Annotated in this window: 93 protein-coding genes, 1 tRNA gene and 1 pseudogene (2 of these 95 only partly in view); 55 read left to right on the forward strand and 40 right to left on the reverse strand. The window is 67.0% G+C overall.

Annotated features, from left to right (window positions below; genetic code table 11):
* Both WC326_00560 and WC326_00565 read left to right on the forward strand, forming a co-directional pair.
* Window positions 1-1,220, forward strand: partial view of an ATP-binding protein gene (locus WC326_00560; protein MFA7329540.1) — the 3' portion only. 769 nt of this gene lie to the left of the window's left edge; only the last 1,220 of its 1,989 coding nucleotides appear in the window; the start codon falls outside the window, past its left edge; its stop codon occupies window positions 1,218-1,220.
* Window positions 1,221-1,345: 125 nt separating this feature from the next.
* On the forward strand, window positions 1,346-2,527 hold the full coding sequence (locus WC326_00565) for a PLP-dependent aspartate aminotransferase family protein (GenBank protein ID MFA7329541.1): 1,182 nt from the start codon (window positions 1,346-1,348) through the stop codon (window positions 2,525-2,527).
* A gap of 241 nt (window positions 2,528-2,768) precedes the next feature.
* Here the strand turns inward: WC326_00565 and WC326_00570 are convergent.
* Window positions 2,769-2,841: transfer RNA gene (locus WC326_00570), tRNA-Asn, on the reverse strand.
* Window positions 2,842-3,037: 196 nt separating this feature from the next.
* Here WC326_00570 and WC326_00575 point away from each other — a divergent pair.
* Window positions 3,038-4,273, forward strand: a complete 1,236-nt coding sequence (locus WC326_00575; protein ID MFA7329542.1) for an asparaginase domain-containing protein — start codon at window positions 3,038-3,040, stop codon at window positions 4,271-4,273.
* Between the two features lie 171 nt (window positions 4,274-4,444).
* On the opposite strand, the gene WC326_00580 is transcribed toward WC326_00575, so the two are convergent.
* Window positions 4,445-6,124: an endonuclease/exonuclease/phosphatase family protein gene (locus WC326_00580; protein MFA7329543.1), complete on the reverse strand. Its 1,680-nt coding sequence runs from the start codon at window positions 6,122-6,124 to the stop codon at window positions 4,445-4,447.
* A 143-nt stretch (window positions 6,125-6,267) separates the two neighbouring features.
* Here WC326_00580 and WC326_00585 point away from each other — a divergent pair, with 143 nt between their 5' ends.
* From WC326_00585 to trpS, 5 genes are all read left to right on the forward strand, one after another.
* On the forward strand, window positions 6,268-7,200 hold the full coding sequence (locus tag WC326_00585; protein MFA7329544.1) for an ABC transporter ATP-binding protein: 933 nt from the start codon (window positions 6,268-6,270) through the stop codon (window positions 7,198-7,200).
* Entirely contained in the window at window positions 7,194-8,033 is an 840-nt protein-coding gene (locus tag WC326_00590) for a hypothetical protein (protein MFA7329545.1), read from the forward strand. The genes WC326_00585 and WC326_00590 overlap by 7 nt, the downstream gene beginning before the upstream one ends.
* The gene (locus tag WC326_00595; protein ID MFA7329546.1) at window positions 8,030-8,725 is read left to right on the forward strand and encodes a hypothetical protein; all 696 of its coding nucleotides are present in this window, start codon (window positions 8,030-8,032) and stop codon (window positions 8,723-8,725) included. Before WC326_00590 ends, WC326_00595 begins: the two co-directional genes overlap by 4 nt.
* A 1-nt stretch (window position 8,726) precedes the next feature.
* On the forward strand, window positions 8,727-9,899 hold the full coding sequence (locus WC326_00600) for an iron-containing alcohol dehydrogenase (protein MFA7329547.1): 1,173 nt from the start codon (window positions 8,727-8,729) through the stop codon (window positions 9,897-9,899).
* A gap of 71 nt (window positions 9,900-9,970) precedes the next feature.
* Window positions 9,971-10,996, forward strand: coding sequence for a tryptophan--tRNA ligase (gene trpS, locus WC326_00605; protein ID MFA7329548.1), 1,026 nt, complete (start codon window positions 9,971-9,973; stop codon window positions 10,994-10,996).
* Between the two features lie 126 nt (window positions 10,997-11,122).
* On the opposite strand, the gene WC326_00610 is transcribed toward trpS, so the two are convergent.
* On the reverse strand, window positions 11,123-11,701 hold the full coding sequence (locus WC326_00610) for a TetR/AcrR family transcriptional regulator (GenBank protein MFA7329549.1): 579 nt from the start codon (window positions 11,699-11,701) through the stop codon (window positions 11,123-11,125).
* Between the two features lie 448 nt (window positions 11,702-12,149).
* Between WC326_00610 and WC326_00615 the strand changes: the two genes are divergently transcribed.
* Genes WC326_00615 through WC326_00630 form a run of 4 tightly spaced genes read left to right on the forward strand, consistent with a single transcriptional unit; the run spans window position 12,150 to window position 17,928 of the window.
* The gene (locus WC326_00615) at window positions 12,150-13,340 is read left to right on the forward strand and encodes an NAD(P)/FAD-dependent oxidoreductase (protein ID MFA7329550.1); all 1,191 of its coding nucleotides are present in this window, start codon (window positions 12,150-12,152) and stop codon (window positions 13,338-13,340) included.
* A 24-nt stretch (window positions 13,341-13,364) separates the two neighbouring features.
* Window positions 13,365-14,966: an MraY family glycosyltransferase gene (locus tag WC326_00620; GenBank protein MFA7329551.1), complete on the forward strand. Its 1,602-nt coding sequence runs from the start codon at window positions 13,365-13,367 to the stop codon at window positions 14,964-14,966.
* Window positions 14,963-16,327, forward strand: a complete 1,365-nt coding sequence (locus WC326_00625; GenBank protein MFA7329552.1) for a hypothetical protein — start codon at window positions 14,963-14,965, stop codon at window positions 16,325-16,327. The genes WC326_00620 and WC326_00625 overlap by 4 nt, the downstream gene beginning before the upstream one ends.
* Window positions 16,327-17,928: an O-antigen ligase family protein gene (locus WC326_00630; GenBank protein ID MFA7329553.1), complete on the forward strand. Its 1,602-nt coding sequence runs from the start codon at window positions 16,327-16,329 to the stop codon at window positions 17,926-17,928. Before WC326_00625 ends, WC326_00630 begins: the two co-directional genes overlap by 1 nt.
* A 451-nt stretch (window positions 17,929-18,379) precedes the next feature.
* Here WC326_00630 and WC326_00635 read toward each other — a convergent pair.
* From WC326_00635 to WC326_00665, 7 genes and pseudogenes are all read right to left on the reverse strand, one after another.
* A pseudogene (locus WC326_00635) lies at window positions 18,380-18,958 on the reverse strand (glycosyltransferase).
* Between the two features lie 2 nt (window positions 18,959-18,960).
* On the reverse strand, window positions 18,961-20,967 hold the full coding sequence (locus tag WC326_00640) for an alginate lyase family protein (GenBank protein ID MFA7329554.1): 2,007 nt from the start codon (window positions 20,965-20,967) through the stop codon (window positions 18,961-18,963).
* Entirely contained in the window at window positions 20,964-22,139 is a 1,176-nt protein-coding gene (locus WC326_00645) for a glycosyltransferase family 4 protein (protein ID MFA7329555.1), read from the reverse strand. The genes WC326_00640 and WC326_00645 overlap by 4 nt, the downstream gene beginning before the upstream one ends.
* Window positions 22,136-23,272, reverse strand: coding sequence for a CapA family protein (locus tag WC326_00650; protein ID MFA7329556.1), 1,137 nt, complete (start codon window positions 23,270-23,272; stop codon window positions 22,136-22,138). The genes WC326_00645 and WC326_00650 overlap by 4 nt, the downstream gene beginning before the upstream one ends.
* 22 nt (window positions 23,273-23,294) lie before the next feature.
* Entirely contained in the window at window positions 23,295-23,885 is a 591-nt protein-coding gene (locus WC326_00655) for an acyltransferase (protein ID MFA7329557.1), read from the reverse strand.
* On the reverse strand, window positions 23,882-25,003 hold the full coding sequence (locus tag WC326_00660; GenBank protein ID MFA7329558.1) for a glycosyltransferase family 4 protein: 1,122 nt from the start codon (window positions 25,001-25,003) through the stop codon (window positions 23,882-23,884). The genes WC326_00655 and WC326_00660 overlap by 4 nt, the downstream gene beginning before the upstream one ends.
* Window positions 25,004-25,006: 3 nt before the next feature.
* The gene (locus tag WC326_00665) at window positions 25,007-26,347 is read right to left on the reverse strand and encodes a hypothetical protein (protein ID MFA7329559.1); all 1,341 of its coding nucleotides are present in this window, start codon (window positions 26,345-26,347) and stop codon (window positions 25,007-25,009) included.
* Window positions 26,348-26,566: 219 nt separating this feature from the next.
* On the opposite strand from WC326_00665, the gene WC326_00670 reads away from it, so the two are divergent.
* From WC326_00670 to WC326_00695, 6 genes are read left to right on the forward strand one after another with little or no spacing between them, the layout of a single operon-like run.
* Window positions 26,567-27,796 (forward strand): glycosyltransferase family 4 protein, encoded by a 1,230-nt coding sequence (locus tag WC326_00670; GenBank protein MFA7329560.1) that lies wholly within the window; start codon window positions 26,567-26,569, stop codon window positions 27,794-27,796.
* Window positions 27,793-28,395, forward strand: a complete 603-nt coding sequence (locus tag WC326_00675; protein ID MFA7329561.1) for a hypothetical protein — start codon at window positions 27,793-27,795, stop codon at window positions 28,393-28,395. Before WC326_00670 ends, WC326_00675 begins: the two co-directional genes overlap by 4 nt.
* Window positions 28,376-29,455 (forward strand): GNAT family N-acetyltransferase, encoded by a 1,080-nt coding sequence (locus WC326_00680; GenBank protein MFA7329562.1) that lies wholly within the window; start codon window positions 28,376-28,378, stop codon window positions 29,453-29,455. Before WC326_00675 ends, WC326_00680 begins: the two co-directional genes overlap by 20 nt.
* On the forward strand, window positions 29,443-30,633 hold the full coding sequence (locus WC326_00685) for a hypothetical protein (GenBank protein ID MFA7329563.1): 1,191 nt from the start codon (window positions 29,443-29,445) through the stop codon (window positions 30,631-30,633). Before WC326_00680 ends, WC326_00685 begins: the two co-directional genes overlap by 13 nt.
* Window positions 30,630-32,768: a bi-domain-containing oxidoreductase gene (locus WC326_00690; GenBank protein MFA7329564.1), complete on the forward strand. Its 2,139-nt coding sequence runs from the start codon at window positions 30,630-30,632 to the stop codon at window positions 32,766-32,768. The genes WC326_00685 and WC326_00690 overlap by 4 nt, the downstream gene beginning before the upstream one ends.
* Window positions 32,762-33,337 carry an acyltransferase gene (locus WC326_00695; protein ID MFA7329565.1) on the forward strand — a complete coding sequence of 192 codons (576 nt, stop codon included), beginning with the start codon at window positions 32,762-32,764 and terminating at the stop codon, window positions 33,335-33,337. The genes WC326_00690 and WC326_00695 overlap by 7 nt, the downstream gene beginning before the upstream one ends.
* Window positions 33,338-33,344: 7 nt before the next feature.
* On the opposite strand, the gene WC326_00700 is transcribed toward WC326_00695, so the two are convergent.
* The 3 genes from WC326_00700 to WC326_00710 are packed head-to-tail and all read right to left on the reverse strand — an operon-like array spanning window position 33,345 to window position 36,939.
* Window positions 33,345-34,781, reverse strand: a complete 1,437-nt coding sequence (locus WC326_00700) for a lipopolysaccharide biosynthesis protein (GenBank protein ID MFA7329566.1) — start codon at window positions 34,779-34,781, stop codon at window positions 33,345-33,347.
* Entirely contained in the window at window positions 34,774-35,808 is a 1,035-nt protein-coding gene (locus WC326_00705; protein MFA7329567.1) for a glycosyltransferase, read from the reverse strand. Before WC326_00705 ends, WC326_00700 begins: the two co-directional genes overlap by 8 nt.
* 12 nt (window positions 35,809-35,820) lie before the next feature.
* Window positions 35,821-36,939, reverse strand: coding sequence for a DegT/DnrJ/EryC1/StrS family aminotransferase (locus tag WC326_00710; GenBank protein MFA7329568.1), 1,119 nt, complete (start codon window positions 36,937-36,939; stop codon window positions 35,821-35,823).
* 223 nt (window positions 36,940-37,162) lie between these two features.
* Between WC326_00710 and WC326_00715 the strand changes: the two genes are divergently transcribed.
* The 6 genes from WC326_00715 to WC326_00740 all read left to right on the forward strand — a co-directional run bounded on the left by WC326_00715 (window position 37,163) and on the right by WC326_00740 (window position 43,864).
* On the forward strand, window positions 37,163-38,164 hold the full coding sequence (locus WC326_00715) for a Gfo/Idh/MocA family oxidoreductase (GenBank protein MFA7329569.1): 1,002 nt from the start codon (window positions 37,163-37,165) through the stop codon (window positions 38,162-38,164).
* 189 nt (window positions 38,165-38,353) lie between these two features.
* Window positions 38,354-38,833 carry an acyltransferase gene (locus WC326_00720; GenBank protein MFA7329570.1) on the forward strand — a complete coding sequence of 160 codons (480 nt, stop codon included), beginning with the start codon at window positions 38,354-38,356 and terminating at the stop codon, window positions 38,831-38,833.
* Complete coding sequence (locus tag WC326_00725) at window positions 38,830-39,348, forward strand: DinB family protein (GenBank protein MFA7329571.1); 519 nt, start codon at window positions 38,830-38,832, stop codon at window positions 39,346-39,348. Before WC326_00720 ends, WC326_00725 begins: the two co-directional genes overlap by 4 nt.
* Window positions 39,349-40,186: 838 nt before the next feature.
* Window positions 40,187-41,554, forward strand: a complete 1,368-nt coding sequence (locus WC326_00730) for an MBL fold metallo-hydrolase (GenBank protein ID MFA7329572.1) — start codon at window positions 40,187-40,189, stop codon at window positions 41,552-41,554.
* A complete protein-coding gene (locus tag WC326_00735) occupies window positions 41,551-42,912 on the forward strand; it encodes an MATE family efflux transporter (GenBank protein MFA7329573.1) in 1,362 nt (453 codons plus the stop codon). The genes WC326_00730 and WC326_00735 overlap by 4 nt, the downstream gene beginning before the upstream one ends.
* Window positions 42,913-42,994: 82 nt before the next feature.
* Window positions 42,995-43,864 carry a nitrilase-related carbon-nitrogen hydrolase gene (locus tag WC326_00740; protein ID MFA7329574.1) on the forward strand — a complete coding sequence of 290 codons (870 nt, stop codon included), beginning with the start codon at window positions 42,995-42,997 and terminating at the stop codon, window positions 43,862-43,864.
* Between the two features lie 4 nt (window positions 43,865-43,868).
* Here the strand turns inward: WC326_00740 and WC326_00745 are convergent, their stop codons facing one another.
* The 9 genes from WC326_00745 to pdhA form a co-directional block, all read right to left on the reverse strand.
* Complete coding sequence (locus WC326_00745) at window positions 43,869-44,369, reverse strand: hypothetical protein (GenBank protein MFA7329575.1); 501 nt, start codon at window positions 44,367-44,369, stop codon at window positions 43,869-43,871.
* Complete coding sequence (locus WC326_00750) at window positions 44,366-45,118, reverse strand: RluA family pseudouridine synthase (protein ID MFA7329576.1); 753 nt, start codon at window positions 45,116-45,118, stop codon at window positions 44,366-44,368. Before WC326_00750 ends, WC326_00745 begins: the two co-directional genes overlap by 4 nt.
* Window positions 45,115-46,026, reverse strand: a complete 912-nt coding sequence (locus WC326_00755) for an RsmD family RNA methyltransferase (GenBank protein MFA7329577.1) — start codon at window positions 46,024-46,026, stop codon at window positions 45,115-45,117. Before WC326_00755 ends, WC326_00750 begins: the two co-directional genes overlap by 4 nt.
* A complete protein-coding gene (gene hflC, locus WC326_00760; GenBank protein ID MFA7329578.1) occupies window positions 46,027-46,965 on the reverse strand; it encodes a protease modulator HflC in 939 nt (312 codons plus the stop codon).
* On the reverse strand, window positions 46,962-47,972 hold the full coding sequence (gene hflK, locus WC326_00765; protein ID MFA7329579.1) for an FtsH protease activity modulator HflK: 1,011 nt from the start codon (window positions 47,970-47,972) through the stop codon (window positions 46,962-46,964). The genes hflC and hflK overlap by 4 nt, the downstream gene beginning before the upstream one ends.
* A gap of 173 nt (window positions 47,973-48,145) precedes the next feature.
* Window positions 48,146-49,501, reverse strand: a complete 1,356-nt coding sequence (locus WC326_00770; GenBank protein ID MFA7329580.1) for an FAD-dependent oxidoreductase — start codon at window positions 49,499-49,501, stop codon at window positions 48,146-48,148.
* A 199-nt stretch (window positions 49,502-49,700) separates the two neighbouring features.
* Entirely contained in the window at window positions 49,701-51,017 is a 1,317-nt protein-coding gene (locus WC326_00775; protein MFA7329581.1) for a dihydrolipoamide acetyltransferase family protein, read from the reverse strand.
* Window positions 51,018-51,019: 2 nt separating this feature from the next.
* Window positions 51,020-52,003 carry an alpha-ketoacid dehydrogenase subunit beta gene (locus WC326_00780; GenBank protein MFA7329582.1) on the reverse strand — a complete coding sequence of 328 codons (984 nt, stop codon included), beginning with the start codon at window positions 52,001-52,003 and terminating at the stop codon, window positions 51,020-51,022.
* Entirely contained in the window at window positions 52,003-53,088 is a 1,086-nt protein-coding gene (pdhA, locus tag WC326_00785) for a pyruvate dehydrogenase (acetyl-transferring) E1 component subunit alpha (protein MFA7329583.1), read from the reverse strand. The genes WC326_00780 and pdhA overlap by 1 nt, the downstream gene beginning before the upstream one ends.
* A gap of 135 nt (window positions 53,089-53,223) precedes the next feature.
* On the opposite strand from pdhA, the gene WC326_00790 reads away from it, so the two are divergent.
* The gene (locus WC326_00790) at window positions 53,224-53,625 is read left to right on the forward strand and encodes a 6-carboxytetrahydropterin synthase (protein ID MFA7329584.1); all 402 of its coding nucleotides are present in this window, start codon (window positions 53,224-53,226) and stop codon (window positions 53,623-53,625) included.
* Between the two features lie 19 nt (window positions 53,626-53,644).
* On the opposite strand, the gene WC326_00795 is transcribed toward WC326_00790, so the two are convergent.
* Window positions 53,645-54,052, reverse strand: coding sequence for a DUF302 domain-containing protein (locus WC326_00795; protein ID MFA7329585.1), 408 nt, complete (start codon window positions 54,050-54,052; stop codon window positions 53,645-53,647).
* A 155-nt stretch (window positions 54,053-54,207) separates the two neighbouring features.
* Between WC326_00795 and WC326_00800 the strand changes: the two genes are divergently transcribed.
* Complete coding sequence (locus tag WC326_00800) at window positions 54,208-55,200, forward strand: dihydroorotate dehydrogenase-like protein (GenBank protein ID MFA7329586.1); 993 nt, start codon at window positions 54,208-54,210, stop codon at window positions 55,198-55,200.
* A 73-nt stretch (window positions 55,201-55,273) separates the two neighbouring features.
* Here WC326_00800 and WC326_00805 read toward each other — a convergent pair whose 3' ends face one another.
* The 6 genes from WC326_00805 to ychF all read right to left on the reverse strand — a co-directional run bounded on the left by WC326_00805 (window position 55,274) and on the right by ychF (window position 64,095).
* A complete protein-coding gene (locus tag WC326_00805) occupies window positions 55,274-56,092 on the reverse strand; it encodes a choice-of-anchor V domain-containing protein (GenBank protein ID MFA7329587.1) in 819 nt (272 codons plus the stop codon).
* Window positions 56,093-56,680: 588 nt separating this feature from the next.
* A complete protein-coding gene (locus WC326_00810) occupies window positions 56,681-57,727 on the reverse strand; it encodes a sulfite exporter TauE/SafE family protein (protein ID MFA7329588.1) in 1,047 nt (348 codons plus the stop codon).
* A complete protein-coding gene (locus tag WC326_00815; protein MFA7329589.1) occupies window positions 57,717-59,525 on the reverse strand; it encodes an ABC transporter ATP-binding protein in 1,809 nt (602 codons plus the stop codon). The genes WC326_00810 and WC326_00815 overlap by 11 nt, the downstream gene beginning before the upstream one ends.
* On the reverse strand, window positions 59,525-61,270 hold the full coding sequence (locus tag WC326_00820; protein MFA7329590.1) for an ABC transporter ATP-binding protein: 1,746 nt from the start codon (window positions 61,268-61,270) through the stop codon (window positions 59,525-59,527). Before WC326_00820 ends, WC326_00815 begins: the two co-directional genes overlap by 1 nt.
* Window positions 61,254-63,017, reverse strand: a complete 1,764-nt coding sequence (locus tag WC326_00825) for a hypothetical protein (protein ID MFA7329591.1) — start codon at window positions 63,015-63,017, stop codon at window positions 61,254-61,256. Before WC326_00825 ends, WC326_00820 begins: the two co-directional genes overlap by 17 nt.
* Entirely contained in the window at window positions 63,010-64,095 is a 1,086-nt protein-coding gene (gene ychF, locus WC326_00830) for a redox-regulated ATPase YchF (GenBank protein MFA7329592.1), read from the reverse strand. The genes WC326_00825 and ychF overlap by 8 nt, the downstream gene beginning before the upstream one ends.
* A 147-nt stretch (window positions 64,096-64,242) precedes the next feature.
* Between ychF and WC326_00835 the strand changes: the two genes are divergently transcribed.
* Window positions 64,243-65,103: a DUF3473 domain-containing protein gene (locus WC326_00835; GenBank protein MFA7329593.1), complete on the forward strand. Its 861-nt coding sequence runs from the start codon at window positions 64,243-64,245 to the stop codon at window positions 65,101-65,103.
* 140 nt (window positions 65,104-65,243) lie between these two features.
* On the opposite strand, the gene WC326_00840 is transcribed toward WC326_00835, so the two are convergent.
* Entirely contained in the window at window positions 65,244-65,942 is a 699-nt protein-coding gene (locus WC326_00840) for a lysophospholipid acyltransferase family protein (protein ID MFA7329594.1), read from the reverse strand.
* 181 nt (window positions 65,943-66,123) lie between these two features.
* Here WC326_00840 and WC326_00845 point away from each other — a divergent pair, with 181 nt between their 5' ends.
* From WC326_00845 to wecB (WC326_00855), 3 genes are read left to right on the forward strand one after another with little or no spacing between them, the layout of a single operon-like run.
* Complete coding sequence (locus tag WC326_00845) at window positions 66,124-67,149, forward strand: polysaccharide biosynthesis protein (protein ID MFA7329595.1); 1,026 nt, start codon at window positions 66,124-66,126, stop codon at window positions 67,147-67,149.
* Window positions 67,146-68,270, forward strand: coding sequence for an NAD-dependent epimerase/dehydratase family protein (locus WC326_00850; GenBank protein MFA7329596.1), 1,125 nt, complete (start codon window positions 67,146-67,148; stop codon window positions 68,268-68,270). The genes WC326_00845 and WC326_00850 overlap by 4 nt, the downstream gene beginning before the upstream one ends.
* A gap of 5 nt (window positions 68,271-68,275) precedes the next feature.
* Window positions 68,276-69,388: a UDP-N-acetylglucosamine 2-epimerase (non-hydrolyzing) gene (gene wecB / locus WC326_00855; GenBank protein ID MFA7329597.1), complete on the forward strand. Its 1,113-nt coding sequence runs from the start codon at window positions 68,276-68,278 to the stop codon at window positions 69,386-69,388.
* Window positions 69,389-69,493: 105 nt separating this feature from the next.
* On the opposite strand, the gene wecB (WC326_00860) is transcribed toward wecB (WC326_00855), so the two are convergent.
* The 3 genes from wecB (WC326_00860) to WC326_00870 all read right to left on the reverse strand — a co-directional run bounded on the left by wecB (WC326_00860) (window position 69,494) and on the right by WC326_00870 (window position 73,028).
* A complete protein-coding gene (gene wecB / locus WC326_00860; protein ID MFA7329598.1) occupies window positions 69,494-70,597 on the reverse strand; it encodes a UDP-N-acetylglucosamine 2-epimerase (non-hydrolyzing) in 1,104 nt (367 codons plus the stop codon).
* Between the two features lie 2 nt (window positions 70,598-70,599).
* Window positions 70,600-71,562, reverse strand: coding sequence for an NAD-dependent epimerase/dehydratase family protein (locus WC326_00865; protein MFA7329599.1), 963 nt, complete (start codon window positions 71,560-71,562; stop codon window positions 70,600-70,602).
* Between the two features lie 137 nt (window positions 71,563-71,699).
* Window positions 71,700-73,028, reverse strand: a complete 1,329-nt coding sequence (locus WC326_00870) for a hypothetical protein (protein ID MFA7329600.1) — start codon at window positions 73,026-73,028, stop codon at window positions 71,700-71,702.
* Window positions 73,029-73,247: 219 nt separating this feature from the next.
* On the opposite strand from WC326_00870, the gene WC326_00875 reads away from it, so the two are divergent.
* Window positions 73,248-75,404, forward strand: coding sequence for a Gfo/Idh/MocA family oxidoreductase (locus WC326_00875; protein ID MFA7329601.1), 2,157 nt, complete (start codon window positions 73,248-73,250; stop codon window positions 75,402-75,404).
* Between the two features lie 54 nt (window positions 75,405-75,458).
* Here the strand turns inward: WC326_00875 and WC326_00880 are convergent, their stop codons facing one another.
* Window positions 75,459-76,904 carry an oligosaccharide flippase family protein gene (locus tag WC326_00880; protein MFA7329602.1) on the reverse strand — a complete coding sequence of 482 codons (1,446 nt, stop codon included), beginning with the start codon at window positions 76,902-76,904 and terminating at the stop codon, window positions 75,459-75,461.
* Between the two features lie 223 nt (window positions 76,905-77,127).
* Here WC326_00880 and WC326_00885 point away from each other — a divergent pair, with 223 nt between their 5' ends.
* The 9 genes from WC326_00885 (at window position 77,128) to WC326_00925 (ending at window position 87,745) form a co-directional block, all read left to right on the forward strand.
* Window positions 77,128-78,498: an AAA family ATPase gene (locus WC326_00885; protein ID MFA7329603.1), complete on the forward strand. Its 1,371-nt coding sequence runs from the start codon at window positions 77,128-77,130 to the stop codon at window positions 78,496-78,498.
* Window positions 78,495-79,529 (forward strand): right-handed parallel beta-helix repeat-containing protein, encoded by a 1,035-nt coding sequence (locus WC326_00890; protein MFA7329604.1) that lies wholly within the window; start codon window positions 78,495-78,497, stop codon window positions 79,527-79,529. The genes WC326_00885 and WC326_00890 overlap by 4 nt, the downstream gene beginning before the upstream one ends.
* Window positions 79,530-79,710: 181 nt before the next feature.
* A complete protein-coding gene (locus WC326_00895) occupies window positions 79,711-80,475 on the forward strand; it encodes a polysaccharide biosynthesis/export family protein (GenBank protein ID MFA7329605.1) in 765 nt (254 codons plus the stop codon).
* Window positions 80,475-81,839, forward strand: coding sequence for a hypothetical protein (locus WC326_00900; GenBank protein MFA7329606.1), 1,365 nt, complete (start codon window positions 80,475-80,477; stop codon window positions 81,837-81,839). Before WC326_00895 ends, WC326_00900 begins: the two co-directional genes overlap by 1 nt.
* Window positions 81,840-81,850: 11 nt before the next feature.
* Window positions 81,851-82,594 (forward strand): hypothetical protein, encoded by a 744-nt coding sequence (locus WC326_00905; protein MFA7329607.1) that lies wholly within the window; start codon window positions 81,851-81,853, stop codon window positions 82,592-82,594.
* A 13-nt stretch (window positions 82,595-82,607) separates the two neighbouring features.
* Window positions 82,608-83,975: an O-antigen ligase family protein gene (locus WC326_00910; GenBank protein ID MFA7329608.1), complete on the forward strand. Its 1,368-nt coding sequence runs from the start codon at window positions 82,608-82,610 to the stop codon at window positions 83,973-83,975.
* On the forward strand, window positions 83,972-85,168 hold the full coding sequence (locus WC326_00915; GenBank protein MFA7329609.1) for a sugar-transfer associated ATP-grasp domain-containing protein: 1,197 nt from the start codon (window positions 83,972-83,974) through the stop codon (window positions 85,166-85,168). Before WC326_00910 ends, WC326_00915 begins: the two co-directional genes overlap by 4 nt.
* 394 nt (window positions 85,169-85,562) lie before the next feature.
* Window positions 85,563-86,306, forward strand: coding sequence for a hypothetical protein (locus WC326_00920; GenBank protein MFA7329610.1), 744 nt, complete (start codon window positions 85,563-85,565; stop codon window positions 86,304-86,306).
* A 119-nt stretch (window positions 86,307-86,425) separates the two neighbouring features.
* Window positions 86,426-87,745, forward strand: a complete 1,320-nt coding sequence (locus WC326_00925) for a hypothetical protein (protein MFA7329611.1) — start codon at window positions 86,426-86,428, stop codon at window positions 87,743-87,745.
* 23 nt (window positions 87,746-87,768) lie between these two features.
* Here WC326_00925 and WC326_00930 read toward each other — a convergent pair whose 3' ends face one another.
* Both WC326_00930 and WC326_00935 read right to left on the reverse strand, forming a co-directional pair.
* Complete coding sequence (locus WC326_00930) at window positions 87,769-88,974, reverse strand: glycosyltransferase family 4 protein (protein MFA7329612.1); 1,206 nt, start codon at window positions 88,972-88,974, stop codon at window positions 87,769-87,771.
* Complete coding sequence (locus tag WC326_00935) at window positions 88,971-91,196, reverse strand: heparinase II/III family protein (protein ID MFA7329613.1); 2,226 nt, start codon at window positions 91,194-91,196, stop codon at window positions 88,971-88,973. The genes WC326_00930 and WC326_00935 overlap by 4 nt, the downstream gene beginning before the upstream one ends.
* Before the next feature lie 105 nt (window positions 91,197-91,301).
* Here WC326_00935 and WC326_00940 point away from each other — a divergent pair, with 105 nt between their 5' ends.
* The 4 genes from WC326_00940 (at window position 91,302) to WC326_00955 (ending at window position 96,196) form a co-directional block, all read left to right on the forward strand.
* On the forward strand, window positions 91,302-92,033 hold the full coding sequence (locus WC326_00940) for an SGNH/GDSL hydrolase family protein (protein MFA7329614.1): 732 nt from the start codon (window positions 91,302-91,304) through the stop codon (window positions 92,031-92,033).
* Between the two features lie 427 nt (window positions 92,034-92,460).
* Window positions 92,461-93,753 carry an MBOAT family O-acyltransferase gene (locus WC326_00945; protein MFA7329615.1) on the forward strand — a complete coding sequence of 431 codons (1,293 nt, stop codon included), beginning with the start codon at window positions 92,461-92,463 and terminating at the stop codon, window positions 93,751-93,753.
* Between the two features lie 11 nt (window positions 93,754-93,764).
* Window positions 93,765-94,874 (forward strand): glycosyltransferase family 4 protein, encoded by a 1,110-nt coding sequence (locus tag WC326_00950; protein MFA7329616.1) that lies wholly within the window; start codon window positions 93,765-93,767, stop codon window positions 94,872-94,874.
* Entirely contained in the window at window positions 94,871-96,196 is a 1,326-nt protein-coding gene (locus WC326_00955) for a hypothetical protein (GenBank protein MFA7329617.1), read from the forward strand. Before WC326_00950 ends, WC326_00955 begins: the two co-directional genes overlap by 4 nt.
* 25 nt (window positions 96,197-96,221) lie before the next feature.
* Here the strand turns inward: WC326_00955 and WC326_00960 are convergent, their stop codons facing one another.
* The 3 genes from WC326_00960 to WC326_00970 are packed head-to-tail and all read right to left on the reverse strand — an operon-like array spanning window position 96,222 to window position 99,833.
* On the reverse strand, window positions 96,222-97,562 hold the full coding sequence (locus WC326_00960) for a polysaccharide deacetylase family protein (GenBank protein ID MFA7329618.1): 1,341 nt from the start codon (window positions 97,560-97,562) through the stop codon (window positions 96,222-96,224).
* 28 nt (window positions 97,563-97,590) lie between these two features.
* Entirely contained in the window at window positions 97,591-98,289 is a 699-nt protein-coding gene (locus tag WC326_00965; protein MFA7329619.1) for a class I SAM-dependent methyltransferase, read from the reverse strand.
* Window positions 98,286-99,833 (reverse strand): hypothetical protein, encoded by a 1,548-nt coding sequence (locus WC326_00970; GenBank protein MFA7329620.1) that lies wholly within the window; start codon window positions 99,831-99,833, stop codon window positions 98,286-98,288. Before WC326_00970 ends, WC326_00965 begins: the two co-directional genes overlap by 4 nt.
* Here WC326_00970 and WC326_00975 point away from each other — a divergent pair.
* Genes WC326_00975 through WC326_01000 form a run of 6 tightly spaced genes read left to right on the forward strand, consistent with a single transcriptional unit; the run spans window position 99,805 to window position 106,489 of the window.
* Window positions 99,805-100,893, forward strand: coding sequence for a Gfo/Idh/MocA family oxidoreductase (locus WC326_00975; protein ID MFA7329621.1), 1,089 nt, complete (start codon window positions 99,805-99,807; stop codon window positions 100,891-100,893). The two genes, WC326_00970 and WC326_00975, sit on opposite strands and share 29 nt — an antisense overlap.
* A gap of 24 nt (window positions 100,894-100,917) precedes the next feature.
* Window positions 100,918-101,991, forward strand: coding sequence for a glycerol-3-phosphate dehydrogenase/oxidase (locus tag WC326_00980; protein ID MFA7329622.1), 1,074 nt, complete (start codon window positions 100,918-100,920; stop codon window positions 101,989-101,991).
* A gap of 38 nt (window positions 101,992-102,029) precedes the next feature.
* The gene (locus WC326_00985; GenBank protein ID MFA7329623.1) at window positions 102,030-102,737 is read left to right on the forward strand and encodes an acyltransferase; all 708 of its coding nucleotides are present in this window, start codon (window positions 102,030-102,032) and stop codon (window positions 102,735-102,737) included.
* 54 nt (window positions 102,738-102,791) lie between these two features.
* Window positions 102,792-103,952, forward strand: a complete 1,161-nt coding sequence (locus tag WC326_00990; GenBank protein ID MFA7329624.1) for a DegT/DnrJ/EryC1/StrS family aminotransferase — start codon at window positions 102,792-102,794, stop codon at window positions 103,950-103,952.
* A gap of 31 nt (window positions 103,953-103,983) precedes the next feature.
* Complete coding sequence (locus tag WC326_00995; protein MFA7329625.1) at window positions 103,984-105,231, forward strand: glycosyltransferase family 4 protein; 1,248 nt, start codon at window positions 103,984-103,986, stop codon at window positions 105,229-105,231.
* 10 nt (window positions 105,232-105,241) lie between these two features.
* Entirely contained in the window at window positions 105,242-106,489 is a 1,248-nt protein-coding gene (locus WC326_01000; GenBank protein MFA7329626.1) for a glycosyltransferase, read from the forward strand.
* On the opposite strand, the gene WC326_01005 is transcribed toward WC326_01000, so the two are convergent.
* Window positions 106,458-107,450 (reverse strand): glycosyltransferase, encoded by a 993-nt coding sequence (locus WC326_01005; GenBank protein MFA7329627.1) that lies wholly within the window; start codon window positions 107,448-107,450, stop codon window positions 106,458-106,460. The genes WC326_01000 and WC326_01005 overlap by 32 nt on opposite strands.
* Before the next feature lie 351 nt (window positions 107,451-107,801).
* On the opposite strand from WC326_01005, the gene WC326_01010 reads away from it, so the two are divergent.
* The 5 genes from WC326_01010 to WC326_01030 all read left to right on the forward strand — a co-directional run.
* The gene (locus WC326_01010) at window positions 107,802-109,109 is read left to right on the forward strand and encodes a nucleotide sugar dehydrogenase (GenBank protein ID MFA7329628.1); all 1,308 of its coding nucleotides are present in this window, start codon (window positions 107,802-107,804) and stop codon (window positions 109,107-109,109) included.
* 102 nt (window positions 109,110-109,211) lie between these two features.
* Complete coding sequence (locus WC326_01015; protein ID MFA7329629.1) at window positions 109,212-110,372, forward strand: DegT/DnrJ/EryC1/StrS family aminotransferase; 1,161 nt, start codon at window positions 109,212-109,214, stop codon at window positions 110,370-110,372.
* Window positions 110,372-110,965 carry a sugar transferase gene (locus WC326_01020; protein ID MFA7329630.1) on the forward strand — a complete coding sequence of 198 codons (594 nt, stop codon included), beginning with the start codon at window positions 110,372-110,374 and terminating at the stop codon, window positions 110,963-110,965. The genes WC326_01015 and WC326_01020 overlap by 1 nt, the downstream gene beginning before the upstream one ends.
* 267 nt (window positions 110,966-111,232) lie before the next feature.
* The gene (locus WC326_01025) at window positions 111,233-113,110 is read left to right on the forward strand and encodes a nucleoside-diphosphate sugar epimerase/dehydratase (protein ID MFA7329631.1); all 1,878 of its coding nucleotides are present in this window, start codon (window positions 111,233-111,235) and stop codon (window positions 113,108-113,110) included.
* Between the two features lie 246 nt (window positions 113,111-113,356).
* Window positions 113,357-115,343, forward strand: the 5' portion of a protein-coding gene (locus tag WC326_01030) for a C25 family cysteine peptidase (GenBank protein MFA7329632.1). 3,158 nt of this gene lie beyond the right edge of the window; the window shows 1,987 of its 5,145 coding nt (coding positions 1-1,987); it begins with the start codon at window positions 113,357-113,359; its stop codon lies off the right edge, out of view.

The following is a 115,343-nucleotide window of genomic DNA, read 5'->3' on the forward strand; positions in this document are numbered from 1 at the left end:
ACCTGGTCGGGCTGTTCCGTGACGCCACGGAGCGGCGGCGGCTGGAGCAGGAGCACAACCAGTTGCAGGAACGCCTCCTGCAGTCGCAAAAGATGGAATCCATCGGCCGGCTGGCGGGCGGTGTGGCCCACGACTTCAACAACATGCTGGGCGTCATCGTGGGCTACACGGACCTGCTCCTGCGCAGCGTGCCGGCCGGCGCGCCCCACCACCTGGAGCTGCAAGAGATCCACAACGCCGCCCAGCGCTCGGCGGACCTGACCCGGCAGCTGCTGGCCTTCGCCCGCAAGCAGCCCATCCTGCCCCGCGTGCTGGATCTGGCCGAGACCGTGGGCGGACTGCTGGGCATCCTGCAGCGCCTGATCGGCGAGCACATCCAGCTGGAGTGGCGGGCGGACAGCCAGCTCTGGCCCGTGCGGATGGATTCCAGCCAGGTGGACCAGATCCTGACCAACCTCTGCGTGAACGCGCGCGACGCCATCGCCGGCGGCGGCCGCATCGAGCTGGACGCGGTCAACCTGAGCCTGACGGCCGCCCAGTGCGCGGGCTGGGCCGACGCGCAACCCGGCGAGTTTGTCCGGCTCTGCGTGCGGGACACGGGCCAGGGCATGCCGGCCGAGGTGCTGGAGCACGTCTTCGAGCCCTTCTTCACCACCAAAGGGCTGGGCCAGGGCACGGGGCTGGGGCTGGCCACGGTCTACGGCATCGTGCGCCAGAACCATGGTTTCGTCCGCGTGGAGAGCGCCCCGGGCCAGGGCACTTGCGTGGCCGTCTACCTGCCGCGGCACGTGGGCGAGGCCGACCGGACGACGGCGGCGCCGGCGGCCCCGCCCGAACCCCGCCGTGAGGAAATCGTGCTGCTGGTGGAAGACGAACCGCGCCTGCTGGCGCTCTGCCAGCGGCTGCTCAGCGGCATGGGCTACCACGTGCTGGCCGCCGATTGTCCGGCCACGGCCCTGCAACTGGCCGCGGATTTGAACGGGCGGCTGGGTCTGCTGGTCACTGACGTGATCATGCCGGGCATGAACGGGCGCGATCTGGCCGCGCAGCTGCGCGAGCGGCACCCCGGCTTGCGCTGCCTGTTCATGTCGGGCTACACGGCGGACATCCTCGACGGCCCGGACGGTCCCCCGCCCGGCCACTTCCTTCAGAAACCCTTCAGCCTGAAGGATCTGGCCGGCGCCGTGCGCCAAGTCCTCACCGAAGCGATCCCGGCCTGAGCGCGCCCCGTCCGGACCGCCCCGCCCGTCCGCCGGCAGCGGTGGTACATTGAACCCGTCACCAAGGTTGGTCCGGTCGCGGAGTTCGTTGCCGCGGTCGTCGCAATAGAAAGGCAAGCAGCAGCATGAAAACGAAGGCCGGCGGGTTCAACACCACCCTGGTTCATGGCGGCAAGGTCGACGACCAGTATGGCAGCGCCATCACGCCCATCTACCAGACCTCGACCTTTTCCTTCCAGAGCGCCCAGCAGGGCGCCGACCTCTTCGCCCGGAAGGAAGAAGGCTACATCTACACGCGCATCGGCAATCCCACCATCGCGGCGCTGGAACACTGCGTGGCGGAACTCGAGGGTGGCTGCGGGGCCGTGGCCACCAGCTCGGGCATGGGGGCTGTGGCCCTGACCTGCCTGGCGCTGCTGAACCAGGGCGAACACGTGCTCAGCACGGCCTCCGTCTACGGACCCTCGCGCATCCTCATGGAAAAGCACCTCGTGCGCTTCGGCGTGGAATCCAGCTTCGTGGACTGCTCCGATCTGGCGGCCGTCCGCCGGGCCCTGCGGCCCACCACGCGCCTGATCTACGTGGAGACGCCCTCCAACCCCATGATGCAGGTCACGGATCTGGTCGCCATGGCCGAGCTGGCGCACGCCCACGGCGCGCGGCTGGCCGTGGACAGCACCTTCGCCTCGCCCTATCTGCAGCAGCCGCTGCGGCTGGGCGCCGACGTAGTGCTGCACTCCGTCACCAAATTCATCAACGGCCACGCCGACGTGGTGGGCGGCATCGTCAGCGCCGGCACGCCGGAACTGGAGCGGCGCCTGCGCGACATGATGACCCTGCTCGGCTGCAACATGGATCCGCACCAGGCCTACCTCGTGCACCGCGGGCTCAAGACCCTCGCCCTGCGGATGTCCCGCGCCCAGCTCGGGGCGGCGCGCATCGCGGCCTGGCTGGAGGCGCGGCCGGAGATCGCCTGGGTGCGCTACATCGGCCTGCCCTCGCACCCCCAGCACGAGCTGGCCAAGCGCCAAATGAGCGGCTTCGGTGCCATGATCAGTTTCGAGATGAAAGGCGGACTGGAAGCCGGCCGCCGCTTGATGGACCACGTGGAGCTGATGCTGCTTGCCGTCTCCCTGGGCGGCGTGGAGACGCTGATCGAGCACCCGGCTTCCATGACCCACGCCGGCGTGTCACGCGAAGAGCGTGCGGCGGCCGGGATCACCGAGGGGCTGGTGCGACTCTCCGTGGGCATCGAGGAGCCCGAGGATCTACTGGCAGACCTGGAGCAGGCCCTGCAGCACGTGTAACCGCTCGCTACCTCATCACAGAGGCACAGAGACGCAGAGCCGTTGATGGATGAGGAATCGGCGCGCGGGCCAGCGAGCCAAGTCCGTCGCTGTGTCTCTGAGTCTCTGTGGCGAGTTTCCAAGAGAAGCCGGCGCCCTTCCGCTTCCCCCGCGGAGGGGCGTCTTCGTTTGGTGAGAAAACAGGGAGTAGTCGGGGCAAAAAGAAAGGGTTCCGTTGTGGCGGAACCCTTTGCTGCTCAAACTCCTGAGGAGGGACTTGAACCCCCAACCTAGTGGTTAACAGCCACCCGCTCTACCGATTGAGCTACTCAGGAATTGGACCCCAAGAGTAACAGCCGTCGATTGGAAAGTCAAGCCGTGCCACGGAGGGGAGGCGGCCGCGGGCGCATTTTTCCCGGGACTCCTGCGGGGGTGGGCGACGGCGGTCCCGTTCGGGTGGCCGGCCCACCGGCGCTGACCGGCCCGCGCGGGCCTTGGGCTTCGTACCTTGGGGCGTCAACCGGAGGCCCCATGGAGCGCGGCATTCTCATCACCCACGGCACGGACACGCTGGCCTGGACCCTGCCTTTCCTGCGCTACGCCCTGAAGGAACTGGACTGCAACGTCTGTCTGACCGGCAGCCAGGTGCCCATGGAGCACGCCTTCGCCCACTCCGACGGCTTCCAGAACATCCACGGGGCCGTGCGCTTCCTGTCCATGCTGGAGCCGCCCACCCTCTTCGCCGTCTTCAACAACGGCACCCAGGCCTTCGCCGACAGCCTGGCCAAGGTGGAGCGCTGGCGCGGCAGCGCGTTCATCGGCAACCCCATCGCGACCATGGAGTGGGACGAGATCCAGCACCGGGCCGGCGACGCGCGCCTGCGCGAACCCGTGCTGCTGGACGAGCTGCACCTGATCACCACGGGCGGCACCATCGACAGCGAACCCGCCGACGAGACCGGCCTGGCGCCGCGGGTCGGGCGCAGCGTGGTGGAGGACTTCCTGCGCATGGCCATGCCCGACGCCTTCCGCGAGGTCCACGTGCACCGGGTCTGCCGGGTGGACTCGGCGGAGATGACCCGGCCCCTGATGGAGGCCATCGCGCGCCAGGTCTGGCGCTGCGCCACGGGCCGCCCGGACGTGGACCCCGGCCCGGCGGAGGGGCTGGACCTGAGTTTCTCGGCGGGCGTGCGCCTGCTCTACTGCGATCCGTTCCGCAGCGCGCGCGAATACTGCGAAGCCGTCGAGGCCAGCCGCGCCGTGATCCTGGCGGGCTACGGCGGCGGCAACGCCTGCGCGGATCCGCTGCTGCCCGAGAACGCGCTGGAGGCCCTTCGCCTGGCCCGCGAACAGGGCAAGCCCTTCATCCTCTCCAGCCAGGTGCCCATCGGACCGGCGGACTTCGTCTACGAGACCGGCGCGCGCTTCATCCGCGAGGGGGCGATCTCGGGCGTGGACCACAGCCTGCCCGAGTGCCAGGTGCGCGTGATGTACCTGCTGGGGCACGAGCTGGAGCTGATGCGGATGGCCGGCCAGCTGGGCTGTCGCACGGACACGCTCTTCGAGATGCTCTTCCTCTCGGGCATGAAGTTCCGCAACCAGGCCTCGCGCCTCAATTACCAGCGCGTGACCGCCGGCCGCGTGCCGCTGCTCAAACCGGATCTGCTGGTGGGTCACGCCTTCCAGGCCATCGAGGAGCAGGTGCGGCGCCTGCTGGGGGACGACGCCCGCCGCCTGGGGCGGGAACTCGATCCCCGGCGGGGCTGATCTCTCGCTTGGGAGACTTCACCACAGAGACACAGAGACACAGAGACAGAGACTGGAGAGGGTGGATCCGGAACCTGGATTGTTCTTGACCCTACCCAATTCTCAAATCAATCCGTGCCTCTGTGTCTCTGTGCCTCTGTGGTGAGATGCGAGTCGTGATACAAGCGGCCGTCAGTTGAGCGCGCTCACCCGGTAGAGCCGCTGATCCGCGCCGGCGGGCGCGGCCAGCAGCCACTCCAGTCCGCCCGTGTTGCCCACCAGGGTCCAGGCGGCTCCCAGCGCGCCGCGCTGCTCCACGCGGTAGGAAGCGGCGCCGGGCACGGCCGCCCAGCTCAGGCGCAGCGTGCCGTCTCCCTGGCGTTCGATGCCCAGGTCGGGCGTTTCCAGGTTCGCCGGCGGGAGCCGGAAATCCCCCCAGACCGCGAAGTGGTCGCTGGCCGTCCAGGCGTCACCGGCCTGCAGGCCCCAAGCGCCCAGCTGTTCGCCACTCAAGAAAGGCGTGGCCACGACGCCCGCGCGCAGATTCTCGAGCACACTGTCCGTGTAGAACAGCTGGTCCAGCCGGCCCGGGGAGTAGGTGGAGCCGTTGTCCCACCAGGTGGCGGACTCGGGCAGGCCGGGGAAGAGCGGCGTCAGGTCGGCCAATGCGCTGCCGTCCCAGTCCGGCGGGCTGTCCGGGCCGTAGGTGGCGTTGTCCACGATGTCCCCCGTGGTCAGGGTGACGTACTGCTGGCGCTCGCCCACCAGGTTGAAGTCGCCCGCCAGCACCATGGGCGTGCCGGCGCGCAGCGTGATGGCCCCGCCCGGGTTGCGCGCGTTGTGCAGGAACTGGATCAGCCCGTCGGCCTCATCCTGGCGCTGGGCGTCCGCCGAGCAGCAGCGCAGGTGGTTGGCGATGAACAGCAGGCTGTCCCCCAGCACGGCGCTCACGTCGATCAGGGCGGCCGTCTCGCGATAGCCGCTCTGCACCAGCCAGGATTGGCGGATGGGATAACGCGCGGCGATGATGTTGCCCGAATCGAGCTTGATCGCCGTCCAGGGCCCCAACTCGGGCACCAGTTGCCCCAGCCGGGTCTGCAGCTGGGCCGCGCTCTGGTCCCAGATCTCCTCAAAGGAGATGACATCCGGTGCCAGGGCCGTCAGGATGCGGTCGTAGGCGGCCGTGGTGGCCGCGGCCGTGTTGAAGATGTTGCCGAAGAGCACGTTCCAGGCGGCGATGCGCAGGCTGCCGTCGCCGGGCCGCAGGGGAGAGATCACGGGCAGGGCCGGCAGGCTGCCCGCCCCCAGCCGCACGGTGGCGGAACCCGTGCCGGGCAGGCGATCGCCGCCCGGCGTGTAGAAGACCACGCGCAGGGAGTCCGTGGGGAAGAGCAGGTGGCTGCCGTCCGGCCGGGCGTCCAGATCCAGGCGGATCTCGAAGTCGCTCTGGCTCCAGGCCGGCAGGGCGCGCAGGGCCAGGTCGTCGTGATGCACCGTGGTGGAGGTGGCCCCGCTGCGGAAGACGCCGCTCTTGCTGTTGAAGGTCCAGACCAGCTCGGCCCCCAGGCCCTCGGTGGGCGTGCCCGTGGCCGGATTGCAGTCTGTGTCCAGCACCATCTTCAGCGCGTAGTCTTCCTGCAGCAGAAACTCTGTCCCGCAGAGCAGGCGGAGGCTGATGGAGCTCTCGTCGCGCGCGGCCTGCAGGCCCAGCAGGTCCGGCGTGCCGTCCCCGGCGGGGTCCGCGCAGAGCTCGGGCCAGCCGGTCCATTCGCTCGTGAACCCGTCGTGGATGGTGCGCAGCCAGTCGGCGCGGGCCGCGCGGAGCGGCAGGAGCAGGGCTCCCGCCATAAGGAGAAGGGTGGGTGTGTTCATGCGGGAGTGTGGCACTTCCAAAGCTGAAAACCCGCCAGGCAAAGCTGAAATTCGTCGATGCACGGGGGTCGGCGGCTGACGGCCGGCGGCTGCTGGAGCCTCGCCTGCGCATGTCATACGTTGATCGCAAAGGAGGAATCGCCGTGGGGTCGCAATCCGAGGTGGTGCTGGACGTGCGCGGACTGGGCAAGAGCTACGGTCGGCGCCGGGTGCTGGACGCGCTGGACTTCCGCCTGCACGCCGGCGAAGTGCTGGGCTTCCTGGGGCCCAACGGCGCCGGCAAGAGCACGACCCTGCGGATCCTCACCAGCCTGGTGCGGCCGGACGAGGGCGGGTTCCAGCTGCTGGGCGAGCGCTTCCCCGGCGGCCGGCGCCGCGCCTTCCTCGAGGTGGGCGCCCTGATCGAGCGCGCCGATCTCTATCCCCAGCTCAGCGCCCGGCGCAACCTGCGCATGCTGGGCCGCCTGCAGGGCATGGACGATCCGGCCCGGGTGGAGGAGGTCCTCCAGCTGGTGGGGCTGGCCCGCCGGGCCGACGAACCCGTCCGCGTGTTTTCCCAGGGCATGAAGCAGCGGCTGGGGCTGGCCCAGGCCATCCTGCACCGGCCGCGCGTGCTGCTGCTGGACGAGCCCATGACGGGGCTGGATCCCGGCGGCATGCGCCGGATGCGCGACTGGATCCGCCACCTGGCCCACGACCAGGGCATGGCCGTGCTGTTCTCCAGCCACCTGCTGCCCGAGGTGGAGCAGCTGGCGGACCGGCTGCTGGTGCTGCACCGCGGTCGCAAAGTGGCCGAGGGCGCCCCGGGCGACCTGTTCGAGCAGGCCGGCGGCCGGCGCTGGGAATTGGTCTGCGACCAGCCGGCGCGGGCGGCCGAGCTGTTGCGGCCCTGGCTGGAGGAGGGCCGGGTGGTGGAAGAGCACGGCGCGCGGCTGAGTTTCCGGGCGGCGGGCCTGCCGGCGGAGCGCGTGCTGGCGGAGCTGGCGCGGGCGGACATCGGCTTGCGCGAATTCCGCTCGCTGGACTCCCTCGAGGACCTGCTGCTGGCCGTGGCCGGCGAGGAGGAGCTGTGTTGACGCTGATCAGCGCCGAACTGGGCAAGACCCTGCGCCTCTGGCGGACGGGGATCGGCTACGCGGCCCTCGTGGTGGTGATTCCCCTGGTGCTCTGGGGGCTGGCCGCCGGCGGCCAGCAGCTCAGCCGGGAGTTCACCCGCGGCCTGGAGGAGCAGTTCTTCGTGGTGGGCGAGGTGATCAACGGCCACACGGCGGCGGTCATGGTGATGAACTTCCTCTGGGTGCACGTTCCCTTCCTGATCACCCTGGTGGCCGGCGACATTCTCTCCGGCGAGGCCGTGCGCGGCACCTGGCGCGTCTGGCTCACGCGTCGGCCGGGCCGCCTGCGCGTGGTGGTCGCCAAATACGTGGTGGCCCAGCTCTACGCCCTGAGCCTGGTGCTGCTCCTGGCCCTGCTCTCGGTGGGGCTGGGCCGCTGGTGGCTGGGGAGTGGCGACGTGCTGCTGGTGGGCGCCGACGGCATCACGCTGCTGGGGGAGGAACTGGCCCTGCCACGGCTGGCCCTGGCCTACGCCTGCGCCGGCGCGGCCATGGTTTCGGTGGCGGCCCTGGCCTTCTGGGTGGGCACGCTGGTGGAACATCCCATCGGGCCCATCGTGGGCAGCATGGCCATTCTCATCGTCCTGCTGGCCGTCTCCAACATCCCGCTGGACCTGTTCGACGACCTGCGGCCCTGGCTCTTCACCTCGCACTTCGACATCTGGAGCCTGGCGCTGGAGGACCCCCTGCCCTGGGCGGCCATTCGCCGGAGCCTGGCCGTGCTGGGCACCTGGACCGGCCTGTTCAGCGGGGCCGCGCTCTGGACTTTCCTGCGAAAGGACATCCTCTCGTGAATCGACTTCTCCGCCGCGGACGCGCGTCCTGGTTCTTCGCACTGCTGCTTTTCCTGTTGCTGGGCGCCCAGCTGGCCCAGTCCGCCGCCCGGCCCGATCCCGTCGCCCGGCTCATCGCCCGGATGAAGCGCCAGCAGGCCGCGGCGCCCTCCTGGACGGCCCGGATCACGGTGGACATCGAACTGCCGGGGTTGCGCGTCAAGGGCAAGAAGGTGGACCTGCGCTTCACGGCGCCGGACAGTTTCGCCTTCGAGTCGCGGGGCTTCGCCCTGCTGCCGCGGCGGGCTTTCATGTGGACGGCGGACAGCCTGTTCGCCGGCCTCTCCGAACCGCGGCTGGCCCCCGCCCGGCGGGGCGATCCCACCGGCAGCGTGCGCGTCGAGGGCGTCTTCCGCGAGGAGGGGCTGCTGGCGCGGATGGAGTACCGGCTGGACACCCTGCGCTGGGTGGTGACGCGGGTCTCCACTTGGCACGATACCTTGGAGGCCGTGCGGCTGGACACCGACTGGCTGCAGGCCGCCCGCGGGGTCTGGCTGCCGGCGGCCGTCCACGTGCGCATGGCTTTTTCGCCCGAGGCCCAGCGCTTCTACGAACGCATGCGCGGCACCCTGCGCCGGCGGGAGACGCCGCGCGAGGGCCAGGGCACCATCACCCTCACCTTTGACCAACACAAACTGGGCGGGAGGCCCTGAGATGCAACCCTTCATGTTCCACAATCCCACCCGGATCGAGTTCGGCGCCGGGGCCGCGGACAAGGTCGGCCCGGCCTGCGCCGGTCTGGGACGCACGGCCCTGTTGCTGGCCGGCCAGGGCAGCGCGCGACGCAGTGGACTGCTGGAGCGGGTGCGAAGCTCGCTGGAGGCCGCCGGCCTGCGCGTCGTGCTGCACGAGGGCGTGCGCCCCAACCCCGTGCTCAGCCACGTGCGGGCGGGCATTGAATTGGCCCGTGCCGAGGGCGTCGAGCTGGTGGTGGCCGTGGGCGGCGGCAGCGTGCTGGACAGCGCCAAGGCTGTGGCGGCAGGTGCCTGCGCCGGGCACGACGTCTGGGACTTCTTCTGCGGCCAGGCCCAGGTGCAGGCCGCCCTGCCCCTGGTGGCCGTGCTGACCCTGGCCGCCACGGGCAGCGAGATGAACGGCGGCGGCGTGGTCACCCGCGAGGAAACCCGGGAGAAGCTGCCCTTCTCGTCGCCGCACTGCTTCCCGCGGGTCAGCCTGCTGGACCCCGCCCTGACCCTCGACGTGCCCGCCGACCAGACGGCCAACGGCCTGGCCGACGCCTTCGCCCACCTGCTGGAACCCTACCTGAGCGGCACGGATCCACGTCCCGTGGTCCAGCTGGAGCTGAAGGAGGCGCTGTTCCGCTGCCTGCTGGACAGCGGCGCGCGCCTGCGCGCGGATCTGCGCGACCTCGAGGCCCGGGCGGACATGATGTGGACGGCCACCCTGGCCCTGAACGGCGTCACCAGCGTGGGAATCGGCGCCACCCTCTGGCCCCTGCACCTGATCGAGCACAGCGTTTCCGCGCTGACGGACATCGCCCACGGCGCGGGGCTATCCGCGCTGACCCCCGGCTGGCTGCGCTGGCGCCTGGAGCAGGTGGACGCCGAGACGATCCAGTCCCGGGTCACCCGGCTGGGCGAGCGCGTGTTCGGCCTGACGGGGGGCGGACCCGCCGCGACCATCGGCGCCCTGGAGTCCTGGTACCGCTCCGTGGGCGCCCCGGCCAGCCTGACGGAGGCCGGCGTGGATCCGGCGCTCCACCCCGCCATCGCAGCCAACGCCGCGCGCACGGCCCGCGCCTGGGGCATGGCCCTGTACTCGGAGCCGGCGCTGGTCGAGATCCTGCGGCGCGCCGCCGGAGCCTGAGGAGCGGGCGGCGGCAACCGCCGACCAGGCCCTGACCCCAACCGGATGACAACTGGGAGAAAGGACAATCTGTGGCAACTGAGACGACTGGCGAAGCCCGCCGCCCGGTGATCCTCTCGGGCATCCAGCCCAGCGGAAAACTGATGTTCGGCAATTACCTGGGCGCCATGCGCAACTGGGTGCGCATGCAGGAGGACCACGACTGCTTCTACATGCTGGTGGACCTGCACGCCATCACGGTCTGGCAGAAACCCGCGGACCTGCGGCGCAACACGCTGGAGTCGCTGGCCCTCTATCTGGCGGCGGGCATCGACCCGGAGCGCCACACGGTCTTCATCCAGAGCCACGTGCCCGAGCACTCGGAGCTGGCCTGGATCCTCAACTGCATCGCCCCGCTGGGCCAGCTGCAGCGCATGACCCAGTTCAAGGACAAGTCCCTCAAACACGAGAAGAACTTGAACGCGGGCTTGCTCAACTATCCCGTGCTGATGGCCGCGGACATCCTGCTCTACAACGCCGACAAGGTGCCCGTGGGCGAAGATCAGAAGCAGCACCTGGAGCTGGCCCGCGACCTGGCCGGGCGCTTCAACCATCTCTACAGCGAGACCTTCACGCTGCCCGAGCCCTGGATCCCGCCGCGCTCCGAGGGCGCGCGGGTCATGAGCCTGCAGGAGCCCACGGCCAAGATGTCCAAGTCGGACACCGACCCCAACGGCGTGCTCTTCCTGCTGGATCCGCCGGCGGAGATCAGGGCCAAGATCCGTCGCGCGGTGACGGATTCCGGCGACAGCATCAGCTATGATCCCGAGGGCCGCCCGGGCGTGAGCAATCTGATGACGCTGTTCAAGGCGGTCACGGGGGAGGAGTTTGCCAGCCTGGAGCAGCGCTTCGCGGGCAAGGGCTACGGCGCCTTCAAAGAGGAGTTGGGCGAGGCTCTGGTGGCCTACCTGAGTCCCATCCAGCAGCGCACGCGCGAACTGCTGGGCGACAAGGCGCAGCTCGAGGCGCTGCTCAAACAGGGCGCGGAAAAGGCCCGCTGGCGGGCCCGCCGCATGTTGGACAAGGTCCAGCGCAAGGTGGGTTTCCTCCCGCGCTGAGCGCGCCTGCCGCGCTGAGGGCCCTTGTCGCGCCGGGCGCACACTCCACAAACTGGCAAGTCAACAGGGGCCGTAAGGCCCCTTTCTCATGTGTGTGGGATCTGAGCGGCGGGTCCCGGACGGGTCTCAGCCCGCCGTGGTCAGCGAGCGCAGCAGGAGCAGGATCTGGCTGTGGGCAGCGTCCCGGGAGAACGGGCACTTGGGGTCGGCCCACTGGTGGATGAGCTGGCGCACGGCGCCGAAGACCAGGTAGCGCTGAATGCGCGGGTCCATCCCGGGCTTGAGGCCGGCGTCGTGCAGGGTTTGCTCCAGCAGATCCATGAAGCGCTGGAACAGGTCCGACAGGTCGCCTTCCCACTTGTGCATCCAGAAGCTTTGTTCGTTGACGAACACGCGGGCCAGGTTGCTGTCCGCGCTGAAGCGGTCGAAGACCGCGTCCACCATGCGCTCCAGCCGCTCAGCGGAAGGGATCTCCTCCTGGGCGGCCAGTTCGTTCAGGGCCGCCAGGATGCGGCTCCACATGTCGCGAAAGATGGAGTGGAGCAGGTCCTCCTTGCTCTCGAAGTAATTGTACACGCTGCCCGTGGCCACGCCAGCCACCCGGGCGATCCGCGCCACCTTGGCCTCGGCGAAACCCTGGTCCGCGAAGACCTGTACCGCCGCCTGCAGGATGGCGCTGTGCTTGTCTCCGGTCTTCTGTCGCATGGGATCTCCCTCACCGCTCGGCGCAATGTTTTGATTCAGCGCGGATGGATCAAGTTCGCGGCTCCTAAGATTGCGTTCCAGAGCTTGACAGGGAAGCCCAATTCGGAAAGAAATCCCATTGCTTGAAGGGTCGCCGGAACGGAAAATTCTGTCTACCCGCACATCCATGCGCATACGGGGATCTATTTGGTTTCCCCCGAGTGCCCCGGGTGGGTGGGGGGTGGCGGGAGGGAAAACTCGGCAGAATCACGAAACGGAACAGCCTGTGTCCAGCCACCAGGACACCCGCGCCCCACCGCTGCTTGAGTCCGACCCGCTGTCCAGTTCCGCCGACCCCACCCCGAACGGCGCCAATCTGCGCCCTCCACCCGCGCGCGTCGGCCCGGTCGCTTCCCGGCGGCGCGACGGCGTGCTACCTTCAGTCGGCAAGCCAAGCAGGTGGGCGGACATGGACTTCGATATCATCGTCATCGGTGCCGGCGCCGTGGGCCTGGCCCTGGCCGCGGAGCTGGCCCCGACGGGCGAGCTGCTGCTTCTCGAGCGCGAGGACCACTGGGGCCGGGGCATTTCCAGCCGCAACTCCGAGGTCGTGCACGGTGGCATCTACTACGCGCCGGGCAGCCTGAAGGCTCGCCTGTGCGTGGCGGGCCGGCGGCGCATCGAGGCCTGGGCGGCGGAGGGCCGCTTCGCCTACCGCCCCGTGGGCAAGTTCATCGTGGCCACGACGGATGACGAGCGGCCTGAGCTGACGGCCTTGCTGGAGACGGGTCGGGCCAACGGCGTGGAGGGTCTGCGCGCCGTGTCGCTGGACGAGCTACGGGAGGCGGAGCCCGCGGTCCAGGCGGTGGCCGCGCTCTGGAGTCCCTCGACGGGCATCCTGGACAGCCACGGCTTCCTGCGCTTCCTCTGGGAGCGGGCCCAGGCCGGCGGCGCCCAGCTGGCGCTGCGTTCGCGTGTGGTGGGACTGGCCCCCGTCCCCGGCGGTTGGGAAGTGGAGGTGGAGGAGGGTCCGCCGCCCGACGGCTGGGAGGACCCGCCCGGCCCGCTGCCCCGCCGGACGCCCGCCGCCGGACCGCGCCAGACCGTCAGCGCCCGGCTGGTGCTGAACGCCGCCGGCCTGCAGGCCGACCAGATCGCCGCCCTGGCCGGCGTGGACGTGGAAGGCCAGGGCCTGCGCCAACATTGGAGTCGCGGCGAGTACTTTGCGCCTCGGCCGGGTGCCGGCCCGCCGCTGCGGCACCTGGTCTACCCCGTCCCGCCCCGCGCGGGCGAGGGGCATCTGGGGATCCACGTCACCGTCGATCTGGCCGGCGCCGTGCGCTTCGGCCCTTCCGCCGCCTGGCCGGATCCCCCGGAGAGCCGGCGCGAGGACTACCGGCAGGATCTGAGCCTGCGTGACGAGTTCGCCCGCGGCCTGGCCCGGTACCTGCCGGGGGTGAGGGCCGCGGACCTGGAGCCGGCCGGGGTGGGCCTGCGTCCGCGCCTGCGCCCGGCCCGCGACTTCGTCATCCGCGCGGAAAGCGGGCCGGGACTGGAGGGCCTTGTTACCTTGTTGGGGCTGGAGTCGCCGGGGCTGACCAGCGCGCCGGCCATCGCCACCCACGTGGCGGGCCTGCTCCGGGAGCGCCTGGGGGCCTGAAGACGAGCACGGGATGGAGGAAGCGTGACCTATTTGCTCGTCAGCGTCTTCGCGCTGAGCCTGATGATCCTGCTCATGCCCCTGCTGCAACGGCTGGCCCTGCACATCGGCGCCGTCGACCTGCCCGGCGCCCGCAAGGTCCACACCGTCCCCGTGCCGCGCATCGGCGGCGTGCTCATCGTCTTCACCTTTCTGCTGACCTCGCTGATCTTCATCCCCCTGACCCGGGAAGTCCGCTCCATCCTGGCCGGGTCCATGGTCATCGCGGCCATGGGGCTGACCGACGACCTGCTGGGGCTGGGGGCCTGGACCAAGTTCATCCTGCAGTGGCTCACCGCCGGGCTCTTTTTGGCCATCGCCCAACCCGAGATCAGCCTGCCCCTGCTCGGCCAGAACCCCTGGCTCGGCTGGCCCGCGGCCGCCTTCATGATGGTCCTCCTGATCAACGCTATCAACTTGCAGGATGGACTGGACGGTCTGGCCGGCGGCCTGGTGGTCATCGGCGGCCTCTCCATGGGCATGTACCTGATCCACGGCGGGGAGTGGATGACCGTGGCCGTGCTCACCGCCCTGATCGCCAGCGTGGTGGGCTTCCTGCGTGTCAACACCTGGCCGGCCACCATTTTCATGGGAGACACAGGCTCCTACCTGCTGGGCTTCGTGCTGGCCGCCGTGTTCCTGCTCAATCTCAAAGGCGGACGGCTGCCGCTCTGGACGGGTCTCTGTTTCTTCGCCATTCCCCTGCTGGACACGCTGCAGGTGCTGATCCGCCGCCTGCTGCGCGGCCAATCGCCCTTCCAGGCGGACCGTGGCCACCTGCACCACGCGCTGGTGGGCCTCGGGCTGCGCCACGACAGCACGGTCTACCTGGAGTACATGCTGGCCAGTTTCATGGGGCTCGTGCCCATGCTTGTGCTCAGTCCGCTCAAGCTGCGCTGGCTGGGCGTGGGCTTGATCCTCCAACTGCTGGGCATCTTCCTGATTCGCCGGCTGCTGGAGCGGCGCGGCAAGGCCATGCTGAGCGCCGCGGACCCCGGCTTCGCCCGCCCGCTGCCCCGTCGTCTGCTGACCGGGCTGGCCCTGACGGCCATCCTGGTCCTGTTCGGGCTGGAGCTCTGCCTGGTGAAGGGCGTGTCGCTCAAGTACGGCATCCTGCCCGCGGCCCTCAGCCTGGGCTACGCGCTCTGGTCCTGGCTGCGCCTGCGCTTCGCGCGCCAGTCGCGCATCTCCATCACCGTGACCCTGATCGTGGCCACGCACTTCTTCATCCTGCACCAGAACGGCTTCGGCATCTATTCGCTGGACCAGCCCCTGGCCCGGGCCTGGCTGGGCCTTGGTCTGGTCCTGACCTTGATCAGCGTCCTGCTGTTCCTGCTCTACTTCCGGCGAATCGTCTTGATCACCAATCCGATTGAGTATTTCCTGGTCTTCGGCGCCATCCTGCTCTTCTTCCTTCCCGTGGAGCTGAAGGCCACGTTCTCCACGGATCTGCTGGGCGTGGAGATGCTTTCCTTCTTCCTGTTCTACCAGGTGTTCTCCAGTCTGATTCCCCAGCAGGAGAACCACCTGCACGCCCTGGCGGTGGGCTCGCTCGTGTTGCTGCTGCTGGTGGGCGTGCTGCGATGAGGGGCGGCCGCCTGCTCCTCTGGACGACGGGGCTCCTGCTGGCCGGCCGCCTGCCGGCGATGGACCTGCTCCTGCCCGGCGATCCCTTTCGCGACACCGTGCGCCTGCGGCTGGCGGAGGCCGGGGTGGACGCGCTGACCCAGCCGGTCCCGGCGGACACGGCCGTGCTGGAACTGCGCGCCGGGTTGGCCGCGCCCGGGCTCTGGCTGGAGGGGGGCGGAGAGTGGAGACTGGCCCGGCAGCTCTGGGCCCGCCTCTGGGTCATGGGCGGCAGCGACGAGGACGGCGAGAGCCTGCTGGGGACGCACACGCGGCGCGGCGGCTGGACCGGGCGCGTGGCCCACGCCACCCTGAGCTGGGAGCAGGAGAACCTGCAACTCGAGTGGGGGCGCCGCAGCCTGGCCGCCGGGCAGGACCGCATCAGCGAGTTGGGCTGGCCCGTGCACGTGCCGCCGGTGGACATGTTCCGCCTGCGCCTGCACACGCGCGACGAACACCTGAGCCTGGAGCTGGACGGCGCCCAACTGGGCTCCACGGAGGATCGCGAGCTGCGCCGCTGGTATGCCCGGCACCGGGTGGTCTGGCGCCCGGCGGGCTCGCGCCGCCTGACCCTTACCTGCGGCGACCAGGTCATCTTCACGGGAATCCAGCGCGGCTTCGACTGGAGCTTCCTCAATCCGCTGGTGCCCTTCTTCCTGGAGAACTTCGAAGGCTACTCGGAGGTCGAGCACGAGCAGGACGCGGACCAGGACAACAGCTCGCTCTTCGCCACCTGGGACGGTTGGCTGCCGCTGGGCGAGCGCACGCGCCTGGGCAGCTACGGCGAGCTGCTGGTGGACGAGTTCCAGATCGATGGAGCGGATCGCCGGAACCTCGACGACGCGCTGGGCCTGACCCTGGGCTTCGACCTGCGCCGCCGGCTGACGGCGGACGGCGTGCTGCGCCTGCGCTGGGAGGGCAGCGCGCTCTCGCATTGGACCTACGTGCACCGCGGGCTGGAGACGAGCTTCCTGGAGAAGGGCCACGTGATCGGCAACGAAGAGGGCGGGGATCTCCACGAGCAGCACGTCCAGCTGCAGTGGATCAAGGCCGGCGGCCGGCAGGGCCTGCTCTCCCTCACCGTCGGCCGCCTGGTCAAAGGCGCCATCACACCCACAACCGAGTGGGCGGCGGAGGACACCAAGGACGCCGACTGGCCGCTGCCTGCCGTCACGCGCAGCTGGGTCTACTCGGCCTCGGGCCAGCTGCGCCTGGGACCGGCCCTGGCCCTGGCGCTGGCCGCCACGCGCCGCACCGCGGAGCCGGGCTGGACCGTGCAGGGCCGGCTGGGCTGGACGCTGCAACTCAACGGAGCGAAGTGATGGGCCGCGTGTTGTCGATCCTCCTGCTCGCGGGCGGGCTGCTGCTGGCCATGGCGCTGGGCCTGCCCCTGTTGATCCGCCTCTCCGAGTACCTGCTGACCGGGGAGGAGAAGGTCTACGCCCTGGTCCCCCTGCTGGGGGCCCTGGGCATGGCCGTCTACGTGCTGTTCCTGCTGGCCCGCAACCGGCACCGCACCCTGTTCTACGTCTTCATCGTCTCCCTGCCGTTGATCAGCACCCTGCACCGCCGCGTGGAACTGGACGTGCTGGGAATGGAATTCTACATCGAGACCCTGTTGGCGCTGCTGCTCTGTGTCTACCTGTGGCACGCGCGCCGGATCCGCGGCTACCGGGAGTCCACCCTCTTCACCCTCGTCCTGCTGAGTTTCCTGGGCGCGCTGATCTCGGCCCTGGTCAACCGGACCCTCAACCTGCCCGTGGCCTGGTCCCTGGTCCAGGAGATCCTGCTGCCCTTCAGCCTGCTGATCATGACCTGGAGCGTGATCCGCGACCGCCGCGACCTGGACGCGCTGCTCCACGCCCTGTTGTATTCGCTGCTCGCCTTCGCCGTGCTCTCCCTGGCCTGGGTCTTCGTGCTGGACCAGACCATCGGGCTGGACGTGGGCGAGGTCCTCTCGGCCCAGACCCGCCTGAGCGGCGGCGTGCGGCGCTTCCTGGTGGGGGCGGGCTTCGTCAATTCGGAGGTGGGGAACCGGATCTTCCTGCTGCTGATGCCCGTGGCCGTGGTGCTGATCCACGGCCGGGCCTTCCGGCGCGACAACCTGCTCTACTACTCGATCATCCTGCTCTCGACCTACTTCATCATCGCCACGGAGCACCGCGCGGCCCTGCTGGGGGCGGCCCTGGTCTTCCTGATCTTCCTGGTGTTCCGCCGCACGCGCAACGTGAAGCTCTGGATGAAGCTCGCCGTGCTGTTCATCGCCGTGTTCTTCCTGCACAACAACATCGTGGAGTACCTGAACCGGCGCATTCTGCTGGACGAATCGATCATGATCGACGGGTCGGCCCAGAAGCGCTTCGTCATGTGGAGCTTCGCCCTGGACCTGTTCAAGGAGCGGCCGCTGTTCGGCATCGGGCCGCTGCAGTACCTGCCCGCGGCCATGCACACGCGGGCCCAGGCCATCACGCCGCACAACTACTACGTCACTACCCTGGCCGAGCAGGGGCTGGTGGGGCTGGCGGCTTATCTGGGAATCGTGGGCACGATCTTCGCGCGCGGCCTGCGCAATGCCCGGCGCTTGCTGGATCCGGCCATGCGGCGGCTGAATTTCGGCCTGCTGGCGGGGGTCTTCTACTACCAGTTCGTGCTGTTCTTCGGCGGCGGGCGCCTGACGCACAACAACTCGATCTACATCCACAGCCTGTTCTGGGTGGTGGTGGCCGTGCTCTGGATCCTGCCGCGCCTGCAGGAAGTGGAGGCCCGGGACGCGGCCGCCCTCAGAGGGCCCGCAGCCGCTCCGCCAGCCGGCGAACGTGCGTGGAGCGCGCCACCCGCTCCAGGGCCTGGCGGCGGATCTCCCGCGGGTCCAGCGCCCGGACGGCCGGCCAGTCCACCCCTCGTCGCGGATCAGGGTCGATGAGCAGGCCCAGCCCATTTTCAGCCACCCAGGCGGAGTAATCCCCCACCCCCGGACTGATCAGCAGGGGCAGACCGCAGAGCAGGAACTCCGCCGCCTTGGTGGGGGAAGCCGCCTCGTTCAGCGGGTGGGCCGCACGCAGCAGCAGGCCCGCGTCCCCGGCGCAGAGCCAGGACTGCATGCTCCAGTGGTCCACGCTGCGATGGTGCGCGCGGCCCGCGGGCAGCTGCGCGACCAGGGCCTGCGCTTGTTCGGTGTCGGGGCTGAGCAGCAGGACGTGGAGCCCGGCCTGGGCCGGCAACTGGGCCTGCAGGAACTCGCGGATCCGCTCCGGCACGTCCCAGCCCTTGACCAGGCTGCCCGAATAGACCAGCAGCAGGTCCTCCTCCGCCAGTCCCAGTTCCGCCCGCCGCTGCCGGCGCAGCCCGGCGTCCGGCCGGAAGCGCTCCTCGTCGGCCGTGCAGGGCATCACGAACAGGCGCCCGGCCTCCAGGTCGTGCCGCTGGAGCATGCGCTCGGCCAGCACCTGGGAGACGCAGAGCACGAGATCGGCGCGCCGCAGGGCCCGCCCCATCGCCTCCTCGAAGCGCTCGAGCCCGGGGTGGGGGCCGGGACCCCGCTGGGATTCGGCTTCCGCCCGGAAGTCGCCGCGCACTTCATACACGAAGCGCAGCGCAGGCCGGGCCTGCCGCAGGTCGGCCATCAGGAAGGCCAGGTCGTGGGAGCGGGTCTGCAGCACCACGTGCTCCCCTCCCGCCCGGGCAATGGCCTGGCTGAGTTCGCGCCGTTTGAGAAAGCGGTCCAGGCCCGGCAGCCGGTCGATGGTCCGGTGGAAACGCGCGGGCAGCTGGCGACGCAGGGCGGCCTCCGCCTCCCGGTAGGCGGCGCGGTGCGCCAGGGCGTGGCCCAGCCCGCTCCAGCCCGCCAGGTCAACGGGGATGCCTTCGCGCTGCAGGGCCGCCAAGGTGCCCACCACCTGGGAGTGGATGACCTTGTTGGTGACCGGTCCCGAGAATCGATAGAGCAGGCGCACGCTCAGTCCTCCGCCTTGTCGGCCGGGCCCAGGCGCAGGGTGACCCGGCAGCTCGCCTGGGCCGGCAGCAGGATGCGCAGGCGGGGAGCCTCTTCGACCTCGGCGTAGCGCCGCGAGACCAGCCCGGGCTCGATTCGCAGCTCGGGCCGGGCGCCGTCCGCCAGCTCCACATCCAGCCGCAGTCCCGGGCCGGGCAGCCACCAGCCCCGCTCCGTCGGCTGAGCCTCGAGCCCCGGGGCCAGTTGGAAGGCCAGTCCGGCCGGGCGTCCCGCCGGACGCGTCACCCAATCCTCGATCCACAGCCCCGGGTCCTGGACGCGCACGCGGCGCCGGTGGGTCACGCCGCCGTAGCTCACGCTCAGGCCCGCGCCCGGCTCCGTCCCGGAAGCGGCGAGCTCGTCCCAGCGGCTGGCGGCCACGTTCCAGGCGCCGAAGCGCTGCCCACGGAACTCGCAGGAGCCGGCGCCCTCCACCCAAAGCGTGCTGTGCACGCGACTGCTGCGGAAGAGCTGGCGCCGGGCCGTCTCCAGCCCGTAGGCGTAGGTGCCGGGATCCACGAAAAGCGGCCGGCCCTGCCAGGACAATTCCAGCGCCAGGGCGTCCGCGTGCTGGTGACCCTGGGGAATCCAGCGACGCGGACGGACGGCGCCGCCCCGCAGCAGCAGCCAATGGGCATCGGATCCGGCGTGCTGGCGCCAGCACCAGCTGCCGCCCTCATGGAAGGTTCGGCCCCCTGCGGGCGGACTCCAGGCGGCCGCGGCCTCGGCCAGGCGCGGACCCAGCAACCAGTGCCACTCGGGCGCCGGCCGGCGGGGCAGCCAGGCGGCCTGGGGCTGTCCCGCCACGAGGGCGGGCAGCTGTCCGTAGCCCCGGCGGTCCGTCAGCTCCTCCTGCAGCAGCCAGCCGCGGCCGCTGTCCGAATCCCCCACCAGCGGCAGGCAGCCGTCGGGTCGGGTCAGCCAGGCCGCCGCGTCGCCCATCGCGGCCACGCGCTGCTCCAGCACCGTGCCGCGCCAGCGCTCGCGCCGGCAGGCCAGCACGGAGACCAGGTTGTCCAGCACGAAGCCCATGTAAGCCGTGGAGAGCTCGCCCGCCAGCCCGTCCGGCCAGATCTGCTTCTCCGCCTCGCGCAGCAGCAGGCGGCGCGACCAGGCGGCCAGACGGGCGGCGCCCCGCAGCTGGGGGAAGAACTCGCCCAGTAGGTGCAGGCCGCACAGTTCGGAGATCAGGTGGTTGTGCGTCCACTTGCCGAAAGCGCAGACCTCGCGCTCCAGGTAGCGGAAGTGCCAGGAGAGCGCGCGCAGCATGAGCTGGCGCAGCTCGGGCGTGAAGGCCGGCGCGTCGTGGAAGAGGTGCCAGGCCCAGCACCAGCTGATGGCGCGCAGCGCGACCTCCTGGGCCTGCAACCAGTGTGGTCCCCGCCCGGGCGGATTGCGGCGGATCCAGTCCTCCAGGTGCCGGGCGAAGCACTCGGCCCAGCGCGGATCGCGTTCCCGGCGCCAGCCCCGGCCCAGCACCAGGAAGTACTGGTGGCGGCTCAGCTCCCAGCAGCGCCGGATGTCCCCCGGGCGCGCCTCGCTCATGTAGTCCAGCTCGTGGGAGGGCCGATCGGGCCAGGCACCCGGCCGGTCCAGCAGGGCGTGCCAGTCGGGGACGGGGCCCAGGTCCGGCGTGTTGGCCAGCAGCCAGCGGAAGTCGCCCCGGGCGATCTCCTCGCAGCGCTGGTGGAGCGCTTGGTCCGCTGCTGGGGAGGCCGTGGCGCGGGCGGCCTCCTCCTGGTCGGCGGCGCTCAAGTAGAAGTGGGGCGAATACCAGTCCGGCGGAATTCCGGCGGGGGCCGCCCACTGCCAGCTGCGCTCCGACAGGTCCAGCGGCTGGGCCGCCTCGGCGGCCCGGCAGCGCGCCACCCAGCGCCGGCGCTGCCACGGTCGCCAGAGTTTGTGGACCAGCAGGGTCTGCGCGATCTCGGGCAGACTCTCGCGGCGCAGGGCGGCCAGCAGGCGGCTCATGCCCGGCCTCGCCAGCGGTGGTCGGCCATCGCCCGGCGGAACAGCTCCTCGTGCTGGAGCACGGGCTCCGGATCGCCCAGGCTGCGCAGCCCCAGCTCGCGTGCCCCGTGCGACCAGCTCTGCCAGGCGGGCTCGTCCAGCGCCAGGGCCTCCAGCAGCGCCGTCCGGAAGGCGGCGGGATCCTCCAGCGGCAGGTCCCAGCCGGCCTGGGCGGCGCTCAGGCCGCGCCAGGGCGTGCGGTCGCTGATCAGGGCCGGCAGGCCGTGGGCCAGGGCCTCCAGGATGGCGTGGCCGAAGTTCTCCCCCAGGCTGGGCTGGAAGAGCAGATCGGCGTTGCGCAGCAGGCCGGGCACGGCCGCCGGTTCCACGGCGCCCAGGAAGCGCACCTGCACGCTAGCCGGCAGGCGGGCGGCGACGGCGCGGCAGAGCTCCAAGTAGCCGGCGTCCTCCGCGGGACCGGCCACCTGCAGCTCCACCCGGCCGGGCAGGTCCGTCAGGCGCTCCAGCAGGAAGTCCAGGTTCTTCATCCGCGAAACCCGGCCCACGAAGAGCAGGCGCAGCTCGCCCGCCCGCTTGCCGCGCTCCCGGGCGGGGAGATCCGCCGGCGTCGTTCCCAGATTGCGGGCGATCTGCAGGCGCGCGCCAGGCCAGACCCGCTGGATGTCCTGCGCCTCGAAGGGGCTCGAGGCCTGCCAGAGAGGCTCGCGGTACCGTCCCGCCAGGCGGGCGGCGCCCAGTAGCAGGCGCTTCTTGAGGGCCTTCTGCGCCAGGGCGCCGGGGGCGAACTCCCCACGCGGGGCCAGCACCAGGCCGGCGGCTCCGAAGGCTCCGCGGCGCCAGAGCGCGTAGGGCAAAAGCGAGAAGCGCGGGTGGAAGAAGCTGTTCAGGTAGACCACGTCCGGGCGCAGCTCGCGGCCCAGCTCGCGCAGGTCCCGCGGACCCAGGTGGCGCGGATCGGCGTAGCGCACGCGGGTCTGACCCTGCCAGGGCAGCCAGCGGTTGGCCGGCAGGTCGTAGGGCCGCTGGTCGTGGAACTCGCGGTCGCTGGTCAGCAGGTGGAAGCGGTAGCGTCCGTCCAGCTGCGTCAGCAGGTTGGCGATGGTGCGCACGGGTCCGCCGTAGCGGCTGCCGGGCAGGAAGTGCGGCAGCAGGAGCAGGACCAGCGGGTTCACAGCCGCTCTTCCAGGATGGTCAACAGGGCTTCGCGGTGGTCCTGGCAGCGGATCAGGTTCTGCAGCAGCAGCCGGCGGGATTCGGGCAGCAGCAGATCCGCCAGCCCCAGGCCGACCAGCGCTTTCAGCAGCACCCGGTTGGCCACGCTGAGCTGGGCCTTGTAGGTCCGGGCGCGGGCGCTGCAGAAGGCCAGCCAGTGCTCGTGCACGCGCTGGGGATCGGCCAGCTCGGCGCTGCGCTGACGGAACTCGGCCAGGAACTGCGCCTCGCGGGCGGGCTCCAGCCGCGCCAGGTCGCCCTGCTCCGGGCGCTGCCGGAAGGCGTGCACGCGGACCTCGTGGCCCGGGCCGGACTCCGGCAGGTTGATCTCCAACAGGAGGCCCTCGCGGTAGTAGTCGGGGGTGGGGATCGGCAGGTCCATCAGGAAATTGCCCTGGCCGTAGAGGATGGTCCCCTCCCCGTGGGACTCCAGGCAGCCTGTCCGGTGCGAATGCTGGCAGACCACCACGCGCGCGCCCGTGTCCACCAACAGGCGGCAGTAGGCCTGCAGCCAGGGATTGGGGTAGGCGTGGCCCTCGTTGCCAGCGTGGACCAGCACGATGGGGAACTCGCACTGCCGCACCAGACCCTGCAGCGCGGGCAGCGCGTGGACGGGATCCAGCGGGCACATCCCGGGCCGGTCGGGGCGCGCCACGCCGAACTCCTGGGCCCCCACCGCCAACAGGCCGACGCGCCGTCCGCCGGCCTCCAGCAGCAGCGGACGGCTGGCCTCCGCCAGAGTCGCACCGGCGCCGCAGTGGCGGATCCCCGCCTGGTCCAGGGCGGCCCGGGTCCGCTCCAAGCCGGCCGGGCCGTGATCCATGCTGTGGTTGTTGGCCAGGCCCAGGGCCTGGATCCGCAGCTCGCGCAGGCCTGCCGTCACCTCCGCGGGCAGCTGCAGGACGGGCCCGCTCTTGCGGCTGCCGCTCCCGGGCGGGCTGAGGGGGGCTTCCAGGTTGGCCAGCACTAGGTCGGCGGAGCGGAACAGCTCCGCGTGCCCGGGCGCCAGCCGCTCCAGCGGTGCGTGGCAGAGGGCGTCCACGGTGGCAGGCGGGGGCGCGATGTCCCCGCAGATCAGGATCCGCGCGCTCATGGGCCCGCCTGGACGCCGGGTCTCACGGCTGGGCCCGCCGGACAAGGGGCCGGCCGGGATTGCCCACGATGATCTGGCCCGGTTCGGGCGAGCGCGTCACCAGGGCCCCGGCGCCGATCACGCAGCCGTCGGGAATCTCGCTCACGCTCTGAAGGATCACGGCTCCCGAGCCGATCCAGACCCCGCGCCCGATCCGCACCTCGCAGGTCACCGGGTGGCTGCGCGGCTCCAGCCCGTGGGAGTGGCTGTAGATCACCACTCCGGGGGAGAGCGTGCTGCCGGCCCCGATGCTCACGTGGCCGCTGAAATCGATCCGGCAGTGGGTGCCGATCCAGACGCTGTCCTCGAGCTCCAGCCGTCCGGTGGCGGTCTCGCTGCCCAGGACCACGCCCGGGGCCAGCACCACGCCGGCACCCAGCCGGATGTTGCCGGGATGCCGGATGACCGGCCGCCAGAGGATTTTGCAGCCCGGGCCGCAGGCCGCGAAGTTCGAGCGCCAGACCCAGGTGCAGAGGCGGCTGCCCAGGTTGGTCAGGGCCGCCGTGGCCAGTTCCAGCAGCGCGGCGGGCAGGCCGGCCGGTCGGCCGTTCCAGAAGCGGGCAAGGCTCTTCATGGGGTGGACATCTCCCTGTGGACCAGCCGGGCGTGGGATTCGCCGCTGCGCTCGTGAAAGGCCCGGATCGTGGCCCGGGCGCCCGCGGACAGGCGCTCGCGCAGCTCCGGATCCGCCAGCAGGCGCCGCAGTCCGTCGGCCAGGCTGGCGGTGTCGCGGGGCTCGCAGCGCAGGCAGTTTTCTTCGGCGCGCATCAAACTAGGAATTCCCCCGACGAAGGTGGTCAGGCTGGGCAGTCCGTAGGTCATGGCCTCGTAGAGCACGCGCGGGAAGCCCTCGTCGTGGGTGGGCAGCACCAGCAGATCGGCGGCCAGATAGCGCGCGGCCAGCTCCTGCTTGTCGCTGATGAAGCCGGCGAACGTGGTGCGCGCCCGCAGCGCCGGCGGCAGCTGGGACGGACTCCCCAGCGGTCCCAGACCCACCAGCTCCAGTTGGAACTCCGCGCCTTCCCGGGCCAGCTGGTCCAGGGCCTGGTAGAGTTCCCGCACGCCCTTGGGGGCCTCGATCCGCCCCACGAAGAGCACGCGCGGCGGGCTGCTCCGGCGGCCGTTTCGCTCCCCGACCACGTCGGCGGGACCCACGGCCATCATGGGCGGGGCGACCAGCGGTCGCCGGCAGTAGGGGGCCAGCTCCGCGGCGGTGTGGGAGTTGTTGCTGACCACCAGCCGGGCGTGGGCCAGCACCTGCTGGGTGCGGCGGCTGGCGACCTGGAGCTGTCCGCGCACGTAGACCCCGTAGGGTACGCCCAGCAGGCGGCACACGCCGGCCGCGTACATGGGCAGGGTGCCGGGCAGGAAGCAATAGGTCCAGGCCGTCCCGCGCAAGAGCCAGGGCAGCTGCAGATAGAGGCGCAGCCGATCGACGGCCTTGAGGAGCGGGTTCGCGGCGTGGTAGACCAGGCCTTCCGGTCGCAGGCCGGGCTGCCCGCTGATGTCGTAGTCCAGCAGCCCGCCGAAGTCCTGCCGGTCCGTTTTGCGCAGCAGGTACTGGAACACGCGCAGCGGACCCGTCAGGCCGGACAGCTCCTCCAGGAAGCGCCCGGTGTGCTGATTGACCAGGACCCGCGGGCCGTCGACGACCAGCGGCCCGTTGCTGATGCAGACCGGCGCTTTCCTCATGCGTCAATCCCCGTGTCTGTGAGACAACTCGCTGATGATGAAGCGGGTCTTGCCGCGGTCGTGCCCGATGTGCTCCACCAGCTCCAGCCGCAGGTGGGTGGAATCGCCGATCCGGGCCTGCAGGGCGGCCGTGGCCAGCTCGATCTGCCGCAGTGCCCGGGCGTCGTCGCCGGGCACGCAGCGCAGGGTGAGGCTGCCGTCGGCGGCCTGGTGCACCTGGAAGGCCTGGACGGCCTCGGGGTGGTCGTCGAAGATGGTGGTCAGGAACTCGCCGCTCAGCGTCAGGCCGCCGGGCAGGCGCAGGGCGTCGCTGATGCGCCCCTTGACGCTGTCCATCAAGGGCAGGCTGCGGCCGCAGGGGCAGGCCCCCGCCAGCAGGCGGCCGCGGTCGCCGTTGCGGTAGCGGATGATCGGGAAGACGCGATTCTCGTGGTCCGTGATCAGCAGGTCGCCCCATTCCCCCGCGGGCTGGGGACGATCCTGCCCATCCACGGCCTCGATGGTCCGGCGGGAGGCGAAGACGTGCAGGCCCGCCTGTTCGCGGCACTCGCAGGCCAGCCAGAAGACCTCTCCGCAGCCGTACTGGTCGTAGACAGGGCAGCCGAAGGCCCGCTCCATCTTGTGACGCAGAGAGGCCGGCAGGGGCGTGGAGGTGGACCAGACGGCGCGCAGAAAGTCCGGTCGCACGCCGCGGGTCTCCAACTCCCCGGCCAGGTCGGCCAGCGCGCCCATGTAGCCCTGCAGGAGGGGCGGACGCAGTCGCTCCAATTGGTGGAGGAAGTACCCGACCCGGGCCGGGGTCATGGCCGCGGCATCCAGGAAGAGCCGGCGCGTGGGCCACCAGAGCGCCTGGTTGACCGCCTGGGCCGCGCCCCGGCGCGTCCGGCGGTAGACGAAGCCCACGTGGTCCGAGGCGTGCAGGCCCCACCAGTCCAGCACGCGCCAGGCGAAGGCTTCCAGCGCCACGCGGCGATCGAACAGCACGCGCACCGGTACGCCCGTGCTCCCGCCGGTGGTGGAGAGGCGGCGCTGGCCGGGCCGGCTGTCGTGGGCGATCAGCTCCTCGAAGGAGACGCGTAGCTCGTCCTTGGAGAGCACGGGCACCTGCGCGAAGTCCGCCGGATCCTGCAGGTCGTTGGGATGAAAGCCCGCCCGCTGGTACTTGCGCTGGTAGAAGGGAACCTGATCGTAGGCGTGGAAGACGATCGCCCGGCGGCGCTTCCAGGCCAGCCGCTCCAGTTCGTCGCGACTGAGCCGCTCTTCGGCGGCCAGTTGCCCGTGCAACTCCAGGGCGGAGCGGTTTCCCAGTCGCTGCTTGAGATCGAACAGGGTGCGACGGATCACGGCTGGCCTCCAGTGGGGCGCCGGACCTGGCCGCCGACGCAGGAGCGAAGATAAGGTGTGGCACAGGAACCGGCACGGGGCGCCGCCGCCCGGCGCCTGGGGCGGGGCCTTCCGGCTTGACATGCGGTGGTCCGTGACCTACACTGAAGCGGCGTGCCGCACGGACCTGCGCCGCCTGAGGGTCGACATCAATTCCCGGGTTGCACAATTTTGATGCCCATGGCCTCCACCCGATCCCTGCGAATCCTCATCGTCAGCGAGCGCTTCCACCCGGAGGAGTTCCGCATCAACGATCTGGCCCGGGACTGGGTGGCGCGCGGCCATCGGGTGGAGGTGCTGACCCAGGTCCCCAGCTACCCGCGTGGCGAGCTTCCGCCCGGCTGGGTGAACCGCCCCGTGGCCGCCGAGGCCTGGGAGGGCCTGCGCATCCGCCGGGTGCGCACGGTGACGGGCTACGCCGCCAGCCTGCGCCGCAAACTCTGGAACTACCTCTCCTTCGCCCTGCGCGGCAGCCTGGCCGCGCTGGCGCACGGCGGCCGGCCCGACGTGGTCTTCTCCTACAACACCGGGCCGCTGACCAGCGTCCTGCCCGCGGTGGTGCTGGCCCGCTGGCGCCGCGTGCCGCTGGTGATCTGGACCCAGGATCTCTGGCCGGACAGCGTCTGGGCCTACGGCTTCCGCCGCACGCCCCTGCGCGAGGCCCTGCTGAACGGTTTCGTGCGTGGCTGCTACCGGCCCGCCCGCCGCGTGCTGGTCTCCTGCGCGGGCTTTCGCGCCGCCCTGGCTCCGCACCTGCCTGCCGGGCTGCCGGTGGACTTCGTGCCCAACTGGGCGGAGACCCTGGCCGAGGCGGAGCCGGATCCACGCTTAGCCGAGCCCGGCTGCCTGCAGCTCACCTTCGCCGGCAACCTGGGCAAGGTCCAGAACCTGGACCGTGTGCTGAGCGCCTTCGCGGCGTTGCCAGCGCCCGTCCGCGCGACCCTGCGGTTGAACTTCGTCGGGGACGGCTCCCACGCCGCCGCCCTGCGGAAGCGCGTGGAAGTGGAGGCCATCCCGGGCGTGCGCTTCTGGGGCCGCGTGCCCGCCGCCGCCATGCCGGCACTCTACGCGGCCAGCGACGGCCTGTTGGTGCCCCTGGACGACCAGCCGATCTTCCACCTGACCGTGCCAGCCAAATTCCAGACCTGTCTGGCGGCGGGCCGACCCATCCTGGCGATCGCGGGCGGCGAACTCCAGCGCCTGGTGGAGCAGGAAGGCCTCGGTCTCACGGCGCCCCCCGGCGACGTGGAGGGCATCCGCCGGACCCTCGAGGCCTTCACGCGCCTGGACCCCGCCGAGCGCCGGGCCATGGGCGGGCGCGGCCGGGCCCTGCTGCGGCGCGACTACGATCGACAAGACCTGCTGGACCGGCTGAACCTCGTGTTACAACAAGCGGCGGGGCGGGCATGAGACTCCTCGCCGCCCTGCGCTGGCGCGGCCTGGGATTGGCGCGCCGCTTCTACGAGCGCCAGGAGTGGCTGCGGATCCGGCACGAGCCGCGCGCCGATCCGCCTCCGGCGCCGCCCCTGCCCGCGGGCTGCCGCGTGCTGCAGGGGGAAGAGTTACGGCTGGGCTACCGGCGGCATGCGGCCCGCAACCGGCGCATCGAACAGCGCCTGGCGGATGCGCGCCAGCTCGGCCTGGGAGTCGCCGACGCGGACGGCCTGCTCTACGACACCTGGCTCTGGCGCGGGAGCTACGATGAACCCAACACGGGCCTGCACCTGGACCCGGGTCCCGGGGGCGGCGTGCTGCTCGACTCGTGGACGGATCCCGAGCGGCGCGGACTGGGCCTGCACGGGGCCATGCTGGCCCGGCGGTTGGCGGCGGCGGCGGGGTTGGGCCTGGCTCCGCTGGACGGCCTGGTCCACGCGCGCAACCGCCCGGCCCTGCGGGCCCAGCGGGCCGCGGGCGCCCGCTTGCTAGAGCGTTTGGTGATCCGGCGCGTGCTGGGATGGCGCTGGACGCGCAGTTTCAAGGTGGAGTGGCATGAGCTGGACCTGGACTGAGCTTCCCCTGCCTCTGGGGGAGGAAGCGGCCCGCGCCTGGGAGCGGCTGACGGAGCAGGCGCCGCATCCGCACATCCAGTCCACGGCCTGGTGGATGGAAGCCTGGGTCCGGCAGTTCGCCCCCCAGCAGAGCCGCCTGCTGGCCTTTCAGCAGGGCGGGGAGTGGCGCGCTCTGCTGCCCGTGGTGCGCCGACGCGAGCGCGATCCGCACTGCCCGCTGGCCCATCGCGTGCTCTGCAACGGCGGCGACGGGTTCTCGGACAGCCTGCCCCTGGCCGTCGCTCCCGGCGATCAGGCGGCGCTGGAACAGGTGGCCGCCTGGCTGGAGCGGGCCGGCCGCCATGTCCACGAGGCGCGGCTGGCGCCGTTGATCGAGGGCACGCCCGCCTTTCCGTTGGCCGAACTTCTGGAAGCGCGCGGCTGGGAGTGCGGGCGCGTGGAGGGCAACCCGCTGCTGGACCTGCGGGCAGGCTGGGAAGCGCTGGAAGCCCGCGTGGGCAAGAATCTGCGCCACGACGTGGCCAAGAAGAAGCGCCGGCTGGCGGAGGCGGGCCTCGAGCCCGAGCTGCAACTCGAACAGACTTGCACGCCCGCCCTGCTGGAGGAGCTGCGCGAGCTGGCCCGGCGCCGCTGGCAATCCGAGGGCCACAAGAGTTCCTTCCTGGACCCCGCCCGCTGCGCCTTCATCGGGACCGTGGGCACACTGGCCACGGAACGCGGCGAATTCGCCTGTTTCTGCGCCCGGCGTTCCGGCCGCCTGGTGGCCTACCGCCTGGGCTTCCTGCACGGCGGCGCTTTCTTCGATTGGATCACCAGCTACGACCCGGAGCTCTTTCCCTACAGCATCGGCAAGCTCGTGCTCTGGGACAGCATCCGGCAGCTCGGCGCGCTGGGCGTGGAGCGGCTGGATTTCATGGCGGGCGAAGAGGACTACAAGCTCAAGTGGGATCCCGTGGTTCGACCCATGCTGCGCTGCCGCCGGCTGCGGCCCGGGCCAGTCAATCTGCTGCGCGCCGGCGTGCGCGCCGCCAGCCGTTGGAAGTCCACATGGCGGACCTGACCTGTCTGCGCGTGGCCGCCTGGCCGGGGGGCGCGGCCGCGCCGCTCAACCTGATGATCGACGACCTGGCCGACGTGTTCGTCCCGGCCCGGGGTTGCCGCGGTCGCGAGTGCGACTGGGGCCACTTGGGTCGGGGAGCGGACTCCGCCTGGCGCTTCGTGGAGGAGCGCTTGCTGGCGCCTTTCCCGGAGTTGAGGATCAGCCTGTTCATTCCGGTCAACCGCCGCCCCCTGGTGGAGCCGCCCGCCGGCTCGCGCTTCCACGCCATCGACGAGCGTCCGGAGATGCGCGAGTTCCTGCGCACGCTGGCCGCCCACCCGCGGCTGGAGTGCTGCTACCACGGCAAGGACCACTTCCGCGGGCAGGGGGCGGCGCGCGACCAGGAGTTCCGCAGCTACGCGACCTTGCAGGCGGCCCTGGACGAGACCCGGCGCGGCCTGGAGATCTGGGACCGCGTCTTCCAGTCCCCGCCGCTGGGCGGCAAGTACCCGGGCTACGCCGGCGGCGAGCTCGCCGACGCCGCGGTGGCGGCCTGCGGCTTTCGCTGGTGGTGCCGGCGCTTCAACCGCCGGGCGATCCAGTCCACCGACACGCCGGCCGCCGAACTGGCGCCCACCTGGTTCGCCGCGGGCGCCGTGCTGGAGATGCCCAGCACCCTGGCGGGCAACGTGCTGCCACCCTACCTGCGCGAGGAGTGGCCCAAGTGGCCCAAGCGGTTTGGGCAGCGCCGGGCCATGCGCCGGGTGGTGGAGCGGCAACTGGAGCAGCTGCTGCGGGAGGGTCTGCCGCTGACCGTCCAGGAGCACGTCGCGCCCAGCCGGGAGGACGGCCGGCGGCAGCGCAACAACCTGCAGGACGATGCCAGCGCCTTGACGCAGCTGCTGGACCACCTGCGGGACAAGCCGGTCTGGCACGCCCACCTGACCGAGATCGCCGACCACTGGCGGCTGCGGGAGCAGACCCGCTTCCACGCCGAAGCCGGGGCCTTGCGCGTGGAGGCTCCCCGCGTGGACCAATTGGCCTGGTTGGAGTTGGAAGCGCTCTCAGCCCGCTTGACGGGTCTGCGCGGGTTGGATGGACAGGCCCATCCCGTGCGCCAAACGCCCTTCGGCCGCTTCGTCGCCCTGCCGCTGCCCCTGTCGTGTGACGTCTTTCAACTGGAGGAGAACCCCGCGTGAAGCAGGTCTTCAAGACCAAGGAGCAGCGCATGCTGGTGCGCGAGGTGCCACGCCCCCAGGCGGCGGCGGGCCAGGTGCTGGTGTTGAACGAGTTCAGCCTGATCAGCGCCGGCACGGAGACCGGCGGGCTGGTCCTGCCTGGCGACCTGCGCGGCCAGCTGCGCGTGCGCCAGGACCTGCTGCGCAAGGGCCTGAAGGCCATCCGCCACAACACCCTGCGCGACCTGCTGCGCAAGGCCGCCCACGTGGACAACATCGCCGGGGCGGTGGGCTACAGCACGGCGGGCCGCGTGCTGGCGTTGGGACAGGGCGTGCACGATCTGCAGCCCGGGGATCGCGTGGCCTGCGCGGGGTCGGGGATCGCGGCCCACGCCGAGGTGGTGGCCGTGCCGCGCCTGCTGGTGGCCCCGGTTCCCGACGACGTGCCCAGCCGGGACGCCGCTTGGGCCACGGTGGCCAGCATCGCCCTGCAGGGCATCCGCCAGGGTGCTCCGGCCCTGGGTGAGACCGTGGTGGTCACCGGCCTGGGCCTGATCGGCCTGCTCAGCGTGCAGATGCTGGCCGCTGCCGGCTGCCGCGTCCTGGGCCTGGATCTGCTGCCCGGGCGGCTGGAGCTGGCCCGGCGCTGCGGCGCCGAACAGGCCCTGCTGGCCGACGATCCCGGCGTGGAGGAGGCCGTGCAGCGCCTGAGCGGAGGCGTGGGCGCCGACCTGGTCCTGCTCACCGCGGGCACTTCGTCCAGCGCTCCCCTGCGCCAGGCCATGTCGCTGGCGCGCAAGCGGGGCCGGGTGGTGGTGGTGGGCGCCGTGGGACTGGAGCTGCCGCGCAGCCCGTTCTACGAAAAGGAGGTGGAGCTGCGCATCGCCTGCTCCTACGGGCCGGGCCGCTACGACCCGGATTACGAGCAGCGCGGGCGCGACTACCCGCCGGCCTTCGCCCGCTGGACGGAGAACCGCAACCTGCAGGCCGTGCTGGAGCTGATGCGCAGCGGCCGCCTGCGGCCCGCCCTGCTGGAGCCGCGGATCTATCCCATCGAGCAGGCCGTCGCCGCCTTCGACGGCATCAAGGCCGCCCCGGAGACCCATCTGGCGGTGATGCTGGAGTATCCCGCGTTGGCCGAGGAGGCGCCGACGCCCCTGCCGGCGCTGAGCGTGAGCGGCGGGCGGCTGGGCCTGGCCGTGATCGGGGCCGGCGGCTTCTGCGCCCGCGTGCATCTGCCCACCCTAGCCGCCCTGGCCGACGTGGAGTTGCGCGGGCTGGTGTCCCGCGGCGGCTTCACGGCAGGCAAGTTGGCCACCGAGTTCAAGGTCCCCTGGTCGGGCACGGACCCGACGGCCCTGCTGGCGGATCCGGGCACCCAGGCCGTGCTCATCGCCACGCGCCACGATAGCCACGCCCAGCTGGCCCTGCGCGCCCTGGCCGCGGGCAAGCACGTCTTCGTGGAGAAGCCCGCCGCCATCCGGCTGGACGAGATCGAGGCGCTGCGCCAGGCCCTGGCCGGCAGCCCGCTGCTGTTCTGCGTGGGCTACAACCGCCGCTTCGCGCCCCTGGCCCGGCGCTTGAAGGCGGGACTGGACGCAGGCGGCGAACCGCTTGTCCTCAGCTACCGCGTGAACGCCGGGCGCATCCCGGCCACGTCCTGGGTGCAGGTCCGCTCGGAGGGCGGCGGCCGGCTGATCGGCGAGGGCTGCCACTTCATCGACTTCTGCTCCTTTTTGGCCGGCGCGCAGCCGGAGGAGGCCCAGGTGCGGGTCCTGCCCGCCCGGCCCGGGCCGGGCGGCGTCGCCGACCAGTACGCGGTCACGCTGGCCTATCCGGACGGCAGCCTGGCGCAGATCCAATATGTGAGCGAGGGCAGCCGGGGCCTGGAGAAGGAGCGGATCGAGGCCCACGCCGCCGGCGCGTCCTGGGTGCTGGAGGACTTCCGGCGCCTGACCCGGCACGACGCCCAGGGGGGATCCAAGTCCTGGGACGAGGCGGACAAGGGTCACGCCGCCGGACTGCAGGCCTTCGTGCGCGCCGCGCTGGGCCAGGGTCCGCCGCCCATGAGCGTGGAAGAGGCCCTGGGAGCCAGCGAGTGGGCCATCGCCTTGCAGGACTGGCTGGACGGCGACAACGGGGAGTCCCCATGCTGAAACGAATCACCCGCCGCCTGCGCGACCTGCTGGAACGGCTGCGCCACACGCCCTTGGAGCGCTACCGGCGGCGCGGGCTGGTCGCCCCCGCCTGGCTGCCCGTCTTCAACGCCACCATCGCCGAGCCCCATCTGACGGAGATCGGCGAGAACGTCTGGCTCACCGCGGGCACGCTGCTGCTCAACCACGACGGCGCCATCGCCATGCTCAACCGGGCCGGGCGCACGGATCTGGTCAACGTGGTGGGACGGATCGTCATCGAGCGCGACGTGTTCGTGGGCACCCGGGCGATCATCATGCCGGGCGTGCGCGTTGGACGCGGCTCCGTGGTGGCCGCCGGCGCCCTGGTGACCCGGGACGTGCCCGCGGGCCACGTGGTTGGCGGTGTGCCCGCCAAGATCCTCTGCACGGTGGACGAGTACCTGGCCGCCTATGCCCAGGAGGCGCGCGTGCTGGAGGTGGAGGACGAGGGCTCCATCCGACAGGCCGTGGCGGAGTGGGCGGCCGGGGATCCGCCGGGCAAGGCGGCCTTGCGCTTGCGTTCCGGCCGGACCCGTCTCACCCGCTGAGCCGGCTTCACCCGCGCTGCGGGCTGTCCCCGGCCAGCCAGGCCAGGGCGCCCTGGCGGCCCCGGGCGGCCAGCAGCAGGGCCGGTGGCAGCAGCGTGGCCAGGCTCAGCACGCTCAGCCGCAGCCAGGGATGCCAGCCGGCCAGCCCGGTCAGTCCCTGCAGACCGGCCAGGGCCAGGCAGAAGGGCAGGCCCGCGAATTCCGCCCGCAGCAGACGGCCGTGGGGAACCCCGAGCAGGCGGGCGATCACGTGCTGCTGTCCCAGTTGGATCAGCAGGCGCGTGGCCACCAGCGCGACGGCCACCGCCAGGATGCCCCAGCGCGCGCTCAGGGCCACGGCGGCGATGTTCAGCGGCGCGGCGAAGAACACCCAGACCAGCACCACGTCGCTGCGGCCCAGGGCCTGGATCACGGCGTTCATGCTCCGGCCCATGGTCTGCACCACGGCCAGGACGCAGAAGACCTGCATCACGGGCACCACGCCGTCCCACTTGTGGGTCAGCAGCAGCGGCGCCAGCCGCTCCAGGCTGAAGGCCGCCAGGGTCATCAGCGGGAACATCAGCCAGGACATGCCGCGCAGCACGCGCACGTAGGCCCGGGCCACCCGCGGCCGGTCGTCCTGGATGCTGGCGTAGGCCGGGAAGAGCACGCGGTCCAGCACGCCGGCCAGGTTCTGGCTGGGCAGCCGGGTCAACCGGAAGCCCAGTTGGTACAGGCCCAGATCGCGCGGGCCGATCCAGCGGCCGATCACCACCGCGTCGATGTTCTTGCCCACGAAGCCCACCACGCCGGCCACGCTGAGTTTCCAGGAATAGTGCAGGACGGGCAGCAGTTGCCGCAGGGGGGCCGGGCGCGCGCGGGGAATCCAGGGCAGCAGGCTGATGGCCAGCAAGGCGGGCTCCGCCAGCGCCAGCACCACCAGACTGTAGACGCCCCAACCCGCGTGGGCGGCCGCCAGCGCCAGCAGCCCGCTGAGCAGGGTGGCCGGCACGGCCCGCCGGGCCACGGTCTGGAAACGCAGGCGCTTCTCCAGCGCCGCCCGCGGCACCACCACGCCGATGGAGAACACGAAGGTCAGGGCCAGCAGGCGCAGGATGTCGGTCAGGTCCTCCAACCGGTACCAGGCCGCCACAGCTGGGGCGGCCAGCGCCAGCAGGCAGGCGGTGCCCAGGGCCAGGGTCGCGTGCAGGCGGAACAAGGCCGCCAGCTCCGCTTCCTCGGCCTGGCGTCCCAGCTGGATCAGTCCGTCGCCCAGTCCGAAGGTGGAGAGGATCTGCAGGAAGTTGACGCAGAGCAGGCCCAGCCCCAGCAGGCCGTAGTCCGCCGGTGAGAGGATACGGGCCAGCAGGATGGAGAAGACCACGCGGCTGAGCTGGCTGCCCGCCTGTTGTCCAAAGGCCCACCCCAGCCCGGCCAGGCTATTGCGGCGCAGGCTCTCAGCCACGGAGCACCTGCCGGTAAGCCGCGGCCAGGCCCGCCCAGCCATCCTGGCCGGCGCGTGGCGCGGGTTTGGGCTCCGCCAGCAGCTCCCCGCAGCGCTGGAGGAGGTGAGCGCCGTCCCGGGAGCGGAACAGCGCCACGCCCTCCGGCCGGGGCACGGCGTCGCTGGCCAGGCAGCGGCACCCGCTGAACTGGGCCTCGCGCAGGGAGAGGCTGTCGCCGTCGCTGGTGGTGGGCCGCACCAGCAGGTCACACTCGCGCAGCAGCGCAGGGAATTCCAGGCTGTCCGTGATGATCAGCACGTGCTCCGCCAACCCCAGTTCGTCCAACCGGGTCCGGCAGCGCGCCAGGTAGTCCGGCAGCCCGATCTCCGGCAGGACGAAGACCAGTCCAGCGGCGGGCCGGGTGCGGCGCAGCTGGTGGACCAGCTCCACGAGCAGATCGAGGCCGTAGAGATCCAGACCCTCGTGGAAGCGCAGCCGGAACGCGCTGGCTGCCAGCCGGGGCTGGTGCCGGGCCAGGAACTCGCGCACGGCGGCGGGCAGGGGACCGGCCCCGAGTGCGGGCGGATCCAGGTAGGCGTACTGCACGCGGACCTGTTCGGGCCGGGCGCCGTACTCCAGGCAGCGGGCGCGGACCTCCGCGCTGACGGCCACCACGCCGCGGCAGAGGCGCAGGGCGGCCCGGGCCAGCCGTCGGGTGCGCGGGTTGTCCAGCGGCCGGAAGCTGTGGAGGGTGAGCAAGACGGGCAGCCCCAGCAGGCGCCCCAGCAGCGCGCAGAGCAGGCGCGTGCGCCAGTTGCCGCTGTGGACGTGGACGAGTGCTCCGCCTCCCAGGCGGTGTCGGAGCAGGGCAGACGCCAGCAGGAGGGGCAGGAGCAGGGGCCGGCAGCGGCCGTCGTCCGCCACGCGCCAGCGCCAGCCCTCGGCGGTCAGCCGGGCGCACAACCGTTGCAGGTGAACGGACACGCCCCCCACCGGCGGCGGCAGGCCGCCCACCAAGAGGATGAATGGGGCGGGCTCGGCGGCCATGGACCCTCCCGCTCAGGCCACCGACGCGCGGATCGCCGCCGCCACCTCCGCCACCTGGGCGCGCGTGATCTCCGCGAACAGGGGCAGGCTGAGGATCTCGCCGGCCAGCCGCTCGGTGACGGGGAAATCCCCCTCCCGGTAGCCCAGTTCCGCCGCGGCGGGCTGCAGGTGGACCGGGCGCGGATAGTGCAGGCCGCAGCCGATGCCCGCCTGCTGCAGGGCCGCCTGCAGGGCGTTGCGCATGGTGCCGGACTCCGGCGTCACGCGAATCACGAACAGGTGATACACGTGGCGGCGACCGGGCAGCTCCTGCGGGCAGAGGATGCCGGGCAGTCCCGCCAGTTCCTCGCGGTACCAGTCGGCCGCCTGCCGGCGCGCGGCGGTCCAGCCGGGCAGGTGCCGGAGCTTGACCCCCAGCACGGCGCCCTGCAGACCCTCCAGCCGGTAGTTGTGGCCCCACTCGGCGTGCAGGTACTTCTCGGGCATGCCGTGGTCGCGCAGCCGGCAGATCCTCTGGTAGAGGGCTTCGTCGTTGGTGAGCACGGCGCCGCCCTCGCCGGCGGCGCCCAGGTTCTTGCCCGGGTAGAAACTGAAGGCGGCCGCGCGGCCGTGGTGGCCGGCGTGGACGCCGTGGTAGCCGGCCAGGTGCGCCTGGGCCGCGTCCTCCAACAGCAGCAGGCCGCGGCGCTCGGCGATCTCGCGCAGCGGCTTCAGGTCCGCGCACTGCCCGTAGAGATGCACCGGCAGCAGGACCTTGGTGCGCGGCGTGATGCGGGCCTCCACCTGCTCCGGATCCAGGTTGAAGTCGTCTGCCCGCACGTCGGCCAGCCGGGGCGTGGCGCCGGCCAGCTTGACGCCGCCGGCCGTGGCCATGAAGGTGTTGGCGGCGGTCAGCACCTCGTCGCCCGGGCCGATCCCCAGGCCCCAGAACATCAGGTGCAGGGCCGCCGTGCCGCTGTTGCAGGTGGCGCAGAAGCGCGCCCCGTGGGCGGCGGCGAAGGCCTCCTCGAAGGCCCGCACGGTGGGGCCGGTGACGAACTCGCAGCGCTCGAAGACGCCCGCCACGGCGGCGTCCAACTCATGCTTGATGCTGGCGTATTGGGCCTTGAGATCGAGAAAGGGGACCGGCATGTGCTCTCCTGCTGCTTCCGGCTTGGCGTGTGGAACCGCTTCCCAAGCCAAAAGTGGCGAACGGCCACGGCTTGGGAAAGCTGGGGGCGGCTGGTACTTTGCTGCCGGCGGAGGCCGTGGCCCCCGTCTGTCACACCGCCGAACGCCGGAATCCCGGCCCTCGTCGGAAGGACGGTGACGGGTCAGGGAGTCCCGGCCGAAGCCGGATGACAGGAGACACCAGATGAAGATCGGCATCGCGGGACTGGGCTACTGGGGACCGAACCTGGTGCGCAACTTCCAGGCCCAGCCGGGCTGCGACGTGCACATGACGGACCTGGACGACGGCCGGCGCGCCGCGGGGGCCCGCCGCTTTCCCGCCGCCCAGCTGGCCGGCAGCTACGACGAGTTGCTGGAGCGCGTCGAGGCCGTGGCCCTGGCCACACCCCTCTCCAGCCACTTCGAATTGGGGCGCCGCGCCCTGGAGGCCGGCCGCCACCTGCTGGTGGAGAAGCCCTTCGTGGAGAGCGCGGCCCAGGCGCGCGAGCTGATCACCCTGGCGGAATCCAAGGGGCTCACGCTGATGGTGGACCACACCTTCCTCTACACGGGGGCCGTGCGCAAGGTGCGCGAGCTCATCGACCAGGGCGAGTTGGGCCGCCTGCTCTACTTCGACAGCGTGCGTGTCAACCTGGGCCTCTTCCAGCACGACACCAACGTGATCTGGGACCTGGCGCCCCACGATCTCAGCATCTGCGACCACCTGGCGGGCGGGGAACCGCTGGCCGTGCAGGCCTGCGGCGCCCGGCACTACTATCAGCACGAGGACCTGGCCTACCTCACGGTCTTCTACCCGGACCAGCTGATCGCCCATTTCCACGTCAACTGGATCGCCCCGGTCAAGGTGCGGCGCATCTTGATCGGTGGCGACCGCCAGATGGTGGTCTACGACGACATGGAGCCCAGCGAGAAGATCAAGGTGTACGACAAGGGCGTGGAGCTGACCCAGCCCGAGGAGATCTGGCGCACGCTGGTGAGCTACCGCACGGGCGACATGCGCGCCCCTCGCTTGGACGGGACCGAGGCGCTGGATCGGATGGTCAAGGAATTCCTGGACTGCGCCGCCACGGGTCGCGAGCCGCTCTCCGGGCCGGCCCACGCCCTGCGGGTGACGCGCCTGCTCGAGGCCGCCGAACTGAGCCTGCGCCAGGGCGGCCGTCGCGTGGAGCTGAGCGAGTTGGCTTGATCCGGGAGACGGAATCGTTCAACACAGAGTCACGGAGACACAGAGGATTGTTGGAGATGATCCGGCGAGACATGGGCACATTCGGGCATTCCGCCACTGAGTGACGCGGGATTCCGCAGGGGCTGGAGCCCGTAACGCTCTCCTCGCCGTGCCTCTGTGCCTCTGTGGTGGCAGTAGCAGGAGCAACGCATGGACTCGTATCTGAGAATCGCCGAAGACGTGAAGCTGGGCGAAGGCGTGAAGATCTTCAGCTTCGTCAACCTCTACGGCTGCGAGATCGGCGCCGGCAGCCGGGTGGGGGCCTTCGTGGAGATCCAGAAGGGCGCGAAGATCGGCCGCAACTGCAAGATCAGCAGCCACACCTTCATCTGCGAGGGCGTGGAGATCGGCGACAACGTCTTCGTGGGCCACAACGTCTCCTTCATCAACGACAAGTTCCCGCGCGCCACGCGCCCGGACGGCACGCCGCAGACCGAGGAGGACTGGACCCTGGAGTTCACCCAGGTGGGCGCGGGCGCCTCCATCGGAACGGGCTCCACCATCCTCTGCGGGATCCGCATCGGGGAAGGGGCCATGGTGGGCGCCGGCAGCGTGGTGACCCGGGACGTGCCTGCGGGCGCGCTGGTGGCCGGCGTGCCGGCCCGGCTGATCCGGCGGGCGGACAAGTGAGAGCGCCCTTCCGGCTCCCGGAGCAGCCCGCGACCCGGCTGGGCCTCCTGCTGGCCCAGCTTGAGGACGGCCGCGCGCGCACGCTGCGCATCGTGGCGACGGCCCCGGCGGAGCTCCTGCACCACAGCTCGCCGGACTTCCCCAACAGCCTGGCCGCCCATCTGGCGCACCTGGCCGCCATCGAGTTGGACTGGCTCTACTGCGACCTGCTGGGTGTGGAGATTCCGGCCGAAGCGCTGGAGAACTTTCCCATCGACGACGTGCGGCAGGCGGACGGCCGGTTGGCCCAGGCGGAAACGGCCACGCTGCCCGAACTGCTCGCCGCACTGGCCCGCGCCCGCTACCTGTTGCTGACGGAGTGCGCGCGGCTGGCGGAGCCCGACCTGGCGGAGTTGGTGCAGGGCCTGGAGGGGGCCGCGACGCCCGAGTGGATCTTAAGCCACCTGCTCCAGCACGAAGCCGAGCACCGGGGCGTCATGCGCCGGATGATCGCCGCCTGGGCCCCGCGCGCCTGAGCCTTCCCAAGCATCTCACCACAGAGTCACAGAGGCACAGAGTTTGAATTGGGCTCTGCCTGGGTCGAGGGTCGCTCGTCCGGGAGTCCGCTTGATCACGAAGACTCGAAGTCTCGAAGATGAATTGTGTCACGTGAGGTGAAGCCCGCCAGGTTGACCTCTGATCCGTCTATCACCACAGAGACACAGTGACACAGAGCCACTGAGTTTCAATGGAGTGGGTGAGGTGAAGGCCTTCAGGCCTGAACCAGATCCAGGTGGTGACGCCGTCAGGCGGAACCAACTACGTGGTGGCAGGAAGTCCAAACTGCGGCCAGAGTCAGGCCACCGCGAGGTGGCCTGACTCTGGCCGTTGAGAAAAAGCGCCTCTTTGGCGCCACCTTTCTGGTGCCAGCAGAAAGGTGGCAAACAAGGCCTCCGGCAAGAGACAGGGATGACAGGCGAGGTTTGGGATCCCCCGGTCAAGCCGGGGGATGACGGGTGGGGGGATCATTTCTGGCGCCAGCAGAAAGGTGGCAGACAAGGGTTCTCAGCAAATGATAGGAACGCGGTGAACCCCCATCCCAACCTTCCCCCTTGCAGGGGGAAGGGGCCGCCCGAGACGACAGAATGAGAGGCGCCTTCGCGCATAGAAAAACGCCGGGGCCGAGCCCCGGCGTCGCAGCAGTTGTACCGATCCCACAGCGGATCGGGGTGATCGGTGGTTTCATGTTCCACCGACCGCTTGTTGTTTCGTCAATCGATGGAGCCGTCTTTAGCCGACCGGGAAAAAATCTGCGCGGGGGGTGGGACGCCGGAAGGTCCTGCTCCCGCTGGCCAGCTTTGCTAGATTCGGCCCATGTATTTCACGCTGCTGGGTCCCACCGCGGAGAATTCCGCCCACTGTCGCTACCTGAGTGCGGGCAACGCCGGACTCCTGCTGGATGCCGGGCTGGATCCCCTGCGTGAGGGCCGGGCCGCGCTGCCCGACACCTCCGCGCTGGACCACCATCCCGAGTACTATCCCGTCCACGCCATCCTGCTCAGCCACGCCCACGTGGATCACATGGCCGCGCTGCCCGTGCTGGCCGCGCGCTGGCCCGAGGCGGCCATTCTGTGCACCGAGGCCACCTGGCGCTTGACCCGCCTGCAGTTGTGCCGTCACGCCACCCTCTGGGCCCAGGCCTCCGAGAGCGGCGCGGAGCTGGAGGAACCCCTCTACGGCCCGGCGGACGTGCAGGACCTGGAGGAGCGCGTGCGCTTCGTGGAGAAGGGCGAGCGCCTGCGGCTGGAGATCGAGGGCGCCGAGGAGCTGCACCTGACGGCCTTCGACGCCGGCCACATCCTGGGCTCCACTTCCTGGCTGATCGAAGCCGAAGGCCAGTCCCTGTTCTACACGGCGGACCTCTGCGGCCGTCCCCAGAGCGTGATCCAGGGCGCCGTCTATCCGCCCGGCGCGGACGTGGTGGTCAGCGAGTGCACCGTGGCCTGGAGTCCGGCCCACGCCCAACTGGCCCGCCGCGCCGAGATCGAGCGCCTGGCCGACTCCATCCGCGAGGTGGCGGCCCTGGGCGGCTCCATCCTGATGCCCGTGTTCAACATGGGCCGCGCCCAGGAGCTGCTTTACATCCTGCACAGCCTGAAGCGCAAGGGCCGGATCCCGCCGCTGCCCGTCTACCTGGGCCGCCGGGCCTGGGAGATCGCCCAGCTCTACGACCAATTCGCCGCCAAGGACCGCCGCCTGCTGCCGGACTTCCAGTTCTCCCAGACCCTGGTGGACATTTTGGATCCGGAGGAGAGCGCGCTGGATCTGGAAGGTTCGCGGATCTTCCTGGTGCCCTCGGGCATGCTCCAGCCCCACAGCGCCTCCTGGCGCGTGGCCCGGCGCATGCTGCCCCTGCCGCTCCAGGCCATCTTCTTCGTGGGGCACTCGGCGGGGGGCTCCTTCGCCAAGCGCTTGCTCAAGAGCAAACCCGGCGACCTGCTGGAGATGGACGGCGCCCAGGTGCCCCTGCACTGCCGGGTGGAGAGCTTCCTGTTCTCCTCGCACTCCAGCCTGCCCGAGCTGTTGGACATGCTGCAGCGGGTCAAGCCGCGGCTGCTGGTGGCCCTGCCCGGGCGCAAGGACTCGGCCCGGCGCTTCCTGGAGGCGGCCCAGGCCCAGCAGCCCGAGCTGCGCGTGGAAGAGGCCCTGCCCGGCAGCGAGCTCGACGTCAGCGACTCATGAGTCTGCTGGACCGCGAGCTCTCGGCCCGGGTGATCCAGCTGGCCATTCCCGTGGTCATCTCCCAACTCAGCCAGACCGTGGTGGGCATGGTGGACACCATGATGGTGGGCCGGCTGGGCGTCGTTCCATTGGCGGCCACCGGGCTGGCGGGGTTGGCGGTCTGGATGGTGATGGGCGCCGTGGGCCACTTGTCCACGGGCACGCAGATCCTGGCCTCGCGGCGCACGGGCCAGGCGGACCACGCCGCCGCCGGCCGCGCGCTGGCCTCGGCCCTCCAGGCCGGCCTGCCCTTGGGTGCGCTGCTGACCGTGGTGCTGCTCTGGCTCTATCCGCTCTACTACGGCCTGATCCTGGACGGGCCGGAGGATCCCCTCTACGAGCCCAGCCTGTACTACACGCTTTGGCGCATCTCGGGCCTGGTGCCCTACGTGGTGATCTCCGCCCTGCGCGGCTTTTTCAACGGCATCGGGGACACGCGCCAGCACATGCGCGTGGCCATCGCCATCAACCTGCTCAACATCCCGCTCAACTGGGTCTTCATCTACGGGCACCTGGGCGCCCCGGCCCTGGGCGCCCCGGGGGCCGGGCTGGCCTCCATGCTGGCCACCGTGGGCGGGATGGTCGTGTTCCTGGTCCTGGCCTACCGGGCGGGGCTGCGCCGGCGCTGGGACTTCCACTGGGGCCAGGTCCTGCGTCGGCCGGTGAGCGGGCTGGAGAGTCCGCTACGCGTGCTGCGCCTGGCCCTGCCCGCCTCGGCCCAGGCCTTCTTCGTCCTGGCGGGCTTCACGCTCTTCATCGCCATGATGCGCCACGTGGGCACGGTGGAGGTGGCCGCCACCAACGTGGTCTTCACCATCCTGTCCTTCTCCTTCATGCCCGGCTTCGGCATCGGCATCGCGGCCAGCACGCTGATCGGCCAGCTGCTGGGCGCCGGCCAGCCCCGGGAGGCCATGCGCGCCGGCTGGGAGGCCCAGAAGCTGGGCATGCTGCTGATGAGCTCGCTGGGTCTGGTCTTCCTGCTGTTCCCCGATCCGCTGGCGCGCCTGTTCACCCAGGACGCCGCCGTGATCGACGCCGTGCGCTGGCCCCTGCGTCTGCTGGGCTGTTTCCAGGCGCTCGACGCCCTGGGCATGACCACGGCGGGCTGCCTGGAAGGCGCGGGGATGACCGGCTTCGTGATGCGCGTGGACGTGGGACTCAACTGGCTGGTCTTTCTGCCGCTCTCGGCGGGCATCATCTTCGGGCTGGGCGGGGGCATCCTCGAGGCCTTCGCCGCCCTGGCCGTCTACCTGAGTTCCTACGCCCTCATCCTGCAGTGGGCCTACCGCCGCGGCGAGTGGGCGAAACAAGTGGTCTGAGACGCCTGGAGCGCGCTGGCCGGCGGACTCGGCTTGTGCTTCCGCGCGAGCCGCCCGCGTGTCACATGGATCGGAAGGTTGCATGAATCCGACCGCCCCGAACCCGCTCGAGACCCTGCGCCTGGCCGTCCTGCAGCTGGACCCCGAGCAGGCCCCGAGCCTGGCTGAACTGCCCGGGCGCCTGGAGGAGCTGGTCCGGCAGGGCGCCCAGGCGATCCTGCTGCCCGAGTTCTGGAACACGGCCTTCGAGGGTGGCCGCCTGGCCCGGGGCGCGTTGAGCGGCGAAGACGGGCTGGCGCCGCTGCTGGAGTGGAGCACGCGTCATCCGCGCCTGCTGCTCTGCCCGGGCTCGTTGCCCGTCCGGCTGGCCGACGGGGATGGACCGCGGCTGGTCAACCGCAGCTGGCTGATCCAGGACGGCGCCATCCGGCTGCGCTACGACAAGCTGCACCTGTTCGGTCCGCTGGGGGAGCCGGCCTGGGTGCGTCCGGGCGGCCGGCCCGCGCTGGCGGAGCTGGGGCTGGAGGGCGGGAGCCTGCGCGTGGGTCTGGCCATCTGCTACGACCTGCGCTTCCCCGAGCTCTTCCGCGACCTGGCCGCCCGGGGCGCTGAGTTGATCCTGTTGCCCGCCCAGTGGCCGCGTGCGCGGCACTTCGCCTTCCATCACCTGCTGCGGGCCCGCGCGCTGGAGAACGGGATCAGCGTGGCGGGCGTGAACCGGCTGGGGCGCTCCGGCGGCACGGACTTCGACGGCGGCAGCGCAGCCTACGGCATGGGCGACGGGCAGGTCTTCCTGGAACCCCTCTACGGGCGGGAATCGTCGCTGGTGGAACTGGATCTGGCGGGCGTGCGGCGCGAACGGGCCAAGTTGGACGCCGTGGCGGATCGGCGTTACCGGCTGACGCTGGAACCCGGGACGCCGCCGCTGACGGGCGGGCCTGCCCCACGCTGAATACTCAGGCCCGGAGCGCGGGCCCGGCGTCCCCGCAGAGGAAGCGCTCCCAGAGTTCCTCCAGCAGCTCCAATGCCGGACCCCGGTGCCGTTCCCGGGCCAGCACGGCCAGCTCCGATGGTTGGGCGCCCAGCTCGGCAATCCAGCAGGAGCGCCAGGCTCCCGCCACGGCGCTGGCGGCCAGGGGCGTGGAGCAGTCCGCGCCCAGCAGCAGGCAGAGTTGGGGACGGGCCAGCAGGAAGGCCGGCAGGATGGACCCCTCCGCTGCCTCGGGCGCGTCGCCGGACAGCCAGCGGCGCACGCAAGCCTGTTGAACGGCCGCATGGCCGGCCTCCGCCACCAGCAGGAAGTCTTCGTAGTAGCGCTCCATCTCGCCCAGGATCTGGGCGGCCCGCTCGGCATCTCGCGGGGCGCCTGCCAACAACTCCGGACCCGCCACCACCAGCAGGCGCCGGCAGCGCTCCAGCCGGCCGCAGAGCCGCTCCAGCCCGTCAGGCGGCATCACGGTTCCCTCCAGCCCGCAGGCAACGGGGCGCGCAAGGTCAGGCGCCGGCTGCCCACCGGATGGGCGAACTGCAGTTCGTGGGAGAACAGGGCCAGGTGCCCGCCGGGCAGCGGCGCGCCGGCCCCATAGCGCAGGTCGCCGCGCAGGGGGTGGCCCAGGGCGGCGAATTGGACGCGGATCTGGTGCGGGCGGCCGGTCTCCAGCTGGACCTCCACCTCGCTCTGCCAGTGGCCGCGGCTGTCCGTGTAGAGGTCCACCAGCCGGTACGACAGGCGGGCCTCCAGAGCGCCGGGGGTCTCCGGAGCCACCACACTCACCGTGTTGCGCTCCTCGTCCTTGAGCAGGAAGTGGCGCAGCTGGCCCTCGGGCTTGGCCAGGCGACCTTCCAGCTGCGCGCGGTAGAGCTTGCGCACGCTGCGGCGGCGGAACTGGCCGGAGAGGCGCGCGGCGGCGCGCGACGTGCGGGCCAACAGGACGATCCCGGCGGCCGGGCGGTCCAGCCGGTGCAGCAGGCCCAGCCAGGCGCGACCGGGTTTGTGATACACGGTCTGCACCCAGCGCCGGCCCCACTCCAGCAGGTCCGGATCACCCGAGACGTCCTCCATCACGGGCATGTTGAAGGGCTTCACCAGGGCCAGGCAGTGGTTGTCCACGTGCAGCACGCGCGGCGCGCAGGCCGGCCAGATGCCCACGGGTTCGGCGCCGTCCAGTTCGGGCAGCAGGGGGTGGCCGGCACGGTCCTGGTTCACGGAGCCTCCGGCGTCCAGCGGGCGTAGATGCTGCAGGGCAGCTCGCGGCAGGGCCGCCCGGGGACGGGCTCCTCACGCAGGCGCAGCTCGCCCAGTTCGATGGAGCCGGTGGCGAATTCGTCCTGCAGCAGGCCGCCCAGCACGCCGGCCGAGTAGCCCAGGCTGTAGGCGTTCACCAGCAGGAAGGCGGGCTCGTCGGCCAGCAGGCGCCGGCAGTCGCCAAGCAGGGGTTGCACGTGGGTCTCGAAGCGGAAGACCTGGCCTTTGGGGTCGCGTCCGAAGGCCGGCGGATCGAGCAGGATGGCCTCGTAGCGCCGCCCGCGCTTCAGCTCCCGGCGCAGGAAGTCGCCGGCGTCGTCCACGATCCAGCGCAGCGGCGCGTCCGCGAGCCCCGAGTGCGCCTGGTTGCGGCGGGCCCAGGCCACCACGTCCTTGGAGGCGTCCAGGTGGCAGACCTCCGCGCCGGCGGCGGCGGCGGCCAGACTGGCGGCCCCCGTGTAGGCGAACAGGTTCAGCAGGCGCGGCCGGTGGCCGGGATGGGCCGCGCTCCAACCCAGCAGCCGGGCGGTTTGCCAGCTCCAGTTGGCCTCCTGCTCGGGGAAGACCCCCGTGTGCTTGAAGGGCGTGAGCTCCAGTTCCAAGGTCAGCTCCTGGTGGCGGACCAGCCAGGGTTTGGGCAGGGCGCGCCGCCGCTCCCAGTGGCTGCTCCCGAAGCGCAGGTCCTTGTGGAACCAGGCCCCGGCCTGCTCCCAGCGCGCGCTCTCCAGCCGGGGACGCCAGAGCGCGTTGGGATCCGGGCGCACGGTGCTCACGTCGCCGAAGCTCTCCAGCCGCTGGCCGTCGCCGGAATCCAGCAGGCGGTGGAACTCCGCCCGGCCGCAGGCGGCGCGGATCAACTCCAGTCCCACTCAGCGGCCTCCGCGGGAGAGGTAGCGGTAGTAGTCGCTGGAGGTGGAGAGGATCAGCGCGGTCTCCGGGTTGAAGCTCTCCTGGTAGCTCTCCATGGTGCGCATGAAGGAATAGAACTCGCGCGACTGGGCGTTCTGGTTGTAGGCCCCGGCGTAGATGCGCGCGGCCTGGGCGTCGGCCCGGCCGACGATCTCCTGGGCCTTGCGATAGGCCTCGGAGGAGATGGCCTTGAGCTCGCGCTCGCGCTCGCCGTTGATCCGGCTGGCCTCGCCCTGGCCCTCGGAGCGGTACTGGTCGGCGATGCGCCGCCGCTCGCTGATCATCCGTTCGTAGACCTTCTGCCGCACCTCTTCCACGTACCCGATGCGCTTGAACCGCACGTCCAGCACCTCGATGCCCAGGTCCGTCACCCGTTTCTGGGCCGCGCTCAGGACCTCGGCGCTGATCGCCGGACGCCCCGCGCGAATGGTCAGGTTCACGTCGCCGGCCAGCGAGTCCATGTCTTCGGCGCCGCTCATGGGCCGGTTGCTGGAGCGCACCAGTTCCACCAGGTCGTGCCGGGCCACCGCCGTGCGGGCCTCGCCGTCCAGGATGTCGTCCAGCCGCGAGTGGGCGCCGCGCTCGTCGCGCAGGCGCTGGTAGAACAGCAGCGGGTTGACGATCCGCCAGCGGGCGTAGGTGTCGATCCAGATGAAGCGCTTGTCGCGGGTGGGGACCTGGTTGGGGTCGCCGTCCCACTCCAGGAAGCGCTTGTCGAAGCGGTGGATCTCCTGGATCAGCGGGAGCTTGACGTGCAGGCCCGGCCGCGTGACCGCCGCGCCCACGGGACGGCCGAATTGGGTGATGATCACCTGTTCGGTCTCGTTCACCTGATAGACCGCGGAGAACAGCAGGACCAGGGCCAGCAGGCCCAGTCCCAGGCGCAGGGCGAGTCTCATTTCGCACCTCCCGCGGCGGCGGGCAGTTCGGCCGCGCGGCCGTCGAACAACATCAGCGGCAGCAGGCCCTTGGCGTCCTCGTCCAGCACGACCTTGCGACCGCTCTTGGCCAGCACGTCCTTCATGCCTTCCAGGTAGAGGCGCGTGCGCGTCACCTCCGGCGCGCGCTGGTACTCGGCGTAGAGCGACGAGAAGCGCGCGGCCTCGCCCAAGGAACGGTTGACGCGGTCCGTGGCGTAGCCCTCGGCCTGCTGCACGGTCTGGTCGGCCTCGCCCGCGGCCCGCGGGATCACGCGGTTGTACTCGCTGCGGGCCTCGTTGATCAGCTTCTCGCGCTCCTGCTGGGCTTCGTTGACGGCGTTGAAGGCGGGCTTGACGGGATCCGGCGGGTTGACGTCCTGGAGCACCACCTGCTCGATCTTGATTCCGGTCTCGTACTGGGTGCAGAGCTGCTGCAGCTCCTCCTCGACGGCCAGGCAGATCTCCTGGCGGCCCACGGTGAGCACCTCGTTGACGCTGCGGTCCCCCACCACCCGGGCCATCGAGGCCTCCGTCATGTCGCGCAGGGTTTCGCCCGGCTCGCGCACGCGGAACAGGTACTTGTAGGGATCGGCCACGCGGTACTGGATGATCCACTCCACATCGGCCAGGTTGAGGTCGCCGGTCATCATCAGCGATTCCTCCGTGAAGTCCTCGGCCGAGTACTCGGTCTTGATGCCCGCCTTGAGGGTGCGGAAGCCGAATTCCTCCTTCAACTGCCGCTCCACGGGCACCTTGATCACGCTCTCCACGCCGTAGGGCAGCTTGAAGTGCAGGCCGGACTCCACCTTGCGCGTGTAGGCGCCGAAGCGCAGCACCACGCCCACCTCCTCGGGGCCGACGGTGAACCAGGACGAGAGCAGGAGCACGAGCGCGGCCAGCAGCGCCGAGAGCCGGCCGGCCCGGGCCCGCAGGCCGCCCAGCCGGTTCAGCCAGCCGCGGTCCAGTTTGATTTCCTTGAAATCCATGAATGCCTCGTCGTGAAAAGGTGGGAACGACAGGCAATGTAAGGCATGTGGTGGCGGCCTCCTTGCCACGCTGACCAGCGGGCACGTGCTCTGGACGGGCGTGCAGCGGGCGAACACGGATCTGCGGTGGGCCTTCAGCCGCGCGCAGCGTCGGCTGCAAGGGCCGCCCGGGCTTATTTGTGCAGCGGGCGCTCCAGCGCGTCGAAACTGGCCTCCCAGAAGGCCTCGCTCAGGGTCGGGTGCGCGTGGATCACGCCCGCGATGTCCTCCAGCGTGGCTTCCAGCTTCATGTGCGCCACCGCCTCGCTGATCAGGTCCGTGGCGTTGGAGGCCACCACGTGCACGCCCACCACCTCGCCGTAGGGCTCGGTGGCCAGCACCTTGACGAAGCCCTCGGTGTTGCCTTCGGCCAGCGCCTTGCCGTTGACGGAGAGCGAGAACTCGCCCTTGCGGTAGGGCAGGCCCAGCTCCTTGACCTGCTCCTCGGTCATGCCCACCGAGGCGATCTCGGGATCCAGGTAGAGGTTGACGGGAATGTTGGTCACGTCCACGGGGTGCTCCTGGCCCGCCATGTGACTCACGGCCGCCGTGCCCTGGGCACTGGCCGCCTGCGCCCAGAGCAGGCCCGTCACGTCCCCCGCCGCGTACAGGCCGGGCAGGCTGGTGCGGCCGTACTCGTCCACTTGCAGGAATCCCCGCTCGTCCAGCCGCGGATTCAACTCCCCGAAGGCGGGCAGCACGGCCCGCCGGTCGGCGCAATTCACCAGCAGGTGGCAGGGCACGAGCTCGTTCCCGAGCTGCAGCAGGCCGTCCCCGGCGGCCAGGGGCCGCTCCAGCTCCAGCTGGACGGGGATGCCCAGTTTGTGCATGCGCTTCTGCACGAAGTCCTGCAGGTCCTGGTCCAGGAAGCCCAGCAGCCGCTGGGAGGGCGCGGCCAGCCGCACGGAATGGCCGGAGAGGCGCAGCATCAGGGCGGTCTCGCAGGCGGCCCCGTTGGCACCCCAGACCACGATCTCCGCCGGCAGGCCCTCCAGGGTGAAGAACTCGGGCAGGCTCTTCACCAGCCCCGCGGGCAGGCCCGCCAGGGCGGAGCCCTCGGGCACAGCGCCCGTGGCGATCAGCACGTTCTTCGTCTCCAGCAGGCGCTCGCCCACCCGGACGCGGCCCGGGCCTTCCAACGCGGCTTCGCCCTTCAGCACCTCCACGTGGTTCTTCTTCATCAGGAATTCCACGCCGCGCACCAGCTTGAGGACGATCTTGTCCTTGCGCGAGACGGCCTTCTTCCAGTTGAAGTGGAGGGCCGCCGGGTCCACGCCGTCGATGCCGAAGGTCTTGGCCTGGGACAGCCGGTCGTAGAACTTGGCGCTCTCCATCAGGGCCTTGGACGGGATGCAGCCCCAGTTGAGGCACTGCCCGCCCATGTGCTGGCGTTCCACCAGGGCCGTCTTGAGGCCCAGCTGGGCCGCGCGGATGGCCGCCACGTAGCCGCCGGGTCCGCCGCCGATGATCACGCAGTCGAAGGTCGACATGGGGTGCACCTCTCGTTCCAAGCCACTCATCCCGACGCGTTGCCTGTCATCCCTTGGGAAGCCTGTCATCCCAGCGAAAGCCATTCCCTTCCCCCGCCCCCGGCGGGGGAAGGCGCTGCGAAGCAGCGGGGGATGGGGGCATTCAAGCCACTCACAGCCCCCACTGGCGCCGGAGGCGCGGCTTCCCCTCCCGGACGCTTCAGTCCATCAACATGGCCAGCGGATTGGCCAGCAGGTCCATCAGTTCCCGCAGAAAGCGCGCCGCGTCCCCGCCGTCGATAATTCGGTGGTCCACGGCCAGCGAGAGGGGCAGCACCTTGCCCGGAACCACGGCGCCCTGGCGCACCACGGGCTGGTCCAGCAGGCGGCCCACGCCCAGGATGGCCGATTCCGGCACGTTGATGATCGGCGCGCCAAAGATCCCGGCGATGGCCCCGTAGTTGGTGATGGTGAAGGTGCCGCCTCGCAGCTCGTCCAGGCGGATCTGGCGCGTGCGGGCACGCTCGGCCAGGTCGGCGATGCGCAGGGCCAGCTCGCGGATGCTCAGCGTGTCCGCGTCACGGATCACGGGCACCAGCAGGCCTTCCGGCGTGTCCACGGCCAGGCCCAGGTGGACGAAGTCGTGGAAGGTCACCTGGCTGCGCTCCATGTCCAGGCGGCAATTGAGCTTGGGATGCCGACGCAGCGCGGTGGCCACGGCCTTGCAGATGAAGGGCATGTAGGACAGGCGCAACCCCTGGGCTTCGTAGCGTTCGCGCTGGGAGGCGCGCAGCTCCACCAGCCGGCTCACCTCCACCTCCTCGAAGGTGGTGGCGTGGGGCGCGCTGAACTTGGACTGCACCATCCGGGCGGCCACGGTCTTGCGCAGCTGGCTGAGCGGTTCCGTGCGCTCGCCGCCGCGCGGACCCGCCGCCGGCGCGGCCACCTGTGCCGGCACGGAAGAGGCCGACGCGGGACTGGCGGCCGTCTGGCCGGCCCGCTGGATGTCCGCCTTCATCACGCGGCCCTGGGGCCCGCTGCCCGCCAGCCGGGAGAGGTCCACACCCAGATCCTTGGCCAGGCGCCGGGCCACCGGAGAGGCCGTCACCCGACCGCCCCCGGTCGCATCGGATGTCGTGGCCACAGGGGCCAGGCCTTCGCCCGAGGCGGGCATCACGTCCGGGCCCGTGGCCACTTCGATGTTGCCCACCACGCCGGGGCCGGACTCGCCGCCGACGGGCTCCGTGGCCGCGGCCACGGCCGGAGCGGGAGCCGAAGCGGCCGCGGACGCCGTGCCGTCCCCGGTCTCGAGCTCCACCAGCGGATGGCCCACCAGCAGGATCTCCTCGGGCCGCCCGTGCAGGCGCAGCACGCGCCCGGCCCGGGGCACGGGAATGTCCGCCACGACCTTGTCCGTCTCCACCTTGGCCAGCAGGTCGCCTTCCTGCAGCAGTTGGCCCTCCTGCACGTACCACTGCAGCAGCTTGCCTTCGGTCAGGCCTTCGCCCAGGTCGGGGAAGAGAAACACGTAGGCCATGGTCACTCCGCCTGGTTGTGGAGCTGGATCAGCTCGTAGAGCACGCGCTCGGGCGTGGGCATGTAGTGCTGCTCGCCCATGGGCAGCGGCATGATGGTGTCGAAGCCTGTGATCCGCCGGGGCGGGGCCTCCAGCCAGTAGAGGGCCTCCTCGTTCACCCGGGCGATGATCTCCGCCGCCACGCCGAAGGAGGTCGGCCCCTCGTGGAGCACGGCCAGGCGGCCCGTCTTCTTGACGGATTCCAGCAGCGTCTCCGTGTCCAGCGGGTAGATGCTGCGCAGGTCGATCAGCTCCACCGACAGACCCTCTTTGGCCGCGAGCTCCACGGCCTGGCGCGCCACGCGCATCATCGCCCCGTAGGCCACCAGCGTGAGCCGCGTGCCGGCCTGGACCACGCTGGCCTTGCCCAGCGGAATGCGGTAGGCCTCGGCCGGGACCTCCTGGCGGAAGGCGCGGTAGACCTTTTTGGGCTCCATGAAGAGGACCGGATCTTCGCTCTCGATGGCGCTGATCAACAGCCCCTTGGCGTCGTAGGGCGTGGAGGGGATCACCACCTTGAGGCCCGGGATGTGGGCCAGCATGGCCTCCATGCTCTCCGAGTGCAGCTCCAGCGCCTGGATCCCGCCGCCGTAGGGCAGGCGGATCACCAATGGCACAGTGAAGGCGCCGCGGCTGCGGTTGCGCATCCGTGAGACATGGGTCACCAGCTGGTTCATGGCCGGGTAGATGAAGCCGCAGAACTGGATCTCCAGCACCGGCCGCAGCCCGGCCACGGCCATGCCCAGGCCGGCGCCCATGATCACCGACTCCGCCAGCGGCGTGTCGAAGACCCGGCGCTCGCCGTACTTCTCCTGCAGTCCCTGGGTCACCCGGAACACGCCGCCCTCCAGGCCGGCGTCCTCCCCGAAGACCAGCACGCGCTCGTCGTCCCCCAGCTTGTAGTCCAGGGCCGACTGGATGGCCTGCACCAGGTTCATCGCGGGCATCAGCGGGCCTCCTTCCACTGCAGGTAGGCCTCGTAGGCCGCCTGCTGCCGGCGCAGCTCGGCCGGCCGGTCGCTGTACTGGTGAGCGAAAATCTCGTCCAGGGACGTCTCGTGCAGCTCGTCCACCTCGCGCATGGCCGCGTCGGTCTCCGCAATGGCCGCCGCGCGGCACTCGTCCTCCCGGGCGGAATCCCACAGTTCGCGGCTCTCCAGGTGCAGGCGCAGGCGGATCAGCGGATCCCGCGGCGCCCACTCCTCCTCCTCCTCCTTGGGCCGGTAGAGGCTGGGGTCGTCCGCCGTGGTGTGCGGACCCATCCGGTAGGTGTAAGCCTCGATGAGCACCGGGCCCTGACCCGAGCGCGCGTGCTCGGCCGCCGCCCGGGTGGCGGCGTGGACGGCCAGCAGGTCGTTGCCGTCCACCTGGATGCCCGGCATGCCGTAGGCCACGGCTTTCTGGGCCAGGGTGGCGGAGGCCGTCTGGTGGCGCCGGTTGAGGGAGATGGCATACTGGTTGTTTGTGCAGAAGAAGATCACCGGGCACTTGAACACGGCCGCCCAGTTGAGCCCCTCGTGGAAATCGCCCTGGGACGTGCCGCCGTCGCCGAAGTAGCAGATCACCACCTCGGAGCCGCCCTGGTAGCGGATGGCGTGCCCGATGCCCGCGGCGTGGGTGATCTGGGAGCCAATGGGCACGGAAAGCGGCAGCAGACGCGGCAGGCCGGGGTGCACGCTACCCCACTCGCTGCCCTTGAAGTAGAGCAAGTGGTTGCGGATGGTGCCGCCCTTCTGCAGCACGGCGCCCAGTTCGCGGTAGGATTGCACCATCCAGTCGGACGCTTCGAGCGCCAGTGCGCTGCCCACGGCGGCGGCTTCCTGGCCCTTGTTCACCGGCAGGGTGTGGATGCGCTTCTGGCGCTGGAACTGGAGGGATTTCTCGTCGGCCACCCGGGCGCGGAGCATCAGCCGGTAGGCCTCCGCCAGCGCCTCGTCCGTCCACTCGGGCAGGTGCTTGTGGTTGACGATGCGCCCGCTCTCGTCAAGGATTTGCAGTCGTTTCCCCTTGAGGGGATCGTAACTTGTCAGCACCGGGCCTCCTCCCTTTCCCTGCTGCGGATCCGGATTGTAGCGGGCCCTGCCGCCCCGGCGGCGTGCCGCTCGCGAAGTAAGTTAGGCATGGTACATTCCCGGCGCCGAAAATCCAAGAAACTCAGGCGGATCCCCATGATCATCTTGCACAAAGTCTTTCATTTCTGTGCCGCCCACCGTTATTGGAATCCGGAACTGAGCGCCGAGGAAAATCAGGCCTGCTTCGGCGAGGACGTCCATCTGCACGGCCACAATTACAAGCTGGTGATTTCAGTGACGGGGGAGGTGGACGAGCGGACGGGTTTCGTGGCCGATCTGGGCCGCCTGAAGCGCCTGGTTCGCGAGCGCGTGCTGGACGAACTGGACCACAAGCGCATCGAGACCGACGTGGACTGGTTTCGCACGCGCCAGCCCTCCACGGAGAACCTGGTGCGCTGGATCTGGGAGCGCCTGGAGGGCGCCGAGCTGGGCTGCCGGCTGGTCCGGGTCCGGCTGCACGAGACTGAGAGCATCTACACCGACTTCGTCCGGCCCTGAGTCGGCCCTGGCCTCGGGATCAGGCGGGGGCCTCCGCCTCCAGCTGCTCCAGCACGGCGCGCAGGGTCTGGGAGGCCGAGTGCCCCAGTTCGGCCAGTTCCGGCAGGACGGCGCCCATGAAGCCGGGGTCCAGCAGCGCCACCTCGCGATGCTCGCCCCGCTCCCAGAGCACCACGTTGCAGGGCATCAGCGTGGCCACCAGCGGCTCCAGCTCCAGGGCCCGGTGCGCGAAGGCGGGATTGCAGGCGCCCAGGATCCGGCAGGGCGGCGTCTCCAGGCCCAGCTTGGCCTGCAGCGTGGCGGCCACGTCGATCTCGGTCTGGACGCCGAAGCCGGCGGCTGCCAACAATTCGCGCAGGCGGGCCTCGGTGGCGGGAAAGTCCAACCGGGTGCGAGTGCGCAGGGCGAAGGGGACAGGTTGGTCCATCGGGGCCTCCAGGAAAATTGATTGATAGAGTGTAGTAATCGAAAAGGGCTGCGGGCGGGGCAGGAAGAGGGCCCGGCTTCTTGCACGGCTTTGGACTTGTCGGTACCTTAACAGTTCAGACAGCAACCGTTGAACCATAGGCTCAGGAGTCGTTGATGGATCTCTCAACCAGCTATATGGGACTTCAGCTTCCCAATCCGCTCATCGCCGCCGCGTCCCCGCTTTCCCGCGAGCTGGACACGGTGAAGCGCCTGGAAGAGGCCGGCATCGCCGCCGTGGTGATGTACTCGCTCTTCGAGGAGGAAATCCGCCACTCCGAACTGGAACTGGCCCACCATCTCGAGACCTCGGCGGACAGCCACAACGAGGCTCTGGGCTACTTCCCGGATCTGGGGCACTTTCATTCCGGCCCCGACGGCTATCTCGAGCAGATCCGCAAGCTCAAGCAGGCCGTCGCCATCCCCGTCATCGCCAGCCTGAACGGCGTCACGCCCGGCGGCTGGACGGCCTACGCCCACAAGATGGAGGAGGCCGGCGCCGACGCCATCGAGCTCAACATCTATTCCATCCCCACCCATCCGGATCTGGACGCGGCGGCCGTGGAGCAGATGTACCTGGAGGACCTGACCCGCGTGCGCCAGAGCGTGCGCGTGCCCGTGGCCATCAAGCTCTCGCCCTTCTTCAGCAGCCTGCCCAACATGGCGCGCAAGCTGGAGCAGTCCGGCGCCGACGGCCTTGTGCTGTTCAACCGCTTCTACCAGCCCGATCTGGACATCGAGAATCTGGAAGTGGTCCCCGAGGTGCACCTGAGCAATTCCGCCAGCCTGCGCATGTCCCTGCGCTGGACGGCCATCCTGCGCAGCGTGGTGAGCCGGGCCAGCCTGGCCGTCTCCACGGGCGTGCACACCGGCCGGGACGTCATCAAGGCCAGCATGGCCGGCGCCGACGCCTGCCAGCTCTGCGCCAGCCTGCTGATCCACGGGCCCGACCACGCCCGTGGCATGCTCGAGACCGTCCGCCAGTGGCTGACCGAGCACGAGTACGAATCCCTGCGTCAGCTCAAGGGCTCCATGAGCCTGGACAAGGTGCCGGATCCCGCCGCCTTCGAGCGCGCCAACTACATGCGGGCCCTGCGCGAGTACCGCTAGCCGCTCTGGGCCGCTGGCTGAAATGAAAACGGGGCCCGCTTGCGGGCCCCGTCTCGTGTGATACAAGCAGCGCTTACTTCACCAGCAGCATGCGCTGGACCTGGACGCGCCCGTTCTGCTCCAGACGGGCCAGGTAGACGCCCGTGGCCGCCGGGCTGCCGGAGGCCGTCAGGCCGTTCCAGCGGGCGGAGTGGCGGCCGGCGCCCTGCACGGCCTGCACCAACCGCGCCACTTGACGCCCGGCCAGGTCGTAGACCGCCAGGCTGACCTCGCCGGACTGATCCAGCTGGTAGCGGATCTCGGCGCTGGGATTGAAGGGGTTGGGCACCACGTCCAGCAGGGCGAAGTCCGCCGGCCGCGGGGCCGGCTCCAGGGCCGTGGCCGGCGTGGTGGTGAAGGTGGCCGAGTAGATGTAGTCGCCGCCGCTCTGGAGGTTGCCGTTGGCCGCGTTGCCCATGGCGTAGAAGGTGACGTCGCTGGGGTTGGCCGGGGCCGTCCAGTCGAAGCTCCAGCTGACGGGGCCGTCCAGCGTGTTGTTCTGGGTGCCCGTCGAGGTGTGCTTGACGTAGAGGTCGCCGCCGTCGAAGCCCATCTGCGTGTTGGTCGCGTCGGTGATGGTCACCTGGCCGCGGTTGCCCGGGCTGATCTCGAAGCCCCAGCGGCGCTGACCCGGATCCTGCAGCGTCACCGTGATGGTGTAGGACTGGCCCGGCACGTACTCCGCCGGCCCGTCGATGTTGAAGGAGCCGTTGCCGCTGTTCAAGGCGTTGCCGCCGTGGCACTGGGTGCAATTGGCCTCGCCCGGGGCGCCCGTGTAGCCGTTGGGCGGGCCGCCCGAGTAGCTGAAGGCAAGGGTCGGCACCAGGAGGAGGAACAAGGCTGCGTACTTCATGAATCTCTCCGTCTCGGTTGTTGTTGTGCAGGATGGATCCCCGGTGGCCGGCACGGCCCACTTCGCAAGCGCCGGCCCGGACCCGGGTGGCCCGGATTCAGTCCGGAGCCGTTTTCCGTCACAAAACTGACTTAATTGGGACGAACAAACAATCAGAAAACATGTGGAAGTGCGAACAAGCGGCGGAGATTTTATTTCCGAGTTGTGAAATTACACCACGTGAAGTAAAATGAGTGATGGAAACGCGGAGCGGGCGGGAAATCCGGCCCAGCGGCACCCGAAGCATGGAAGAGGAACACGGACATGACCATTTCCGACGACGCGCGCGAGCGCCTCTTGCCCATCCTGGCCGAGCACCCGGGCAGCGGATTGCGGATTTCGCTGGACGGCCTGGGCTGAGGCGGGCCCCGGCTGGGGCTGGCTCTGGATGAGCCGCAGGACGACGACGAACAGCAGACGGTCAACGGCATCCTGGTCCTGACGCGCCCGGACGACGCGGCCTGGCTGACCGATGCCCAGGTGGACTACCACAAGGATTCCTGGCGCGAGGGCTTCTCGGTGACGCGGGGCGGGGCGTCCTGCTGCTGATCAGCGGGCGGCGGCATCCTGCCGTCGCAGGCGATCCAGCACGCGATGCTGCAGCCAGGAGAGGACGGGGGTCAGGCCCAGCGCCAGGCCCACCGTGCCCAGCCAGAGCTGCAGCGTGCCCTGGGCGCACCAGGCTTGGAACCCGGCCAGCCACTCCTGTCGGCCTTGGGGCACCCCGGGCACTCCGGTGTCGCCAAAGGCTCCCAGGCCCTGCAGGGTCAGCCGCGCGGCGGCCAGCAGCAGGATGACCGCCAGCAGGCGTTCCAGCACGCGGCTGTCCAGCTGGGTCTTGAGCCGCGAGCCCACCACGGTGCCCACGCTGCCGGTCAGCACCAGGATCAGCACCAGGCGCGGGTCCAGGTTGCCCGTGTGCAGCACGTGGCCCGTGCTGACGGACAGGCTGCCCAGCAGCACGGCGATCTGGCTCACCGGGATCAGGTCCTGGATGGGCTTGGGGAAGAAGGCCAGCAGCACGGGCACGTAGAGAATGCCGCCGCCCACGCCCAGCAGGGCGGCGATCAGGCCGCCGGCCAGCGCCACCAGCAGCGGCGCAACGGCGCTTACCGGCTCGGCCTGCCACGGACTGTGGTAGCGCAGCAGGGGCAGGGCCAGCCAGGCCCGCACCCGCTCCCCCGGGGGCCGGCGCGTGCGCAGCAGGCGGACGGCCAACCAGACCAGCAGGATCAGGAAGCCGCCGCGGATCAATTGGTCCACCAGCAGCGGCTTGCCCAGCGCGCCCAGGGCCCAGGTGCCCGCCTGTCCGCCCGCCATGGCCGCCAGTCCCATGATCAGTCCCAGCCGCCAGTCCACCTGGCGCCGCGGCAGGTCGTGCACCAGCGCGTCGGCGGCGTTGGAGATGATCGCCACGTTCATGCTGCCCGCCGCCAGGCGCGGGGGGATGCCCAGGCTGATCAGCAGCGGAATCACGATCACGCCGCCGCCCACTCCGAACAGGCCGGCGGTGAGCCCGCCCGCCAGACCGCCCAGGGCCAGGGTCCAGAACGAGACCAGTTGTCCGCCCAGCTGCAGCAGCGGTTCAAGCGCCATGCGCGACAGCCTCCACGGGTTGCTCCAGCAGCCAGAGCCGCTGATACACTCCCCCCAGCGCCAGCAGCTCGTCGTGGGCGCCTTCCTCCACCAGCCGGCCCTGATGCAGGACGAAGATCCGCCCGGCTCCGCGGATGGTGGAAAGGCGGTGGGCGATCACCAGCGAGCTGCGCCCCTTCATCAGTTCGGCGATGGCCTGCTGGATCAGCCCCTCGCTGACGCTGTCCACGCTGCTGGTGGCCTCGTCCAGGATCAGCAGCGCGGGATCCCCGGCCAGCGCGCGCGAGAAGCTCACCAGTTGGCGCTGGCCGCCGGAGAGCAGTTGGCCGCGTTCGCCCACCGGCGAATCGTAGCCCAGTTCGCGCCCGGCGATGAGCGTGTCCAGGCCCGTGCGCGCGGCGGCTTCCTCCAGGGCGCCCTCGGGCAGATCGCGGCCCAGCAGGATGTTGTCCGCCAGGCTGCCGGAGAAGAGGAAGACGTCCTGGAGCACGATGGCCATCCGGCTGCGCAGGGCCTGCAGGTCCCACTCGCGGATGTCCACGCCGTCCACCAGGATGCGGCCGCGCTGGAACTCGTAGAAGCGCAGCAGCAGGCCGGCCACGCTGCTCTTGCCCGCGCCCGTGTAGCCCACCAGCGCCGCGCTGCCCCCCGCCGGGATGCGCAGCGACACGTCCCGCAGCACCCAGTTCTCGCCCTCGTAGGCGAACCAGACCTGCTCGAGCACGATCTCGCCTCGGCGGGGCGGGGCGGGCGGGCCGCCCACGCCGCCCACCGCGCCGGAGAGCAGCGTGGTGGGCTCGTCCAGCAGCTCGAACACGCGCTCGGAGGCCGCCATGGCGCTCTGGAGGATGTTGTACTTCTCGGCCAGGTCGCGGATGGGGCGGAAGAAGCGGTCGGCGTAGGCCAGGAAGGCCACCAGCGCGCCGAAGCTCAGCGTCCCTTCCAGCATGCGGCCCGCCGCGGCCCAGAGGATGGCCGCCGTGGCCACGCTGCCCAGCAGCTCCATCAGCGGGAAGAACACGGCGAAGTAGAAGATGGTGCGCACGTTCTCGCGCATCAGGTCGTCGTTCATGCGCCCGAAGCGCAGGCGCGTGGCCGCTTCCCGGCGGAAGAGCTGGACCACGCTGATGCCCGTGATGGTCTCCTGCAGGAAGCCCGTCACCTCGCCCACCAGCGAGCGCACCCGGCGGAAGGCCGCCCGGGTGAGGCGCTTGAACTGGAAGGAGGCCAGGAAAATCAGCGGGACCACGGTGAACAACACCAGCGCCAGGCGCCAGTCCATCCAGAGCAGCACGCCGGCGATGGCCGCCAGCAGCAGCAGGTCCTGGAAGATCAGGATCATCCCGCCCGTGAACAGCTCGTTCAGGGATTCCACGTCGTTGGTCAGCCGGCTCATCACCTGGCCCACCGGATGCCGGTCGAACCATCCCGGGTGCAGGCGCAGAACGCGCTGGAACAGGCGCTGGCGCAGCTCCAGCACGATGCTCTGGCCGATCCAGCCTGTCACCAGCTGCTGGCCGTAGCGCAGCAGGAAGGCGCCCAGCGAGAAGCCCAGGAAGGCCAGCAGCGAGCGCAGCAGGCCGTCCAGGTCCTTGGCGGGCAGGTTGACGTCGATGGCGTGGCGCGTGACCAGCGGCACGGCGGTCTCCAGCCCGGCGGCGCCCACGATCATCAGCAGGGCCCAGGCCGCGCCCTGCCAGTGCGGCTTCAGGTAGCCCGTCAGGCGCCAGAGCAGGCGGCCGTCCAGCCCGTGCTCCTCGCCCGTCCGGCCGCCGCGGCTTCCTCCCGGTCCTCTCATCAGGCGGCCTCCAACTCGCCGACCAGCTCGCTGACCAGCTCCTGGCGCTGCCAGAGCGCGGCGTAGAGCCCGCCCAGCGCCACCAGTTCAGAGTGCGTGCCGCGTTCCACCACCCGGCCCTGGTCCAGCACCAGGATCTCGTCCACCTCCCGCATGATGGAGAGCCGGTGGCTGGCGATCAGCACGGTGCGGCGGCTCATCACGTCCCTGAGCCGGCGCACCAGGGCCTCCTCGGTGCGCGTGTCGATGGCGCTCAGCGCGTCGTCCAACAGGAGCAGCGGAGCCTCCGAGAGCAGGGCGCGGGCGATGGTGGCGCGCTGCTTCTGGCCGCCGGAGAGGGTCACGCCGCGCTCGCCCACCAGCGTCTCCCAGCCCTGGGGCAGCTGGGCCAGATCCTGCTCCAGCCGGCTGTCCTCCGCCGCCCGGTTCAGGTCGGCGTCCGGCGCGTCCGGCCGGCCGTAGCGCACGTTGTCCGCCAGACTGGCGCTGAACAGGAAGGCCTCCTGGGGCACGACGCTCAGCTGGGCGCGCAGCAGGTCGGCGTCCAGTTCGGCCAGCTCGTGGCCGCCCAGCCGGATGCTGCCCTGGTCGGGATCCGCCTGGCGCGAGATAAGCCGCAGCAGCGTGCTCTTGCCGCTGCCCGTGGGTCCCACCAGGCCCAACGTGCGGCCGGGTTCCAGCGTGAAACTGATGTCCGTCAGCGCCGGGGTGGCCGCATCGGGATAGCGGAAGCCCAGCCCGCGCACCTCCAGCAGGGGCACCAGCTCCGGCCGCAGGCCGCCCCGGTTCAGGTCCTCCGGCGCGCCCAGGATCTCGTTCAAGCGCCGCATGCCCGCGCTGCCGCGCTGGAGCAGGCTCAAGCTCCAGCCCGTGGCCACCATGGGCCAGGAGAGCAGCGTGAGGTAGGTGGAGAAGGCCACGTAGTCGCCCAGACTGAGCCGCCCGGCGATGATCAGCACGCCGCCCTGCCAGAGCACCAGGCCCTGGCCCACGGCGAAGAGCAGGCCCAAGAGCGGCCGGAACGCGCTCTGGAGGCCCACCAGTTTCATCTGCAGGCGGCGGTACTCCAGCAGCTCGCGGTTGAAGCCGGCGCCGCGCGCCTCCTCCTGCACGTAGGCCTGGACCACGCGGATGCCGCTCAGGGATTCCTGGATCGAGGTGGAGAGGCGGCCGAAACAGCGCTGGGACTCCATCGTGGCCAGGTGGATGTGGTGCGAGATCCACCACACCAGGCCGCTGATCAGTGGCAGCAGCAGCAGCACGATGCCCGTAAGGCCCGGCTGGATCCAGAGCATCATGCTCAGGCTGTAGGCGCTGAGGAAGAGCGTGTCCAGCGAGTACATCAGCGCCGGGCCGGCGGCCATGCGCACGTTCTCGATGTCCTGGGTGGCGCGGCTCATCAGGTCGCCCGTGTAGTGGCGGGCGAAGAAAGCGCGGGGCAGCTCCAGCAGGCGCTCCAGGTAGGTGGCGCGCAGGTCGCGCTCCACCTTGCGCGAGGCGCCGATGAGGATCCGGCGCATGGCGAAACGTGTCAGGCCCTGACCCACGCTCACGGCCAGCAGCCAGCCCAGGTACCAGCCCAGGGGGTGTCGCACCAGTCCGACGCGCAGGTCGTCGATGGCCGCGCCCAGCAGGCGCGGGCCGAAGATCAGGATGGTGTTGGTCAGGAGCACGAACAGCGCGCCCGCGGCCAGACGGCCCTTGTAGCGCGCCAGCAGGCGCAGGATCTCACTCAGGTTTCGCACCGCGCTCCCTTTCCGCGGGTTCGCCCGCCTCTTCGTCCGGCGCCGCGGCGGCTGCCCCCGGTGCGTCGAACTCCCGCCCGGCCTCCAGATCCTCGCGCTGGATGCGGCCCAGGGCGGCCAGCCGTTCCTCCACCTCGCCCAGCAGTTCGGGCCGGGCGACAGGCTTGACCAGGGCAGGGGGCAGCGCGTGCCACTGGCGGCCCGCGCCGGGTTGGGCGGCGAAGTGGGCGCGCAGCCAGCTGCCGGGCAGCAGGGCGGCCTCGGCGCTGAGCCGGAAGAGATCCGCCGCGCTGCCGCGCTGCTGGCGGCGCCAGCGCCGGCCGGCCTCCTGCAGGTCGAAGAGCCGGGCGCTGGCCAGGGCCTCCCGGCCCGGCTCGCGCAACAGGTGCTGCCAGGCGGCTTCGGCCAGCAGCGGGGGCAGGCCGGACTCGCGCTCCAGCCGATGCCGGATCTCGGCCTCGGGCCGCATGGCCAGCCGCCGCTCCAGGTCCGCGCGGGTCAGGCAGAGATCGCGCCAGTCGGCCAGCCTGGAAAGCAGGCGCAGGCGGGCATCCCCCGCCAGCCAGCCGCTGCGCGGCAGCCAGGCTCCGGCCCAGCGGGCCCAGACGTCCAGGTCCGCAGGGCGGGTCAGGGCGGCGAGCACGCCCGCCGCCGGGTCGGACAACTCCTGTCCGCGGATGCGCCGCAGGAGCCAGAGCCGTCCCGGCAGTCCCTCGCGGGCGGCGCTCACAGCCAGCTGGCCGTGGTGGTGCTCGGCCAGCAGGGCCTCCAGCCGGGCGAGATCCAATAAGGAAAGATCGGGCAGGGCCAGCCCCTCGCCCGCCTCGTCCGGACCGGGACAGGGCCAGTCCGGCTCCAGGCCGGGCTGGACGCGCGCGGCGGGCCGCTCGTGCTCCAATCCCAACTGGACCAGGTGGCGACTGATGTCCTGGAGGTGTCGGTTGTGCAGCCAGGCCCAGTGTTCCGGGCGCGGCGGGTCCAGCGCGAACTGGCCGCGCAGCCAGGGCAGTGCCGGCCCCTCCGCCGGTGTGGCGCCCAGATAGCGTTGGCGCAGGGTTTCGGCGCGCTTCTCCAGGTCGGCGGCCAGGCCGCCCAGCTCGCTCTCCACGCGCTCCAGCAACTGGGCCAGGGACCAGCCGGCCTCGGCCTCCAGCTCGCGCCAGGCGCGGTCCGGCGCGGGAGTTTCGTGGGGGAGGGCGTGTTCCAGTTCATCGGCCAGGGTCAGCAGACCCTGCAGGCCCGGACGCGGCTGCAGTGGCAGGAGCAGGGGCAGCCGCTGCTCCAGCTGGCGGGCCGTGGCGCGCAGCCGCCGGGCGCCACGGCGGCCGTCCTCCCGGGAGCCCGCCAGCTCCAGCTGTCCGCGGCTGCGCAGCGGGGCGGCCAGCTCCTCCAGCCGCTCCAGTCGTTCCAGCACGAGTTCGGGATCCGCAGCCAAGGCCGCCGGACCCAGGGCCTCGGCCGCCCGGGCGGCCAGCTCGGCCCGCTGCGGGAGTTGATCCAGTTCGCCCAGTTCGCGCTCCAGCTGGCGCAGGGCCAGTTGGCGGCGGCCTTCCGCCAGCGTGGCGGGCGGGGCGGCGGCCTGCAGCTCCGGCCGGACGCCGGTCAGCAGATCCCGGGCGCGCGCGCGTCCCGCCGGACCCAGGTCCGACCAGAGTGTGGTGCCCAGCTCCGCGCGCCGCAGGACGCGCTCGGGCCGTAACCAGCTCCAGGCCGCCGGCAGGGAGCGGGCGGAGGAGGGCTCAGACATTGAAGCGGAAATGGACCACATCCCCTTCCTGAACCACGTATTCGCGGCCCTCCAGGCGCAGGCTGCCCTTGTCCTTGCAGGCGCTCAGGCTGCCCAGCCGCAGCAGTTCGGCGGAAGGCGCCACCTCGGCGCGAATGAAGCCCTTCTGGATGTCGCTGTGGATGACCCCGGCGGCCACGGGCGCCGTGGAGCCCTTGTGCAGGGTCCAGGCCCGGCACTCGTCCTCGCCCACGGTGAAGAAGGTCTCCAGCTCCAGCAGCTCGAAGGACACGCGCAACACGCGGTTCAGGGCGGGTTCGGTGATGCCGTACTCGGCCAGGAATTCCCCGGCCTCCTCGGGCTCCATCTGACCCAGCTCCATCTCGATCCGGGCGCTGACCTGTAGGAAGCGCTGGCCGCCGCCTCCCGCCTGCTCGCGCAGCAGAGCCAGGCGCGCCTCGTCCGTCACCGCGTCGTCCTGGGTGTTGAGCACCACCAGCAGCGGCTTGAGGCTCAAGAACGCGTAGGAGCGCAGCACGCGCCGGCGCGCCTCGTCCAGTTCCATCGTGCGCAGCGGACGTTCCTCATCGAGGGCGACGTGACACAGTTTCAGGGTCTCGAGCTCGTAGGCCAGCTCCTTGTCCTTGGCCTTCATCAGCTGTTTTTCCAGCCGCTCGATCCGTCCCTCGCAGATGGCCAAATCCGAGAGCAGGAACTCATCCTGGGCCGTGCGCAGGTCGCGCAGCGGGTCCGGCGGGCCGTCGGGATGCGGCAGCTCGGGATTCTCGAAGTCCCGGAGCACCAGCAGCAGGGCATCACAGGGCTTCAGGGTCTGCAGCACCTCGGCCGGGAAGCCGCTGGATTTGCGGCCCTCGCCGGACAGGCCGCCCAGGTCCACGTAGTTCACCGTGGCATGCACCGTGCTCTTGGGCTTGTAGAGTGCGCTGAGCCGCTCCAGGCGCTCGTCGGGCACGCGGGCCACGCCCCGGTTGGCGTTCTTGCGTCCACCCGCGTAGCCCAGTTCCACACCCAGCCCGGTGAGTGCGTTGAAGAGGGTCGTCTTGCCCGCCTGGGGCAGTCCGATGATGCCGATTTCCATGTGCCCGTTCCGCCCAGTTGCCCATGTGGATTGTGGGAAGCAATATAGGATGGACTTGGGCGAGAGCTTTGGGGCGGTGGAGAATCGCCCCGGCGAATGCGGGCATCGTGGTGGGTCCGGCGGCGGACCCGGGGGACGGGGGAGACGGTGCGCTACCATTACCTGAGCGTGGACCTGGAGAGCGCCCACCATTCCGCCAACCTGCAGCGCCGGCTGCGGCGGTTGGACGACTGTCCGCTGCGCGAGCAGCTGGCCCAGCGCGTGGTCTACGGCACCCGGCGTCTGCTGGGACTCTTCGAGCAGTTCCAGGTGCGGGCCACGTTTTTTGTCCTGGGCGAGGTGGCGCGGCACAGCCCGGCCCTGGTGGACGAGATCGCCGCCATGGGGCACCAGATCGCCAGCCACGGCCTGGGGCACCGCCCCGTCCACCGCCTGTCTCTGGAAGAATTCCGTCGCGAACTGGAGGAGAGCCGCGCACTGCTGCGGCCCTGGGAATCCGCCCAGGGCGCCGGCCCGGGCTACCGTGCCCCGGACTTCAGCCTGCCGCCCACGCCCGACTACTACGGCGAGCTGCGCCGGGCGGGCTTCATCTGGTCCAGCAGCCAGCAGGCGGCGCGTCTCTCGGCGCGCGTGCTGGCTCCGCTCCCCGAAGAGCGCCGCCGCGAGCTGCGCGAGGCGCGGCCGCACGTGGTGGAGACTCCCGCGGGCCCCGTGCGCGAATTCCCGCTGGCCGGGCAGCGCGTGCTGGGCCAGCCGCTGGCCTGGGGGGGCGGGTTCTGGCTGCGCGCCCTGCCCATGGGCTGGAATCTCAGCCACATGCGCGAGTGGAACCGCGCCGGCCGCTCCTTCCACCTGTACGTGCATCCCTGGGAGCTGGATCTGGACCAGCCGCGCCTGCGGCTGCCGCTCTGGCGGCGGCTGCGGCAATACCACGGTCTGGAAGGGCTGGGCGAGCGGCTGGAGCGCGTGCTGGGCGAGTTCCGCTTCCAACCCATCGGCGAGGACTGAGCAGGGGTTTCACGATCCGGCTCGATCGACCCCATCCGCGCAGCTTGGAACTTGAAGGCGGTTGCTCCAGCGGCGTTTCCGCCGCCAAAAACCAACAGCGCCTCTGTGTCCCTGTGTCTCTGTGGTGATTCTCAGGGGAGCTAGGCCTGCGGAGGCGGGAAGAGGTTGTAGTTGTCCCGGGCGCGGCAGTAGGCCCGGCCGATGCGCAGCACCTCCTCCCGCAGATGCGCGGCGAAGGCCGCCCAGCCCTCGCGATCCTCCGGATCGCCCTCGTAGCGCTGGGGGCGGCCGTAGACCACGCTCACCTTGAGGGCCTTGGGGACCGAGTGCCCCTTGCCGAAGGCCTTGTGCGCGCCATCGATGTAGACCGGCAGCACGGGCAGGCCGAAGCGCGCCGCCAGATAGCCCACCCCCACCTTGAAGGCCTTGACCTCGCCGTCCACGCTGCGCGTGCCCTCGGGGAAGATGATGATGCTGTCGCCCCGGGCCAGGGCCTCCTCGGTGGGCACGAAGGCCTCGTGGAGCTTGGCCGAGCGCTCGATGGGCAGCACGTTCATGAACAGGCGGAAGAAGAATCCCTTGAGGCGCGACGAGAAGAAATAGTCCTTGGCCGCCACCGGGTGCACGTGGTGCATGCGGCTGTAGGGAAAGGCCGAGAGCAGCACGGCGGCGTCGTAGTGGCTGGTGTGGTTGGCCACGATGATCAGCTGATCCAGCTCTTCCAGCCGCTCCCGGTGGTGGTAGGTCACCCGGTTGTAGCCGAAGAGGTAGGTGTCCAGCACCATGTGGAGCAGGACGCGCGTCCCGTTTTCCAGGGACTGGAGCAGGGTGAGGGCCATCGGGCTCCTGGGGATTGAGAGGGCCGTTCCGCCCGTGGGCAGGCCCGAAATCGGGACGCAAGGTAGAAAAGCCCGGGCTGGCCCGGACCCCCGGAAGAGCCAAGGCGCCTTCAGCCTTGTACATTGGGACCAGGCACCGGGTCGCCTGGAGCTTCGGACACCCCTCAAATCATGTGGCATCATGTACGACGGCAAAACCTTTCTCATCACGGGCGGCACCGGCTCCTTCGGGAACGCCGTGCTGGATCGCCTGCTGCCCACGGACGCGGGCGAGATCCGGGTGTTCAGCCGGGACGAGAAAAAGCAGCATGACATGCGCATGCGCTACGACAACTACCGGGTGAAGTTCTACATCGGCGACGTGCGGGACCGCTCCAGCGTGGACGAGGCCATGCACGGCGTGAGCTTTGTCTATCACGCCGCCGCGCTCAAGCAGGTGCCCAGCTGCGAATTCTACCCGATGGAGGCCATCCGCACCAACGTGCTGGGCACGGAGAACGTGCTCTCCAGCGCCGTGGCCCACGGCGTGGAGCGGCTGGTGGTGCTCTCCACGGACAAGGCCGTCTACCCCATCAACGTCATGGGGATCACCAAGGCCCTGCTGGAGAAGCTGATGGTGGCCAAGTCCCGCACGCTCAAGGCGGCGGGCACGCGGCTCTGCGGCACGCGCTACGGCAACGTGATGGGTTCGCGCGGCTCGGTGATCCCCTTCTTCATCGAGAAGCTGCTGGCCGGCCAGCCCCTGACCGTGACCGATCCCTCCATGACCCGCTTCCTGCTAACGCTGAAGGGCGCGGTGGAGCTGGTGATCTTCGCCTTCGACAACGCCCGCCCCGGGGACATCTTTGTGCAGAAGGCGCCGGCCTGCACCGTCGGCGTGCTGACCCAGGCCCTGAACGAGCTGTTCGGCTCCCCTTCGCAGATCAAGGTCATCGGCACGCGCCACGGCGAGAAACTGCACGAGACCCTCTGCTCGCGCGAGGAGATGGCCCGCTCCGAGGACCTGGGGAATTTCTACCGCGTGCCCGCCGACGCGCGCGACCTGAACTACGACGTCTACTTCACCCAGGGCGACGCGGGGATCAGCGAGGGGGGCGACTATTCCTCCAACAACACCGAGCAGCTGGACGGGGCCCAGGTGAAGGACCTGCTGCTCTCGCTGGACTTCGTCGCCGACGCGCTGGCGGGAAAGGGCATCCACGTATGAAGGTGCTGGTGACCGGAGCGGCGGGTTTCCTGGGACGCAACTTCGGCGCGGCCCTGCGCCGCCGGCCGGAACTCGAGCTGCTCGAACTGGACCGCGACCACACGCTGGAGGAGCTGGACGCCGCGCTGGAGCAGGCGGACTTCGTGTTCCACCTGGCGGGCAGCAACCGTCCGCCCCGGCCCGAGGAGTTCACCGCCGTCAACGTCGACCTGACGGCCCACCTCTGCCGGCGCCTGGCGCGGCGGGGCGCGGCCGTGCCGCTGGTGTTCAGCTCCAGCAGCCAGGCGGCGCTGGACAATCCCTACGGCGCCAGCAAGCGCGCGGCTGAGGACCTGCTGGCGGACCACGCCCGCGCGAGCGGGGCGCCGGTCTTCGTCTTCCGCCTGCTCAACCTGTTCGGCAAGTGGGGCCTGCCCAACTACAATTCGGTGGTGGCCACCTTCTGCCACAACAGCACGCGCGGCCTGCCGCTGCGGGTGGACAACCCCGCCGCCCGACTCCAGCTCAACTACGTGGACGACGTGGTGGCGGCCTTCCTGGCGCTGCTGGACGGCGCGCCGGCGCCGGACCCGGGGGAGCTGTTGACGGTGGCGACCGTGCACGAGCTGAGCGTGGGCGAGCTGCGCGACCGGCTGGAGGGCTACGCGGCCATGCGCGACGCGGGGAGGATTCCCGACATGGCCGATCCCCTGGACGCCGTGCTCTATCCCACCTGGCTGAGCTATCTGCCCGGCGACGCCTTCGCCGTCACACCCGAGCTGAAGACCGATCCGCGCGGCTGGCTCTTCGAGTGGATCAAGACGCCGCACCTGGGCCAGGTTTTCGTCTCCACCACCAAGCCCGGCATCACGCGCGGCAACCACTACCACGACACCAAGGTGGAGACCTTCTGCGTGGTGCGCGGCCAGGCCGTGATCCGCTTCCGGCCCGTGGACGGCAGCGAGGTGCTGGAGTATCCCGTGGACGGCGCGCGGCCCCAGGTGGTGAGCATCCCGCCGGGCTACACGCACTCCATTGAAAACACGGGGTCGGAGGAGATGCTCTGCCTGTTCTGGAGCAACCAGATCTTCGACCCCGCCGCCCCGGACACCCACTTCCTCAAGGTGAAGGACGACCAGTGAAACTGATGACCATCGTGGGCACGCGCCCGGAGATCATCCGCCTCTCCGCCGTGATCCAGGCGGCGGACGCCGCCTTCACGCACGTCCTGGTGCACACCGGGCAGAACTGGGACCACCGCCTCAACGGGATCTTCTTCGAGGAGCTGGGCCTGCGCGAGCCCGATCACTTCCTGGGCGTGGCCGGCGGCCACCTGGGGGAGACCATGGGCAACATCCTCTCGCGCTCCTACGAGGTGCTGGTGGAGGAGAAGCCCGACGCGCTGCTGGTCCTGGGGGACACCAACTCGGCCCTGGCGGCCATCGCAGCCAAGCGGCTCAAGGTGCCCATCTTCCACATGGAGGCCGGCAACCGCTGCTTCGACCAGAACGTGCCGGAGGAGATCAACCGCAAGATCGTCGACCACATCTCCGACATCAACCTGCCCTACACGGAGCACAGCCGGCGCTACCTGCTCCAGGAGGGCTTCCGTCGCGAGCACATCTTCGTCACCGGATCGCCCATGGGCGAGGTGCTGCACCAGCACCGCGAGCGCATCGCCGCCAGCCGCGTGCTGGAGGAGCTGAGCCTGACGAGCGGCCGCTACCTGCTGGTGAGCGCGCACCGCGAGGAGAACGTCGACCTGGAGGCCAACTTCCAGCACCTGACGGCCAGCCTCAATGCCGTGGCCGAGGAGTACGGCCTGCCCGTGATCTACAGCACCCACCCGCGCACGCGCAAACGGATCGAGGAGCGCGGCGTGGTCTTCCACCCGCTGCTGCGCAATCTGCCGCCCTTCGGCTTTTTCGACTACAACCACCTGCAGCAGCACGCCTTCTGTGTGCTCTCCGACTCGGGCACGCTGAGCGAGGAATCCAGCCTGCTGGATTTCCCCGCCGTGCTGATCCGCACCTCCACCGAGCGCCCGGAGGTGCTGGACAAGGGCTCGATCATCGTGGGGGGCATCCGGCCGGCCCACCTGCTGGAGGCCATCCGCATCGTGCGCCGGGAGCGCGAGGCCGGCGTCCGCTGGGAGCCGCCAACGGACTACCTGGACCTGAATGTCTCACGCAAAGTGGTCCACCTGATCGCCAGCTACACGCCGATCATCAACCGCGTGACCTGGTTCAAGCCGGAATAGGGTTGGAGTGGATTTCCTCGCGCCGGTGTGACGGGGGCGTTGAGAAAAGGGTGACAGGTCACAGAACCCATCACCCCCGGTTTGCCTGTCGAAGCTGCCCTACGATTAGCCGGCTCGTCTGCTGTCCAAATCCTCAAAGAGCTGGCAGATCCGCTTGGCCGTCTGCCCATCCCACAAAGGAATCTGACTTCCCGTCTTTCCTTTGCCACTCATGACATCCTGGAACGCGGCCAGAACCTGGGCGCGGCCAACTCCCGTCAGATAATTGGTGCCCAGCTCCACGGTGACCGCGCGCTCGGTGTTCTCGCGCAGCGTGATACAAGGCACGCGCAGCCAGCTGGTTTCTTCCTGGATGCCGCCCGAATCCGTCAGCACCAGGCGGGACTGCCGGTAGAGGTCCAGGAAGTCCAGGTACGAGAGCGGATCGCAGAGTTGCAGGTTGTCCATGGCCGCCAACCGGCCTTCGAGCCCGCAGGCCGTGATGTTCTTGCGCGTGCGCGGATGGATGGCGAAGATCAGCGGCAGCTCGCGCTGGACGATCTCCAGCGTGCCCAGCAGGTCGGCCAGAATCGCCGGGTTGTCCACGTTGCTGGGCCGGTGCAGGGTCACCACGCCGTAGCCACCCGGGTGTTGGTCGAAGCGTGCGGGCATGCCGCGCTGGGCGGCTTTGGGCAGCATGTGGGCCAGCGTGTCGATCATGGTGTTGCCCACCATGTGGATCTTCTCAGCCGGAATGCCCTCGGCCAGCAGGTTGCGGTCCGCCTCGTCACAGGTGGTGAGCAAGAGGTCGCTGATCACGTCGGTCACCAGCCGGTTGATCTCCTCGGGCATGCTGCGGTCCCAGCTGCGCAGTCCGGCCTCCACGTGGCAGACGCCGATCCCCAGCTTGCTGGCCACCAGGCTGCAGGCCGCGGTGGAGTTCACGTCGCCCACCACCAGCACCCAGTCTGGCTTTAGTTCCAGACAGGCCGGCTCGAAGCGCTTCATGATCTCCGCCGTCTGCAGGGCGTGGCTGCCGCTACCCACTCCGAGGTTCAGGTCCGGGTGCGGAATGTCCAGCTCGTCGAAAAAGCTCTGGCTCATGGCTTGATCGTAGTGCTGGCCGGTGTGGACGATCTTGAAGTCCAGCGGACTGCCCGCAAATGCCCGGGCCAGCGGGGCCACCTTCATGAAGTTGGGGCGAGCGCCCACCACAGCGACGATGCGCATGCTCAGATCTTCTCCTTGTAGTAGTCCACGTACCAGTCCAAAAAGCGCTTGATGCCGACGTTGATATCGGTAGTGGGCTCGAAGCCCAGTCCTTCCCGGGAGTGCTCGATGTCGGCGTAACTGGCCGGCACGTCTCCGGGCTGCATGGGCTCCAGCAGTCGCTCGGCTTTGCGTCCCAGATAGCCTTCGATCAGATCAATGAAATCCGTCAGCTTCTCGCTCTTGTGATTGCCCAGATTGAAGATTTCGCAGCGGTGGTTTTTGTCGATCGCCGCTCGAATTCCGGCCACGATGTCGTCCACGTAGGTGAAGTCCCGCCGCATGTCGCCGTGGTTGAACACGCGGATCGGCTCGCCGGCCAGGATGGCCTTGGTGAACAAGAACAGCGCCATGTCCGGCCGGCCCCAGGGTCCGTAGACCGTGAAAAATCGCAGGCCCGTCGTGTGCATCTTGTACAAGTGTGAGTAGGTGTGGGCCATCAGCTCATTGGCCTTCTTGGTGGCCGCGTAGAGGCTGAGGGGTTGATCCACCCGATCCTCGACGGAGAAGGGAATCTTGGTGTTGCCTCCGTAGACGGAGGAACTGGAGGCATAGACCAGGCCTTGCACACCCGGCGTGTGTCGGCAGCACTCCAGGATGTTGAGGAATCCGGTCAGGTTGCTGTCGCCGTAGACATGAGGATGGCTGATGCTGTAACGAACACCAGCCTGGGCCGCCAGATGAACCACTCGCTCCGGCTTGTGGACCAGAAACACGCGCTCCAGTGCCGCCAAGTCCGCCACGTCCCGGCGTTCCAACTTGAAGTCGGGGAATTCGGCTAGGCGCGCGAGACGATCCTCCTTGAGCCGCGGGTCGTAGTAGTCGTTGACGATGTCAAGCCCGATGACCTTGTGTCCGTCCTGCAGAAGCGACTGACTGAGATGGTAGCCGATGAAGCCGGCTGCGCCGGTGACCAGGATGCGCATGTTGCCCTTTCCCTGACTGGCGACCGGTTGCCCGCATCGCATTGAACAGTTGTTTCTTCTGCCCCGCCACCAGGGCCACCGCCTTTGTACAAAATCGGTCCGCCGTGCTGCTTGGCGCATTTGTGGTGGCCAGCTGTCTACACACGGGACTCCACCCATTTGAACTTACCACTGGGCAGCCGCGGAATCTCCTGCACTTGGGTTAGCTGGAAATGCATGGCCGGCCCGAAGACTCCTCTCAGCTTCGCCGTGATGTCTTCAAATTCGTGCTGAAGCTCTGCTGCGGGCCGGGAGGATTCCATCACGAGTTCCAACCGGTCAGGCGTATGCTGGATCAACTTGCAAGCCGAATAGCTGCTGCCTTCCTTGAACGGAAAGGTCACGCGCGCTGGGGACACGAAGTCTCCCGCTGGCGTGCACAATTGGTCTTCCAAACGGCCCTCGATGCTCTCCACCACCGGGAACAGGTGGGAAGTCCCCATGGGGTGGGGATGGAAGCCGCTGACAACGTCCGTCGTGCGATACCGCAGCAAGGGCATCACTTCGTTCACCAGCGAACTGCCGATCAGCCGCCCCGCTTCGTCTTGCTCCACAATGGCATAGCCCGGAAGGAAGTGGTAAGACCGGCTGTGCCCAACCCAGGCGCCCAGCGCGACCCGTTCGGCTTGGCCATAATGGGCGAACAAACGGGAATGGGGGAACACACTGGCGAGCAACTCCAGCTGGCGGGGAAACACCATTTCGCTGGCCAAGAGAATGGCCAGCGGGGGTCGGAGTGTTCCCGCTTGGGTGGTCTGTTCCAGCAGACGGGCGAAGCGCTCCAGGGCAGAGGGATAGCCGTGATAGAAGGCGTAGGAACATGCCTGGATCTGTTGAAGCAACGCCGGCATGTTGGCGGGGTTCAGACGATTGATGTTCACCCTGAGGATTCGTTCGCGCGGAAAATGGACCACCAGCTCGGGTCCGTCCACCCGGCCTCGAAACTCAATCCGCCCCATCTCGGACCGATAGCCGACCCGTTCCCACTGATGGACGATAGCCGCCATTTCAGCTCCAGCGGCGGCGGCATCCACATACAAGGTCAGGGGACTGCCATTCGTGCCGCTGGTCATGACGGCGGAAAGCCGGCCTTGAGGCACCCCTTGCAGAACCAGTCGCTTGGAGTTCGCCCGCACCAAGTCTTTGTCGATAAGCGGAAGTCGCTGGATATCATCTGGATGACGCAGGATTTGGGGCGGGGTTCCGGCTCGGTCATACAGTTCACGATAGAATGGGCTGTGCTGGTAGGCGCGTTCCGCCAGACTGCGAAATCGTTCGAACTGCCAATCGCGCAGAGCTGTTTCGCTCAACAAGGACAACTGGTGGAGCAGGCCGGAGAAGTGGCCCACGTACCGGTTGTAATTCCGGATTGAATAGGGAAGGACTTGAAGCAATTGACGAGCAGCTTGCTTCACGTTGCGTGTCATGCAGAACCCTTGGTTGATTGGAATACGTCGCGCGCGGCCGAAACCGCTGAGTGGCCTGCAACATAGCACGAAGAGCGGGCCGCTTCCACCTATCGGCGTCTTGTCAGTGGGGATTGACGTCCTCGGGCGGTGGTGGCGGATTGATTACGGTGGACCATTTGCCGATGTTCTACGCATGGAAGTGCTGGCGATGGCCGGCGCCGAACTTGGGAATGGGACATGAAATCTGTTGTCGTCTTATACAGCGGTCAAATCGAAGTGCGCGAGTTGCCGGCCCCAGTCCTGCAACCGGGCGAGGTCTTGGTGGAGACCGCTTGGTCGCTGATCAGCGCGGGAACGGAAACAGCCGCCCTGTCACGTTCGGAAAAAGCACCATCCCTGTTGGAACAGGTGATCCAAAAGCCGGATCGCCTGATCAAAGGTGTGCGCAAGGTCCTGTTTGAAGGGCGACAGTCCCTGGAGGCGCAACTTGAGACCGCGAACCATACCGCACGCCAGACGGGATATTCCCTGGCGGGTGTGGTGAGGGAAGTGGGGCCTGGTGTGACGGATCTGAAACCGGGGGATCGGGTGGCCTGTGCGGGCTCCGATTTGGCCGTTCACGCCGAATGGGTCGCTGTCCCACGTCTGTTGACATGCCTGGTGCCGGACTCGGTGGAATTGGATGTGGCCGCCATGACCACGGTGGCTTCCATTGCCCTCCAGGGCGTGCGCCAGGCCGCCCCGCAGCTCGGGGAAGTGGTGCTGGTCAGTGGGTTGGGGTTGATCGGGATGATCACAGCGAAATTGTTGGCTGCCAACGGCTGCACTGTGATCGGTGTGGACCCGGACGAACGCAAGCGCGAGTTCCTGGCCAAGCTGGGCCATTCACACGTCTTTGATCCGGATGATCCCGCGCTCACGGCCTGTGCGGCTTCATTGACCGGCTTCCATGGCGTGGATGCCACCTTGATCTGTGCGGCCACGAAGAACTCGGGCCCAGTAGTTCAAGCCATGGAATTGACGCGCAAGAAGGGGCGAGTTGTGGTTGTGGGGGCTGTGCCGATGGAGATTCCCCGCGCACCTTTCTACCAGAAGGAGATCGAGTTCACCATTGCCTGTTCCTACGGGCCCGGCAGGTATGATCCTGCCTATGAAAAGGAGGGGCGGGATTATCCGCTCTCTTTTGTCCGGTGGACGGAGAACCGCAATCTCCAGGCCGTCCTGGAGCTTGAGGCCCAGGGCAAGTTGGGGTTGGGCGATCTGATTACCCATCGACACCCGCTGAGTGAGGCCCGCACGGCCTTCCGCACCCTGATGGGCGGCACCGAGCTGGCAGTGGGCGCCTTGCTTTCTTATCCAGGAAATCCATCGCCGGCCCGTGCCGTTCGGCTTGAATCCACCCCCCGTGCCATCAAGGCACGAGGCGTGGCCGTGGTGGGTACCGGCGGCTTTGCCAAGCTGACCTATCTGAAGTACCTGAGCCAGTCCAGTGAACTGGCTTTCGTGGCCGCCTGCAACCGCACACCCCTGTCCGCCACAAGGATCCAAGAGGCGACAAAAGTGGCCTGGTCCGGCACGGACGTGGACCAGATGCTGGGCCAGCCGGATGTCGATGCCGTGATTGTCTGTTCCCAGCATGACAGCCATGCGGAGATCGCCGCCCGGGCGCTCCGGGCCGGCAAGCATGTTTTGGTGGAAAAGCCGGCCGCCTTGACTCTGGAGGATTGCGCTCTGCTGGAGTCATTGGCCCAGGAATCGGGATTGTCGTGCAGTGTGGGGCACAACCGGCGCTACAGCCCGCACGTCCGGCAGATCCAGCGCCAGCTGCGGGCCTTGGGGGCCCCTTTCCTGGCCACCTACCGTGTGAATGCCGGGGCGATTCCCGCCGGGCACTGGACCCAAGACCGGAACCGGGGTGGGGGCCGCTTGCGGGGCGAGCTTTGTCATTTTTTGGATACTCTGTGCTTTCTGGCCGGAGCGCCGCCCCAGCGCATGAGCATCGAGCAACTCCCCGCGGGCGGGCCATTGTCCACCACGGACAACTGGATCGTCAACCTGGCCTTCCCGGATGGCAGCTTGGGTGCCATCCAGTACCTGAGCATCGGCGCGAAGAGCCTGCCCAAAGAGCGGTTGGAAGTGCATCAGGGAGGAGCCAGCTTTGTGCTGGATGACTTCCTCAGCTTGAGTATTCACAAAGGTGAATCAAGTGAAGTTCACAAACTAGCCGAGCAGGACAAGGGGCAAGTGGCGCAGTTTCGCGAATGGGAGGCTCTGCTGGGCGGGCGCCGTTCCGACCTGATGTTGGGTGCGGAAGCCCTGTGGGGCACGCGCCTGTCCATCCTGCTGGATCAGGCGGTCCAGGCAGGTCAAGCGACGGTGGAACCGGCTCTGTAAACGAGGAAGGACTCCACCCCCGGACGCCAGTCGAGCCCACGAGCCACGGATGGGTCAGGCAGCGAGTTTCAGTTTGCGGCGCAGGGCCAGCCAGGCCGGTGGAAAGCGGTGCCATTCCTCACGATTCCACAGCAGCACCAATCCCCCAAATCCGAGCAGCAGGGGCAGCTTGGCCCATATTCCCAAGGCCAGCGCCGGTAGCAGGGTCACCAGCACCACGCCCAGTCCAACCAGACTGAGCCCCAGTGCCGCAGCCATCGGATAAGGCATGGGGTTGTATTTCTTGACGAAGTAGTAAAACACCAGGTTGTTCAGGATATAGGACATGAAGGTGGATAGCGCGGCGCCCAGAATTCCATAGCGGGGAATCAACAGGATGTTGAAGACCAGATTGAACAGCATGGCGCAGGATCCCAGCACACCGGACAGTGCGCTGCGATTGACCAATTGCAACGGGATTTCGAACATCCGGTTGAGTCCGAAGGCCACAAAAGAGGCGATCAACGCCGGGTATGCCAGATAAGCTCCGTAGTACTTGGGGTTGGTCAACACCACCAGCGCTTCGGGTATCAATGCCGAACTGCAGACGATGATCAACAGGCCGATGGATAGAAACACCCGCGTGATGCGCTTGAACATCGCCGGCAAATCCGGACTCGTTTGATATTCGAAGGCCGTGCGCGTCCAGGCGGCAATCACCGGCGAGATGACCATGAAGTTCAACCCGCCGGCGAACTTGTAAGCGATGGAATAGAGGCCGATCTGCTCGTAGGTGCTGTAGTGCTTGAGGAAGAATCGATCACTGGAGCTGAGGATCCAGCCGGAAATGCTGGCCATGATCAAAGGCGCCCCAAAGCGCAAGATGCGCCTCAGGATTACGCGGTCGATCTGAAAGCGCAAATCCTTGCCCAGAAACCAGATTAGCACACCGAGCTTGGGCACCAGGGAGACCAGAGCGGAGGCCAACAGGCCCAGAATGCCCCACTTGAATCCAGCGACAAACACGATGTTCAGGACCAGTGAGATCACCGTATAGCCGAGCTTGACCGTTACGTAGCGACGCGTTTCCCCTTTCAGCATCAACAGGCCACTTAGATAATCCGTCGGCAAGGTCAGCGCCATGGTTCCGATCATCAACCGCATGTAGAGGGACGCATGCTCAAATTGAAAGAAAGCCTGCGACAGGCCGGGCGCCGCTAGCCACAATCCCAGGGATACGGGGAGAACCAGCAACATGATTCCAAACAAACCTGTATTCACTAGCACGGGACGTTCTGATTCCGGCATACTATGATAGAAGCGAAACAGCGCAGATGGGATGCCGGCAACAACCAGCAGACTGACGATGGTGATGACCACCTGCAGCATGTCCATCTTGCCGTAGTCGTCGGGGTTGATGTATTGGACATACAACGGGACCAGGAGCATGCCCAGCACCCGTCCGCCCATGTTGGCCATGGAGAAGAGCAGGGTGTCCGTGAACACGCGCTTGAGCGACATGCGGGGTCCTTTCTTGTGGACTTCAACCGAAACCGTCAGAGTCTGGGACGCAAGGCAAGCTGCAAGATAGGAAGGCCCCGGTCGTAGTTTTTGGCGACAAGCTGTTGAACTGAGCGTCGGAGGCGACCGATAGTTTGAAGGCGTTCTTCGCGGACGGGCCAGTTGGCAAGCTGCCGGAAATGAGACACATTGCCTGCCCACGGAGGAAGGGAGGACAACCATGGTGAACAACTACTTCAACTTGGCAGAGGACCCCTTCTCCGTCACCAGCGATGCCCGCTTCTTTTTCAATTCCGAAGGTCACGAAGAGGCGCTGGCCCATTTGGTCTTCGGACTGAAACAACGCAAGGGTTTCATGGCGCTTACGGGAGAAGTGGGGGCGGGGAAAACCACCCTGCTGAATGCCCTGCTGGACCAGTTGGATGCCAATTGGAAACACGCCTTCCTCTACAACAGCAAAGTCAGCTTCCTGGAGTTGCTCCGCTTCGTCCTCTACGATTTGGGCGTGGAGGATCCACCGGAGCAGAAGGTGGAGTGCATCCGGGCCCTGAACTCCTTCCTGTTGCAATCTTCCGATGCCGGCCACGAAGTGGTCATCATCATCGATGAAGCGCAGAACCTGAGCGAGGATACGCTGGAGGAGATCCGGCTGCTGTCCAACCTCGAGACCTATTCGCGCAAGCTGTTGCAGATCGTGTTCGCCGGGCAGCCCGAGTTCGGTGGCGTGCTAAACAGCCCCAAACTGCAACAGCTCAATCAGCGGGTGGCCATCCGCTACCATTTGGGGGCCCTGAAGCCCGCGGAGACGGAGGAGTACATCCAGCACCGCCTGCGGGTGGCCGGCGCTGCCGACGCCTCGATCTTCCAACCCGCCGCCCTGAGACTGATCCACGGCGCCACCCGCGGCATTCCGCGCCTGATCAACCAAGTCTGCAGTGTGGCCCTGCTTCAGGCGGCCCTGGCCTCCAAGCGCCGAGTGAGCGAAGAGATGGTGCGACACGTGCTGGAAACGGAATTCAGCAGCCACGGGGAAGTGGCGGGCGGCCTGCGGGCCCCGGCAGCCGCGTCCGCGGGATGGCTTTCTTGGAAGGGCGTGGCGGCAGTCCTGGGTCTGGCGCTGGCCGGTCTCAGCGTGGTGCTGGTGCTCAGGTGGGATCGAGCGCCGGACCCGGCACCGATTGCGTCCGGCCCAGTGGATTCCCGTCCCGCGGTTGTCGGGGATGAGCCCGGGCTGGTGGCGGAGGATCAGCCTATCCAGGCGGCAGTGCCGGTCCCTGAATCGGCCCCCGCTCCGCAAGCGCGGGTTGAGGCTCCGCCCGCCGTGCCGGAGGAGCAGCTCGTGCGAGCGCAGTCATCGCACCCGGCAACCGGGTCGAAGCTGGCCACCGATTGGAAGACAGAGACTGTGCTGGTGGGGCCAGGCGAGTCCATCTCCTACATCTTGCAGCGCCGCTATGGCCAAGCCAGCTGGGACATGGTTCAGGTCGTGATGCAATTGAATCCAAGTTTGACGAACCCCGACATCATTCAGCGCGGGACCTTGTTGAGTATCCCGCTGTTCACCACCACGAAAGCGGCGGAGACCCTGCCATGATCCGAAAGTTGACCCGAATGCTGCTGCTGCTTCCCCTGTTGGGTTGCTCCTGCAGTGACGATGAGGGGGAAAATCGAGTCTCCTGGAGCTTCCCGGATTCCATCACGGAAGACTTGGCTCCGCCCGCCAACAGCGACATCGTGCTGGAGAACAGCGTGTTGATTCCTGCCAACGTTTCGCTAACCCTTTTGCCGGGCACCAAGCTCATTTTCGCCAACAACAGCACACTGCAAGTGCGAGGCAATCTGGTTGTTGATGGCCCGGTCGAGATGGCAGCTCGAAATTCGGCCGAATTGGATTGGTCCTTCATTGTCAGTCCGAGTGATGGGATCAGCTGTCAGATAGAAGATTTGCAGGCCAATGGCGGAAACCCGGCCTTGTGGCTCCAAGGCGGAAGCCCGCAAGTGGATGGATTCACGGCGTCTAACTCTGCTCTGCCGTTAAAAATCAGCTCACCCACGGGCGGACTTGTTCAACGGGTTTCACTGCGATCCACTGGACGAACCGGCGCGGGTTTGGATGCCATTGACGGTTCTGCACTCGTTGTTGACGACTTGCAGATACAGGGATTTGAAAATGGGATCCAGCTAAATAATTGTTCGATCACCATACGGAACGCCCTCGTGCAGGATTGCAGCATTGGTATGTACTTGTCGCATGGAATGGGTCGGCTTGAGTACAGCACTTTTAAAAACTGCATTTACGGCTGTCGTTACGTGTACACGTCGTCAACCGATTTGTATCGCGTACAATTCCAGGATATGACAAATGGCGTGCAACTGCATGCCTTTGCGTTGGTGACCGACTTCGACGAATTGAATTTCATTAACACGCCGATCGCGTTTCGGTATCTGCCGGATGCCGCTGAGTATACACCACCGCGGACTATTGATGTGACGGGATGCTACTTTGGCACAGCAGATAGTTCCACAATTACGGGCATGCTCGTGGATGCTGTTGACCTGGGGGGAAATGTAGATACCTTGAGGTTCATGCCATTTGCCACGAGTCCTTGGTCTGTCGTTCCCTGAGGCGAATGGAGTTGAAAACTGGATTTACATCGATCCCCCGCCGATAGGATCTGATGGCCGAACCGGGGTAGCTTTGCGTATGGGGACATGCAACACCGACAGTACTACATTGTCACAGTTGATGCGGCAAAGTCAGTGCCCCCCTGGAAAGCATGACCAACAACCGAGGGTGGGAGCCACAATGCTCACACGACGAATTGCTCTATCGCTGGCCTTGATCCTGGTGGGTTTGGGTCTCAGTTCTTGCGCAATCAAATCCCGCAAGACCCTGGAGGCCGCGGCGCCGCAGCCCCAGGAGTCTGAGGCTCTGGCTCCAGGCCCCTTGGCGGAGGTGTCGCTGGATCAGCCCTACCTGATCCGGTTCGGGGATCAACTCAGTCTGCAAGTGGCTGGCCAGGATGACAGCCGGCTGATGGTCGTGGTCCGCCCGGATGGCCGGGTTTCCCTGCCCTATCTGGGTGAAGTAGATGTGGCTGGCAAGACGATCCCCTTTCTGCAGCAGGAGGCGGAACGCGCGTTCGCCCATCAGTTTCGCGATCCGCTCGTCTTCGTGAACGTGGCTCAAATGGCCCCGCACCGCCTCTATGTGTTTGGTGAGGTGAACAAGCCGGGCATGGTGGAGAGCGAATCGACGCTCAACGTCATCCAATTGCTGGCCATGGCCGGCGGACCGACGGCGGGCGCAGAGCTGCGCAGTTTGGTCGTCATTGACGAAATGGGCGATGGGCACAAGCGCATCCGCTTGCTGGACATCACTTCGGAAGATCCAAACGAGCTGTTGAAAATCTCCATGGAACAGATCGACAGCTTCGACATTGTCATCGTGCCGCGCCGCCTGATCACGGAAGTGGGACAGTTTGTGCGGGACTACGTCAACGTCTTCCTTCCCCCCATCGACACCTATCTGCGTGGTCGCTACTACTGGACGATAGAGGGGAACAACTAATGGCCACTCTGGCAAAACGGTCCTCGTTCTCCACGTTGGACTTCCTCATCATCCTTTTCAAGCACTTTCGGTTGATCGTTGCCATTGTGCTGGTCAGCACGGCCATCACGGCCCTGCTCATGCTGCGCGCGCCGGACGTCTTCGAAGCCCAAGTTGGAATCGTGTTCAACACCACGTCCAACATCCGGTTGACGGAGAAGGACCGCAGCCTGGGCAGCATCTCCCTAAGGGAGACCATGAACTCGGAAACGGAGTACCTGCTGTCCAGCGCCGTGTTGGAGAAAACCTACGAACTGACCTATCCCGAACGCTATGCGGCAATGGATCCCAAAGAGCGGCTGCGCACGGTGGGGGCCATTCGCGGCAAGATCAGCGGACTTCCCAAGCGGAACACCACCATCATTGAGGTGAAGTACCGTTCCCAGGATCCGGAAGAGGCCAGTCGCTTTCTCAACAATCTGGTTCAGGCCCAGCAGGAGCTGAAGTCCCAGCGCGATCCGGGTGCCACGGGCATGCTGCAAGACAAGATCCAGGCCACGCGCGCCGATTTGGACTCGATCAACCTCTTGGTGAACGAGGTGCAACTCTCCTCCCAGGTCTACAGTTCGGATCGGCAAATCGCCGTGTTGGTGGATACCAACAGCCTGCTGCAGAACCAACAGCGGGAGTTGCAACAGCGCATTCTGGAACAACAACTGGTGGCCGCGCGCTATGCCGATTTCCTGGCCCGCAAGCCGGACATCAGCCACATCGCATTGCCCGATGACAACTCCGTGCTGAGGAGCATCCAGGAACGTTTCGTGGCCTTGCAGGATCGGCAGCGCTCGTTACAGGGCACCTACAGCGATGACAGCGTGGAGCTTCAAGCCCTGGTGACCAGCCTGTCCGCCGTAAGGGAAGAGTTTTTCCAAGTGATGGCCTCCAGCGCCGCTGCGGCAGGCCAACAGCTGCAACTGGTGGAGCAGAAGACCCGCGTGCTCCTCGAGAAGCTGCGGCGGAACGAGGCGGACCTGACCCGCTTTCCGGAGGTCAATTCCCGCCTGGGTGCGCTGTTGCAGTATCGCGAAGGAGTCAACGACCTGCTCCGCGTGCTGTACCGTCAACAAAGCGAGTATGACTTGTCGGTGATCGGGGACCGGGCCAATCAGACCCTTGAGATGATCAATCCGGCGCTGGTTCCGCAGCAACCGGTGGCTCCGCGCCGAGTGTTGCAGACGGCCATCGTGTTCTTCATGTCCCTGCTTGCTTCCATCACCCTGGCCTACGTGCTGGAGCTGAGCTCGGGCGTGTTCGAGACGGCCCAGGCCGTGGAGGATAGCCTGGGTGCCCCAGTGATCTGCACAATCCGGCAGAAACGAAACTAGCGGAGTCCGCCATGTCCGTCTATCGCGACGCCTTGAAAAAGGTAGATGAGAAACAGGCCGCCGCACCGACCGGGCCTTTCCCGCCCGTGACAAGTCCGGAAACCGGCGAATTTGATTCCATCGACCGCGAGTTCATTGGGCTGGTGGATCACGTGATCCAGCACAATCACAGTTTGGTCGGATTCACCACGGCCTACAGTGGGGACGGTGCCTCCTACGTCAGCCATTCCTTCGCCCGCAACCTGGCCAAGCATTTTGGTGTCTTCCGCAGTGAAGCGCCGGATAATCGCCAAGTGCTGTTGGTGGATTTCACCTGCACGGACCCGGCCCGGCTGGGCCTCCCGGCGGACCACACCCTGGCGGCCTATTTCCAGAACCCGGGCCCCAGTTTGGCCCCCTTCGTCGTGTCCAACCGCATCGAGGGTGTGGATTACCTCCCCGTGGGACATGGTCCCAATGGTCCGCTGGATTTGGTGGCCTCGATCACGCGCTACCGCGTGGAGACGCGCTTGTTCAATCCCTGGGAATTCGTGGTCTTCGACTGTCCGCCGGTCCACAGCCACTACGAGACCTATGTGCTGAGCCGCCAATTGAACGCCATCTACCTGGTGGTGAAGCACGCGTCCACCAAGGTGGAGCTGGCCCTCAAGGCTGGCGAGATTCTTCAAGGCAGCGGCAACTTCGCCGGCGTGGTCCTCAACGGGCGCAAACACCGGATTCCAGACTGGCTCTACCGGCGCATGCAGGCCCGGTGAGCGGGCTTCGCCCATGAAGGTCCTCGCCGCCCTCCTCACTATCACGGCCCTGGTAGGCGCCCTGGTCCTGAACCTCGCCTATCTCTATCCCATTCTGGGCGCGCTGCTGCTGGGTCTGTTCATTCTGCTCAAACTGGACCACCTCTTTCTGGGCCTGCTGCTGGCAGCGGAAGGCTTCGTGTTCGGGGCCCTGGGGTACGGCGCCAACACCCTGTTGGGTCTGCGCGTGGGCTACTCCGATCTGTTGCTGCTGGGCTTGGCCATCGCGGCTCTGATCCGCATGGCCATCAATCGGGACCCGCCCGAAGGTCAATCCCGCACCCTGGTCCTGTTCTTCGTGTGGATGCTGCTGTTTGCCGTGAATGTGGCCGTTCATCCGGACGTGATGGAGGCCGGTCTTTCCAAGTTTCAGCTCTTTTGCGTTGATCCCTTCCTGATTTTCCTGGTGGGAACGCGCAGCCTGGATCGCCGCGACCGGCTGGAGACGGCATTGATCGCGCTGGCTCTGGTGGCCCTCCCACTGGGTTTGATGGTTGCCAAGAACTGGGTGGCCGCCGGCTTGCGCTCCGATGATGCCGTGCTGGATGCCAACACCCTGCGCGAGGCCACGCTGGACACCACCTTCATGTTCAGCAACAAAAACATCAGCGCCTCCATGTTCGCTGCCCTGACCCCCCTGTTCCTGGGGGCCGCCGGGGCTCTACGTTCTACGTTGGGCCGGATTGTCTGCGGATTGGCAGCGGCCACGGGGGCCGCGGTGGTGTTCCTGGCGCTCTCGCGCGGCAGTCTGGTCGCCTTGGCCGTGGGCCTGTTGGTGTACGGTGGGCTGGGCCTGCGCTCGCGCAAGACTTTTGCCATTGTGGGCGTCGTGTCGGCGGCCGTGCTGACCGCCGTGCTGGCCCAGGTGGGGCTCCTGGAACCCATCCTGGCCCGCTTCCAGGAAAGCACCGACTTCAATCGGCTGGAGTTGCTGCGCAGCAGCCTGAGCATGCTGGCAGACTACCCCTTGACGGGCATCGGGATGAGCGAATTCAGCTTCCTCGAAATGCTGTACTTCCACTCCCAATCCGACGTCAACTTGGTGCATCCGCACAACAGCTTTCTACAGATGGCCGTTTTTGGCGGAATCCCGCTCTTCCTAGCCTTTTTCGGCGTGCTCGTGTCGGCCTTGTGGGGTGGAAAGCGCGAACCGGCTGAGGATCCCGACTGGCGCCGCATGCAAGTCGCGTCGCTGGCCAGTGTGGTGGTCTTCCTGGTCAACATGTTGACGGACTTCATCTACTTCAACAGCATCAGCTGCTTCACGTTCTGGATATTGGTGAGTGTTTACGCATCATCAGGCCTTTGGGTGAAACAACAAACCGAGTCATCTGCAACATGAACAAGCTGCGACGACCGTTGGCTTCCGCATGGCATCGGGTGCGCGATGCCCAGCAGCATCTATTCTACAACCGCCGCTTCCCGGTAACCAATGCCCGCACCATTCGGGCATTGCGGGAGTTCGCTTCAGCCACCGACCGCAAGGAAGCGGGCCAGATCCGCCATGAATTGCAGGTGAGCCGCGATTATTGGCGGTGCGAGCCCTTTTTCTACTATCGCTATGGGTTGTATCGCCGTGACCGGCTGCTGACGGACGAGCAGCTGCGCCAGTATGTGCCCGAGTATGTGTTCTTCACGCTCTATTTTCCACTGTACAACGCCTCTCCCTTGGCCAATGTGATCAGCAACAAAATTGCCTGCTCGCTGCTGTTCGATTCGGTGGGCATTCGGCGGGCCCAGCCCGTGGGGTTCAGCCTGAAAGGCGCTCTTTATGACGCGCAGATGCACCGCGTGGACGAGGCGGGCTTTCTGCAGCTGGTGGACCGGCAACGAGGGCGCCGCGTGTTCATCAAACCCGAGGACGGCAAGGGAGGTCAGGGTGTGCTGGCCCTGGATGTGTCGGAGTCGGGAATCATGCAGGATTCGGGCGGTGGTCCCATGAAAGGGGAAGACCTGCTGCGACGCTGCCAAATGACGGACATGATCCTGGAACGCGGGTTGGTGCAGAGAGAAGAGATCAATCGCATCCATGCCAGTTCCGTCAACACGTTTCGAATCGCCACAGAATGCGTCAAGGGACGGGCCCGCATCCTTTACAGCTCCCTTCGCATCGGCACGGGAAGCAAAGTGGTGGACAACTTTTGTCAGGATGGGCTGGTGGCGGGTGTGGACAGCCTGGACGGCCACTATCTGCCCGTTGCATTCAATCAATGGAACACCACGTACCGCAGTCATCCGGAATCTGGGTTTGTCTTCGAAGGCAATCGGGTGGAGGCGTGGTCGGAGATCAGCGCATTTGTCCTGGAAGCCGCGGAACGTCTGCCATTCTATCGGCACCTGGGGTGGGATATCGCCCTGAGTGTGGATGGCCCGGTGGCCATTGAAACCAACCTGGGCTGGGGCGTGGACCTTCCGCACCTGCTGTTTGGCGGCTTGCGGGATATGATGCGGTTTCCGGAACCCAAGGTGTTGTGGAAGACCTACCAGCAGCGATTCAGCCGCCAGGGCCCCCTTCCCGAGCGAGGCGAGGGATGATCGGAAGCGCGCCGCCGCCGCTCCGTGATGCAACTCCCTTTCCTCCGACTCTACAAAGAGCCGGGCGGACGCGCTGTCGGAGGGCGTGGTGCTGATCCAGGTTGGTCCCTTCCCCCCGCCCATCGGTGGTGTCTCCATGCATTTGGCCCGCTTGAAGCTGCATTTGGACCAGCGGGGCGTGACGAATCGCTTCTGGAGCCTGTCGGCCTCAGAGGATCCGGAACATGGGGTGCGCCGCACACGGCTCCAGCGGGTTCCCTGGAAACTGCTGTTTCAACGGCCAGGCACGGTCGTCCACTACCATGTACCTGGTTTTCCGGCCAAGGTTCGGTTGGCGCGCTTTCATCGCAGCCTACTGGCCGGCCACCGCAGTGTCTTTACCCTTCATGGGGATGTGAGACCCAGTTTCCTGGCGCATCCGCGGGAGTTGGTAGCCCGCGTATACAGCTCGTTTGAGGTTGTGGTCTGTGTCAAGGCGGGGGATGCGGCCTTCCTTCGTGAACAGGGTGTCACCAGCCGCGCGGTGGACATCTGCCCTTTTCTGCCGCCCACGGCGGAGGAGGACGGCGAGCCCGGGCCGGAGACGGCCGCCTTCCTGGCCCGCTTTCCGCACGTGCTGTGCGCCAACGGGGCCAGCCTGGTGCAGCGGGACGGGGCGGAACTCTACGGCTTGGACCTGTGCGTGGAATTGTTGGGCCGGCTTGCCGACCGGCCGGAGACGGGATTGGTGTTCTACCTGGCCAAAGACAATGATCCGGCCTACTTGGCGGGCATTCGGCGGCGGGCCCGGGAACTGGGAGTGGAGGGGCGCCTGTTGCTCAACACGGTGCCCGCGCCCTTCTACCCAGTGATCAAGCGCAGCACCCTGCTGGTGCGTCCCACCAACACGGATGGCGATGCCCTTTCCATCCGCGAGGCGCTGCATGCCGGCGTGCCTGTGCTGACCAGCGACGTGGTGCGGCGGCCGGAGGGTTGTCGGCTGTTTGCCAATCGCTCGCTGGATGACCTGGAAGCCGTGACCCGGCGCATGCTGGGAGATCCGCTGGGCGAACGCTCCCGCCTGCGCGAACTGCCGGATGCCTCCGGCCTGGAGCCCCTGCTGGCGCTCTATCGCTCCCTGGGAGTGCGCGAGGCCTGAAGGTCGCCTCGCGCGGCTTGGCTGTGACCCAATGGCACCATTCTACCTTTGGCCCCGGTGGACCAGCTGTCCGCGATGCCGATACTCCAGATTCCAACAAGGAGCGGAAAGGCCCCCCCATGCTGAAGCCCTTCCTGCGCAACATGCTGCACCGCGTGCCCATCGCCCTGAACCCGTTTGAGGCGCCCTATCGCGCCTTCCTGCGTCGCTTGGGAGAGCTGGAATCCCTGTCCGTAGACGAAATCCGGCATCAGCAGCTGGTCCACTTGCAGCAGCTCGTCCAACTGGCCTATGACAAGACGGACTTCTACCGCGAGACTTATGATCGAGCGGGCGTGCACCCGCGGGATTTGCGGTCCTTGCGGGACCTGGAGTGCTTTCCCATTGTGAGCAAGGACGATGTCCGTGCCCAGGGGTCGCGCATGCTGCGGCGCGGCCTGGATCCGCTGAAATTGGGTACGGTCAGCACCAGCGGCACCACGGGTTCCCCCTTGACGCTGTGGGTAGACGCCCAAGCCGCCGCCCGGGAGCGGGCCGCCATCCACTACCAATGGAAGCGGGTGGGATTTCATCCCGGCGCGGGTCGCATCGAACTGCGAGGCATTTTCGAGGGCGATGGGCTGTGGCAGGACTTGCCATCCCAAAAGGCCCTGCGCGTGAACATCAACCGACTGGAGGCGCAGGAGCTGCCGCAGATCATCCAGGCCATGAATGCCTGTCCCTACTCATTTTTGCACGGATATCCCCACGCGGTCGAGCGCTTCGCCCGCCTGCTGGAGGAGGAGGGCCGGGTGGGGCAACTGCGACATCCCCGGGCCATCCTGCTGGGTTCAGAGGCGGTCCTGGAAAGCCAATGGACACGTATTCGCCGGGCCTTCCCGGACAGCCCGGTGATCGCGCACTACGGCATGGCAGAGCGCGTGGCCCTGGGTGCCTGGGTGGACGAGCGCCGCGACACCCACTTCCTGCCCGGCTACAGTGTCGTGGAGGTGGACGGGGAGGGCTGCCTGATCGGCACCTCGTTGATCAACGAGGCCATGCCGCTGATCCGCTACCGCACGACGGACGTACTGGGCGACTACTCGCCCGAGCCAACCACCGTCCCACACCTGTTCCCGGTGGCCGGGCGCATCGAGGGCCGACGGCACGACATGCTGCGCCGCACCAACGGCGACTTCCTCTCGCCGGTGATGGCCAACCACGCCCTGTTGGCCGGCGAGGGCTTTGGCGCCTGCCAGATCATCCAGCATGCCCTGGATCGGCTGGAGCTGCTGGTGGAGCCGGAAGGGCCCGACGAGCGCGTGCGGGCTTGCCTGCCAGCGGTTCAGACCCGCCTGCGCGAAGTGTTCGGGCCGGACCTGCAGGTGACGCTAACGCTGACGCCGCGCATTCCGCGTGAAGCGGGAGGAAAGTTCAAGTGGGTGGTGTCTAAACTCTGAGCTTGCGACGCACCTTGGCTGGATCAAGCCAGGGCTGCGTAGACCTCGTCAAACACCTTCATGGTTTCTTCCCAGGTGAAGTTCTGGCGGCACAACTCGCGGCAGGCGGCGCGCTGGGCGTCGCTCCGGCGCGCCAACAAGCCTTTGACCGTCTCCGCCAGCTGGGCCGGCGTCTCGAGTTCTTCTCGCCACACGTGGCCCAGGCCGCTTTCCTCCACCAGCCGGCTGCTGTCCCCCACACCTGGCGAGATGATCACTGGCACGCCGGCGCTCAGGTAGTCGGCGAATTTCACCGGCGAGGCCACCTGGTTGAGCAGGTGGTCGTGGCGCAACAGGGCGCCCACGTCGCCCAGGCTCATCCAGGCCTGTACTTCGGCGGAAGGCAGGCAACGAACATGGTGGTCGGCCGGGTCCACGCCCAGCTCGCGCAAGTGCGCGGTCGCCATATCGGTTTCCTGGGTCAGCACCAGCAGGAACAACCCAGGAATGTGCGCGGCCAGCTGGGGATAGAGGCGGAGCAGATCCTCAGCCCGCTGCCAGCGATGCATGCTGCCCGAATAGAGCAGGACCGGGCGTTCACCGATGCCCAGCTCCTCGCGTCGGGCTTGGCGCCAAGACGCTTCCGTCAGCTCGGGCAGATAGGTTGAACTGGGTGTCACCCAAACGTGGGCGGGGTTCGCTCCGTACTCCCGGCACACCCATTCTTTGAAGAAGCGGGAGACGACGAAACAGCCGTCCGACGCCGCCACGGCCCGGCGCTCCCAACCCTGGCGCTGCCGGTAGACGGGGCTGTCCAGGGCCAAGCTGCCACCGAACACGGCCTCCGCCAGGGCGGCCCCGTGGATATCGTAGATGAAGCGGCGGGCGGCGCCCATGGACCGTACCCGGGCACAGATCCCCGCCGTGCGCATGTCGTGGGCCTGGACCAAATCGTACTCCCGGGCCATGGGTGCCAACTGACGGGCGTACACCTCCATCAGCAGCGGCTGCAACCAGACGCGGGAATCGCTGAGCAGATCCAGGGTCCGCAACCGCGACCCCCAGCCCGCCAGCTCCTGGCGCAGCGACTCAAGAGCCAGACGCTCCGCATCCACCAGCTTGCGGTGGGGCATCAGCAAGAGGTCCGCCTGATGTCCGCGGGCCACCAGTTCTTGGATTTCCGCCAGCACCTGGATGCTGTTGCCCGAGCTTTTCCAGATGCGTCCAGAGGACAGATAGAGAATCTTCATGACTGAGCTTTTTCCTGGGCTGCGCAGGGGAAGTCCCCGCTGACTCCTGCCGGATTGGCTTCCCAATGCAGCGTGTCCGTCTGATTGGTGATCGACCTTTTCTTCCACTGGGCTGACCAGCCTGGTTCTGACAGCAAGCCGGAAGGCCAAGCCAGGGCCAAGCCGCCGGCGGCATCGACAACCAGTTCCGGCAGGGCCTCCCCGTCCGGCAGCAAGAGGTGCAGGAAGCGGATGGATTCCTGACCCGGTTCGCGCCCTGCGCGACTCTCCAGCCGGCGGGCCGGCTCCAGGACACCATATCGGCGGGAGCGACCCCCGGCCCAAGCGGCGGACCCCGTCTGGACCGGGGTGAATCCAGCTCGGGTGGCGCGCAACAGGCTCCAGGCCTCCCGTTCACCGGTGACTGGCGTGATGAAGGAGGTCTCCGCCCACTCGCCCGCGCCGGTCAGCTCATCCCAAAGGACAAGGGTTCGACCGATGCGGGCCAGCTGCCTCGTGTGGGCACCGGCTCGTCCGCGGGTGTGGATCCGCACTTGCAGCGGATCGGTCTGCCAGGTCAGGGGCTCGCTCAAGGGCAGGTCGTCCACACGAAAGCGCCCGAGCCCGAGATCGCATTGATCGCGGCCTTCCAGGCTCGCCGTCGTGTGACTGCGCGTGGCACGCAGCAGATGGCGGGACTCATCAGACCCGTTGTACAGCCAGGTGCCGGGATCCGTCCACACTTCCCGGCCGGCCAGCCAAACCAGCACGCTGCCCCAGTCTGCGTGCAAGTGACTGGACCCTACCTTGGGCTCAATGCGGGAGGGGCCGCCATGCACCAACAACCAATCGCCATGGCGATCATCCTGGGCAATCAGCGTGTTCAGGCCGGCGTGCACGCTGACGGGATCCAGCGGGCCGGCGCGCCGCAGCAACGCGTGCCAACGTTCCGGCGCATCGGGCCCCACCAGCCAGACGCTCTCGGCCGGGAGTTCACCCGCTTCTGCGGCCAGTTCGGGGTTGTCCAGGAGCAGGGCCAGGGTGGCCGCGTACCGACGCCGCTGCTGATGGGGATGGGCGGACCACAAATACACCAGCGCATCGTCCGCGTCCCCGATGTAGGGAATGCGGCCGTCCGGCTGGGTGGCTCGAGCGGCGAAACGGGCCGCCAGCGCCAGACGCTCGTCCAACCCGTCCAACAGAGGATCCCCGTGATGGGCGCACAGGCAGCGGGCCAACAGCGCGGATTCCAGGACGAAGCAATGATAATTGCTGGCCCACTCCTTGTGCAGACCGTCAGCGCCAAACTGGAGATCCAGAGCGGCTCGCAGGCCCTCCCCACCTCGCTGGCGCCAGCGGCCGGCCTGGGGCAGGGTGGGGAACAGGAGCCCGGCCATCCAGAGCCCCAGGCTCTCGCTGACCAGATGATTGTGACTGACGGGTTTGTCCGGCTTGTAGTACCAGTCCAGCACCGCCGTTTGCAGTTGGATGCCCTGCAGAAGGTCCGCCAGCAGTGTCTCCGGCACGTCCGGGTCGTCCAGCAGCAGATAAAAGCACGTGATCCACTGCACGTTTCGCAGGGCGTGCTCCTGAATCTGGGGGCCGATCCAGCCGATGCCTCTTCCCAGCGGGTTGCAGCGCCACCAATCCAAATACAGGGCGGCCAGGCGATCCAGATAGCGCCGATCCCGACTGAGCCGCCAGGCCTGGGCCAGGGCGGGCAGGAAGAGCTGACGATGCAAGTCCCAGAGATGGCGGATCTCGCCCGGGCGCTGGGGGGACGAGTAATCGATCTTGCGCGCCCAGCTGACCGGCCACTCCGCACCAGTGGTCAAATCATGGTGCCAGCGGGGAAAGGGAAGTTGGGGCTCCGTTGCCAAGGGGCAGAACTCAGAGAAGTCGCCCGCAAGGATTCGATCGGCGCGGAAGAGCAGTTCTAACCTTTCTTCTGGAAACTGCTCTTCGATCACGCACATTGTTCTCGCAACAATTGCTGGAATGGTTTGAATGGAATGCGGAGCTCTCAGACGAATCCCGTTGAGCTCTTCAATTCTACTGGCAGCTTGACTTGGCGACATCTTTTCCGTAGGGAGGAATCTACACGCCATCTGGTGGAATGTCAGACGTTCCTGAATAAGGAAGACCCGGGCAAGGATTCGCCTTTTCAATCCAATCAGTACATTTCGAAGGGTTCGCCCTCGAAGGCGGGAGGGCAAATCCACAATTGTTTTCAAGTGCTTCATGACTACAATCTAGGAATTCTCACTTAGGCTGAGCAAGCAGAGAAACAAGCGAAATTCCGTCTCGAAGAATCAATTGCGACCATATGCAATATGAAAGTGATAGAGATGAAAGCGCAAAACCGGATCATCACCTCACTTAGATGGTTGCCCATTTCGATTATAATTGCTTATGCGATGATTGAAATTTTAATGAGATTATTCCATTTGGGGAATGAATACAATTTTAATCCCGACATAAAAGAGCATTTATTTATTGAGGGAAAAAGGCAGGTTACGATTAAGGAAGGATTCGGCATACGAAATGTAAATAAGTATGGTACATTCGATGCACCCAAAAAGGATTGTAAAAGTGATAATAGATATCTCCTTTTTGGAGATTCAATGACAGAAGCATTTCAAGTGAGTGATGATCAGATATATGACAATGTTGCAGAGAATTTTTTTATGGATTCTTTAGGAGAAGAGATTGAAATTGTCAATTTCGGGAGATCTGGTTACAGTACGCTTGATGAGCTGGTACTCTATAATCAAGTGGCAGACAAAATTCCACATAAAACCGTCATCATACAATTCAGCAGTGGTGATGTGATAGAGAATTTCATGAGCAAAAATAAAATAGTTAACGACGGGTTGGTTCCGTTTTCACGATCGGAAAATGGTGGATCACTAAAACGGATTTTCTGGTTGGCAAAACGGAATTCTGTTCTGTTGAATACTGCGCACTTAAGGTTTGACATGCTACGATCTTATATTAGTAGTTGGAAAAGAGGTGTAAAAATTTTAGGTATTGAAAATGTTGGTAAAGAAAAAAGCATCTTATTTCGAATAAACAAGTGACTACGGCGACTAACTTGCTTACTAGGTTTAAAGCAGAAGTAGATGAAAACGGCGCGGAATTAATATTAATTCAATTACATCCAACAGAGGAATGTGTTGGAAGCTATGAGACAGCAAGTGAGTGGTGCAGGTTGAATAACGTGAAATACTTCAATTTAACTGACTCTCTTGTGGATTCTCGAAATGGAAAGTTTCTAAATGGATTTATGAATACTAAACTTGGGATAGGTCATTTAAATGTCTACGGACACAGTGTTTATGGGAAAAGGCTTGCAATGACTCTACTTCATGAGAGGGTCGAGAAATGATCTTCAGTAGCTTTGAATTTCTAGTTTTCTTCATAACAGTATTTTTTGTTTCTACCTTGTTGAGAGATAAGATCAAGTTATATCATCTATTTCTATTTCTGGCATCATGCTACTTTTACATGAGTTGGAATCCGATTTTTATCTTACTGATTTTATTCTCTACTCTTTTAGATTATTTTGTTGCACTAAGAATAGAAGGAGCGGAGGGAAAAAATCGTGGTAGATGGTTGGCCGTAAGCATGATTGGCAACCTTGGATTGCTTGGATTCTTTAAATACACCAATTTTTTGATAGACTCAGTAAATGGACTTGTTTCGTCAGTTGCTGGCGCTGATTACATGTTATCCAATCTGGATATTACACTCCCGGTTGGTATTTCGTTTTATACTTTTCAAACAATGAGTTATACGATTGATGTTTACAGGCGACAAATACATGCTGATAGGAACTTCATCAGATTTGGAATGTATGTTACATATTTCCCGCAATTGGTTGCTGGACCGATTGTTCGTGCAGTGGATTTTCTTCCACAATTGCAGCAAAAATTTCAATTAAATAGGGAAGATCTTATTTCTGGAATTAAACTATTTGCCATCGGGTTTTTCAAGAAACTGTTTATTTCCGATATGATTTCACCCATAGCGGATAATGCATTTTCCCACATTGAATCAATAACTCCTTATGAAGCTATTTTAGGAATTGTAGCTTATACCGTTCAGGTATATTGCGATTTTTCTGGTTACTCCGACATGGCCATCGGCGTGGCTCGAATGATGGGATATCGATTGCTCGATAACTTCAACATGCCATTTTCCGCCAAGGATATCACTGAATTCTGGCGAAATTGGCACATCAGCCTTTCCTCCTGGCTTCGGGACTATTTGTATATCCCACTGGGAGGAAATCGAAAAGGGAAGAACCGCGCCACAGTTAATTTGATGATCACCATGACGCTTTGTGGGCTTTGGCATGGTGCAAATTGGACATTTGTGGTCTTTGGCGTTCTACAAGGTGTCTTTCTAGTCATCCATAAGGAATGGCGTAGTTTGGTGAAGTTGAAGCAGCTGGCCTGGGCGGATCAATCTTTGCTTTGGAGCGGCATTTCCTGGGCGCTGACCATTTCGAGTTTCATGGGTTCATTGGTCATCTTCCGTTCTGATTCGTTCTCCTACGCCATGCGCTACTTCGCGAGATTGGGTGAATTCCGCTTCCAGGACATCTACTACATCCCCCAATTCTATCTCCTGCTGACCATTGTGGTCGTGGCTCATGTGCTCGCGCCTTACTTGGTCAAGAACAATGAATTCATCCGTTGGCACCGCCTCGAGCCGATCATGTATGCCACGATTCTCCTGCTGCTGTTGGTGCTGGCTCCCACGAACACCAGCCCCTTCGTCTATTTCCAATTCTAGGAGTCCGGGTCGTGCGCATCCTCGTTCAAAATCTCCTGGGTGCCCCCTTGCATGACCCTGGACTGCCCGGGGTGTTCGGTGGCGGCGAGGTGGACCTGTACATGCTGGCCCGGCTGTTCCAGCGCTTCGGACACGACGTGCACGTGCTGGTGCATCACCTGGGCGGCGAGGCGGCGCGCATGGTGGAAGGCATCCAGTTGCACGCGCTTTGGCCGGACGGCCGCAGCCCGCGCAGCCCGCTTCACGTGTGGGATGGCTGGCGCGCCCTGTCCCGGCTGCGCCCGGAGCTGCTGGTGGCGGAAATCATCTCGGACCAGTCTGCCGTGGCCGGGGCCTGGGGCCGCCTGCACGGAGTTCCCCTGCTCTACCGCGCCGCCAACCAGCGGGACTGGCTGCTGGTGGCGGAACCCGGCCGCTACGGCTGGTGGGAGCGCGCGCGGTTCCGCCTTACCCTGGCGGGCATTCACACCTACGTGGCCCAGACCCGCGAGCAGGCCGAGGTGATCCGCCGGGTGGTGCCGGCGGAGCGCCTGCGCATCATTCCCAACTTCCACCTGCCCCAGGAGCAGGCCTTGCCGGAGTTCGGCCAGCGCAGGGGCATCCTCTGGGTGGGGCATCTCACCCGGGTCAAGCAGCCCCGGCGCGTAGCCGAACTGGCCCGCCGCCTGCCGCGGATCCCCTTCACCGTGGTGGCGCCCACCCAGGCCCACGCCGAGGAGCCGGGCAGCCGGGAAGCGCTGGCGCTTCCCAACGTGACCCTGCTGGATTCCGTGCCCTTCCGGGAGATCCAGCCTCTCTACAACCAGGCCCGCGTGCTGCTCAACACCAGCCTGAGCGAGGGTTTTCCCAACACCTTCATCCACGCCATGCACGGAGGCACGCCCCTGGCCGCCGTGGACGTGGATCCCGACCGCATCTTCAGCGAGGGCGGCTGCGGCGTCCGCGAACCCGATCTGGAGCGGCTGGCCGGCGAACTTACGCGCCTTCACGACGACGAGGCGGTGTGGAACGCCGTCCGGGCCCGAGTGGAGGAGTGGCGCGCAGCACGCTTCGCCTTCGCGCCGGTGGAGGCCGCCTACCGGGAAATCCTGGCGCGCCTGAGCGAAAGCTCCGCCCCATGATCCGCCGCCTGGCATCGGCAATCCGAGATCGGCTGCCCTATTCCCTCATCCACGGCAGTGCGCCCTACCGGGACTACCTGCGTTTGCTGCGTCAGCTGGAGACGCGTTCCACCGAGGAGATCCGCGCCTGGCAGCTCAAGCGCCTGCGGGCCCTGCTGCAGCGGGCCGTGGAACAGACGGATTTCTACCGCGAGCACTACCGCGCCGCTGGGGTGGGTCCGGAGGATCTGCGCGGCCTGGAGGACTTGGCGCGCTTTCCCGTCATCACCAAGGAGGAAGTGCGCGAGCACGGCCGCCGGATGATCTGCCGGGACCTGTCCGCGGGCCGACTGCACGAGGTGCACACCAGCGGCTCCACCGGAGCGCCGCTGATCCTTTATGTGGACGTGGCGGCGGCGGCCCGGGAGCGGGCGGCGGTGGTGCACCAGTGGATGCGCACCGGCTACCGGGACGGCGCCGGGCGGGTGGAGTTCCGCGGCCTGGTGGAGAGCGGCGACCTGTTCCAGGACTTCCGCCGGGACCGCGTGCTGCGCGTGAACGTCAACCGCATGGAGCCCGCCGACCTGCCGGAACTGCTGGACGGGCTGGCGCGCTGTCCCCACCCGTTCTGGCACGGCTATCCGCACGCCTTGGAGCGCCTGGCACGGTTGCTGGAACCCCAGGGGCTCCCGGCGCGCGTGCACCCGCCCCGGGCCATTCTGCTGGCCTCGGAACTGGTGACGGACGGGCTGGTGGAGCTGCTGATGCGTGTGTTTCCCGCCAGCCGCCTCTACGCCCACTACGGCTTGGCCGAGCGCGTGGCCCTGGGCGGTTGGATCGACGAAAGCCGGGCCTACCACTTCCTGCCCGGCTACGGCGTGGTGGAGGTGGACGAGATGGGCCGGCTCATCGGCACCAGCCTGATCAACGACGCCATGCCGCTCATCCGCTACCGCACCACGGACCTGCTGGGCGGTTTCAACCCCGGCCCCACGCTTCATCCGGGGCTGTTTCCGGTGGCCGAGCGCGTGGAAGGCCGCGAACATGACAACCTGCGCACCACGGCGGGGGCCTTCGTTTCCCCCGGCCTGCTCTATCACTGCTTCAAAGACGGTGTCAGCTACCTGGCCTGCCGGGTCATCCAGCACAGCCTGACGCGCCTGGAAGTGCAAGTGGAGCGCCGTCTGCCGGAGGCGGAGGTGCGGACGGAGTTCAGCGGCATCGCGGCTCGGCTCAAGGCGGTCTTCGGCGCGGGAATGGTCGTGGATCTCACGCTGCTGGAGCACATTCCCCGCCAGCCCAGCGGCAAGTTCAAATGGGTGGAATCCCGCCTGCCGAGCTGAGCCGGCTGGGGATCAGCTTCCGAACTCAGAAGGGGGCGCTAGAACCGGGCAGGGGGATCCCGATGAAGGGAGTGTGGCGATCATCCGGCCGGCGGTTGCGCCGACGCCGGGACACCACTTTCTCCACCAGCTCGGTCATGGCGAACAGCCCGATCCAGCAATAGTTGCGGCGGTAGATTTCCACAAAACTGATGAATCGCAACAGGTTATAGCCCGTGATGGCGATGTTTTGGCTATTGCCGGCGCCCACCCGATAGAGCCAGCGGTCCGGCACCCCCCGACGGTTGGGGACGGCATCCTGGTGGATCGTGCTCATGCGGTAGCCGGCGACGCCATAGGCCAACTCCAGGCTGCGCGGGTCCTTGCCCCCGCCCGGCCAGCAAAAATGGCCGCACTCCACACCCAGCTGCTGCTCTAGAAACACCTTGGTGCTGGTCAGCTCGTCCAGCAGGCGCGCGTTGAACTCCTCGTCCGTCTCCGGCCTTCCGATGACGGGAACCTCCGAGCGGAACGCTCTCCAGCGTTCCAGCAGGCCGGCAGCAGTCCAAGGTTGCGGCAGATCGGCCAAGCCATCCACAAAGTGCTGGAGGAGAGCTTCATCCACCAGTAAGCGGCGGGCTTCCAATGATTTGCGGTGCTCCAGGACAGGCCAACCGGCGGGGACGAATCCTTGGGGAAAGTCGCGGATCCAGTCCGGTTTGGCTTCCGGGCGGCGATTCCAATCCAGCCACGCCAGGCGGTCGCCGGGCAGATGGAAGCCCAGCAGGGTGTCGCTGTGCTCGTACCAGGTGTGGGTGCGACCGTGGGGATAGAATTCCAGGACGCCGGACGCATGGGCAAGGCGGATCTCCGCCAGGTTCATGTAGCCCCAATCCTCGAGTCCCGTCTGGTCGTCCCCTTCGCGCACAGGGCGGGGTTCGCCCTCCGTGCGGATGAAGTCGCGGCTGACATAGACCGTGCCCCGCTGCCCATTGCGCTTGAGGATCGGCCACGCATTGACCCAGTTGTCCAGGTACCCGTCGTCAAACGTGAGGTGCACGATGCGGCGACCGAAGTCCTGGCCCCGGGTGAAGGCCTCCGCCTCCTCCGAGGTCAGGGTGCGGTATCCGCGCCAGTTCAGCCAGCCCATCGCCAGCCTGAAGTAGCGGCGGGTCACGCAAATGTTGCTGTAAAGGAAGCGGCTGTAGTGATCGTTGATGGTGTGGAACATCATGACCGGGAGGTGGGGGCGGCGCGACCGGTCAAAGATCCATGGCCAACAGAGCAGGCCCAGCGCGGCCAACCACCACGTGCCCGTGGCCAGTGTCCACAAGAGGGCACCCAGCCAGGCCAGACTTAGCAGGAGATAGCCTTTGCGTTCGTTCACCGGGCGATTCTCCGGCTGCCGGGGGCGATCATGAGCGTCCTTTCCAACTGAGTTCGGCGAACAGATGTGTGCGCAAGGGCCGCAGGGCGTAGCACAAGTGGTAGAGGGGTGTCCAGGCGGAACTGCCCATGTAGCGGGCCAGCCAGGGAAAGAGCAGGATGGGTTTCACGCGGGCCTTCATGCCCGGGAAGTAGGAGCGCAGCTGCGCCCCGTTCACGCTGCGTACCGACTGGTTGCGCGGGTTGTCGTAACGGAAGTCGTACCACAGGATGACCCCGCCGGGCTTCAGCGTGCGCATCATCTCCTGGGCCACTTCGCGCCGGGTTTCCTCGCTCAGGATGGACGTGAAACAGACGTTCTGGGTGATGATGTCGAAGTGGGCATCCGGGTAGGGCAGCCGGCGTGCGTCCCCCACGGTGAGTTGGAGCATGGGGAAGCGCGCTCGGGCACTGACGATGGGCTCTTCGCGAAGATCGACCCCGTGCAGGTTTTGGGGCGGAACGCCAAAACGTTGCAACGTGATCAGGTGCCCGCAAAAGCCGCAGCCCACCTCCAGGGCCATGCAATCCTCGATGCCGTAACCGAAGCGCCGGGCCAGGGCCCGGGCCGAGGCACGCTCGTAGGCATGCAAGTTGAGCAGGTTGCCGGTCACCAATCGGCTGTAACTCCGCCAATGCGCGGTTCCCCGGTGGGATCGTGTGCCGGTCAAGGGCGTGGCCGTGGTCATGGAACCTCCTGCTGCGGTGCCATTACCTGGGGCGCGAGCCTGGATTGGATGAACCTGAACTTTCCCGAGCCAAGCATTTGAATGGGATCGTCCAGTCGAAACTCCACTCGCACGGGCGAGTGGAACTGGAGTTGGATCTGGTCTCGATAGAACTCCAGCGCGGCAGGTTGGAATTCAGCTGAGCACTCCAGCCGAATGACGAAGTCCTTCCAGTCCTCCTGCACGACTTGGAAGCGCCGCACGCCCGGGCGGCTGCGCAACAACAGGGTCCAGAACGTCCCGGTCACCACTTCACCGTCCGCGCCGCGGATCAAATCGAAGGTGCGGCCCTCCAACCCCCGGATGAGGCGGAACCCGCGTCCACAGGAACACGGGATCGGGTCTCCCTGGGCCAAGTCGCCCGTGCGATATCGAATCAGCGGCATGACGTCGTTCTTCAGATCCGTGACAATGATCTCGGACAACCCCTCTGCCACAGGCAGGAACTCAAACAAATAGGTGCCTTCCAGCAGATGCAGTCCCTCGTGGGCTGGGCATTCCATGGCCAAAGGCCCGAACTCCCGACTGCCGTAGTTGTTGAACACCGGGGCGCCGAATCCCGCCTGCAGGTCTTCGCGCATTCCGGGCAAGAGGGTTTCTGACGCCGACCAAATGGCCTGCAGGGTGGGGAAGCGCGGTTTGGACAGCTCCAGCACGTCCGGCAGAAAGGCGGACAGGCTGGAGGGGTAGCCGATCAGCAGTTCGGGTTGGAAGGCGTGGATGGCCGACACCACCTCCCTGCGCCGCTCCCGGCTTAGGCCATAGGTGCTGTGAAACTGCGTGTGAAGGAGCCAGCGGATCAGGCGGGCCCGCGCGTCGCCGGCGGTACTCGCCTCAATGGAGGCACCCCAGATTTGTGCCGTTCGACAGTGGGCGTGCAAGCCTAGCATTTCGCGCCACAAGCGCACGCCGGCGTGCATCCAGCGTTCATCCGTGCGGTTCTGCAGGAAGTGCAGCACTTCTCCAGTGGAGCCGCCCGTGTGGTTGCGCCGCAGATGCCGACGGTCCGCCCCCTCCACTTCCAGGTCGCTTCCCGCGGCCCGGATGGCAGCCTTGTCCATGTAGGGCAGGTGGTTCAGACAGCCAGAGTGGGCCATTTCATCGAGCAGGGTCGACACGGGACGATCCAGGCGCGCCGCCTCCTGGGACAAGTGCTGGCGGTAGAAAGGGATGCGCTGGGACCAGATCTCCAAGCGGTCGCGCAGTCGTCGCCCTTGCCAGGCCCGGATCCCCTGTTCGTCCGTCCATTCCAGGCGACGCAGATGGGCGAACTCCGCGGAACAATCCGTCCCCCGGATACCGGCATGGGCTGAGGTGACCCACTTGGATAGACTGCGCCTGAAGACGTGGCTCATCCGCTTTCCTTTTGCTCCCATCCCTCTGTCGGCTGGCCGGGGCCGGGGATTGAATGGCTGAGCGGGAAAAGATCCCAGCCTGGCTTGCCGATACCTGCCCAACGGCGGATATTGTCGCAAAATGAATGCAGCGCAAGGTGAGGACGGCATGACAACACCCAAGGCGGCCATTGCCGGCCGCAAGATCCGATTTGCCGTGGTGGGCTGTGGGCGCATCTCGGGAAACCATTTTGCCTCCATCGAAAAGCACTCGGCGGACGCCGAACTGGTGGCCGTTTGCGACACGGATCCCAGTGCTCTCCAGTCGGCGATCCAAAAGACGGGAGTCCCGGGTTTTGCCAACCTGACCAGCCTGCTGGAAGGAAGCGCGCCCGATGTGATCGTGCTGTCCACGCCCAGCGGGCTGCATTCCGGCCAGACCATCCAGGTGGCCAAAGCCGGCGTCCATGTCATGAGCGAAAAGCCGATGGCCACCTCCTGGGCGGAAGGCAAGCGCATGGTGCAGGTCTGTGACGAAGCCGGCGTGCGCCTGTTCATCGTCAAGCAGAATCGGCGCAACGCCACACTTCAACTTCTCAAACAGGCGGTCGCGCAGGGTCGCTTTGGTCGCATTTACACGGTCAACCTCAATGTGTTCTGGTGCCGGCCCCAGGAGTATTATGACCAGGCCGCCTGGCGCGGAACGTGGGAGTTCGACGGTGGCGCCTTCATGAATCAAGCGAGCCACTACGTCGACCTGATCGACTGGCTGATCGGCCCCGTGGAGAGCGTGTACGCCTACACGGCCACCCTGGCCCGCCGGATCGAGGTGGAGGACACGGGCGTGATGGCCATCAAGTGGCGGAGCGGCGCGTTGGGGACCATGAACGTCACGATGCTGACCTATCCCAAGAATCTGGAAGGATCCATCGTCATCCTGGGCGAGCATGGCACCGTGCGAGTGGGCGGCATGGCCGTCAACGAAATCCAGCACTGGGAGTTTGCCGATGCCCGGCCCGAGGATGCGACGGTGCGCGAAGCCAGCTATCAGACGACCTCCGTCTACGGGTTCGGCCACCCGTTGTATTACGAGAACGTGATCCACACTCTGCGTGGGGAAGCGGAGCCCGAGACGGACGGCCGCGAAGGATTGCGCTCGCTGGAGCTGCTGGTCGCCGCCTACCGCTCCGCTCGCGATGGTGTGAAGGTTTCCCTGCCGCTCGAGTACTGAGTCACCGTGGCACGCGGAACACACATGCACGTTGCCGTGGTGGGTGGGGGAATCAATGGCGTCATGAGCGCCTGGGCCCTCGCCGCCGCCGGTCACCAGGTCGAGTTGTTCGAACGTGGAGCGCTGATGGGGGAGACGAGCAGTGCCTCCACCAAGCTGCTGCACGGCGGACTGCGCTACCTGGAGAACGGGGAGTTTGGCCTGGTGCGCGAGAGTCTGCGCGAGCGGGCTTGGTGGGTTGCCCAGGCGCCGCAGTTTGCGAAACCTCTTGGGTTGATACTGCCCGTGTATTCTGGCGTCGGCCGCAACCCGCTGGTGGTTCGCCTGGGCCTGGTGATGTACGACCTGCTCGCCGGGCGGGGCAACATCGGTCGCCACCGCTGGCTGGCGCCGCGTGAGATCTTGCACCTCCTGCCTGGCCTGCGTTCCCAGGGCTTGCGCGGCGGCTTCTTGTTTCACGATGTCCAAATGGATGATTACCGGCTTGGCCTGTGGGCCGTTGACCAGGCCCAGCGGGCCGGCGTGGCGGTGCGGGAGCACACGGCCGTGGAGAGACTTGCGGCAGACGGCACCTACTGGGCAAATGGAGAACACCGAGCGGATCTGATCGTGAACGCCGCCGGACCGTGGTGTCGGAACCTGTTGGACGTGTCTGATGTGCCGGCCCGGCATCGGTTGGATTTGGTGCGGGGAAGTCACCTGGTCCTGGACCGGCCCCTTGCCTTGGGACTGTTCCTTCAGGTCCCGGGCGAGCATCGCATCTGTTTCGCTCTGCCTTGGCAGGGGCGCACCTTGCTCGGAACCACGGAGGTCAGGCAACGACTGGAAGATCCCATCCGTTGCTCGCCGGAGGAAGAGGCCTATCTCTTGAACGTCTACGGCACGGCATTCCTGGACTCCGCCACGTCGGCGGAGATTGTGGAGCGGTTCGCGGGACTTCGGCCCTTGGTGGACTCGGGCAGCGCGAATCCGGGGCGCACCACGCGCGAGTACGTACTGGAACAAACGGGGCACGTGCTCACCGTTTTTGGCGGCAAGTGGACGACCGCCCGGGTGCTGGGGGAACGGGTCCGGGAGAGGGCCGAGAAGGGGTTCTGACCGGCGCTGGTGCGGCTTTGGGCTGATCAGTAGGTTGGTTGGGCGAAAGTGAAAAACGGAAGGGGATTCCAGTGGCAGAAAAGGCTTGGTTCGCACATGCCACCGCCGTGGTGGACGAGCCCTGCGAGATTGGCGATGGCACCAAAATCTGGCACTTCAGCCATGTGATGAAGGGGGCACGGATCGGAAGGAACTGCGTCTTCGGCCAGAACGTGAACATCGATGGCGGAGTGGTCATCGGCAACGGCGTGAAGGTGCAGAACAATGTGAGCATCTACAGTGGCCTGGTCATCGAGGACTTCGTCTTTCTGGGGCCCTCTTGCGTGCTGACAAACGTCACCAATCCCCGCTGCGAGATCAATCGTCACAGTCTGTATGAGACCACGATCATTCGACGAGGTGCCTCGATCGGGGCCAATGCGACCATCGTCTGCGGGATTGAACTGGGCAGGTACTGTTTCATTGGTTCCGGTGCGGTGGTGGCGAAGAGTGTGCCCGATTATGCCCTGATGGTGGGGGTGCCCGCCCGACAGGTGGGCTGGGTGAGCCGGCATGGGCTGCCACTGGGCCAACCCGATGCCCAAGGAGTGTATACGTGCCCGGAAAGTGGCTTGCGCTATCGCGAGGTGGAACCCGGTGTGCTGCGCTGTCTGGATGTGGATGAAGCGGCGGATCTTCCGGCAGAACTGTGCCAGGGTGGCCGCTTTTATGACGAGATCGTACACGGGACTCGGCTGAAGGCCTAGCCGTCAATTGGCTATCGCATCGAGTCCGGTTCATCAGACGAAAGGAATGGACGAGTGGGAGTCCCGCTACTGGATCTCAAGGCGCAGTATGCCACCCAGAAGGATGAAATCAATCGCGCGGTTCTGGACGTGTTGGAATCCCAGCACTTCATCCTGGGGCCGCAGGTGAAGCTTTTGGAGCAAGCCATCGGCGCCTATGTGGGATCACCCCATGCCGTGGGCGTCTCCAGCGGGACGGACGCCCTGCTGGTGGCGTTGATGGCTGAGGGAATCGGCCCCGGGGACGAAGTCATCACCCCGCCCTATTCGTTCTTTGCCACGGCCGGCTGTCCCGTCCGGTTGGGAGCGCGGCCTGTGTTCGTGGAAATCGAAGCGCACAGTTTCAATCTGGACCCCCGCTGCTTGGAGGCGGCCATCACGCCGCGCACCAAGGCGATCATCCCGGTTCATCTTTACGGACAAGCCGCGGATCTGGCGCCCATCCTGGAGATTGCCGCCCGACATGGAATTCCGGTGATCGAAGACGGGGCCCAAGCCATTGGAACGGAGTACCAGGGAAGGCGGGTCGGCAGTCTGGGCGCGTACGGGTGCTTCAGCTTCTTTCCATCGAAAAATCTGGGTGGAGCCGGCGATGGCGGCATGATCGTGACGGGCGACGAGGAACTGGCCCGGCGACTGGAAATCTTGCGCGTGCATGGCGCCCAGCCGAAATACTATCACCGGGTAATCGGTGGGAATTTCCGTTTGGATGCAATCCAGGCGGCGGTGCTGAATGTCAAGCTGCAGCTATTGGACGATTGGACAAGTCGTCGTCAAGCGAATGCGGCGACCTATCGGCGCTTGCTGGACGAGGCGGGTTTGGTAGTCGACCTTCGGCAACTGAATCCCGACACATTGGATATGAGCGGGTTGAAGGGTGTGACCCTGCCCTGGGAACGCCCGGGGGACCGCCACATCTACAACCAATTCGTGCTGCGCGTGGATCGGCGTGATGAACTGCGGGCCTTTCTTACGTCGCGCGGGATCGGGAACGAGGTGTATTACCCGGTTCCTTTCCACATGCAGGATTGTTTTGTCGATCTCGGACATAAGCCCGGCGAATTCACAGTTAGTGAAGTGGCCGCTTCGCAGTCGATTGCCATCCCCATCTATCCGGAGCTGAACGTAGACCAACAGCAAGAAGTGGTCGCCGCTCTGGCAGAGTTCATGTCCTAAGCATCATGAGATAGGGAAGAGACGTACTTTTATGGCCGAAAATATCCTGCTCATCAATCATTACGCCGGATCACCAACCCATGGAATGGAGTTTCGACCTTTCTATTTTTCTCGGGAGTGGCAGCGGGAGGGGCATGAAGTTCATGTCTTTGCCGCTTCGTTTTCCCACCTCCGATCCCACAATCCAGCCGGTGTTACGTGGGTGCGCAAGGAGGTGCTGGACGGTGTGCACTACCACTGGTTCCGCACCCCAACCTACCGGGGGAATGGCCTAGGACGGATCCTTAACATGGGCGTCTTCCTGTTATGGTTGATCGCCGGATTACCTGTTTTCATTTGGAAGTACCGCTTCTCGGTGGTGATCGCCTCCTCTACGTATCCGCTGGACATGGTTCCAGCTTGGATTCTAGCACGCTTGCACAAGGCGAAACTGGTGTTCGAAGTCCACGACCTGTGGCCGCTGTCACCGTTGGAACTGGGTCGCTATTCCCGTTTGCATCCATTCATTCTGCTCATGCAATGGGGCGAGAATTTCGCCTATTCACATTGTGACACATGCGTCTCCTTGCTGCCAAAGGCCATGAATCACATGTTGGAGCACGGTCTCCAACGGCGAAAATTCCTCTACATCCCCAACGGGATTGATCTTGCCGAATGGGAGAGCCTGCAGGAGGAGCTGGGAACTGAGCAGGTTGAAGCCATCGAAGACCTGCGAGCCCGGGTTGGATTTTTGCTTGGCTATGTGGGATCCCATGGCCTTGCCAATGCGCTGGACACGCTGGTGGAGGCGATTGCCGCCTGCCAAACCCAGTCCTTTGGCGTGGTCATGATCGGGTCGGGTCCAGCCAAGCCGGGCTTAATGCAAAAGGCGGCCGATCTGGGACTGGGGGACCGAATCATTTTTTTGCCGCCCATCCCAAAGCGCCAAGTCCCGCAGGCCCTGGCGCGCATGGACGCCCTGTACATAGGATGGCAGCGTACGCCACTCTACCGATTTGGTATCAGCCCCAACAAATTGTTCGATTACATGATGGCTGGCAAACCCATTCTGCATGCCATCGAAGCCGGTAACGATCCTGTGGTTGAGGCAGCATGCGGCATCAGTGTGGCACCGGAAAGCACCTCTGCACTCATCGAAGGGTTAGAATTCATTTTGCACCTCTCGCCCGAAGCCCGTGCTTCCATGGGGGACAAGGGACGGGAATATGTAAGGGAGAAGCACCAGATCTCGCACCTTGCCGGCAAAATGATTCACCAAATCACTTCTCCCAGGCCCTAAGCAGGCAAGCATGAATCCCCGCGCCCCCCGCCTAGCCTACCTTGCCACGTGCTTTCCCAATCCGGTGGATACCTTCGTTCGACGAGAGATGCATGGTTTACGTGACCAAGGGTTTCCATTGGATGTCGTGTGCAGTTTGCGTCCGGGGACTGGAACTCTTGAGCCGAAGGATCCTCCCCTTTTGCAAGCCCGATCAGGATTGCGGGAGCTAGGTAAGCTGATCACTTGGGCCGCTCTCCATCCCCGGTTTTTTTTCCGGGTTGTTGCATTGGCCTTTGAGCTTGATCGCAAGGAACTTCTGGTCCTGCGACAGGGGCACAGTTCGTTTTTGAAATCACTTCTACTGTTGCCCAGGGTCTTGGACCTTCACCAGCGCCTGGACGGGCAAATCACGCAGATTCACGCCCAATTCGCTGGAGTGGCCACAACGGTGGCCTGTTTGCTGGCTCACCTAAGAGGTATTTCGTTCAGCTTCACAGCACACGGAAGTGACTTGTTTGTTTACGCCCCATTCAACTTGCGCCAACGGCTGGAACTGTGCACGGCCTGTGTCACCGTCAGCAAATACAACCGTCGCCATTTATTGACTACATATGGAGAGGATTTGGATTCTAAGATCCATGTGGTTCGTTGCGGCATCGACACGTCGTTGTATCGTGAGTTGCGGTCGCCAGGTTGCCAAGTGCCACCCCAGTTGCTCACCGTGGCCCTGCTGGGTAAGGTCAAGGGAATTGATGTATTCCTTGAGGCCTTGTCGCGTTACAAACTCCGTGGTGGAGCTGCATTGAAATATCACCTAGTGGGGGATGGCCCTGAGCGGGTGGCCCTAGAGCAACAGGTCATGACGTCTGGTCTCTCGGATTGGGTGCAGTTCCATGGACTAGCCACCGAGAGTGAGGTACGGGCCCATTTGGCACAGGCGGATCTGTTTGTGCTTCCTTCGCGGAGTGAAGGGTTTCCGGTTTCGTTGATGGAGGCCGCCGCTGCCGGGCTTCCTTTATTGGCGTCACACATAACTGGGATTCCAGAAATCCTACAAGAAGAAGAAAATGGACTCTTTCTGATTCCCGATGACGTCGAACAGCAAGCAGGCCAGCTTGAGCTTCTCATGCAGAACAATTGGCAGTTACTTCACCAATTAAAGCAAACCGCAAGCGAGTTGAACCCTGACGCGTGGGATATCCAAACAAGTATTCGTCAGTTAGTGAAGGTGTTTGATGTCGAAATTAGCCCTTTAGCGATAACTCGTACATCTTAAGATATTCTCCCCCCAAACGTTCGAGAGACACACGATCGGCAAAACGCCGGATGTTTTCTTGTGTCCTCCTTGGATACTCTTTGGCTAAGGCAACAGCCAATTCGTCTATTTGTCTGGGCTCCACCAAGCTCCCATACTCACCGGGTTCAACCATTTCTGGCGTTCCACCAACTCGAGTGGCGACCACTGGCAACCCACATAAGATGGCCTCTGCAATCGCGTTGGAGAACCCTTCCACCCAGGATGGGCTGACGTACAGGTCGCAGGCGGCCAACAAATCCGGCACATCCCTGCGCATACCAAGAAAGTGAGTTCGGCCCTCCAAACCGGCACGCTGAATGTGCGCTTGCAAGGCGGCCATGCGGTTTCCAGTTCCGACCAGGACGAGGTGGTCCGATGGGCGAGTGTGCGCCACCCGTATCCAGGCTTGAATCAAGTCATCATGGCCCTTTTGCGGATGATGCATGTTGGCAACGGTAATCAGACAACGGGCCAGTTCAGGCAAGCCTGACTCGCTCCGAACCTCACGGCTGGGTCGGGGGTGGGAAAAGCGCGCATGGTCGATTCCGTTGTAGATGGTGTGCCGTTTGTGCTCTGCGCAATTCAGTTGGCGACAAAAGTGAGTCGTTGCATGCTGGGCGTTTCCAACGTAGCCCGACACTCGGCGATCCAAAACTCGGCACAGAAGGCGTTCCATAACAGATAAATTAATCATACTTCGAATCCCGTAAAAAATCTGCCCTGGAAGCCCGATCGATGCTATACCAGTATATAAGTTCGATTGCAAAAATGTCTGAATTACATCAGCTGGGTGTTCTGCGAGATACCGTCGCGTAGCTCTAAGTAATGGTATACCCGTTATGAATTGGTCAAAGAGAGTATCTAACGGAATCCCTAACTGCCGCAGTTCTTCATAATGGCCAGAGAGGGCGGCAGCTCGTTCCGAATAGAAGGACAGCACGCGAATCTCATGGGTGGAGCGTGCCTGGATGGATCGGCAGAGTTCCACTAACTGGTACTCGGCCCCACCTCGAAAGAGATTGGGAATGATGAACAGGATGCGCAGGGGACACCTCGGAATTGACGGACGGTTCTCGCACGCAAGATGACACGCGTTCCAACTTGCTCCAACTGGAGGCGAGCTGATTTTTGCCAGCCTGACGATGGTGGGGTGGCGGCTTCCCCGGTGTCTGCAAGTGAAGTTTGCCACATTCAGTGCGGATAATGTCCAGGCGGCTCTGAGCTTGACGCACCATCTGCGTGGGCTCGTGTTCGCGATAACAGTAAAACTGTTCGGTTTACAGGAGATATCATGCTGAAGCGCATCGCCCAGAAGGACTTCACCGTCGGCCTGATCGGACTGGGCTACGTGGGGCTGCCCCTGGCCCTGGAATTCGTGGAAAATGGAATCAAGGTCATCGGCTTCGAACTGGATGCCCGCAAGTGCGAGTTCCTCAAGGCGGGGAAGAGCTACATCAAGCACATCCCCACGGAGCGCATCGCGGCGGCGGCGGCCACGGGCCTGCTGGACGCCACCACGGATTTCGACCGGCTGGGCGAGCCCGACGCGCTGCTCATCGCCGTGCCCACGCCGCTGGACGAGCATCGCGAGCCCGACCTGGTGCCGGTGATCAAGGCCACGGAGGCCATCTCCACGCGGCTGCGCAAGGGCCAGCTGGTGGTGCTGGAATCCACCACCTACCCGGGCACCGTGGACGAGGTGATGCGGCCCATCCTGGAGAAGGCCAGCGGCCTCTCCGCCGAGCGCGACTTCTGGCTGGCCTTCAGCCCGGAGCGCGAGGATCCCAACAATCCCAGCTTCAACACGCGCACCATTCCCAAGGTGATCGGCGGCCACACGCCGGAGGCCTCGGCCATCGCCAAGGCGATCTACGACCACGTCATCGTCAAGACCGTGATGGTCTCCTCGACGCGCGCCGCCGAGGCCACCAAGCTGCTGGAGAACATCTACCGCTCGGTGAACATCGCCATGATCAACGAGCTGAAGATGGTCTTCGACCGGATGGGCATCGACGTCTGGGAGGTCATCGAGGCCGCCAAGACCAAGCCCTTCGGCTTCCAGGCCTTCTACCCGGGCCCGGGCCTGGGCGGGCACTGCATTCCCATCGACCCCTTCTACCTGACCTGGAAGGCCAAGGAATTCGACATCAACACGCGCTTCATCGAGCTGGCCGGCGAGATCAACACGGGCATGCCCGAGTACGTGGTCAACCGCACCATGCACGCGCTGAACGCGCAGAAGAAGGCCATCAACGGCAGCCGCGTGCTGCTGCTGGGCATGGCCTACAAGAAGAACATCGACGACATGCGCGAGTCGCCCTCCATCAAGCTGGTGGAGCTGCTGACCAAGGTGGGCGCCGTGGTGGAGTACCACGACCCCTACATCCCGACCTACCACGACGAGCATGGCGCGGACATCCACCTGAACAGCGTGCCGCTGACCCCCGAGATGCTGCGCGGCTACGACGTGGTGCTGATCTCCACCGACCACGACGACGTGGACTACGGCATGGTGGTGGCGAACTCCAGCCTGGTGGTGGACACGCGCAACGCCACCAAGGCCGTCACCAGCGGCCGCGAGAAGATCTTCAAGGCCTAAGCGCCTGTCGGACCTGGAGCGACGAAACACGGTGCGGCGCGGGACTCGGAACGGGTCCCGCTTCGCATGCCCCCACACCGACTGAATCTGGAACGGGAGACGATGAGCGAGCGAATTCCCTTCTGCCTGCCCGACATCACCGAGCGCGAGATCGCCGAGGTGGTGGACACCCTGCGCAGCGGCTGGCTGACCACCGGCCCCAAAACCCGGCGCTTCGAGCAGGCCTTCGCCGAGTACGCCCACGCCCCGCACGCCGTGGCGCTCAATTCCTGCACGGCCGCCTTGCACATGGCGCTCTCGGCCGTGGGCCTGGAGCGTGGCGACGAGGTGATCACCACGCCCTACACCTTCGTGGCCAGCGCCGAGACCATCGTGTATCACGGCGCGCGCCCGGTTTTCGTGGATGTGGACCCGCACACGCTCTGCCTCGACCCGGCGAAGATCGAGGCGGCCATCACGCCGCGCACGAAGGCCATCGTCCCGGTGGACATCGCCGGCCACCCGGCGCCCCTGGACGAGATCCTGGCCATCGCCCGCGCCCATGGCCTGAAGGTGGTGGAGGACGCGGCCCACGCCACGGAGACCTGGTACAAGGACCGCAAGGTGGGCAGCATCGCCGACGCCACGGCCTTCTCCTTCTACGCCACCAAGAACCTCTCCACCGGCGAGGGCGGGATGCTGACCTGCGCCGACGACGAGCTGGCGGCCCGGGCGCGGATCATCAGCCTGCACGGGATGAGCAAGGACGCCTGGAAGCGCTACGACAAGGGCGGCAGCTGGTTCTACGAGATCGTCGAGACCGGCTACAAGTACAACCTGACGGACTTGGCCGCCGCGCTGGGGCTGGTGCAGCTCGAGCGCATCGGCGAGATGCGGGCCCGCCGGCTGGCGCTCAAGGCCCTGCTCTTCGAGGTCCTGGGCCGCGAGCCCGAGCTGTTCACCCTGCCCGCCGAGGGCGCGGGGCACCAGCACGCCTGGCACCTGTTCATGCTGCGCTTGAACCTCGAGGCCCTGAGCATCGACCGCGCGCGCTTCATCGAGGAGATGGCCGCCCGGGAGGTGAGCGCCTCGGTGCACTTCATCCCCGTCCACCTGCACCCCTGGTACCGCACGACCTTCGGCTACCGGGGCGGCGAGTATCCGGTGGCCGAGGCCGAGTACGCGCGCGAGATCAGCCTGCCCTTCTTCAGCGCCATGAGCGACGCCCAGGCCCTGCGCGTGGCCGAGGTCTGCCTGGAGATCGCCCGGAGCCACCGCCGCTGATGGCCAAGCGCGGACTCGACCTGCTGCTGGCGACGCTGGGCCTGCTGCTCGTCTGGCCCCTGCTGGCCGGGGCGGCCCTCTGGATCCGGCTGGACAGCCCGGGCCCCGTGCTCTTCCGCCAGGAGCGGGTGGGCCGCCGGGGCCGGCCCTTCCGGATCCTCAAGTTCCGCACCATGCGCGAAACGGCCGAGCCGGGCCGGCAGATCACCGTGGGGCAGGATCCGCGCATCACGCGCAGCGGTCGCTGGCTGCGGGCCAGCAAGCTCGACGAACTGCCCCAACTCTTCAACGTGTTGAAGGGCGAGATGAGTTTCGTGGGGCCGCGGCCGGAAGTGCCGCGCTACGTGGCCTTCTACACCGAGGAGGAGCGCCGGGTGCTGGAGCTGCGTCCGGGCATCACGGACCTGGCCTCCATCAAGTACCGGCACGAGGCGGAGATCCTGGCCGCCGCCGCGGATCCCGAGCGCACCTACGTGGACGAGGTCATGCGCGACAAGCTGCGCATCAACCTGGAGTACGCGCGCCGGGCCGGGCTGAAAGCGGATCTGGGCGTGATCCTGGCGACGCTGGGCGCGCTCTTCAAACGGCACTAGGAGTCTGTCGGGCTTGGACCTTGGATGGGATTCGCGTCCCAGTCGAGGCCGGTTTTTCGGAGATTTCGCAGCGCATACTGGGGGTATGTGCAAGAAAGCTCCGGAAAATCCGGGCCGGGTGGCCCGACGCCAGCGTCGGGTGGGGCGATGAAGCCCGCCAAGTGGCCAAGGCCGACAGACTCCTAGGTTGATTCTCGTGCCCGATTTGCGTTCTTTGGGACGCGCCAGCGCAGCCGAGATTCGTCAGACAGCCCAGCAAAGGACGCCGTGGACCTCCTCGAACGCCTGAATCCCTACCGGCGGATTCTCATCCTCAGCATGGACGTGGGCATCTCTGCCCTCGTGTACTACCTGTCCTTCCTGATCCTGGGCAGCGGGCGGATACCCGAGGTGGTCTGGCCCATCCTGACCTCGGGCCTGGCCGTGATGGTGCCCGTCCGGTTGGTGGTCTTCAACTTCTCCGGCCTCTACCGCGGCATCATGAAGTACGCCAGCATCGACGACCTGAAGAACATCTTCCGGGCCGTCGCGCTGGGCAGCCTGCTCTTCATTTTCGTCCTGCTCCTGCTGCGCGGCCTGCACGTGCCCCACTTCGCGGACTTCCCGGAGTGGGTCCTGCTCATCGACTGGACCCTGAACATCATCTTCATCGGCGGCAGCCGCTTCATGGTGCGCGCCCTGCGCAGCTACCGGCCCACCGCCCTGCCCGAGGCCGCTCGCGTGCTGATCGTGGGCGCCGGGGACGCGGGTGAGTCCATCCTGCGCGAGATTCACTTCAACCCGCGCAGCCAGTTCGAGGTCATCGGACTGCTGGACGACGATCCCAGCAAGCTCCACAAGCAGATCCACGGCGTGCTCGTGCTGGGCTCCACGGGGGACCTGGGCGACGTGTTCTCCTCCTACGACGTGGACCAGGTCTTCATCGCCGTGCCCAACGCGCCGGCCGAGCTGATCCGCCGCATCGTGGAGCAGTGCCGGCGCCACAACGTCACCTTCCGCAAGCTGCCCGCCGTACGCGACCTGATCGACGGCCGCGTCTCCATCAGCCAGCTGCGCGAAGTGCAGTTGGAGGACCTGCTGGGCCGGGACGCGGTCAAGCTGGACCTGCTCTCCATCGGGCGCTTCATCTCCGGACGCACCGTGCTGGTCACGGGGGCGGCGGGCTCCATCGGCAGCGAACTCTGCCGCCAGGTGCTGACCTTCGAACCCACCCGGCTGATCTGTTTCGACCACAACGAGAACGGCCTCTACGCCCTGATGCAGGAGTTCTCGTCTCGGCCCGACCGCAACCGCATCGAGCCCATCGTGGGCTCCATCGTGGAGTCCAGCCGCGTGGAGTGGCTGTTCCGCGAGCACAAGCCGGCCGTGGTCTTCCACGCCGCTGCCCACAAGCACGTGCCCATGATGGAGCGCAACCGCGACGAGGCCGTGCGCAACAACGTGCAGGGCACGCGCCTGCTGGCCGAAGCCGCCCACCGGCATGGGGTGGAGAAGTTCGTGATGATCTCCACCGACAAGGCGGTCAACCCCTCCAGCACCATGGGCGTCTGCAAGCGCGTGGCCGAGCTGCTGGTGCGCGAACTGGACGCGCGCTCCGAGACCCAGTTCATGACCGTGCGCTTCGGCAACGTGCTGGGCAGCGCGGGCAGCGTGGTGCCGCTCTTCAAGACGCAGATCCGCGCCGGCGGGCCGATCACCATCACGCACCCGGACATCGAACGCTACTTCATGACCATCTTCGAGGCCGTGCAGCTGGTGATCCAGGCCGCGGCCCTGGGCCAGGGCGGCGAAATCTTCGTGCTGGACATGGGTTCACCCATGAAGATCATCGACATGGCCCGCAACCTGATCACGCTCTCCGGCCTCCAGGAGGGCGTGGACATCGACATCGAGATCGTGGGTCTGCGCCAGGGCGAGAAGATGACCGAGGAACTTTGGGTCACGGGCGAGCAGCTGCTGCCCACCCTGCATCCCAAGATCAGCGTCGCCGTGCCCGAGCACGAGGCGGATCCCGGTCAGCTGAACGGGCATTTGGAAGACCTGCTGTCATTGGTAGATTCCGGACGGGATCAGGAAATCGTCCAACAATTGCGGACCATCGTTCCCACCTACACCCCGGTGGCGGGCGACAACCGGCGCTTCTAGCGCGCTGTGCCGGCGCCCGGGCGGGCCCGGTGTCCGGAATTCTCGGCCTTGCATCGAGTCCCAAGCGGGAGAGTGCTGTCGAACCTTGATACGTTGTCGTCGCCTTGCGGAGTCCCGCCGCTGAAGTTGGGCGGGGGAGAACCCGATTCCAAGGAGTAGCCGACCGCCTCGTGGGAGCGGGCCACGGTGGATCCACCGGCCCTTCGTTCGCATGACGGTCGGCACAGCCAGACAGGGTACAAGACCATGCACTCAGCCCTTGCGCGCTTCCGCGCCCTGCCTCTGCTCAGCCTGCTGCTGCTGGCCTCCGCCAGCCAGGCCCTCACCTCCCGCATCCTGCACCAGGACGAGCAATCCATCCGGGTCGAGGTGGATCTCTCGGACTTGCGTGTGGAGCCCCGGGAGAGCGCCGCCGGCCTGCGCGGGGTGCCGCTCTCGGCGGGCGCGATTCTGGCCCAGGAAGGGGACCGGACCTGGCTGAGCGCGCCTCTCCTGTTGGCCGTGCCGCCGGGCACCCGGCCCAGCCTGCGCATCCTGCGCGAGGAGCGTCGCACGGAGGAGTGGCCGGCCCCGCCCACGCTGGGCGCGGACAGCCTGACGGCCCCCGCCGGCGGTCCGGAGCGGGCGGGTCTGCGCCTGCTGGACCTGGGCTGGCAGCGCTCCCAGAAACTGCAGCGCCTGGCCGTGGACGTGGCCGTGCACGACGGCGCCTGGAGCCGGCTCACGGAGCTGGAGTTCGAACTGGTCTTCCTGCCGGAATCCGGCGAGCAGGACCGCCTGAGCCAGTCGGCACCCGCCGGGCGGCGCGCCTGGCGCGAATCCCCGGTTTTCGAACAGCTGCTGGACAAGTCGGTGCTCAACGCCGCCCAGTCCCGGGCCTGGCGGACGGATCCCCGCCGCCTGCAGTCCCGCCCGGCCGCCCCGCTGAGTGGCGTGAACCCTGCCTTCCAGGACGAGTGGATCCAGCGCATCATGGTGGACCACGACGGCCTGGTGAGCGTCAGCGGCCAGGACCTGCGCGACGCGGGCATGGACCTGGACGAGATCGATCCGGCCACCCTCTCCCTCTGGGAAGGGGAGCAGGAACGGCCGCTCCTGCTGCTGGACGGCGGCGACGCGCGCTTCGATCCCGGCGACAGTTTCATCTTCGCCGGCCGGGCCCGCCGGGGCGACGCGTTCCCCACGGACTTCTTCAGTCCCCAGAACGCCTACTTCCTGACCTGGGGCCACGGCACGGGGCGCCGTTTCGTGGAACGGGGGGCCGCGCCGCTGGAAGGCCTGCCCGATCAGGAGAGCTACCGCCACCTGCAGCACATCGAGCGCAACTCACTCTGGACCTCGCTCAAGGGCGACCCGAAGGCGCCCACCGAGACGGATCACTGGCAGTGGCTGGCCATGCAGGCCGTGAACGAACCAGCCACCTATGCCGTGACCGTGACCCTGGAAGATCCGCTGGGCAGCGGGTCCGAGAGTCTGGACCACATCCGCTTCGCCCTGCGCGGCGAATCCGAGCTCAGCAGCACGGGCGCGGATCACCACCTGATCGTCAGGCTGGATGGCCAATGGGTGGGGGACATTGAAGCCGCCCAGCGCGACGAGACCATCACCGGCTGGTTCCCGCTGGCCCCCGGGCAGCTGGCCGGCCGGACACAAGCCCAGTTGGATTTCGAGCTGCCGCTGGACCGGGGCGTGGACTTCGACTACAACTATCTCAACTGGATCCAACTGGACTACCTGCGCGAGCTGACCCTGCAGACGGATGGGCAGTTGCAGCTCCCGCTCGAACAGGTGGAGGCGGCCAATCAGGTCATCGGCGGCCTGCGCAGTGACAATCCGCTCATCCTCAGCGAGGACGGCTGGATCCTGCGCGGAGCCTGGCCGGTGGCGGGGCGCACCGACGCCCAGCGTGCGCACCTGGCCGGCGTGGCGGGCGACCTGTTCATCAGCGATCGCGCCAGCCTGCAGGCCCCGGCTGCCATCGTCCGGCACGCCAACGTGCATCTGCGGGACACGGACCAGCAGGCGGACATGCTCATCGTCGCGCCGGCGCAGTACCACGCGGCCCTCCAGGATTTGGTGGATTTCCACGAGCAGTCCCTGAGCGTGCGCGTGGTGGACATCGAGGCGATCTACAGCGAATTCAACCAGGGCCGGATGCACACCGGGGCGATCCAAGACTTCCTGCATTGGACCTTCGAGCAGTGGCAGAGTCCGGCCCCCGCCTACCTGACCC

The organism is Candidatus Delongbacteria bacterium (assembly GCA_041675285.1).
Taxonomy (GTDB): domain Bacteria; phylum CAIWAD01; class CAIWAD01; order CAIWAD01; family CAIWAD01; genus CAIWAD01.

Bases quoted from the DNA above. Each gene is read 5' to 3' on its own strand.
- hflC (MFA7329578.1), bottom strand. From the start codon at position 46,965: ATGAGACTCGCCCTGCGCCTGGGACTGGGCCTGCTGGCCCTGGTCCTG.
- WC326_00870 (MFA7329600.1), bottom strand. From the start codon at position 73,028: ATGACACGCAACGTGAAGCAAGCTGCTCGTCAATTGCTTCAAGTCCTT.
- WC326_00935 (MFA7329613.1), bottom strand. From the start codon at position 91,196: ATGAAGCACTTGAAAACAATTGTGGATTTGCCCTCCCGCCTTCGAGGG.
- WC326_00840 (MFA7329594.1), bottom strand. From the start codon at position 65,942: ATGGCCCTCACCCTGCTCCAGTCCCTGGAAAACGGGACGCGCGTCCTG.
- wecB (MFA7329597.1), top strand. From the start codon at position 68,276: ATGACCATCGTGGGCACGCGCCCGGAGATCATCCGCCTCTCCGCCGTG.
- WC326_00580 (MFA7329543.1), bottom strand. From the start codon at position 6,124: ATGAACACACCCACCCTTCTCCTTATGGCGGGAGCCCTGCTCCTGCCG.
- WC326_00805 (MFA7329587.1), bottom strand. From the start codon at position 56,092: ATGAAGTACGCAGCCTTGTTCCTCCTCCTGGTGCCGACCCTTGCCTTC.
- WC326_00965 (MFA7329619.1), bottom strand. From the start codon at position 98,289: ATGACCACGGCCACGCCCTTGACCGGCACACGATCCCACCGGGGAACC.
- WC326_00900 (MFA7329606.1), top strand. From the start codon at position 80,475: ATGGCCACTCTGGCAAAACGGTCCTCGTTCTCCACGTTGGACTTCCTC.
- WC326_00925 (MFA7329611.1), top strand. From the start codon at position 86,426: ATGCTGAAGCCCTTCCTGCGCAACATGCTGCACCGCGTGCCCATCGCC.
- WC326_01010 (MFA7329628.1), top strand. From the start codon at position 107,802: ATGCTGAAGCGCATCGCCCAGAAGGACTTCACCGTCGGCCTGATCGGA.
- WC326_00995 (MFA7329625.1), top strand. From the start codon at position 103,984: ATGGCCGAAAATATCCTGCTCATCAATCATTACGCCGGATCACCAACC.
- WC326_00865 (MFA7329599.1), bottom strand. From the start codon at position 71,562: ATGCGCATCCTGGTCACCGGCGCAGCCGGCTTCATCGGCTACCATCTC.
- WC326_00930 (MFA7329612.1), bottom strand. From the start codon at position 88,974: ATGAAGATTCTCTATCTGTCCTCTGGACGCATCTGGAAAAGCTCGGGC.
- WC326_01000 (MFA7329626.1), top strand. From the start codon at position 105,242: ATGAATCCCCGCGCCCCCCGCCTAGCCTACCTTGCCACGTGCTTTCCC.
- WC326_00740 (MFA7329574.1), top strand. From the start codon at position 42,995: ATGAATCCGACCGCCCCGAACCCGCTCGAGACCCTGCGCCTGGCCGTC.
- WC326_00775 (MFA7329581.1), bottom strand. From the start codon at position 51,017: ATGGCCTACGTGTTTCTCTTCCCCGACCTGGGCGAAGGCCTGACCGAA.
- WC326_00640 (MFA7329554.1), bottom strand. From the start codon at position 20,967: ATGAGCCGCCTGCTGGCCGCCCTGCGCCGCGAGAGTCTGCCCGAGATC.
- WC326_00875 (MFA7329601.1), top strand. From the start codon at position 73,248: ATGAAATCTGTTGTCGTCTTATACAGCGGTCAAATCGAAGTGCGCGAG.
- WC326_00565 (MFA7329541.1), top strand. From the start codon at position 1,346: ATGAAAACGAAGGCCGGCGGGTTCAACACCACCCTGGTTCATGGCGGC.
- WC326_00705 (MFA7329567.1), bottom strand. From the start codon at position 35,808: ATGGCCGCCGAGCCCGCCCCATTCATCCTCTTGGTGGGCGGCCTGCCG.
- ychF (MFA7329592.1), bottom strand. From the start codon at position 64,095: ATGGAAATCGGCATCATCGGACTGCCCCAGGCGGGCAAGACGACCCTC.
- WC326_00815 (MFA7329589.1), bottom strand. From the start codon at position 59,525: ATGAGAGGACCGGGAGGAAGCCGCGGCGGCCGGACGGGCGAGGAGCAC.
- WC326_00615 (MFA7329550.1), top strand. From the start codon at position 12,150: ATGGACTTCGATATCATCGTCATCGGTGCCGGCGCCGTGGGCCTGGCC.
- WC326_00845 (MFA7329595.1), top strand. From the start codon at position 66,124: ATGTACGACGGCAAAACCTTTCTCATCACGGGCGGCACCGGCTCCTTC.
- WC326_00710 (MFA7329568.1), bottom strand. From the start codon at position 36,939: ATGCCGGTCCCCTTTCTCGATCTCAAGGCCCAATACGCCAGCATCAAG.
- WC326_00675 (MFA7329561.1), top strand. From the start codon at position 27,793: ATGAGACTCCTCGCCGCCCTGCGCTGGCGCGGCCTGGGATTGGCGCGC.
- WC326_00980 (MFA7329622.1), top strand. From the start codon at position 100,918: ATGCACGTTGCCGTGGTGGGTGGGGGAATCAATGGCGTCATGAGCGCC.
- WC326_00660 (MFA7329558.1), bottom strand. From the start codon at position 25,003: ATGAGGAAAGCGCCGGTCTGCATCAGCAACGGGCCGCTGGTCGTCGAC.
- WC326_00610 (MFA7329549.1), bottom strand. From the start codon at position 11,701: ATGCGACAGAAGACCGGAGACAAGCACAGCGCCATCCTGCAGGCGGCG.
- WC326_00770 (MFA7329580.1), bottom strand. From the start codon at position 49,501: ATGTCGACCTTCGACTGCGTGATCATCGGCGGCGGACCCGGCGGCTAC.
- WC326_00630 (MFA7329553.1), top strand. From the start codon at position 16,327: ATGGGCCGCGTGTTGTCGATCCTCCTGCTCGCGGGCGGGCTGCTGCTG.
- WC326_00975 (MFA7329621.1), top strand. From the start codon at position 99,805: ATGAATGCAGCGCAAGGTGAGGACGGCATGACAACACCCAAGGCGGCC.
- WC326_00625 (MFA7329552.1), top strand. From the start codon at position 14,963: ATGAGGGGCGGCCGCCTGCTCCTCTGGACGACGGGGCTCCTGCTGGCC.
- WC326_00945 (MFA7329615.1), top strand. From the start codon at position 92,461: ATGAGTTGGAATCCGATTTTTATCTTACTGATTTTATTCTCTACTCTT.
- WC326_00685 (MFA7329563.1), top strand. From the start codon at position 29,443: ATGGCGGACCTGACCTGTCTGCGCGTGGCCGCCTGGCCGGGGGGCGCG.
- WC326_00905 (MFA7329607.1), top strand. From the start codon at position 81,851: ATGTCCGTCTATCGCGACGCCTTGAAAAAGGTAGATGAGAAACAGGCC.
- WC326_00655 (MFA7329557.1), bottom strand. From the start codon at position 23,885: ATGAAGAGCCTTGCCCGCTTCTGGAACGGCCGACCGGCCGGCCTGCCC.
- WC326_00825 (MFA7329591.1), bottom strand. From the start codon at position 63,017: ATGTCTGAGCCCTCCTCCGCCCGCTCCCTGCCGGCGGCCTGGAGCTGG.
- WC326_01015 (MFA7329629.1), top strand. From the start codon at position 109,212: ATGAGCGAGCGAATTCCCTTCTGCCTGCCCGACATCACCGAGCGCGAG.
- WC326_00850 (MFA7329596.1), top strand. From the start codon at position 67,146: ATGAAGGTGCTGGTGACCGGAGCGGCGGGTTTCCTGGGACGCAACTTC.
- WC326_00910 (MFA7329608.1), top strand. From the start codon at position 82,608: ATGAAGGTCCTCGCCGCCCTCCTCACTATCACGGCCCTGGTAGGCGCC.
- WC326_00810 (MFA7329588.1), bottom strand. From the start codon at position 57,727: ATGGCGCTTGAACCGCTGCTGCAGCTGGGCGGACAACTGGTCTCGTTC.
- WC326_00880 (MFA7329602.1), bottom strand. From the start codon at position 76,904: ATGTCGCTCAAGCGCGTGTTCACGGACACCCTGCTCTTCTCCATGGCC.
- wecB (MFA7329598.1), bottom strand. From the start codon at position 70,597: ATGCGCATCGTCGCTGTGGTGGGCGCTCGCCCCAACTTCATGAAGGTG.
- WC326_01020 (MFA7329630.1), top strand. From the start codon at position 110,372: ATGGCCAAGCGCGGACTCGACCTGCTGCTGGCGACGCTGGGCCTGCTG.
- WC326_00650 (MFA7329556.1), bottom strand. From the start codon at position 23,272: ATGAGCGCGCGGATCCTGATCTGCGGGGACATCGCGCCCCCGCCTGCC.
- WC326_00575 (MFA7329542.1), top strand. From the start codon at position 3,038: ATGGAGCGCGGCATTCTCATCACCCACGGCACGGACACGCTGGCCTGG.
- hflK (MFA7329579.1), bottom strand. From the start codon at position 47,972: ATGGATTTCAAGGAAATCAAACTGGACCGCGGCTGGCTGAACCGGCTG.
- WC326_00600 (MFA7329547.1), top strand. From the start codon at position 8,727: ATGCAACCCTTCATGTTCCACAATCCCACCCGGATCGAGTTCGGCGCC.
- WC326_00795 (MFA7329585.1), bottom strand. From the start codon at position 54,052: ATGGACCAACCTGTCCCCTTCGCCCTGCGCACTCGCACCCGGTTGGAC.
- WC326_00915 (MFA7329609.1), top strand. From the start codon at position 83,972: ATGAACAAGCTGCGACGACCGTTGGCTTCCGCATGGCATCGGGTGCGC.
- WC326_00895 (MFA7329605.1), top strand. From the start codon at position 79,711: ATGCTCACACGACGAATTGCTCTATCGCTGGCCTTGATCCTGGTGGGT.
- WC326_00800 (MFA7329586.1), top strand. From the start codon at position 54,208: ATGGATCTCTCAACCAGCTATATGGGACTTCAGCTTCCCAATCCGCTC.
- WC326_00955 (MFA7329617.1), top strand. From the start codon at position 94,871: ATGATCCGCCGCCTGGCATCGGCAATCCGAGATCGGCTGCCCTATTCC.
- WC326_00780 (MFA7329582.1), bottom strand. From the start codon at position 52,003: ATGCCCGCGATGAACCTGGTGCAGGCCATCCAGTCGGCCCTGGACTAC.
- WC326_00670 (MFA7329560.1), top strand. From the start codon at position 26,567: ATGGCCTCCACCCGATCCCTGCGAATCCTCATCGTCAGCGAGCGCTTC.
- WC326_00890 (MFA7329604.1), top strand. From the start codon at position 78,495: ATGATCCGAAAGTTGACCCGAATGCTGCTGCTGCTTCCCCTGTTGGGT.
- WC326_00940 (MFA7329614.1), top strand. From the start codon at position 91,302: ATGAAAGCGCAAAACCGGATCATCACCTCACTTAGATGGTTGCCCATT.
- WC326_00735 (MFA7329573.1), top strand. From the start codon at position 41,551: ATGAGTCTGCTGGACCGCGAGCTCTCGGCCCGGGTGATCCAGCTGGCC.
- WC326_00715 (MFA7329569.1), top strand. From the start codon at position 37,163: ATGAAGATCGGCATCGCGGGACTGGGCTACTGGGGACCGAACCTGGTG.
- WC326_00680 (MFA7329562.1), top strand. From the start codon at position 28,376: ATGAGCTGGACCTGGACTGAGCTTCCCCTGCCTCTGGGGGAGGAAGCG.
- WC326_00695 (MFA7329565.1), top strand. From the start codon at position 32,762: ATGCTGAAACGAATCACCCGCCGCCTGCGCGACCTGCTGGAACGGCTG.
- WC326_00720 (MFA7329570.1), top strand. From the start codon at position 38,354: ATGGACTCGTATCTGAGAATCGCCGAAGACGTGAAGCTGGGCGAAGGC.
- WC326_00970 (MFA7329620.1), bottom strand. From the start codon at position 99,833: ATGCCGTCCTCACCTTGCGCTGCATTCATTTTGCGACAATATCCGCCG.
- WC326_00730 (MFA7329572.1), top strand. From the start codon at position 40,187: ATGTATTTCACGCTGCTGGGTCCCACCGCGGAGAATTCCGCCCACTGT.
- WC326_00790 (MFA7329584.1), top strand. From the start codon at position 53,224: ATGATCATCTTGCACAAAGTCTTTCATTTCTGTGCCGCCCACCGTTAT.